Source organism: Vibrio wakamikoensis (genome assembly GCF_050337275.1).
GTDB classification, from domain to species: Bacteria; Pseudomonadota; Gammaproteobacteria; order Enterobacterales; family Vibrionaceae; genus Vibrio; species Vibrio chaetopteri.
In genome coordinates this window covers 1-115,343 of the sequence record NZ_JAKJST010000027.1, presented here as the reverse complement: position 1 = coordinate 115,343, position 115,343 = coordinate 1, and the positions used below count along the sequence as shown (strand labels likewise).

Here is a 115,343-nt window from a genome sequence, read left to right as displayed (position 1 = left end):
AACCGCTGAAAGCATCTAAGCGGGAAGCGAGCCCTGAGATGAGTCTTCCCTGGCACTTTAAGTGTCCTAAAGGGTTGTTCGAGACTAGAACGTTGATAGGCAGGGTGTGTAAGCGTTGTGAGGCGTTGAGCTAACCTGTACTAATTGCCCGTGAGGCTTAACCATACAACACCCAAAGGGTTTTGATGGACTCAAAGCAAGAACAAATTGAATGTGTAGAGAACGCATTAGCAGCTTTCCGAATTTATTGTTTTCAGATTTTCAGAAAATCTGAAGGCAAAACAGAATTTGCTTGGCGACCATAGCGTTGTGGACCCACCTGATTTCCATGCCGAACTCAGAAGTGAAACGCAATAGCGCCGATGGTAGTGTGGGGTTTCCCCATGTGAGAGTAGGACATCGCCAGGCTTTGAATTTTGGACACTTGCAATAGCAAGTATGCCACTGCGGAGTGGTAGTTCAGTTGGTTAGAATACCGGCCTGTCACGCCGGGGGTCGCGGGTTCGAGTCCCGTCCACTCCGCCACTTATTTAGACAAAGTTAAGTCTTAAAAATAACTACAGGGGTGTAGCTCCAATTGGCAGAGCAGCGGATTCCAAATCCGCGTGTTGGGAGTTCGAATCTCTCCACCCCTGCCATATTCAAAGGCTCTGACTTAGGTCGGAGCCTTTTTCGTTTTTGCTTTTTCAAAGCAATGTGTTGGGAGCTGGGTCGCCGGCCCGGTCGAACCTCCGGAATGCCGGCCCAGTCCACCCCTGCCATCTTTAAAGCCTCGTCTTTCGACGAGGCTTTTTTACATCTGTAGTATTCAAAGGCTCTGACTTAGGTCAGAGTTTTTTTGTTTCCGCACTCCTATATTCTCGAATCTTATAGTTCACTGATATACTCATAATCATCATTACATATATGGATATGATTATGCCCCATTTACGTTTTAGAGCTCTGGAGTCAGAGATAGTCAAAACCCTTTCTAGCCCATTAGTTGACGAGCTTCAACCGCTTATGGATTGCCCAAGAGAAGACTTCACTATTGAACACGTTAGCTCAACGTTTTACTTCGATGGTAAGTTAAGTCACGCTTATCCGTTTGTGGAAGTGCTGTGGTTTGATCGTGGGCAGGAGGTGAAGGATAAGGTTGCTGTTGTTATTACTGAACAGATCCGATCTGCTCTGGGCAAAGAGCTCGATGTTGCAGTCATATTCGTCGCACTTGAGCCTGCAAGCTATTACGATAATGGTAGCCATTACGGTTAACTAACTGATTGGTATCGCTCTCACAAATGCGACTGGTGAAGTGGCTAGTTGTTGACTATTGTTATCAGTACTTCAGTGGATTAGTCGTTGTTTTCTAGGTTTTATTGTTTTCTTACTTAGGGCTGTTCTGCTGCTTTATAGGGGGTGTTCCCCTATGATTTTGGGTAAGGACTACTGTTATGACAATGATATCATCAAGGCAGTTTGCCCGATGGCTAAGAGAGAGGTTCGCGACGGAAAAAGACGGAGTGATCCTAACCAGAGAGGACATTAATCAATTATCTGGTAGGCAAAGCTTTACGTTAGGGTTTGTAAACGACATTCACTACGAATTGATGCAACATGGCATTGCCTTTGTGACTGATACAAGCAGAGAGAAATTCTATTTGATTCCCATAAACTCTGCGGAAAACTGGCGCAAAAAGCTGGAGATACAGTACGAGAAAGAGTTGTACTGCAATGTGTTCCCAATCGAAAAGTCTGGGTAATAAAAAAGCCTCCATTTGGAGGCTTTTTAGTGTTTAGGCCATGCCTTGGATAATCACGAATTTCTCTAGCAGCTCTTCATCCGTTTCCACATGATTGGGATCGGTGATGATGCATTTCGTGATTGGGCATACCGATTGACAAGTTGGTTTCTCGTAGTGGCCTTTGCACTCAGTACACAGAGCAGGATCGATCTCAAAAATCTCACTGCCCATTGTAATAGCGCCATTTGGGCATTCCGGGTCACACATATCGCAGTTAATGCACTTGTCAGTAATGAGCAGCGCCATGATTACTTACCCGTTGGGTTACGTGTATCTTGTCCTGAGTTTAGGTTACGCATAAGTAGTGCGTAGTCCAGATCCAATTCCTCTGGTACTGGGATGAAGACAAAGTGGCCGTTACCTTTCGCGTCATCAATGCTTTCTGACTTGCGGTTTTCCATCGCTTCTAGGTTGAAGACAATGTTGCCTTTCGGTGTCATTAGTTCAAGGCTATCGCCAACGATAAACTTGTTCTTCACTTCTACTTCAGCCAAGTGACCACGACGCTTACCGGTAAACTCGCCAACAAACTGCTGAGAGTCAGAAACAGAATAGCCGTAGTCGTAGTTCTGGTAGCTGTCGTGTGTGTGGCGACGTAGGAAACCTTCAGTGTAACCACGGTGAGCAAGGCTTTCTAGCGTACCCATTAGTGACTCATCGAATGGCTTGCCAGCAACGGCGTCGTCAATCGCTTTACGATAAACTTGTGCAGTACGCGCACAGTAGTAAAAAGACTTAGTACGACCTTCAATCTTAAGCGAGTGAACGCCCATCTTCGTCAAACGCTCTACATGCTGAACCGCACGTAGGTCTTTTGAGTTCATGATGTACGTACCATGCTCGTCCTCAAACGCCGCCATTTTATCTTCAGGGCGGTGGCTTTCAGAGAGCAGTACAACGTCGTCAATTGGTTTACCGCGACCAATTGTGGTCTCTGGGCGCTCGTCAACGACTTCAACAGCTTGAGCTTCTGGTGTGAACTCTTCTACGATTTGACCTGCATCGTTTTCTGTTGCTTTCTCAACTTTGTACTCCCAACGACATGCGTTAGTACATGTGCCTTGGTTTGGATCGCGCTTGTTGATGTAGCCAGACAGTAGACAACGACCAGAGTACGCCATGCAAAGTGCACCGTGTACGAATACTTCTAGTTCAGTTTCAGGGCAATGTTCACGGATCTCTTGGATCTCTTCTAGTGATAGCTCACGAGAGACGATTACGCGCTCGACGCCATTCGCAGCCCAGAATTTAACCGTCGCCCAGTTTACTGCGTTCGCCTGTACCGATAGGTGAATAGGCATATCTGGGAAGGCTTCACGAACCATCATGATAAGGCCTGGGTCAGACATGATTAGGGCGTCTGGACCCATTTCTACTACTGGTTTAAGGTCACGGATGAACGTCTTTAGCTTTGAGTTATGTGGTTGAATATTGCATACCACATATAGCTTTTTACCTTGAGCGTGCGCTTCATCGATACCGATTTTTAGGTTTTCGTGGTTAAACTCGTTGTTACGAACACGAAGGCTGTAACGAGGTTGACCTGCGTAAACTGCATCTGCGCCGTATGCGAATGCGTAACGCATGTTTTTGAGGCTGCCAGCTGGTGACAGAAGTTCTGGAGTAAACATTGCTTTATATCTCTAATCTGATTACAAGTCAGTGTTGTGCCACCTAATGGCACTAAGGGGCGCAAATTTTACGCTAGTATGGGGAGATTTCCAAGTTTTGAATCAGGCTCGCTACTCAAGAGCAACAGTTAGGGCTGAGAAGCGAGCTTGATAGAGAAGGGGTTATTGCTTAGGTAGGCCGCCTAACGCGTCGTACAAGTTAGGTAAGAAGGCACCAAATTCACCACATAGAAGTGAGAAGTCAGCGTCAATACGCGCAGCAGCATCTTCACGTGGGATATCATCGTTTTGATCCTTCAGCTCGTCACTGAATTTCAAGCGTTTGATACTGCCGTCATCGGCTAATATAAACTCGATACGATCTTGCCAGTTGAGCGAAAGTTTAGTCACAAACTTGTTGGCTTCAATGTGACCAAGGATTTCGTCGCTAGACAGCTCTTGTTTCTTACAGCGTATAACGCCGCCGTCTTCTAGGACTGATTTCAACTCAGCTTCATCAAGAAGGTTAAAACCTGTTGGTGCTTCGTTGGTTTTTACCCATTCGGTTAGCGTGTTCTCAATTGGCTGCTCTGGGAATGCTGGAATAACAGGAAGGCTACCCATGGTCTTTCGCAGTAGCGCAATCACGTCTTCAGCTTTTTTGTAGCTACTGGCATCAACAATCACAAAGCCTTCTTTCGGCATGATAAGAAGGTGAGTAAGATTGCTGCGGCTAAATGCACGTGGCAGAAGGTCTATGATGATTTCGTCTTTGAGATCGTCTTTCTCTTTCTTCTTAAGAGGGCGACCTTCTTGAGTCTCAAGTGCGTCTACTTTGCTAGCTAGAGAGTCTTTGATAACCGATGCAGGTAGCATTTTCTCTTCTTTTTTGGCGCACAGTAGAATTCGGTTTTCAGAAACATGGGTCATCATATCGCCATGCTTACCCAGTGCCGTGACCCAGCCAAACTTCTGTTTGTCTTGGCTACCACAAGGAGTAAAGCGAAACTCTTCAAGCTGCTGCTCTAGCTTATCTGCATTAAACTCAAGTTCCTTGTTGAATCGATAGACCAAACAGTTTTTAAACCACATATTACTCTCACCTTTAGAATAGATAGCTGCACATAATAGGCAATTTTGCTTAAATTGTCCTAGCTTAAATCTCGATTATCGCAATAGATCTTGTGCGAAAGTTATATTAAAAATTGTTTTCAATGGTCACAAAAGTGTCATAATAATTCTTGATAATGCATGAAGTTGATTAGATTCCAAAAGGTTATTCAGATATGTCTAGAAGGATCCTGGTGGTCGAGGATGAAGCACCAATTCGCGAAATGCTGTGTTTCGTATTAGAGCAGAAAGGCTACCAAGCTGTAGAAGCTGAAGATTACGATACGGCAGTTAACAAACTGGCTGAACCTTTCCCAGATCTTGTTCTACTAGACTGGATGCTACCTGGCGGTTCTGGCATTAATTTTATCAAGCACATGAAACGCGAAGAGCTGACTCGCAATATCCCTGTTGTGATGCTTACTGCTCGTGGTGAAGAAGAAGATAAAGTGCGCGGCCTAGAAGTGGGTGCGGACGACTACATCACTAAACCATTTTCACCAAAAGAGCTGGTTGCTCGCCTTAAGGCGGTGATTCGTCGCGTGACACCAACAGCACTCGAAGATGTGATTGATGTACAAGGCCTTAAGCTAGACCCAGTCTCTCACCGCGTTACCGCGAATGACCAGCCTCTTGATATGGGGCCAACCGAGTTTAAGATGCTGCACTTCTTTATGACTCACCAAGAGCGCGTCTACAGCCGTGAGCAGCTACTAAACAATGTATGGGGCACCAACGTTTACGTTGAAGACCGTACCGTCGATGTACACATTCGTCGCCTACGTAAAGCTCTTGAATCAGCAGGTCATGATAAATTGATTCAAACCGTTCGAGGCGCTGGCTACCGTTTCTCAACCAAGGGCTAGCATCGAACTGGAGAGGTAAATGGTTGAAAGGTTAACCTGGAAAAAGCTGGCCTGGGAGCTGGCTTTTTTTTACACCCCATGGATTGTCGTTGGGTGGATATTTGGATACATGCCGTGGTTGCTTCTGGTTGCCACGGTTTTGCAGTTGATATGGCACCTACATAATCAGCTGCGTTTGTCTGCTTGGCTGTGGGATGAAAAGCGCCTTACCCCGCCATCCGGTACCGGAAATTGGGAGTCGTTATTTAACGGCATCTATCGCCTTCAGCAAAGGCAGCGCCGCAAGCGCAAAGAGTTAACAAACCTTATCCGCCGCTTTAAAAACGGTGCGGAATCGCTTCCCGATGCCGTCGTTGTATTTAGAAGTGAAGGCAATATCGTTTGGTGCAACAAGCTCGCTCAACATCTATTAGGATTCCGTTGGCCTGATGATTCGGGGCAGCCTATCTCCAATTTGATCCGCACGCCTGATTTTATCAAATACATTAGTAAGCAAGATTTCTCCGAACCGTTAGAGATGCGCTCACCTCTAAACGTTGAGCGGATGCTCGAACTGCGTATTGTGCCGTACACAGAAGGAGAACACTTGATGGTGGTGCGTGATGTCAGCCAGCTGAAACAGCTTGAAGGCATGCGTCGTAACTTCTTTGCTAACGTTTCTCATGAGCTTCGTACGCCAATGACGGTGTTGCAAGGTTACTTAGAGATGACCGAAGACCCAGATATGGTTGTCGGTCCTATGTGGACCAAAGCGCACGGTGTCATGACTGAGCAGCTCAACCGCATGAATAGTTTGGTTAACCAACTGTTGACGTTATCGAAAATTGAAGCTGCACCCATGCACGAGCTTGATGAGGTCGTTAATGTTCCCGCAATGCTTGAGGTGTTAGAAAAAGAAGCGGTGAGTTTAAGCGGTGACGATCAGCATAAGATCAGCTTCGATGTCGACAATAGCTTGCGCGTATTTGGTGATGATGATCAACTGCGCAGCGCGATTTCAAATCTGGTTTACAACGCAGTGAAATACACTCCACCAGGGGCGAATGTCAAAGTGCGTTGGTATCAGTCTTCTCAAGGTGCACATCTAGAGGTTGAAGATACCGGTGATGGTATTGAAGCGCAGCATTTGCACAGATTGACGGAGCGCTTTTATCGTGTCGATAAGGCGCGCTCTCGTGATACTGGCGGCAGTGGACTCGGCTTAGCGATTGTAAAACACGCTCTATCGCATCACGACTCACACTTGGAAATTCACTCTGAAGTAGGTGTGGGCAGTAAGTTCTCGTTCATTTTACCTGAACGATTGGTGGTTCAGTGATGACGACGTTAGTAGCGCGCGTCGCTAAGGGATTAATGTTGTGTGCACTGTTGTCGGGCACCGCTTTGGCACAGGAACTTCCCAAGTACAGTAAGCTCTCTGGCGTATCGGGTAACCTCTCTTCTGTAGGTTCAGATACGCTCTCCGGCATGACCACATTATGGCTCGAAGAATTCAAATATCTTTACCCAAATGTGAACCCGCAGATCCAAGCTTCTGGCTCGTCGACGGCGCCACCGGCATTGACCGAAGGGACTGCGCAGTTTGGCCCTATGAGCCGAGAAATGCGCTCGCGTGAAATCGAAGCCTTTGAGCGCCAATATGGTTATAAGCCAACAGCGCTTAAAGTCGCTATCGATGCAATTGGGTTGTTTGTTCACCTCGACAACCCGATTGAAGGACTTAACTTTAAGCAGCTTGATGCAATTTTCTCATCAACCCTTCGCTGTGGGGGGGCTGAGTATCTGCAAACTTGGAAGCAGCTTGGTATTGAAACACCTTGGGATGAACGTGCGATTCAAATCTTTGGGCGCAACTCTGTTTCCGGTACCTACGGCTACTTTAAGGATAAAGCACTATGTGGCGGAGACTTTAGACGTAATGTTAATGAGCAGCCGGGTTCTGCCTCTGTGGTGCAGTCGGTCGCTTCATCGATTAACACCATAGGTTACTCTGGGATTGGTTATCAGGTATCAGGTGCTAAGCTTGTGCCTATTGCCAACCATGGGGAGCAATACGTACTGCCGACTCAGGTGAATGTTCAGTCGGGGCATTATCCGTTATCGCGCTTTCTCTATGTGTACGTGAATAAAGACCCTAACCGCGCTCTCTCGCCGATTGAAGAAGCCTATATTCGTTATATCTATTCTCGAGAGGGGCAGCGGATCGTTCAGAAAGACGGCTATGTTCCGGTGAGTCTTGAGTTTGCAAAAGGTGAATTGGCCAAAGTGGGGCTGAGTATCGAATAATCTGGTGCTCTAACGGACAAAAAAAACGGCCTATTTGCCGCTTTTTTAGTTTTAGTTGTCAGTCACATCTAGGCGCTTAGAATACAAGATTCCAGCCTGCTGACTCCCAGTAGATTTGTTCGGTTTGTAAATCCGCTTGCAGCAGCTTGTTTTGCTCTAGCCAGTCGCTTTGGGTGCTGGTAAGTGTCCAAGTCTCATCGTCGATGGAAAGCTCAAGTGGCAACAGCTCCTCATTGCGCTGGCCATTAACGATGATCGCCAAACGCAAAATACCAATTAGGCCGACAATGTGCTTTTTCTTGAAGAGGGTAAACTCAGGCAGCTCTTGCAGTTTAAGCGCTTTGCGCTGAAAGCGGGTCAAGGTGGCGAGCACCAACTGCTGTTCGCTGTTAAAGCCAGGCATATTAGTATGGTTGAGAATATAACTCGAGTGCCGGTGGAAGGCTTGATAACTAATACTCAGTCCAACTTCGTGAAGCAGAGCGCTCCATTCCAATAAGCTGAACAATTCACTTTTCTTTTTAAGCCCCAGCGACTCGTGCACTTGATTCAAAAACTCGTGTGCTTGACCTCGCACTCGCGCGGCGTGCTCAAGATCGACAAAGTGTTTTTTGGCTAAGTTCTCAGCAGTGCGCATACGAATATCAGAGCGCTCAAAACGTTCTTCCATTTCATATAGTAAGCCTTCACGCAGCGCACCAGAAGAAAAGTGCATCTCTTTGATTTTAAGACTCTCGAAGATAGCGGTGAGAATGGCAACGCCTGCCGCAAACACAGGTTTGCGCTCAGGGGTTAGTCCTTGCAGTGCGATATCATCGATGCTGTCGAACTCACACAGTTTGTCGATGAGCTTATAAAGTCGCTTATTATTGATGATGCCATCTTCATAGCCAATCCCAACGAGCACCTCTTTGATGGCTTTGATGGTGCCAGAGGAGCCGAGCGACACTTCCCAGCCTTTCTTTTTGTAACGCGGCGTCAAAGCTTCAAGGCGTTGTCTGGCCGAGAGAATGGCTTTGGTGAAGTTCTTAGACGAAAGCTTACCGTTGGCGAAGTACTTACTGGTATAACTGACGCAGCCCATTTGAGTACTGTTAAGCAGCACAGGCTCAAACGCCTTTCCAATAATAAGTTCGGTACTACCACCACCAATATCAACGACTAACTTTGAGTTGGACTCGGTTTGCGTATGAGCAACACCGGCATAGATAAGACGTGCTTCTTCTTCACCAGGAATGACTTCGATGGGGAAAGGCAGAACATCACGAGCTTTTTGCAAAAAGACATGGGCATTGGCTGCGATACGAAGAGTATGGGTTGCGGCAATACGAACATTGTCGACCTCGAAGCCTTGTAGACGTTCGGCAAACATCGCGAGGCACTCCAGGCCTCGCTCCATTGCGGCGTCATCTAAGTTTCCATGCTCATCCAAACCGGAAGCCAGTCTGACGCGTTGCTTGTGCCTGCTGACTAGTTGCAAGTCTTGGTCGACGACTTTGGCGACCACCATGTGGAAGCTGTTTGACCCAAGGTCAATCGCTGCCACATCTTTGGTGATAACGTCATTCGTCGGTTGATCTTTAGTGTTCGTGTCCGTGGTTTGACTCATTATGTTCTAGTTTTTGTTTGCGTTTTCTAGTTTGCTTCTCTACCTGTTTAAGATAGTCGTAAATAGCAATTTGTGAACGAACTTTCTTGCGATTACCACGAGGAACATAGGTGTTGCTCATCTCTTTATCAATCCAACGAGCCTTTACCGTATCGGTAAAGTGGATGTTGACGATATCGATAATACGTTGCTTTAAGCGTTCATCTCGCACAGGTGCAGCCACTTCAATTCGGTGGTCGATGTTTCGCGTCATCCAATCTGCAGAGGAGATGTACACCTGTGGATCACCATCGTTATGAGCAATAATAACGCGAGGATGTTCTAAAAAGCGATCGACAATACTGATAATTTTGATGTTATCACTGACACCTTCAATTCCTGGTACCAGTGAGCACATACCACGGATGATCATATTGATTTTTACGCCTGCGCTGCTTGCTTCATACAGTTTACTCACCAGACCTTTGTCGACAAGGTTGTTTACTTTGAGCGTCAACGCCGCTCTTTTGCCGATTTGTGCGTTGGCGATCTCGGTATCAATTAAGCGATAGAGCTGCTTACGAGAGTTACGCGGTGAGACAATCAGTTGGTTAAACCTGACCGGACGATAAGGATTTTCGATATAACCGAACACATTGCGCACCTCATTGGTGATCTCTTGATCCGCAGTGAGCAGCGAAAAGTCGGTATAGATCCGTGCCGTTCTCTCGTGGAAGTTCCCTGTCCCTACGTGAGCGTAACGAACGATTTCTCCTTCCTCGCGTCGACTTATCAGCAGCAGCTTAGAGTGGATTTTCAAGCCCGGCGCACCGAAAATTACGTGGACGCCATTCTCGGTCAGTACTTTTGACCACTCAATGTTGGCCTCTTCATCGAAGCGAGCTTGCAGTTCTACCACCACAGTCACGCTCTTGCCATTGTGCATGGCATCAATCAGAGAGTTCATCAAACGTGAGTCTTTGGCAACACGATAGATGTTAATCTTAATGCTCAGCACTTTAGGGTCGAACGAGGCTTGGCGAACCAATTCCGTAATGTGCTCAAACGTGTGGTATGGATAGTAGAGCAGAATATCTTGAGCGCGGATGGCATCGAAGGTGTTGTCATAGCCGTCAAAATCAGCGCAGCGCATTGGCGGCAGGGGCTTATTTTCTAGATAATCACGACCGACATTAGGGAAGCCGATAAAGTCTTTGAAATTGTGATAGCGGCTGCCTGGGATCAAACTGTCGTAGTTCGAGATACCCAGCTTGTCACACAGCGTGGTTAACATTTCTTCTGGCATATCGCGCTCGTAAACAAAGCGTACCGGCATTGCCGTTAAACGCTGGCTTACCCCTTCTGACATTTGCTCTAACAGGCTGTGTTCAACCTCATGGCTTAAATCGTATTCTGCATCACGGGTCATTTTCATTGCATAACCGTTGAGCTCGTCGTAGTCGAAGAAACCACGAAAGAGTTCATCAAGGCAGTAGCGGATAATGTTATCAAGCAGAATGATGGTCTTACGGCGTTTGCCTTTTTGCTCCGGCACCATGACAAAGCGAGGTAGGTGATCGGTTGGGATCTCTAAGATCGCATATTGAGAACTGTCGTTGGTTTTAAGGTCGACGACGATATACGCGTACTCGTCTTTCAGAAACTGTAAAACATCAATGTCGTCTTTGAGCATAAGTGGGGTGATGTGCGGCAGCACTTCTTTTTTAAAGTACTTTTTAATCCACTTCTGCTGGGTGTCATCAAGCTGAGTTTCATTGACGAGGAAAATGCGTCGGCGAGCCATCTCCATGATCAGCTCGCTATACAGTTCATCAAAGCGCTGGTTAAGTTTGAGCGCCTTGCTTTGCATCTTCCCAAGCAGGTGTTTAGAGTTGTCATTAACGCCGCGGTCTTGGTTGATCAAAATACGACGTTTGACGTCTGAAAAACGAACTTTATAGAACTCATCCAAGTTGTTGGAAAAGATCCCCAAAAAACGGATCCTTTCGACCAGTGGAACTGTTTTATCCGCGGCTTCTTGCAACACGCGCTCATTAAACGATAACCAACTAAGTTCTTTTTCTATATAGAGTTTTTCTGCGCTCATGTACTCAACCACCGACGTTTGGGCTCACTACTGGGAAGCAGCAAAGCGGAATGTAAGATGAATCTTGTCGTGAACCTTAGAGATTGTATATGACATTTTTATTTCAAAAAGCGTGCAACGCGACACATTTCATTATTTTCAGCACCTTAGATGCTATGTAATATAACTGTCATCTAAACGAAATATTATGTTGAGGCAATTCGTGCATGCTGTTCACTTGCCTCTCGTCCTTGAAGGCAAACGCCTGATAACACTCAAACTGCATCATAAGAGAACATTAGTAGATTATGGCAACGGCCAATTTTTCACTTCATACCAAAGATAGAAAACGTCTGATCAAAGATCGTTTGGTGCGTTGGATCGTCTCATTTGGTGGCTTGAGTGTACTCGCTGGGCTTATCTTCATCTTCGTCTACTTAGCTTATGTCACACTGCCTCTATTTTCCGATAACGAGGTCACATGGCAGCCCGCGATCAGCTCTGATATTGCAGAAACGCCAGTTTTAACCTTAGTCAGCGATAGTGGTCATGACGGCTTATTCTTTTTTGCCGATGGTGGTTATATCCAACAGTCGCTTGTTACGGGTGAACAGACTTCACATCGTTTGCCAGATAACATTGTGCGCTTGCAGGCCGTCGATGAAAAAATACTGCTAGCGGTGGATAGTAAAGGTCGTTACGCCGCGCTAAAACCTAAATTACAACTGGATCAAAGTAGTGGTGATGCACAGTTGATTGTTCCTGATCTTGATGAGGAGCAATGGATCTCGCTGCCTAACGCGAAGCTGGTCAATGCAGTGGTCAATAAAGGTGAAACTGTCATTGCTAGTATCGATGAGCGCGGCATGCTGCAAGCTGGGTATTCACACCACGCCACGGAATCAAGCAGTGGTGAGTTCTCTTTTGCTACCTTACCAACCACGATTGAGGGCGCAAAAGAGCTGGTCGTTACGCCAGATGGTCGCACCTTATATGTTCGCTTCGGCAATCAGCTGGTGGTGATTAACCGCAATGGACATTCGCTATACGCACGTGAGGTGGTTGACTTATCGGCGCCGAATGGTGTCAACGTCAGTGGTGTACATTTGTTGTCTGGGGCATATTCGCTGCTGGTGCAATATGACAATCAGCAGGTTTGGCAATGGTTTGATGTATTGATTGAAGGCGAGCGTAAACTTACGCCGATTCGCTCATTTCAGTTTGATGCTGATATCGCGTTTTTGACGGCAGAGGCTACGAGTAAGGGCTTCAACGTACTGCTTGCGAGTCCACAGACTTCTGAATCAGCGTCAAACAGCTTTAAGTTGCAAAGTCTCTATACCACGAGCGAAAAGCTCGTTTCCGAGAGCCCAGTGCCTAGTTCAGACGTGCGTGATTTCGCCTTGTCCAACAATGGCCATTACGCGCTAGTGTTGTCTGAGGGTGCAATGTACCGCGCCTATCTACCTAATGAGCACCAAGAGATTTCGCTGAGTGCACTGTGGCAAAAGGTGTGGTACGAAAGCTACCCTGAGCCGGAGTTTATTTGGCAAACCACCGCCGCTTCCGATGATTTTGAAGCCAAATACAGTCTGGTTCCGATTGCGTTTGGTACCATAAAGGCAGCTCTATTTGCGATGCTGTTTTCTGTGCCGATCGCTGTGTTTGGCGCCATCTACACCGCGTACTTTATGTCGTCGAAAATGCGCCGTGTGGTTAAGCCGACGATCGAGCTAATGGAAGCGTTGCCAACCGTCATTATTGGCTTTTTGGCAGGACTTTGGTTCGCCCCTATCGTGGAAACGCATTTACCAGCGATTTTGCTGTTGCTGTTGGCATTGCCGTTGCTCTCTTTGTTGTCTGGTGCAGTGTGGTACACCATCCCTAAAGCGTACACATCAAAGCTGCCAAGCGGCTTACATCCTTTCACCCTAATACCTGTCATCTTGATTGCCATCTATTTGGCGATGACGTTCTCTAGTGATATGGAAGTGATGTTGTTCAATGGTGATGCAAGGGTATTTCTCGCGACACATGGGATTGATTTCGATCAGCGAAACGCTCTAGTGGTCGGTTTTGCTATGGGCTTTGCGGTTATTCCAACTATTTTCACCATTGCCGAAGATGCTATTTTCTCCGTACCAAAACACTTGTCTGATGGCTCACTAGCATTGGGAGCGACACAGTGGCAAACACTGATCTATGTAGTGCTGCTTACCGCCAGCCCAGGCATTTTCTCTGCGGTTATGATGGGATTAGGACGCGCTGTTGGCGAGACGATGATCGTGCTGATGGCAACGGGTAATACGCCGATCCTCGATTGGAATATTTTTGAAGGCATGAGGACGCTGTCGGCCACCATGGCCGTTGAGTTACCAGAATCAGAAGTTGGCAGCAGTCATTATCGTTTGCTGTTCTTGATCGCGCTCATCTTGTTTAGCTTTACCTTTGTGGTCAACTCGCTAGCAGAGTGGGTGAGACAACGACTCCGGGAGAAATACAGTGCGCTTTAATTGTGTAGGGGAGTCGGAACATGTTTAAGTGGTTCAAATCTGGATCACCTTGGGTTTGGCTCACAGGTGGCGCGGTCAGCATCAGCTTGATTTCCGTGCTTGGTTTATTGCTGCTTATCGGTTGGCGAGGGCTGACCTACTTTTGGCCAGCGCCGCTCTATCAGTGGCAAGATGACCAAGGCGGGGCATTAATTGGGCAAGTCTATTCAAAGACTTGGGTACCCACTTACAATATTCCTAACGCACAGTTGTTGCTACCAACTGACATCCTAGAGCAGGGTAAGGTAGAGCGCTATAGCATCAAAGTGGCCAACCGAGATTTGTATGGCATCGACTTTGTGTCTCTGCTTTCATCACAGCTTCATGATTCTCAGACTCCAGCGGATCTGGTGGTGATTGAACGTACTCGTGGCGGAAACTTCTTCGGTCGTATCCTTGATCTTAAAGGTGTAGAGGGGCTACAAGAAACGGCGATAGCCGAGACGTTAACGTTTGAGCTTCAACAGATCGCGCTGATCCGCGATCGCATAGACGGTATTACCGAGCGCCGATTAAAAGGATTGAATCACCAACTTGAAGCTCTGCGTTTGAAGCAGCGCCGTGATAGCTTGAATGGCGTGCTGACGGAAGAGTTAACGCTTCGCTATCAGCAGCAAAATGCGATCATCCGGGAGCAACTGAGCCAAACTGACATTGAGCTTGACGAGCTAAGGGCTGAGTTAGCGAGCAAAACTTTGGTTGTCGAAGATATGCGCGGCGAGCGATTAGAAATTGGCCTCAATCGCGTGTTGGATTTTTGGTATCCGAATCAAATGAGCTACGCCGATAAGCTTTCTCATTGGGGACATCAGGTTTGGAAGTTCTTATCGGATGATCCGCGTGAATCGAACTCTGAAGGTGGCGTGTTTCCTGCAATCTTTGGCACCGTACTGCTGGTGATTATCATGTCGGTCATGGTGATGCCGCTCGGTGTGCTGGTGGCGGTGTATTTGCACGAATACGCTGAGAACAATTTACTGACGCGCATGATACGGGTCGGGGTTATCAACTTGGCAGGTGTGCCGTCGATTGTTTATGGTGTATTTGGATTGGGTTTTTTTGTCTACACCATTGGCGGCTCTATCGATTCTTTGTTTTATGCCGAGCGGTTGCCGGCGCCAACGTTTGGAACGCCAGGCCTGCTATGGTCATCGCTGACCCTTGCAATTTTGACGCTGCCGGTGGTGATTGTGGCGACAGAAGAGGGTTTAAATCGTATTCCAACGTCTGCTCGTCATGGCTCACTTGCACTTGGTGCTACGCAGTCGGAGACCCTGTGGCGAATCGTACTACCCATGGCAAGCCCTGCCATCATTACCGGCTTAATCTTAGCGGTTGCTCGCGCGGCGGGTGAGGTGGCGCCATTAATGCTGGTAGGCGTGGTAAAATTGGCATCAAGTCTACCGGTGGACTCACAGTTTCCGTTTTTGCACCTTGAGCGTAAATTTATGCATCTCGGTTTTCATATTTACGATGTGGGTTTCCAGACATCCAACATTGAAGCAGCGAGACCATTGGTTTACGCAACCTCGTTCTTGCTGGTTACCGTCGTGGTTGGGCTAAACTTAACGGCAATAGCGATACGAAATAACCTGCGTGAAAAATACCGCACACTAGGACAAGATTAACCATGTTTTCTATCAACCAGACTCTGGGCTATCCAACGCCTTTAGATGTGAACAACCTAAGTGATGAGCAAACTGCCATTGCTATTGAAAACTTGAACTTGTACTACGGTAATAAGCAGGCATTGGATGATGTATCGATGCGTATTCCCAAAGGACAAGTTACGGCGTTTATCGGCCCGTCAGGCTGCGGTAAATCAACCTTGCTGCGCTGCATTAATCGAATGAATGATTTGATTGAAGGGTGCACGGTTGAAGGTAAAGTGAAGCTTCATGGTGGCAATGTCTATCATCCTAAAGTCGATGTAGCGACGCTGCGCCGCCGCGTAGGCATGGTGTTTCAGCGCCCGAATCCTTTTCCTAAATCCATTTATGAAAATGTCGTGTATGGACTCAGGCTGCAAGGCATCAAAAACAGTCGTAACCTCGATGATGCGGTTGAGCGCTCTTTGCGAGCAGCTGCGCTGTGGGATGAAGTAAAAGATCGCTTACATGAAAACGCATTTGGGTTATCTGGTGGTCAACAGCAGCGATTGGTCATTGCCCGTGCTATCGCCATTGAGCCTGAGGTATTGCTGCTGGATGAGCCGACATCGGCGCTCGATCCTATCTCTACTCTGACTATTGAAGAGCTGATTAACGACCTGAAAACCAAGTACACGGTTGTGATCGTGACCCATAATATGCAGCAAGCGGCTCGAGTGAGTGATCATACCGCGTTCATTCATCTTGGAAAACTGGTAGAGTACGCCGATACAGATACTATATTTACTTCACCGATAGAAAAACAAACCGAAGACTACATCACGGGTCGCTACGGCTGATTGACAGGCTTTAGGGTTACAACAGGAAATTTTCACACATGCATTTTGGTCGTCATATCTCAGGTCAATTCAACGCCGAGCTTGAGTCTATTCGTACCCACGTTTTGACCATGGGAGGCTTGGTTGAGCAACAGCTGTCGTTTGCAATGCAGGCTCTGCATAAAGACGATATTGAGCTTGCCCGAAAAGTGGTAAGAGACGATCACAAAGTCAATGCAATGGAAGTGTCTATCGATGAAGCGTGCACTCGTATCATTGCCAAGCGTCAGCCCACCGCCAAAGATCTTCGTTTGGTGATGGCCATTATCAAAACCATAACGGATTTAGAGCGCATTGGTGATGTGGCAACCCGTATCGCGCGTGTAGCCATAGAGCAGCCATCAACTAAGCACCAAAAGTTCCATGTTTCTTTGGAGCCGTTATGCCGACAAGCCATTGCTATGCTGCATCAAGTACTTGACGCGTTTGCTCGCATGGACGTTGATGCGGCGGCAGAAGTCTACAAGCTGGATGATAAGTTAGACGCGGAATACGAAGCGGTGATCCGTCAGTTGATGACCTATATGATGGAAGACCCAAAGAACATCCCTAACATTCTTCAGGTCATGTGGTCAGCACGTGCTATCGAGCGTGTTGGCGATCGCTGTCAAAATATCTGTGAGTACATTATCTACTTCGTGAAAGGGAAAGATGTACGCCACTTAGATGAGAAGGCCATCAAGGACATTTTGTAATCTGTCGCCTCCGTTTCGAGTTAGAAGCGACCAACCACGCCAAAGCTTAATGAGAAGTGCGAGCCCATAGAGATGAAGGTGTTGCTCGCACCGAACACGTCATAATCAAAGCCGGTTCTTAGACCAAAGCTTGGATTTAGCATGTACACGTAACCCGCACTGATGCTAAGTCCGTTAGCACTGCGATTAAGCAACTCACTGTTGATGCGCTTCTCGCCACGATAGTTGGCGAGGCCGATCTCTGCTTGCAGTCCATAGTTCTCACGATCGCCAAACATATGCTGTAGGCCTAGACGATAAGAGTCGATGGTCTCGTCATAGCGGTCGGTATCGTAATACTTGCGCGCATAGCTTACGTAAACCGCATCCATTCCTAGAGCATCAGCGACACCAAGCTGAACGCCAGCACCGTTAAAAGCACCAATTTTTACATCTGGAGACAGATGGATGCTTTGCGCTTGAGCTTCCGACGCTATGGCGGTGAGGGGCAAGGTAGCAAGGATGGGTAGTAGCAGCTTTTTCATGGTCATATCTAATCGCAAACAGGAGGAGCGCCGATGGTAGCGGCTCCTGTTTATGCTGACTAAGTAGCGCCACTAATAGCTTTAATTAGCTGTGCTTATTGGCTTGCTGCGGCAATCTTTCTTCGATGATGGATTCTATCCATTTTGCTTTTGCAGAGTGGCGGTTTTTGTTGTGCAAGTAGCCAAATAGGCGCTTGGTATAAATCTGCCCATCTATTTCCACTTTGAGTGAGCGTAATTGGGAGTAATTGTGGATCGGAAACAAATTAGAATGCGGAAGTAGCATATCAGTAGATTCAATCACATCGATAAGTGCTAACAGCATCTCTGAGCGAAATCCCACTTTAGGTGTGTAGCCTTGTCGCTCTAGGATTTGGCTGGCATAGGTGAAGTGATCATTCCATCCCGGGGAGATAAGTGAAGCCAGCTCGTAACCGACGGAGTCTTTAGGCGTGATGAGTGGTTTAGTAATGGGGTGGTCTTGACGTACGATAATGCGCGCTTCTAAATCAAACAGAGGATCACGAGCCAGCTCTTTAGACAGATGTTCAAGATCGTAATGCACGCCGTAAAACACCTCTCCATTGCGAATTTTCTCCGCCGTGGTTTGATTCCAGCTGAGTAGCTCCAAATTTAGCAGTGGCGCTTGCTGCCTAAAAGCAGTAAATAACGCACCCGCAAGGCTTGTCATGACGATCGGAGCTAACGCGATGCGTATCGTCCCTGTAAGTGTCGCTGGATCAAACTCCTCCAGCTGATTGAGCGCTGCTTCTAAACCATCAACAAATGGTGCGATTTTATCCTCAAGATCTAAAGCAAAGGGTGTTGGCTCAAGGCCGCCTTGGACTTTGACAAACAGTTCATCTTCAAACACGGTACGAAGTTTTTGTAGAGCTTGGCTAACTGCAGGCTGCGTGACGTAAAGCCGTTCCGCTGCCTTACGGGTATTGCGCTCTTGCAGCAAAATACGAAAGGTTTTTAACAGATTTAGGTCGAGTCGACTAAACAGTTGCGTTGATTCAGTCATAGTTATCCGGCACAAACGATTGTTCTTCAATAGGTGTTCGCATATAGCCTTCTTTGTTGATTTCTGGCAAGTCAATCTCTGGGTAGGCGACTTCTTGGTAATCTATTTGGCCGAGCAGGTGAGTAATGCAGTTTAATCGAGCGCGTTTTTTATCATCGGAGGGGACTACCCACCATGGGCATTGCTTAGTATCCGTGTAAGAAAACATGGTGTCTTTGGCCTGCGAGTACTCTGCCCAGCGGTTGCGAGACTCCAAATCCATGGGGCTGAACTTCCAACGCTTAATCGGAGTATTTACACGCTCTAAAAAGCGCTTTTCTTGTTCTTCATCGGATACAGAGAACCAATACTTAAGAAGAATAATACCCGAGCGAACCAGCATGCGTTCAAACTCAGGGCAAGAGCGTAAGAACTCTTGGTACTGCTCATCGCTGCAAAACCCCATGACTTTCTCAACGCCAGCGCGGTTGTACCAGCTGCGGTCAAACAGCACGATTTCACCCGCCGCAGGTAGGTGAGCGACATAGCGCTGAAAATACCATTGGGTTTTCTCTTTTTCTGTTGGAGCGGGTAGGGCAGCAATACGACAAACGCGAGGATTGAGCTTTTCAGTAATGCGCTTAATGACGCCACCTTTTCCCGCAGCATCACGACCTTCAAATACTACAACGACTTTAAGCCCTTCTTGTTTGACCCACTCTTGTAGCTTAACCAGCTCGATCTGCAATCGAGCGAGTTCACTTTCATAGTGCTTTTTGTCCATTTTGCTTTTCTTGCCCATAGAAGTCCTTCTCCGACTTTCTTTGTGTTTGTTTTATAGAGAGTTTAGCACCCTAGTTACTGCGCGGATCTTGTCGCTACTGGTAACTGGGATGGCAAAATCATCAATATCGCCTGCCCCCATTTTGGCCTCGTTGGCGATAAAGTGCATTTTGCTGTTGCGAGAAGATTTGCCTGACAGGTGTACTTCCTGCACTTGGCTGGTGGTTATGATGGTGGCGACGTTATCGGCGCAAACACCCGCTCCGGCCATGAGAGATATGCGGCCATCCGCTTGTTTAACCAGCTCAGCTAACTTTGATGCGCCATCTAGCGCATTGGATGCCAACCCAGAAGTGAGTATTCGCTCACATCCCAGTGTAATCACGTCTTCAAGCGCCTGTTCTGGTTTTTTGCATTGATCAAATGCACGGTGGAAAGTAACGCCAAGAGCCAGCTCATGTGCCAGTTTCACTAGGCGAATTGAACGCGGCATGTCGATGTGCCCGTCTTTGTCTAAAAGTCCAAGCACTACCCCTTGCGCGCCATATTTTGCAGCTGTACGAATGTCTTCTGCCATGATTTCGACATCATCACAGTCATACAGGAAGTCGCCTTGGCGAGGTCGAATCATGACGTAGATGGGAATGCTAGACGACTGAACGGCTTGTTTGATTAATCCTGCGTTTGGAGTAAGGCCGCCTAAAGCAAGTGATGAACACAGTTCAATGCGGGTAGCGCCGCCAGCGATGGCATAAGCGAGTGACTCGATATTGTCGATACAGACTTCAAGTTGGTAGCTCATTTTAATTCTCAATAGAAAGACTGCTATCAATATATCGCTGACCAAGAAATCTGAAAATAAAAAAAGCCCGAGTCGGTGACTCGGGCTTCGTTTTTTGGCTAACTCGTTTCTTCTTCAATGATTGGCGTGCGTTTTTCGCTTTATATTTGTCCAACCATCACCCCTGGTTTGAGCGCAGGGTGAAGGGTCGAATTACTTAGATAGGTCTTCTGCGTGCTCAGATAGGAACGCTGCAACACCTTTCGGAGATGCGTCCATACCTGCTTTGCCTTCTTCCCATTGTGCAGGGCAAACTTCGCCGTGCTTCTGGTGGAAGTTTAGAGCGTCAACCATGCGTAGCATTTCGTCGATGTTACGGCCTAGTGGTAGGTCGTTAACAACTTGGTGACGTACAAGACCGTCTTCGTCGATTAGGAAAGAACCACGGAAAGCAACACCTGCTTCTGGGTGCTCAACGTCGTACGCTTTGCAGATTTCGTGCTTAACATCAGCAACTAGTGGGTATTTCACTTGACCGATACCGCCATCTTCGATAGCAGTGTTACGCCATGCGTTGTGAGAGAACTGAGAATCGATAGAAATACCGATAACTTCACAACCTTTAGCTTGGAAATCAGCTAGACGGTTGTCGAATGCAATCAGCTCAGATGGGCAAACGAATGTGAAGTCTAGTGGGTAGAAGAAAACAACCGCTTTCTTACCTTTAGTGAACTCAGCGAAGTTGAAGTTCTCAACGATGTCACCGTTGCCTAGAACAGCTGCTGCAGTAAAGTCTGGGGCTTGACGACCAACTAGTACCATTTTTTTTGCTCCTAAATAGGGATAATTTCAAACCATTTCGGTTTGGTCCGTGTTTGTACGAGACAAACTATAGTACACATTGTAGTATTGAAAAAAGCGAAAATATTAGATTAATTCCATCGAAAAAAGCGATGAAGCCACACGGTCGATTCCTTTTTTGATATTGGTTCAAAAACAGGCAGTTGAAATGAATAAATGGCCAAGTTTAAAGCAGCTTCATTACCTGGTTACACTTCATGAAACCCGGCACTTTAGCGAGGCAGCTGAGCGCTGTTTTGTCAGTCAATCGACCTTGAGTAAGGGAATCCAAAATCTTGAAGAGCTTATCGGTTGTCCTCTTTACGAAAAGAAAGACAAGAAAAGCCCATTAGTCTTTACTCAAGCAGGCGAGATGGTAGTGTCTCAAGGCCGTGAGCTGCTGGCTAAAGGCCAGGATCTGATTGAGCTGGGTAACCTCTGCCAAGGTGACGTGATGCAAGGTCAGTTAAAACTCGGCTGTATTCCAACGATCGCCCCTTTCTTATTGTGTGATTTGGTACAAGAGATCAATGCCCGCTACCCGCAGCTCAACTTACTATTAAGAGAAGATACTACAGCTAATTTGCTGGCGGCGCTGCGCCACGGTGAGTTGGACGTGCTCATCCTTGCGCTGCCAATGGATATTGGCACGATGGAAAGCTGCATTGTCGGCCACGACCCATTTAAGATGGTCATTAGCCGTAACCAAGCCGACAGTATTCGGGTGCCAATCAAATATGATGATTTGCCTGATGAGTCGGTCTTTTTGTTAGAGAACGAGCACTGCCTGACTGAACATGCGGTTTCAGCGTGTAAGCTCACTGAAAAAGAGAAGATCAACCCATTTAGCGCTACGAGTTTACATACCCTAGTACAAATGGTGGCTAACGGTTTGGGAACCACGTTCATTCCACAAATGGCGATTGAGCACGGTTTGCTTGAGAACCAAAATCTCATCGTGATTGAGCCGCCAGGTCAACAGGCTCATCGCGATATTGGTTTGGTATGGCGACCAAGCTCCTCGCGAAGAGATTCGTTTTTGCAGCTTGCAGATGTGGTTTCTGAGTTGTTGTAGCCAGTTTTGTAGAAACCGATCGACATTGTACTAGTGAAAGGCACCAGTTTAGGTGCCTTTTTTAGTATTTATAACTGAAGATTAGAATTATTTTCGAACCGTGAATCATGGCGGCGTTGAATTAGTTTTCAATCATTTCAGTGAGTTGACCATGTGAATTTCACACTGTGACATTTTGAAAAAGTGTTGTTGGCTTTGTCGATGCTAGTCTAGCTAGGTGAAGAGGAGGGCTCTCGTCGTTGGCTGGTTTATACATACAACATTTCACAATGTTCTTTTTGAAATTAATTTACGTAACTCACAACGAAAATGACTTGAAATAGCGAGCTTGATACAGAAAGAGGAAACTATCGAATTCGCAAAAACACCCACTTTAGAGTTGCAACTCTAAAGTGGGTTGCGGTAATGTAAATAGACGGTTTTGAGGTTTTTAAGGCAATGAGAAATCAGCACTTTGTATACTGAGCCATCAAAGAGTTGGCTTGCTAATTCGCCAAGCTGGAAAAACGACAGTTCATCACCTGTTGTTTAAAAGCTACAAATGAAAACTGATACTAAACCTGTTTTGAGCACTGCCCCTTGTGGTCGAATAAGACCACAGAATGTCGGTAGATTTGAGCGGCGTCAGCCGCTTCTTTTTTCTACAATTCCCCAACCCTAAGTAATGCCTTACGGGCTGACGCTTTCGCTATTATTTTCCGGTTGAATCTCTTCTGGTTCACTATCTTCTTGAAGCTCTAAAAGGTTGATTGCAATCGCGACAAAGTCACTGTCCGTGATAATGCCGACCAACTGCTTGTTATGTACTACAGGTAAGCATCCGACCTTATGTTTTTGCATATATAGGGCGCTTTCTTTCAAACCCGCTCGTGGTTCTGCGGTCATAATGTTGGTGCGCATCACTTCACTAAGCGGTGTCGACAGTGTGTAAGATTGATCGCTAGGTATTTTCTGCAATATGGACTCTTGCGCCGCGAGAACGTCACGCTGTGAAACAATACCTAGTAAATGACGTTCTGCATCGACGATTGGAATGTGGCGGATATCGAGCGCTTCCATCGTGTGTTTGGCGTCGGCTAATGAGTGAGACCGCAATAGGGTGTGAGGGTTGCGAGTCATCATGTCTTGGACCTTAATCATATGGCCTCCAACTCGTTCTGTTTGTGTACTTTAACTATAGGTTTTTTCACCGATTAAATCTGAGATTAACATCGTTTTTTGCCGTTTAACTCACAAAATATCCCTTTTGATAAAATGGTTTAAATGGCGCGTGGTAATTCACTGGTTAACTGGTCGCAAACGTCGGTTCAGCTTGCTATTCCAACGGGTCACTTTATACTATGCGGCTGCGAATTTTTTCGCCGTTTTAGTCGCTTAATAAAGAAGATTGGTGTTATGCAAGTTTCAGATTTTCACTTCGAATTACCTGATGAGCTGATTGCTCGTTACCCAAAGGCAGAGCGTAGCTCAAGCCGACTGCTTCAATTGACCGGTAACACGGGTGAAGTTGTAGATGGAAACTTCACTGATATCGTCAGCCAAGTTCAGCCTGGCGACCTTCTAGTGTTCAATAACACGCGCGTGATCCCGGCACGTATGTTTGGTCGCAAAGCTTCTGGCGGTAAGCTAGAAGTATTGGTAGAGCGTATGCTTGATGACAAGCGCGTTCTTGCGCACGTACGTTGTTCAAAATCACCAAAACCAGGTACCGAGCTGTTTTTGGGTGAAAACGACGAATACCAAGCGATCATGACGGCGCGTCACGATGCCTTGTTTGAAATTGAAATGCAGTCAGATAAGACAGTGCTTGAGATCCTAAACGATGTTGGTCACATGCCATTGCCGCCATACATCGATCGTCCAGATGAAGATGCCGACAAAGAACGTTACCAAACGGTTTATAACGAAAAACCCGGTGCGGTTGCGGCGCCTACTGCTGGTCTTCACTTTGACGATAGTGTTCTCGAGCAAATTAAAGCGAAAGGCGCCAACTTTGCGTATGTGACGCTTCATGTTGGCGCAGGTACATTCCAGCCTGTTCGCGTTGAAAATATCCATGACCACCACATGCATGCTGAATATGTAGAAGTGCCTCAAGAGGTGGTGGATGTGATTGCAGAGACTAAAGCGAACGGCGGCCGCATTATTGCAGTGGGTACCACCTCGGTACGTTCACTCGAGAGTGCGGCGCAAGATGCACTGAAAAATGGTACTGAGCTGGTGCCTTTCTTTGGTGATACCGAGATTTTCATCTTCCCTGGCTATGAGTATCAGCTGGTGGATTGTCTCGTGACCAATTTCCACCTACCAGAATCAACGCTGATCATGCTGGTGAGTGCGTTTGCTGGCTACGACAATGTTATGAATGCCTACCACCATGCGGTAGAGCAAAAATATCGCTTCTTTAGCTACGGTGATGCGATGTTCATTACCAAGAAAACGGCGTAGTTGACGCCTGTAGCGAGCGACAGTTTTTATTTCACTCAAGGACTCAGTGGAATACGGTAGGGAACACCAAAACCTTTCGCCAAACGAACTATGTTAGGTGAGCGGATCTAAGTGCGGCAAGCTACGCTTGTTAGTGCGTTTTAAGATTGAGTCAGACTGTGTCTCTGGCAATTTGGAGGCTTCGTGAAATTACAATACGAACTTAAGAAAAAAGATGGCCATGCGCGTCGTGGTCAGTTGACGTTTGAACGCGGTACAGTACAAACTCCGGCATTTATGCCAGTAGGTACATACGGTACCGTTAAAGGTATGACACCTGAAGAAGTACGCGGCACAGGTGCCGAAATTCTTCTTGGTAATACTTTCCACCTATGGCTTCGCCCAGGTCAAGAGATCATGAAGATGCACGGTGACTTGCACGACTTTATGAACTGGCATGGTCCTATCCTAACTGACTCTGGTGGCTTCCAGGTATTCAGTCTTGGTGATATCCGTAAAATCACAGAAGAGGGTGTGCATTTCCGTAACCCTGTAAACGGTGACCGTATTTTCATGGATGCAGAAAAATCTATGGAAATCCAAAAAGATCTTGGCTCTGATGTGGTGATGATCTTTGACGAGTGTACGCCATACCCAGCGACTCACGCAGAAGCGAAGAAGTCGATGGAAATGTCACTACGTTGGGCGCAGCGCTCTCGTGATCACTTCGACAAGTTAGACAACGAAAACTCGCTGTTCGGTATCGTTCAGGGTAGCGTATACGAAGACTTGCGTGATGTGTCGGTGAAAGGTCTGACTGACATCGGTTTCGATGGTTACGCGGTTGGTGGTCTTGCTGTTGGTGAACCAAAAGAAGAGATGCACCGCGTTCTTGAATTCACAACCCCTAAGCTTCCTGAAGATAAGCCTCGTTACCTAATGGGGGTAGGTAAACCTGAAGACTTAGTTGAAGGTGTTCGTCGTGGTATCGACATGTTTGACTGTGTGATGCCAACGCGTAACGCACGTAACGGTCACTTGTTCGTGACTGGCGGTGTGATTAAGATTCGTAACGCGACAAACAAAACTGACACAGGTCCTCTAGACGAGAACTGTGATTGCTACACTTGTAAAAATTACTCAAAAGCGTATCTACATCACCTAGATCGCTGTAACGAAATCTTGGGTGCACGTCTAAACACCATTCACAATCTGCGTCACTATCAAATGCTGATGGAAAGCATCCGTAAGGCAATTGATGAAGACCGTTTTGAGCAGTTTGTGGAAGAGTTTTACGCACGTCGCAACCGCGAAGTGCCACCACTAGATATGAAGGTCGACGCTCAATAGTTGGCTAAATAGTCGGCTATCCCTGCAATAGGTAACAAATCCTAGCTCTAGGTCACACTTTTTGTGCCTCTAAGCGAATAAGAAGCATTGAGTTACCGTTTGCTTCTTGAAAAGATAGGGGGATAGCCCAATTTTGGATATGTATTTACATTAAAGAGGATGTTCTCCGATGAGTTTGATCTCTGCAGCTCACGCAGCTGAAGCAGCACCACAAGGTGGCGGTTTCGAAATGCTAATCATGCTAGGCATGTTCGCGGTAATTTTTTACTTCATGATTTACCGCCCACAAGCGAAGCGTGCAAAAGAGCACAAAAACCTAATGGCTTCTATGGGTAAGGGCGACGAAGTCCTAACTAACGGCGGTCTAATTGGTAAAATCACTAAAATCGCTGAAGACAACGACTACATTGCTATCGCATTAAACGACAACAATGAAGTAGTTATCAAGAAAGACTTCATTACTGCAGTGCTACCAAAAGGTACGCTGAAGTCTCTATAAAACAGCTATAGGATCTCGCTGTGCTAAATCGTTACCCTTTGTGGAAGTACCTGATGGTGATATTCGCCATTGCGGCAGCGGCGTTATACGCACTTCCCAATCTATACGGTGAAGATCCGGCTATTCAAATTACAGGGGCGCGTGGCGCCTCTGTTGATATGTCGACGCTGGATACTGTCACTAAAGCTCTTGAAGAAGAGCAACTATCTCGTAAGTCCATTGCTCTAGAAAATGGCTCCATTCTTGTTCGTTTCAATGATACTGATACTCAGATCAGTGCTCGCGACATTATCAGTGAAGCATTAGGCAAAGACTCTATTGTTGCACTTAACCTTGCTCCTGCTACTCCAAACTGGCTAGAGTCGATTGGCGCTGCGCCAATGAAACTCGGTCTTGACCTTCGTGGTGGTGTTCACTTCTTGATGGAAGTGGATATGGACGCTGCGATGGAAAAGTTGGTTGGTCAGCAAGAAGAGGGCTTCCGTAGTGATCTTCGTGAAGAGCGTATTCGTTATCGCTCTATCAGACCTGCAGGCAAAGATGGCGTAGAAGTATTACTTCGTGATGCTGAGCAACTTGCAGAGGCGAAGACAGTACTGGAAGCAAAATACCCAGATATGGACTTCTTCGATTCTGACTCAAACGGCCGCTTTGCTTTGGTCGCTCGATTCAAAGAAACTCGCCTTCAAGAAATCCGTAATTACGCTGTAGAGCAGAACATCACTATCCTACGCAATCGTGTAAACGAACTGGGTGTGGCAGAGCCATTGGTTCAGCGTCAGGGTGCGAGCCGCATCGTGGTTGAGCTACCAGGTGTTCAAGACACTGCGCGCGCGAAAGAAATTTTGGGTGCAACAGCAACACTAGAGTTCCGTGAAGTAGACAGTTCGGCTGACTTGGCTGCCGCAGCAAGTGGTCGTGCGCCAGCGGGTAGCGAGATTAAGCTTGATCGTGACGGTCGTCCGGTTGTGCTTAAGAAGCGCGTTATCCTAGGTGGTGCCAGCATTACTGATGCAAGCTCTAGCGCAGACGAATATGGTCGCCCACAAGTTAACATCTCGCTAGACAGCGAAGGTGGTAACAAGATGGCAGCGTTCTCACGTCAGAACATCGGTAAGCTAATGGCAACGGTTTTCGCTGAATATAAAGACAGCGGCAAGCGTACGCCAGAAGGCAAAGTTATCCTTGATAAGCATGAAGAAGTGATCAACCAAGCGACAATTCAGTCTGCACTTGGTCGTAACTTCCGTATCACAGGTATCGATTCTGCTGCTGAAGCCCACAACTTAGCGCTACTGCTTCGTGCAGGTGCTCTGATTGCGCCGATTTCTATTGTTGAAGAACGTACTATCGGTCCATCAATGGGTCAGCAAAACATCGATATGGGTATCAAAGCGTGTATCACAGGTATGATTGCCGTGATGCTATTTACGCTGGTTTACTATCGTCGATTTGGTCTGTTTGCCAACATGGCGTTGATGGCGAACATTGTTCTTATCGTTGGTGTTATGTCGATGATTCCAGGTGCGACGATGACGCTGCCAGGTATCGCTGGTATCGTACTGACGGTTGGTATGGCGGTGGATGCGAACGTTCTGATCTTTGAACGGATACGTGAAGAACTGAAAGATGGGCGTAACCCTCAGCAGGCGATTCACCAAGGCTATGCTAACGCTTTCAGCACCATCGCCGATGCGAACATCACCACCTTGATTACAGCGATTATTCTATTTGCTGTGGGTACAGGTGCGATCAAAGGCTTCGCGGTAACACTATCTATCGGTATTATTACTTCTATGTTTACAGCCATCATCGGTACACGTTGTCTCGTGAACCTGGTTTATGGCGGTAAGCGTATCAACAAATTGTCGATCTAAGGGTTAGTTATGTTTCAGATAATGAAAGCAGACAAAACGATCGACTTTATGCGTTGGTCAAAAGTTGCGTTCGTTCTATCCATTGTGATGATCGGTGCAGCTATTTTTACACTGTCGACGAAGTGGCTTAACTGGGGTCTAGACTTTACTGGCGGTACACTTATTGAGGTAGGCTTTGAACAGCCAGCAAACCTTGAGGAAGTCCGTTCAGCACTAGATGCGAAAGGCTTTGGCGATGCCACGGTACAGAATTTCGGTTCTGCTCGCGATGTTATGGTTCGTCTGCGTCCTCGTGATGACATGCAGGCAGAGGCGCTGGGCAACCAGATCCTAGATGCCATTCGCGTCGGCACGGGTGAAGACGTTGAAATGCGTCGTATCGAGTTCGTAGGTCCAAACGTCGGTGATGAGCTTACAGAAGCGGGTGGTCTTGCGATCCTTGTATCGCTTATCTGTATCTTGATATACGTCTCAGTGCGATTTGAATGGCGTTTGGCAGCGGGTGCGGTGCTCGCGCTTGCACACGACGTTATCATCACGCTGGGCATCTTCTCGCTTATGCAGATTGAAGTTGATTTGACGATTGTCGCAGCACTTCTAACGGTTGTCGGTTACTCACTCAACGATACCATCGTTGTATTTGACCGTATCCGTGAGAACTTCCGCAAGATGCGTAAGGGTGAGTCAGCTGACATCATGAACAGCTCCATCACGCAAACGCTAAGCCGTACCTTGATTACGTCTGGTACTACCTTGTTCGTAGTTATTGCACTGTTTACTCAAGGTGGTGCGATGATCCACGGCTTTGCGACTGCATTGCTACTGGGTATCACGGTCGGTACTTACTCTTCTATCTACGTAGCATCTGCGCTAGCTCTGAAACTGGGTATCCAGAGAGAGCACCTAATGCCGCCACAGATTGAAAAAGAAGGCGCTGAGTTTGATGAGATGCCATAAGGCAAATTGTCGGATTTGATGAAACGGCTCTGCATTTGCAGGGCCGTTTTTGTAACGAGGGTTTTTACTCAATTACAAAGCCATTCGATGTCTTTCCAATAACGAACGTTTAAAAGAGATTTTTCAACCTAACTTTATTACAAGAGTATTGTATTAGCTTCTCTATTTTGGACTGGAAGAAGGAGGTTATGTAATGCTACAACAGTACGAAAGACTCACAGAAGACGAGAAACTTTACCTGAAAAATCATCCTCATCATGTAGTTGCTATAGCTAGATCTAAAGATATTGCTTATGAGGAAACTAAAGTTCGATTTGGTTGTAACAGGTGCAATGACAAAAGCGATGCTTTTAGACATTGTTTTTGGTCAGCGATTTTGGCGAGAGATATTGGTTATAAGAATGCTTTAGAGTTTACATCAGCACATGAAAGCTCTGAGGACAACGACGCTTCAGAGAAGAATATGGATCTTCATAATAATCTTGTAGGGCTGAGGATTGGTTTATCAAGAGCAGGTGATGAAAAGTTGTCGCACTACTGTCGCACGGCTCTTTTGGTTGGGCGATTGAAGGTGCTTAGAGAATGAAAAAACTAACATTACTCATAGTCACGTTATTGATATCAGCCTGTAGTGAGGAAGTTACTTTTACTAACTCTGAACGCTCATTTGATAGCAATATTTGGAAAAGTTCTCCGAACCAACGCTACAGCATGCTAGAGGATTTTTACAAGCAATCTGCCATGACTCTAGATAGTAGTGAAATTATTGATAAATTGGGTCAGCCTGACGCGTACTATTTATATGATGAGTTTCCGGCATACCGCTTGAGCGAAAGCCAAGATTGTCTAGTTGCATTTGTGATTGATCGCTCGACAAAAAAGGTCTCAGAAGTGTTATTAGAGCCTGAAGGATGTATGGACTAAATTACTTTGGTTTCTGAGCTCTCCTATTTACTAAACATCTGCGCTAGCTCTGAAATAGGGCATCCAGAGAGAGCACCTAATGCCGCCACAGATTGAAAAAGAAGGCGCTGAGTTTGATGAGATGCCTTAGGGTATTTCTGTCCGAGTGCAGTGATCCCGTCATCCCACTAGCCGTGCGCCTGCGTACGCAGGGATCTACTCACAGCGATCACCAAGCCTCGAATAGATTCCTGCCTACGCAGGAATGACACACATGTAAGCGACAAGCACAAAAAAGCCACTCTTCGGAGTGGCTTTTCTTTTATCCAGGAAAAATGATTCTTAGTGAAAACACGTAACTTCCTTGGCACTAAACAAAAAAATCCCGACCATAGGTCGGGATTTCAAATTCAGCTGTGACGGGCTGTGCTTTCTTTTACGGAACTACTTAAGCTCTAAAGAATTACTTAAGGATAGCTTCGTTACCGTTTTCACGGATGTGTTTTAGCATCGCTTTCACGCCGCGAGCGCTTGAAGCAACAACGTTACCAGACTTCATGTACTCAGTACCGCCAGAGAAGTCAGTCACGATAGCGCCAGCTTCACGAGCAATCAGTTCGCCTGCCGCCATGTCCCATGGTTTTAGACCAAGCTCGAAGTAACCGTCTAGACGACCCGCTGCAACGTAACATAGGTCTAGAGCTGCAGAGCCAGCACGACGGAAGTCAGAGCACTCGTTGAACATAGAAGACATGATCTTGAAGTAGCTTTCAGAATGTTGCTTCTGCTTGAATGGGAAGCCAGTACCGATAACAGTACCTTTGATATCTTTAAGCTGAGTTACACGGATACGTGCATTGTTAAGCTGAGCGCCAGCACCACGTTGTGCAGTGAAAAGCTCGTTAACCATTGGGTCGTAAACACACGCTACTTCTGTTTTACCTTTGATGCGAACTGCAATAGATACAGCGAAAGTAGGAATGCCTCGAACGAAGTTATTAGTGCCATCCAGTGGGTCGATGATCCATTGTACGTCACTATCTTTACCTTCAATGAGTCCACCCTCTTCAGCAATGATGCTGTGGTCTGGGTATGAAGCTTGGATAGTGCTGATGATGATTGCTTCGGCGTCTTTGTCTACGTTAGTAACAAAGTCATTAGTGCCTTTCTGTACTGACTCAATCTTGTCAGTGTTTTCTAGTGATTTAGCAATATGGTTGCCCGCTTTACGCGCAGCGCGTATAGCGATGTTTAGCATTGGATGCATACGAATTTTCCCAACGGATGTTAAAGAACAAAAAGCGGCGCGAAGTATACCAAAGATTTGGCAAAAGGGAAGTGGTTATTTTTTGTGCTGTTAATTTTATGAATAGAAAGATCCTGACTACTTTAGTCAAGATTATGTTACCATTCTGCGATTGTGTAAAATGAGTGCAACGTGACAATGCTAGACAACGTAAAAATCGTCCTGGTGGGGACTTCTCATTCTGGAAATATCGGCTCGGCAGCTCGAGCGATGAAGGTAATGGGACTAAGCCAGATGGTGCTTGTGGACCCTCAATGTGAGGTAGACTCGCAGGCGGTTGCGTTGGCCGCGGGTGCGAGTGATATCGCGTTAGGTGCAAAAGTCGTTTCGACTTTAGAAGAAGCGGTGGAAGATTGCGGCCTAGTAGTTGGCTCAAGTGCACGCTCTCGTACTCTTGATTGGCCAATGATTGAACCACGTGAGTGCGGTAAAAAGTTTGCGGTCGAAGGCGAAAAGCATGCGGTGGCATTGGTATTTGGGCGCGAGCGCACCGGCTTAACCAATGACGAGCTGCAGCTGTGTCATTATCATACGTGTATTCCCGCAAACCCAGAATACAGTTCGCTCAATCTTGCTATGGCGGTGCAAACACTGAGCTATGAAGTAAGAGTTGCGCATTTAGAGCGAGAAGCTCAGCAGTACTCAGAGCCAAGTGAAGTCGATTATCCGCGTCACAAAGAACTGGAATTATTCTACCAACACCTTGAAAAAGTCATTATGGATACCCAGTTTATCTCGAAGGAGAAGCCGGGGCTTGTCATGAATAAGTTGCGAAGAATGTTTAGTCGAGCACGTCCTGAAACCACGGAAATCAATACGTTGCGCGGTATTTTAACCTCAGTTGAAAAAGCGATAGGGGTTAAAGAATAACCATTTCTTTTATTGGGTTAAATACCTGAGTATTTTAGTCAATTAAATACTTGACTAAAATACTCAGGTATGAAAATATTTATGCCACATAATCAATGTGGATAGTGTGATATGAGACTTACATCAAAAGGAAGATATGCAGTAACAGCGATGCTTGATGTCGCACTGCACTCACAGCAAAGCCCAGTACCTCTAGCTGACATCTCAGAACGTCAAGGTATCTCTTTGTCTTATCTAGAACAGCTGTTCTCCAAACTTCGCAAAGCGGGCTTGGTGGCGAGTGTTCGTGGTCCAGGTGGTGGTTACCGCTTAGGCGCAGAAGCCAACGAGATTTCAATCGGTACTGTCATCGCTGCAGTTGATGAGTCCGTTGATGCAACAAAATGCGCTGGCAAAGGAGATTGCCAGGGTGGTACACGTTGCCTCACACACACACTGTGGAGAGATTTAAGCTCTCGCATCAGTGACTTCCTAAACAACATCACTCTTGGTGAGCTGATGGTAGATAACGAAGTATTAGAAATTTCAGACCGACAAGACGTAGATCTCGCGGTAAATCATGGGTTCTCAAGAAAAAGTACAAGCACCGCACCCATCGGAATCAATGTTCGCTCGTAGTAGTGTCGCTTATACATTGGAGTAAAGAATGAAACTGCCTATTTATCTAGACTACTCTGCCACTTGCCCTGTCGATCCAAGGGTTGCAGAAAAAATGGTTCAATACATGACGATGGACGGTACCTTTGGTAACCCAGCGTCACGTTCTCACCGTTTTGGTTGGCAAGCAGAAGAAGCAGTAGATAACGCTCGTGAACAGATCGCTGATCTGTTGAACGCAGACCCTCGCGAAGTCGTATTTACGTCTGGCGCTACTGAATCTGACAACCTTGCTATCAAAGGTGCAGCGCACTTCTACAGCAAGAAAGGTAAGCACATCATCACGGTTAAGACTGAGCACAAAGCAGTTCTTGACCCATGCCGTCAGCTTGAGCGTGAAGGCTTCGAAGTGACCTACCTTGAACCTGAATCAAACGGTATTGTTGACCTAGCTAAACTAGAAGCGGCGATGCGTGAAGACACAGTGCTTGTGTCAATCATGCACGTAAACAACGAAATCGGTGTTGTACAAGACATTACAGCTATCGGCGAACTTTGCCGTAGCAAGAAAATCGTATTCCACGTAGACGCAGCGCAATCTGCAGGCAAACTGCCTATCGACGTTCAAGAAATGAAGGTTGATCTGATTTCAATGTCTGCTCATAAAGCATACGGCCCTAAAGGTATTGGTGCGCTTTACGTGCGTCGTAAGCCACGTATTCGTCTAGAAGCGCAAATGCACGGTGGCGGTCATGAGCGTGGTTTCCGCTCTGGCACATTACCTACGCACCAGATCGTGGGTATGGGAGAAGCCTTTGCTATCGCTAAGCAAGATATGCAGAAAGACTACGACCACGCAAAAGCATTGCGTGACCGTCTACTGAACGGCGTTAAAGATCTTGAAGCCGTGACAGTCAATGGTGACCTAGAGCAGCGTGTTCCACACAACCTAAACGTAAGCTTTGCGTTCGTTGAGGGTGAGTCGCTACTAATGTCGCTTAAAGACTTGGCAGTATCTTCTGGTTCTGCATGTACATCAGCAAGTCTAGAGCCTTCATATGTGCTGCGTGCACTTGGCCTTAACGATGAGCTAGCACACAGCTCGGTTCGCTTCTCATTTGGTCGTTTCACCACAGAAGAAGACATCGACTTTGCGATTGAGCAGATCAGAACAGCAGTAAACAAATTACGTGACATGTCTCCTCTATGGGATATGTATAAAGAAGGGATTGACCTAGACACGGTTGAGTGGGCACACCACTAATCTCACGGAAGTAGAGGATTCGAGGAAGTTATTATGGCGTATAGTGAAAAAGTAATTGACCACTATGAGAACCCACGCAACGTAGGTTCATTTGATAAGAATGATCCGGCTGTGGGAAGTGGTATGGTTGGCGCACCAGCTTGTGGTGACGTAATGAAACTGCAGATCAAGGTGACACCAGAAGGTATCATCGAAGATGCTAAGTTTAAGACCTACGGCTGTGGTTCAGCGATCGCGTCAAGCTCACTGGTTACTGAATGGGTTAAAGGCAAATCGATCGATGAAGCAGCAGCTATCAAAAATGCTGAAATTGCAGAAGAGCTAGAGTTGCCACCAGTGAAAGTACACTGCTCAATTCTTGCTGAAGATGCAATCAAAGCAGCGGTTGCAGACTACAAGAAAAAGCACGACTAAACTGCTTGGATAACCGAGCCCTTTAGCTTTATTAGATACAGTATCATCAAGAGAAACGAACAAAGGTTGTAGTATGGCCATCTCAATGACAGACGCAGCAGCGAGCCGAGTTAAGACATTTTTAGATAATCGCGGCAAAGGTATTGGACTACGCTTAGGTGTAAAGACCACGGGTTGCTCTGGTATGGCTTACGTTCTTGAGTTCGTTGATGATCTGGATGAAGGTGATTCAGTGTTTGAGCACTCAGGTGTGAAAGTGATCATCGATGCTAAGAGCTTGGTTTATCTAGATGGCACAGAGCTCGATTATGTAAAAGAAGGCTTGAACGAAGGTTTTGAGTTCAACAACCCAAATGCGAAAGGCGAGTGTGGTTGTGGTGAAAGCTTTAATGTTTAACCTTTGACGAGCTTGGCTGTTGTATCGGTCAAGCTCATTAGTTGCGAGTCAATGCTATGAACCATTTCGAATTATTTGGGCTACCTGTTCAGTTTCAGTTGGACGGTAGCCTTCTTTCTTCTCAGTTCCGAGAACTGCAAAAACGCTTTCACCCAGACAACTTCGCCACTGCCTCTGAGCGCGACCGCTTACTTGCAGTGCAGAAGGCTGCGCAGATTAATGATGCCTATGAAGTGCTGAAAAAGCCTATCTCTCGCGCCGAATATCTGTTGGCGGAGAACGGTGTCGATATTCGCGCTGAGCAGCAGACATTGCAAGATCCATTGTTCTTAATGGAGCAGATGGAACTTCGAGAAGAATTGGAAGATCTCGCGTCTTCAAGTGACCCTGAATCAGAACTTTTTGACTTTGAAGCTAAGGTCAGCAAAATGTTCAAGGTACAGTTATCAGAATTAGAAGGTCAGCTTTCGCAAGCTGAATGGCCTGTCGCTGCTGATAGCGTTAGAAAACTAAAATTTATCGCCAAGTTGCAAAGAGAAATAGAACAGCTAGAAGATAAGCTGCTTGGTTAATGGAAGCTCCCAAGGATATTTGAATGGCATTACTTCAAATCGCAGAGCCGGGTCAAAGCTCCGCGCCACACGAACATAAACTGGCAGCGGGCATCGACCTAGGTACGACCAACTCCCTTGTCGCGACAGTAAGAAGTGGTGAAGCCGCGACATTACCAGATGCCAACGGCAATAAGATCCTCCCATCAGCGGTTCGCTATGCGGATGACAGTATCACTGTCGGTATTGAAGCTCGTGATAACGCAGCACTTGATCCTGTTAACACCATCATTTCTGTGAAGCGTCTACTCGGCCGTTCACTTGCAGACGTGCAGGCTCGTTACCCGTCAATGCCATATTTACTGACAGAAAGTGATAATGGTTTGCCCGTTCTGCAAACCGCAGGCGGCGCAAAGAACCCGATTCAAGTCTCTTCTGACATTCTTAAAACACTTGGCAAGCGCGCAGAAGACTCTCTTGGTGGCGAGTTGGCTGGCGTGGTGATTACGGTTCCGGCGTATTTCGATGATGCTCAGCGTCAAGGCACCAAAGATGCTGCAAACCTAGCGGGTATGCATGTATTGCGTCTTCTTAATGAACCGACTGCTGCAGCTATTGCTTATGGGCTAGACAGTGGCCAAGAAGGCGTGATTGCAGTGTATGACCTAGGTGGTGGTACCTTCGATATCTCTATCCTGCGTTTATCGCGCGGTGTATTTGAAGTACTGGCGACTGGCGGTGATTCCGCACTGGGCGGCGATGACTTTGACCACCTCGTTGCCGACCACTTGCAGCAGCAAGCTGGCAAGTCTGAGCTTAATGCTCATGAGCAACGTGAACTACTGGACGCAGCTACACAGGCCAAAATCGATCTGAGCCAAAATGACGTTGCGACGGTAAACGTTCTCGGCTGGCAGGGTGAACTGACGAAGGCTCAGTTTGAAGACCTAATTCGTCCGCTTGTGAAAAAGACCCTGCTTTCATGTCGCCGTGCATTGAAAGATGCTGAAGTTGATGCAGAAGATGTTCTAGAAGTTGTCATGGTTGGCGGTTCAACTCGTACACCATTGGTTCGTGAAATGGTTGGTGACTTCTTTGGTAAAACGCCACTGACCAACATCAACCCAGATGAAGTTGTCGCAATTGGTGCGGCGATTCAAGCGGACATTCTTGCAGGTAACAAGCCCGACTCTGAGATGCTGCTGTTGGACGTTCTTCCACTGTCATTGGGTATTGAAACCATGGGTGGTTTGGTCGAGAAGATCGTTCCACGCAACACTACGATTCCCGTGGCACGTGCCCAAGAATTTACCACATTCAAAGACGGTCAAACGGCGATGTCTGTGCACATAGTGCAAGGTGAGCGTGAAATGGTGGACGATTGCCGTTCATTGGCTCGTTTCTCACTCAAAGGTATTCCTCCTATGGCAGCTGGTGCCGCACACATTCGAGTGACGTACCAAGTTGATGCGGACGGTCTACTGTCTGTAACAGCGATGGAGAAGAGCACGGGTGTTCAGTCGGAAATCCAGGTGAAACCATCTTACGGTCTCAGCGATGATGAAGTGACCAACATGCTCAAAGACTCGATGACTTATGCCAAAGATGACATGTTAGCGCGTGCATTGGCCGAGCAGCGTGTTGAAGCTGATCGAGTGATTGAAGGTCTTATCGCTGCGATGCAAGCGGACGGTGATACACTTCTAAACGAAGAAGAAAAACAGGCATTGGTTACAGCGATTGAAGCTCTGATTGAACTTCGCAATGGCGATGACGCCGATGCTATTGAACAAGGTATTAAAGACACTGATAAAGCGAGCCAAGAGTTTGCGTCACGTCGAATGGACAAATCCATCCGTGAAGCATTGGCGGGTCAATCAGTTGATAACATTTAGATCGAGGACTAAGTAGTCATGCCAAAAATTGTTGTTCTGCCCCATGAAGATCTCTGCCCAGAAGGCGCAGTGTTAGAGGCAAATGAAGGCGAAACTGTATTAGACGTAGCGCTAAAGAACGGTATTGGAATTGAGCACGCTTGTGAAAAGTCGTGTGCATGTACCACTTGTCACGTCATCATCCGTGAAGGGTTTGATTCACTAGAAGAGAGTGAAGAGCTTGAAGACGATATGCTTGATAAAGCATGGGGTTTAGAGCCTGAGTCGCGTCTAGGTTGCCAAGCGGTCGTTGCGGATGAAGATCTTGTGGTAGAGATTCCAAAGTACACCCTAAACCACGCATCTGAAGATCACTAATTAACTGGAGGATTCATGAGCTTAAAATGGACTGACTCTCGTGATATCGCTATCGAGCTGTGCGATCAATTCCCAGAAACCGACCCAAAAACGGTTCGTTTCACAGATTTGCATAAATGGATTACGGACTTGGAAGACTTTGATGACGATCCTAATCGCTCAAATGAAAAAATCCTCGAAGCTGTGATTTTATGCTGGATGGATGAGTACGATTAAACAGACTCACTAGTTAGTTTTACAAAAACGGGCCTTTGGCCCGTTTTTTTGTCGCACCATGTTACATTGTTATTAATTCCCATGGTGCAGTCATTGGTATTGTCTCTACATAGTGATAACATCATTTGATACACAGAATGCGACACAGCAGCTGAACTCAATCGGCAAGCTGCAATAATTAGATTTAAGACAAGGAGAGACCATGTCTAGCACAATGTCGGTATTTATTAGCCAAGAAGCGGCAGCGCCACAATGGGGCGAAAAGGCTATCATTTCATTCTCGGAGCAAGGTGCGACAATCCACATCGGTGAAGGTCACGATCTTGGCGCGATCCAACGCGCGGCTCGCAAGTTAGATTCACAAGGCATTTCAAACGCCACACTTGCAGGCGAAGGTTGGGATTTAGAGTCTTCTTGGGCGTTTTATCAAGGTTACCGTAATTCTAAGAAAAGCACTCAAGTTGAGCTTGCTGAACTAAACGAGCAAGATAAGAAAGAGCTAGACGCGCGCATCAAGGCGTCTGATTGGACGCGTGACATCATTAATAAAAGCGCAGAAGAAGTCGCACCGCGTCAACTGGCAACAATGGCGGCAGAATTCATTAAGTCAGCAGATCCAAAGCATGTGACTTACCGCATCGTTAAAGACAAAGATCTACTAACTGAGGGTTGGGAAGGCATTTTTGCTGTTGGTCGTGGCTCTGAGCGCACCTCTGCGATGCTACAACTGGATTACAACCCGACTGGTGATGAAAACGCGCCAGTATTTGCTTGTTTAGTGGGTAAGGGTATTACCTTTGATTCAGGTGGCTACAGTCTAAAACCGTCGAACTTTATGACGGCAATGAAAGCAGATATGGGCGGTGCGGGAACCATTACTGGTGGTCTAGGTCTTGCAATCATGCGTGGCCTAAACAAGCGTGCAAAACTGATCCTCTGCTGTGCTGAAAACATGGTATCGGGTCGCGCGCTCAAGTTAGGTGACGTAATTACCTATAAAAATGGTAAGACGGTAGAAATCATGAATACCGACGCAGAAGGCCGTTTGGTATTGGCTGATGGTCTTATCTACGCTAGCGAACAAAACCCAGAGCTTATTATCGACTGTGCGACACTTACAGGCGCAGCTAAAAACGCACTTGGCAATGATTATCACGCCATCATGTCATTTGATGACGAGCTAACGCATCAAGCGCTAACGAATGCGAACCAAGAGAAGGAAGGCTTATGGCCTCTACCATTGGCAGACTTCCATCGCGGCATGCTGCCATCGAACTTTGCTGATTTGTCGAACATCAGCAGTGGTGACTACTCTCCGGGCGCAAGCACGGCAGCGGCATTCCTGTCTTACTTTGTGGAAGACTATAAGAAAGGTTGGTTGCACTTCGATTGTGCTGGTACTTACCGTAAGTCGGGAACTGACAAATGGTCTGCTGGTGCAACCGGCATGGGTGTGCGCACACTCGCTCGTTTGCTAACCGAGCAGGCTAACAAGTAATTCAAGAAAATTATTACTAATAAAAGAACAACACGAAAGAAAAGGAACACCAATGGCCCTAGAAAGAACATTCTCTATCGTTAAACCGGATGCAGTTAAGCGTAATTTGATTGGTGAGATCTATCACCGTATTGAAAAAGCAGGTCTGTCTATCATCGCAGCTAAGATGGTTCATCTTACCGACGAGCAAGCAAAAGGCTTTTACGCTGAGCATGAAGGTAAACCGTTTTTCGATGATCTTCGTGCATTTATGACCTCTGGCCCAATCATGGTTCAAGTACTTGAAGGTGAAGATGCGATTTGTCGTTACCGTGAGCTGATGGGCAAAACTAACCCAGAAGAAGCTGCTTGTGGCACTATCCGTGCAGACTACGCGCTGAGCATGCGTCATAACTCAGTACATGGTTCAGATAGCCCAGAATCAGCAGCACGTGAGATTGAGTTTTTCTTTCCACAGTCAGAAATTTGTCCTCGTTAATTGAGTGCAGTTATGAGTAAAAAGGAGGCGTTGCCTCCTTTTTTATTACCTGATGCTTTTGTTGTGCAAAAAATGTTCACTTGGAAATGAACACCTTAATATTTTAGGGTTTTGTAACGCTTGTTGTAGGGGGCTAAAGCCTGTACAATTCGCGCCCTTAATACCATTTACCGTCATCGAAGAGGCACCATGACCACACAAAAAGTCAATCTACTCGATTTTGATCGCAAGGGCATGCGTCAGTTTTTCCAAGAGGAACTGGGCGAAAAAGCCTTCCGTGCTGATCAGATAATGAAGTGGATCTATCATTTTGGTGTCGACGACTTCGAGAAGATGACCAACATCAATAAGAAGCTGCGTGAGAAGCTGATTCGTTTGGCGGAAATCAAAGCGCCAACCGTATCTGAAGCTCAGCACTCTTCTGATGGCACCATTAAATGGGCAATGCGTGTTGGCGATCAAGACGTAGAAACCGTTTATATTCCTGATGATGATCGCGCGACGTTGTGTGTTTCTTCGCAGGTGGGTTGTGCGTTGGAATGTAAGTTCTGCTCAACGGCTCAGCAAGGCTTTAACCGCAACCTAAAAGTATCGGAAATCATTGGTCAGGTGTGGCGTGCTGCGCGCGAAGTCGGTCTTGAAAAAGAGACGGGTCGTCGCCCAATCACCAACGTGGTAATGATGGGTATGGGTGAGCCGCTGCTTAACATGAAAAACCTAATGCCAGCACTTGAACTGATGCTTGATGATCTGGGTTTTGGTCTGTCTAAGCGTCGTGTAACGGTATCAACCTCAGGTGTTGTCTCTGGTCTGGATCAGATGACGGGTCAAATTGACGTTGCGCTAGCGATCTCTCTGCACGCGCCAAACGACAAGCTTCGTAGCGAAATCATGCCAATTAACGATCGCTGGGATATCCAAGACTTTCTGGCATCTGTTCGTCGCTACATTGCGTCTTCCAACGCGAACCGTGGCAAGGTAACGGTTGAGTATGTGTTGCTTGACCATGTGAATGACGATATGGATCACGCACGCGAACTAGCGGAGCTTCTTAAAGATACGCCGGCGAAGATCAACCTGATCCCGTTCAACCCGTACCCGGGCTCGCCATATAAAAAGCCGAGCAACTCGCGTATCGACCGCTTTATGAAAACTCTAATGCAGTATGATTATACTGTGACGGTTCGTAAGACTCGTGGTGATGATATCGATGCCGCTTGTGGTCAGCTTGTCGGTGATGTGATTGACCGTACCAAACGTACGCAGCAAATTGCGGCTCAAAAAGGCCAGCAAGCAATACCGGTTAAAGCCGTATAATTCGCGTACTCAGATTGTGTTATTCAAAGCCAAGTTTCGACTTGGCTTTGTTGTATCCAGAGGTGAGTAAAAATAGCCGCTTCAATTCATCTCACAAACTCTGATCTTTGCCACATTTTCTAGATAAATAATTGAACAATAACGGAACAAATATAGTTTTCGTTAATCAAATACTACGAAATGTCGCCAGAAAAATATGAGTCGTGTTAATTTTTAATCAAAATTGTCACTATTTGCGCTGTTTTTACTCTGGACATTTTAACTCGCGTGGAGAATCGACTATGATGAGCAGTTCCAATCGAGATGATGCTGGCTAACTCAATCAGTCAGACAGAAATCATAATAAAATCGAGCGCTTTACAAACAGAGAAGTGCCGCAGTTGGCCATTTGGGACTATGCTGTATTGAACAGCTAGTGCGAGCGATTTACCAAACTAAGATCACGAACACCAATTAAAAATAACGAACGAAGCGTGTTGTGTCGAAGTGACAACCAATAAGAAGTACAACATCAATGAGTACTGAGCAAAATAACGCCACAGAACAGTCACCGCAAGCCGAGCAAGTGATACTTGCCGGTACCATTCTAAAGCAAAAGCGTGAGGCATTGGGTCTTACGCAGAAACAAATCGCCGATCGCTTGCGTTTGCGTGTCGCGATCATTCAGAAAATAGAATCGAACGAGTTCGATGGTGAACAAGTTGCAACGTTTACGCGTGGCTACTTACGATCTTACGCAAAAGCCGTAGGTATTGACGAACAAGAGGTGCTCGGCACCATCGAAAATCACAGTGCAGCCCAGCACTCCGAACAGCCCATGCAGAGTTTTTCGAAAAAAACCAATAAAGAAAGACACGATAGCCGCATCATGAAGCTCACTTGGGGTATTGGTGTGGTCATTATCGGTATTTCTTCGGTTTGGTGGCTGCAAAACCAACAAAAAGATACCTTGTCTGAAATCGCGGACACTACAAGCAATGATCCTGCATTTGAAGTGGAAGCCCCAGCAACTGAAAAAATCGCCACACTTGACGCAGAGCTTGTTGCCAATGAGCCAGAAGTGAAGACGCTCGATGTGTCAGCGATCGTTGCCACACCTGAAGAGCCACAAATTGAAGCACCTGAAGCTAGCCAAACTGAAGCGCCTGCTGAAGTAGAAGTTGCTGAGGTAGTGGAGCAAGCTGAACCTGCTGTAGCGGAGCCAAAGCCTGCTAATGGGCTGACAAATCTGACGATGTCGTTCTCTGGTGATTGCTGGATCCAAGTGAAAGACGCTGATGGCAAAACGGTATCGACCGGCATTAAAAAAGCGGGAGACAACCTAAGTCTGGAGGGCAAAGCGCCTTTCAAAGTTATTTTAGGTGCGCCTGAGAAGGTTTCTATGACATTAGCGAGTGAACCTGTCGACCTTTCTGGGTATACTTCAGGCAAAGTAGCTCGATTCACCTTACCTTAGAAAACACTATGCATCACGAATCACCAATTAAACGTCGTCCCTCTACGCGTATTTATGTGGGCGATGTACCTATCGGCGATGGCGCACCTATCGCCGTTCAGTCAATGACGAACACGCGCACGACCGATGTAGCCGCGACGGTTGCTCAAATCAAAGCTTTGGAAAACGTAGGCGCTGACATCGTTCGTGTCTCTGTTCCTACCATGGATGCGGCGGAAGCCTTCCGTGAGATCAAAAAGCAGGTTTCTATTCCGCTGGTCGCTGATATTCACTTCGACTACCGTATCGCGCTGAAAGTCGCTGAATACGGCGTTGACTGTTTGCGTATCAACCCAGGCAACATTGGTAATGAAGAGCGTATTCGTTCGGTTGTTGACTGTGCTCGCGATAAGAACATTCCAATTCGTATTGGTGTCAATGGTGGCTCTCTGGAAAAAGAGATCCAGATGAAATATGGCGAACCTACGCCAGAGGCTTTAGTTGAATCTGCAATGCGTCACGTCGACATTCTTGATCGTCTTAACTTTGACCAGTTCAAAGTGAGCGTGAAGGCGTCAGACGTATTCCTGGCGGTGGACTCTTACCGCCTACTGGCTAAGAAAATCGACCAACCGCTTCACCTAGGTATTACGGAAGCGGGTGGTGCTCGTGCGGGCTCGGTGAAATCATCGGTTGGCCTTGGCATGCTGTTAGCAGAAGGTATCGGTGACACGCTGCGTATTTCTCTGGCTGCGAACCCAGTAGAAGAAATTAAAGTGGGTTTCGATATTTTGAAATCACTGCGTATCCGTTCTCGCGGCATCAACTTTATTGCTTGCCCAAGCTGTTCACGCCAAGAGTTCGACGTGATTAGCACCGTCAACGCACTAGAAGAGCGATTGGAAGATGTGATCACACCAATGGACGTATCGATCATTGGCTGTGTGGTTAATGGTCCAGGTGAAGCCGAAGTGTCTCATCTTGGCCTAGCCGGCAGTAACAAAAAGAGTGCTTTTTATGAAGACGGTAAACGTCAGAAAGAGCGCTTTGATAACGATGACCTCGTTAATCAGCTCGAAGCAAGAATTCGAGCTAAAGCATCGATGCTAGATTCCGCAAATCGCATCGAAGTAAATGAAGTAGAAGACAAATAATCTCAACGAAATTACGGTATTAAACTGTGGCAAAAACTATTCAAGCAATCCGAGGCATGAACGACTGCCTCCCAACACAATCTCCACTTTGGCAAAAAGTTGAGAATACAGTGAAGCATGTGGTCAGCGCATATGGCTACAACGAAGTACGTATGCCAATCGTTGAGATGACCCATCTATTCAGCCGCGCTATCGGTGAAGTGACCGACGTGGTAGAGAAAGAGATGTACACCTTTGAAGACCGCAACGGCGATAGCCTAACACTGCGCCCAGAAGGTACAGCTGGCTGTGTTCGTGCAGGTATTGAAAACGGTCTGCTTTACAACCAAGAGCAGCGCTTGTGGTACATGGGCCCAATGTTTCGTCACGAGCGTCCGCAAAAAGGTCGCTACCGTCAGTTCCACCAATGTGGTGTGGAAGTATTTGGTCTAAACGGCCCTGACGTTGACGCTGAACTTATCATGATGACAGCACGTCTTTGGCGTGAGCTGGGTATCGACAAGCATGTTCGTCTAGAGCTGAACTCTATTGGTTCTCTAGAAGCGCGTGCTAACTACCGTACGGCACTGATTGCTCACCTAGAGCAGCACGTTGATGTGTTGGATGAAGACAGCAAACGTCGCATGCATACTAACCCGCTACGCGTATTGGATAGCAAGAACCCAGACGTTCAAGCGATCTTGGTGGACGCGCCTGAGCTTTCTGACTATCTAGATGAAGAGTCGAAAGCACATTTTGCAGGTCTGTGTGAACTTCTTGACGCGGCAGGTATCGAATATACGGTTAACCAACGTTTGGTTCGTGGCCTGGATTACTACAACCGTACTGTTTTTGAGTGGATCACTGAAAGCCTAGGAGCACAAGGTACAGTTTGTGGCGGTGGCCGCTACGACGGCCTTGTTGAACAGCTTGGCGGCAAAGCAACACCAGCAGTTGGTTTCGCTATGGGTCTTGAGCGTCTTGTACTGATGATGGAAACGCTTGAACTGACCGACGTTCGTCGTAGTGTTGATGCTTATGTCGTTACGGCCGGCGAAGGGACTATGATGGCAGGTATGAAGCTTGCCGAAAGTCTTCGTGAAGCAATCCCTGGTATTCGAGTGATGAACCACTTTGGTGGTGGTAACTTCAAGAAACAATTCAAACGCGCGGACAAAGTAGGCGCGGTTTATGCACTTGTGCTTGGTGAGACTGAAGTGGCTGAGAATACGGTCGTCGTCAAAGATTTGCAGGGTGGAGAGCAAGAAACTGTTGCTCAAACCGAGTTAGCCGCTAAATTAGCAGATATTATTTAAGTTTAAACCCAAGACAATAGGCAGCGAGGTTTCAGCTGCCTATTCGTTTAGGTAACGATTTCTTTTAAGAGGACAGGAAGTGGAACTCTACGATTCTGAAGAACAACAAGTTGAAGCGATCAAAGACTGGTGGAAAGAGAACGGCAAAGCCGTTGTGCTTGGCGTTGTTGTTGGTCTAGGTGGTTTATTTGGCTGGCGTTATTATCAAGATTCCGTTGTCCAAGCTCAGGAAGCAGCATCAGAACAGTACAGCAAAGCGGTTGAGTCAATTGTAGCGAAAGGCGCAGATTCAAGTGCAGATGTACAAGCGTTTATCGATACCAGCAAAGACAGCGAATACGCGGTTTTAGCGGCCATGCAATTGGCAAAAGCACAAGTAGAAGCGGGCAACTTTGAAGATGCTTTGACGCAGCTTCAGTGGGCTCAAAGCACTACGAAAGATGCGGCGATTACTCCTTTAGTGACTTACCGTATTGCACGTCTAATGATTGAGTCAGGCGACAATGCGGGTGCTCGCGCTGAACTTGATAAAATCACTGATGCAGCCTGGGCTGGTCGCGTGGCAGAACTTCGTGGTGACATTGCGATTCGCGAAGGCGACCGTGATGCGGCGTATACCGCTTACACCGAAGCGCAGCAAGCACAAGATGCTAGCCAAGCGCTACAGCTAAAATTGGATGATCTTGCCAAGTAAGGGCTATAGCCGATGAATAGACTCGTTAAAAAGGTATTACTTTCTATCTCGGTATTAGGTGTACTTGCAGGGTGTTCGAGTGAAGAAGACACCATCATTATGGCACCGCTACCGACAGTGCAAAGTGAGTTTACTCCTAGCTCGGAGTGGTCTTCGAGTATTGGCGATGGCGTTGGAAGTTTCTTCTCAAAACTGTCTCCTGTCTACGCGTATGACAAGTTGTTTGTTGCCAGCCGTGAAGGTGAAGTGAAAGCTATGGATCCGGAAACGGGCAAAACCCTTTGGCAGGTGGATATCACCGGCGAGGTGACGGCTCGACTTTCAGGTGGCATCGCTGCAGCCTATCAAAAGCTTTACATTGGCAGTGAAAATGGCGAAGTGATTGCCCTTGACGTCAACACGGGTGAAGAGCTTTGGCGAGCAGAAGTGAACGGTGAAGTTCTGGCGATGCCTGTAGCGGATTCCAGCCTTGTTATGGTACACACCAGTCAAGGCGTATTGACGGCACTAGAACAAACAAGTGGTGAAGAGCGCTGGGCAATCAGTACCGATGTGCCGAACTTAACACTGCGAGGTGATAGCGCACCAGTGACGGTTTCTGGTGGTGTGTTCTGGGGTACCGCGAATGGTCGATTGGCGGCAGCCATCATTGATCGTGGTCAGCTGATTTGGCAGCAGCCTGTGGGTACGCCAAAAGGTGCGACCGAGATTGACCGCTTGGTGGATGTTGATTCGTCACCAATTATCTTGGGTGGCACGCTGTACACTGTGGGCTTCAATGGTCAGTTAATTTCGATTGATTTGCGTTCGGGTAATCCAATTTGGAAGCGTAACTACTCTTCTGCCACAGACATGGCAACAGACAACCGCAGCCTGTTTTTGATCTCAGAAACGGATCACGTTATTGCCGTTGATGCGCGTAGTGGTACAGAGCTTTGGGAGAACAGCCAGCTTGAGAACCGTCAGTTGACAGCTCCTGTGATTGTCGATGGTTACATTGTGGTGGGTGACAGTCTTGGTTATCTGCATTGGCTAGATCGTCAAACTGGCGAGTTTGTAGCACAGCAAATGACGAATGACAGCGGCATGGCGGTGGGCCCAACATTGGTACCTGGCGGCTACGTGATCATCAATCGCGACGGTGAAATAAAGAAACTCACCATTAACTAGAAAGCGTGATATAATTCACAAACGGCTCCTGGCTGATTTTCAGTTAGGAGCCGTTTTATTGCTGCGAAGCAAAAGGATCTTTTCGAGCTCGGACAGATAGAATGCGTTGTGGTTATAGGAAAACGAAATCATTTTTACCTATAACTACAATAAGAAATTAAGTGTAGAGGTTAATATGTTACCTGTTGTTGCCCTAGTTGGACGCCCAAATGTGGGTAAGTCGACACTGTTTAATAGACTGACGCGTACGCGTGATGCTTTGGTAGCGGACTTTCCGGGACTAACGCGCGACCGTAAATATGGTCAAGCTCAACTGGGTGAGAATGAGTTCATTGTTATCGATACTGGTGGTATTGACGGCACTGAAGAAGGTGTAGAAACCAAAATGGCGGAACAATCGTTAGCTGCGATTGAAGAAGCTGACGTAGTACTATTCCTTGTGGATGGTCGTGCGGGTTTGACCGTTGCGGATGAAGCGATTGCTAACCACCTACGTAAAATTGAAAAGCCAGCTTTTCTTGTTGTTAACAAGGTAGATGGTATTGATGCTGATGCTGCAAGCGCTGAGTTTTGGCAGCTAGGTGTTGAAAACATGTATCACATTGCTGCGGCTCATGGCCGTGGTGTTACCGCTCTGCTTGACCGCGCCTTGGATCCTTTCTTTGAGCACCTATCAGAAGCTGAAGGTGAAATCGAAGATCTGACCATGTTCGAAGATGAAGAAGAGAAACTCGACTATACCGAAGAAGAAGCGGAAGCTGAGTATAAGCGTCTTCAAGATCAGCCAATCAAACTGGCTATCATTGGTCGTCCAAACGTCGGCAAATCAACTCTGACTAACCGTATTCTTGGTGAAGAGCGTGTCGTGGTTTATGACATGCCAGGTACGACGCGTGATTCCATCTATATCCCGATGGAGCGCGATGGTCGTGAATATGTTCTGATTGATACCGCAGGCGTACGTCGTCGTAAACGTATCAATGAAACGGTTGAGAAGTTCTCGGTGGTTCAAACGCTAAAAGCGATTGAAGATGCCAACGTGGTGTTGGTGGTTATCGATGCTCGCGAGAATATCTCAGATCAAGATCTTAGCTTGCTAGGTTTTGCCCTTAACGCAGGTCGCTCAATTGTTCTAGCAGTGAACAAGTGGGATGGTTTGGATACAGACGTGAAAGAGCAGGTGAAAAAAGAGCTAGACCGTCGTCTAGGCTTTGTGGACTTTGCACGTATTCACTTTATCTCTGCGCTTCATGGTACAGGTGTTGGTCACTTATTCGAGTCTGTTCAAGAAGCGTACAAGTCGGCTACGACACGAGTAGGTACATCAGTGCTGACTCGTATCATGAAGATGGCAACAGAAGATCACCAACCGCCTATGGTTCGTGGTCGCCGCGTGAAGCTCAAATATGCGCACGCTGGTGGTTATAACCCACCAATCGTTGTTGTTCACGGTAACCTAGTGAACGAGCTGCCAGATTCGTACAAGCGCTACCTAATGAACTACTACCGTCGTTCACTGGAAATCATGGGTACGCCAATTCGAATTAACTTCCAGAGCAGTGACAACCCGTTCGAAGGTAAAACGAGCAAGATGACACTTTCTCAGGAGCGCAAGCGTAAGCGCCTGATGACTATGATGAAAGGTCGTCCTAAAAAATAAAGCATTAGCGTAATAACGCCCTCTGAATTAAGAGGGCGTTTTTTTGTGTTCAATAAAAGTCATGTTGTAAGGAAAGGTTGATGATCACAGCCACTAAGGTGCACTTTTGCCATCAAGTTTGGACGCTGGAAAGTCAGATCCAATTTCTCTCTCAAACCGAACAATATTGTGACGTCGTCGTCGCAGAGACGCCTTTTCATCCTGTTAGCCATATCTGGCCGGATCATCCAGCAGATAAAGGCATATTGTCGGCAATTGGTGTTGATTATGAGGTTATCGATTGTCTAGTTGGTGCAGTTGAAGTGGCCACTGGCGTTCTTTACGTTGCAGAGTCGATTCCGGTTAAGCGTGATACTGAAGGTTGGGTATTTGTCGTCGTTCATCGTATTGCAAAGGATGCCAAGCTGACCGCGAAGCAAAGCGTGACTCTACAAGTAGACAAGCAATATCAACAAAGCCTGAGCCGAGGACACAGCGCCGGTCATATTGCCTCACTCGCCCTGAACAAAGTATTGGCGTTAGCCTATTGGCGAAAAGATGCCGATCGAAAGGACGGCTTAGGACACTATGATTTTAATAGTTATGCTCAAGAGCAGAGCTTTGTATCGCCAAATCGCTGTTTTGACAACTATCGACTGGGTAAAACGCTGCGAAAGCGTGGCTTGAATACCGCACAAGTGTTGGAAGAGATCGCGGATATTGAAACTAAGGTTAATCAGCAGCTGCAAGATTGGCTAAGCGTACCAAGTGATGTAAAGATGAGGCTTGAGGGGCCATATTTGACCAGTTCTCGTTACTGGCATTGTCATTTGGGCGGTGTAGACGTTGTCATGCCTTGCGGTGGAACCCACATTTCGTCGACAAAAGCGTTTTCAAGAGTCAACGTCGTGCTTCGTGCTATCGATGGGAGTTATATCGAAATGCACACCGATGTAATTCAATAATGGCAAATGCGATCTTTTTATGAAATTCTTGTTTGGTCGGTTTTTTGTTTTTATTGTGGAATTTTATGCCGCCCAAAATCGAAATGCAGGATATGTAACTTATGCTTTCGGTGTGTGGTTATATAAATGTTCTTTTTTAAGCAGATCGCTGATCAAGCTGGCTTTTGAAGATGATCATATAAAGATCGTTTTCACGGGATCACCTTGTTCGGTGTATGTAAGGCTTTAAAGGTTAAATTACGTTCAAATATTCTTTTGGTCAATAGTTCATCTATCTGTCCCCTGTGTTAGTATGTGCTCGAAGCGCATAATAAACAGTCTGCTACCCGCTTTGCGAGAGTGATAAAGCAGTAAACAAAAAGACGCGAACTATGAACAAAGACTTGCTGATCGATGCCCATAAGGGCATGAATAACTTATTAAAGGATCTCGCACTGGGACTTCCCCAATCCCAGTTAGTGTCAAGGATAGTCAAGCTGACAGAACGCTTATTTCCGGACAAACGAGTATCAATTTTATCAATGGATGAAGAAACACATTGTTTGCACACTGTGGCAGCGCCCAATCTGCCTATTGTGTACACTCAGGCGATCGATGGTCTCGCCATTGGTGAACAGGTTGGATCCTGTGGCGCCGCCGCTTTTCTGAAGCGCTCAGTGATCGTTGATGATGTGACGCAACATCGTAACTGGCAGCCGTATATAGAGTTGGCGGATTCTGCCGACATTCGAGCCTGTTGGTCGGTCCCCGTCATTTCCACGCAGCAACAATGCTTAGGGACTTTTGCTCTCTATAGTAATAGCGCAGCGACACCGGAAGCCATTGAGGTTGAAATGTTAGAATCACTGGCCGCAGTGTATTCGGTGGCACTTGAGAAGTATGCACTTGAAGATAAGCTTACTTTCCAAGCCCAAATGGATCCTCTCACACACTGTTTAAATCGACGTGAGCTCCTTGAGAGAGTCGAGAAGAGTCATTGCTTTGACGGTAATATACTTGGCTGCTTTTTTGTCGACATTGATAAGTTTAAACACGTGAACGACGAATATGGTCATTACTTTGGTGACAAAGTACTTAAAGCGGTGGCGAAAGAGCTCAAGGAGATACTACCAACTCAAGCGGTACTCGGCCGTTATGGTGGTGATGAGTTTTTGGCGTTTTGTTGTTTTCCAAGCGAAGAGGAGGCTCGAGAGTTCTATGAGACTCTGAGTAGCGAATTGAATAAGCCAGTGACATTAGAGGAGACTAATATCTCTGTTAGCGTTGGATTTGCTACCAAAGAGTGTTGCTCTGATTTGCCGATGGACAAGTTGATCCGTAAAGCGGACGCTGAGATGTACAAAGTTAAACGACGCAATCGACGCACCGTGCCAATGACAACGTATTCTCAGATGCTTGCTTCTTAGCACTAGGTTCGCCTGTCTGTAGTATCTGGACGGAGCAAAGACTGAAAGGTGACTTTGATTCGCATCAATGCGGATTCTGCAATGAAAATCGTATGATACTAATATTAAATATTGCTAATATAGGTTTGAGTCATGACAAATCCACAAAATAGCTGTCCGGCTTGTCATCAAGAATTAGATTGGGATGGTCAGTACCACTGTAGTGACTGTCAACGCCACTATAAGAAGATCGGCTTTTGTCCCGATTGCGACGCGGAGTTAGAGAAGTTACAGGCGTGCGGCTCTGCAAGCTACTTTTGTAATAGCTGCAATGAGCTCAAGTCAAAGTCCCGAGTGAAATTTGCCTTTGAGACTGTTGACTAGGCAAGTCTGGCCAGATTAGCCGTTATCCCGTGTACGAATAACCTGAGACTCGATAACACCGTTATCGAGTTTCGTCGTTATGGTACTACCGACTTCGACAGAGTGGGCATTGGTGATCACTTGGCCATTACCGTCCTGAGTAATCGAATAGCCGCGCTGTAGCGTCGCGAGTGGGCTGACGGTATCCAGTTTTCCTGCCGTTACAGCAAACTGATGCTTGGCGGTATCGAGCTGTTTTTGTATCGCTTGTTTAAGCCGCGTTTGTAACTGTGTTAATCGATTCGATTGTTTTTCTAATTGACGATCTGGAGAGAGTGCCATCAATCGATGCTGCTTGTTGTTAAGACGCAGAGCTTCTTGCGATAGGCGCTGTTTCATTGCTGCACTAAAACGGTATTCAAACTCATCAAGAAGTTGGCTCTGTCTTTGCAGCTGATGTTTTGGGTGATGACTGTTTAACGCTTGTGTCAGTTCAGAAAATTGCTGTTTTTGCTGAGCAAGGTAAATCTGCATAGTATTACGCAGCCTTTGCTCTCGACTCTTTAGTGACTCATGTTTGTGTGACGTGTCATTACTGACTAGCTCTGCTGCCGCGCTTGGGGTTGGTGCACGAACATCGGCAACATAATCGGCAATCGTGACATCAATTTCGTGCCCGACTGCACTAATAATGGGGATTTGACTTGCAGCGATGGTTCTCGCCACGATTTCGTGGTTGAAGCACCATAAATCTTCCAGTGAGCCACCACCTCGACCGACAATCAATACATCACACTCGTTACGACTGTTGGCGCGGCCAATAGCTTGAGCGATCTCAATCGCTGCCATATCACCTTGCACAGTTGTTGGGTAGATAACGACTGGGAGGGATGGATCGCGCCTTTTTAGTACATCAAGAATATCGAACAGTGCGGCACCAGTTTTAGAGGTGATGATACCTACGCGTTTAGGATGTGAAGGCAGAGGCTTTTTCAGTGACTGTGAGAATAATCCCTCAGCCGCCAGCGACATCTTCAGCTTCTCAAATTCTTGCTGCAGTCTGCCATCACCTTCCGGCTGCATCGACTCAATGATCAGTTGGTAGTCGCCACGTGGCTCATACAAAGAGAGACGTGCTTTCACCAAAACTTGATTGCCATTGGTAGGCTTAAAGGTGACACGACGATTGTTGCCACGGAACATAGCGCACTTAACTTGAGCGCGTGAGTCTTTTAGCGTGAGGTACCAGTGACCAGAGACAGGTGCAGAAAAGTTAGAGATTTCACCGACTAACCATACAATTCCCATTTCATTTTCTAGTAATAAACGTACTTCGGAATTCAGACGAGAAACCGTGTAAATGTTCTGATTAGGAGAAGTTGACTGAGAAGTAGATCGCGGGGATAGGGACACAGCTAATCTCAAAGGCGTGAGTATGGAAATTAGCGGCAATATAATACATATCAAGGGGGTAATTGCAAATAAAAAATAGAAAAATGTGTAGCCAAGCGATTTCGTCGGGCGTATAATCCCACCGCAATATCTAATCCAAATCACCTTATTATGCGAAACGATAAGGGCGGATTTTTTCTTTAAACTCCTCTATTGTGAGATATTGCAAATGCTAAGAATTGCCAAAGAAGCGCTGACGTTCGATGATGTACTACTCGTTCCAGCTCACTCCACCGTTCTCCCAAACACAGCTGATCTTCGCACTCGGCTGACCAAGAATATCACTCTGAATATTCCAATGATCTCTGCGTCTATGGACACAGTGACAGAAGCGCGTCTTGCGATCGCGCTAGCCCAAGAAGGTGGCATTGGCTTTATCCACAAGAACATGTCTATCGAGCAACAAGCTGAGCAGGTTCGTCTAGTTAAAATCTTTGAAGCAGGTGTGGTGACTAACCCAGTAACGGTTAGCCCAGACGCATCTATCGCTGATGTGGTTGCACTGACTGACAAGCATGGCTTTGCAGGTTTCCCTGTTGTTGCTGAAAACAACGAGCTTGTAGGCATCATCACCGGTCGTGATGTTCGCTTTGTTACTGACCTTTCTAAGAAAGTAGAAGCAGTAATGACGCCAAAAGAGCGCCTAGCCTCTGTTAAAGAAGGTGCTTCTCGTGAAGAAGTACAAGAAGAGATGCACCGTGCACGTGTTGAAAAAGTACTGGTTGTGAACGACGAGTTTCAACTAACCGGTATGATTACAGCAAAAGACTTCCACAAAGCAGAACGTAAGCCTAACGCATGTAAAGATGCGCAAGGTCGTCTCCGCGTTGGCGCTGCGGTTGGTGCTGGTGCTGGTAACGAAGAACGTGTTAAAGCGCTTGTTGAAGCAGGTGTTGACGTTCTACTTATCGACTCTTCACATGGTCACTCAGAAGGTGTTCTAAACCGTATCCGCGAAACTCGCGCAGCATACCCAGAGCTAGACATCATCGGCGGTAACGTTGCAACAGCTGCTGGTGCTAAAGCACTGATTGAAGCTGGCGTAAGCGCAGTTAAAGTGGGTATCGGCCCAGGCTCTATCTGTACAACTCGTATCGTAACCGGTGTTGGCGTTCCTCAAATCACGGCGATTTCAGACGCGGCAGCCGCTGCGGAAGAATATGGCATCCCAGTTATCGCTGATGGCGGTATCCGTTTCTCAGGTGATATCTGTAAAGCTATCGTAGCTGGCGCATCTTGTGTCATGGTTGGTTCAATGTTCGCTGGTACTGAAGAAGCACCAGGTGAAGTTATTCTTTACCAAGGCCGTTCATACAAAGCTTACCGCGGTATGGGTTCTCTTGGCGCAATGTCTCAAGGCTCTTCTGACCGTTACTTCCAATCTGACAATGCAGCAGACAAGCTAGTACCTGAAGGTATCGAAGGTCGTATCGCTTATAAAGGTCGCCTGAAAGAGATCGTTCACCAGCAAATGGGTGGTCTTCGTTCAAGCATGGGTCTAACTGGCTCTGCGACTATTGAAGACATGCGTACTAAAGCTGAATTCGTTCGCATCTCTGGTGCAGGTCTAAACGAATCTCACGTACACGATGTTCAAATCACCAAGGAAGCGCCTAACTACCGTTTGGGTTAATTAATCGTTTAGGTTAATTAACCACTTAGGTTAATAGCGATAACGTAGTGACATAAATCCTACGTAAACGTTTGCTTTTTTCCTTGAAGCAAAGATAAGAGGCGGGTAAACTCGCCTCCGTTTTCAACACTTAGCTGATAAGATTGCCCAAAATGACGAAAAATATTCATGACCAACGAATTCTGATCCTAGACTTCGGTTCTCAATATACACAACTAGTAGCACGTCGCGTTCGTGAGATCGGTGTTTACTGTGAACTATGGAGCTGGGACGTAGAAGAAGCGGATATTCGTGAATTCAACCCAGACGGTATCATCCTATCTGGTGGTCCAGAAAGCGTTACGGAAGACAACTCTCCACGCGCTCCTCAGTACGTATTTGATTCAGGTGTGCCAGTTCTTGGTGTGTGCTATGGCATGCAGACCATGGCAGAGCAGCTTGGCGGTAAAGTAGCGGGCTCTGATGAGCGTGAATTTGGCTACGCACAAGTTAAAGTATCTGGTGACTCTGCAATCTTTAAAGATCTTGAAGAAACTCAAGATGTTTGGATGAGCCACGGCGATAAAGTTGTTGAAATCCCAGCAGACTTCGTAAAAGTTGGTGAGACGGATACTTGTCCGTACGCAGCAATGGCAAACGAAGAGAAGAAATACTACGGTGTTCAGTTCCACCCAGAAGTGACACACACTAAGCAAGGCCTGCAAATGCTAGAGAACTTCGTTCTTGGCGCTTGTGGCTGTGAGCGTCTGTGGACGCCTGGCTCTATCATTGAAGACGCGGTTGCTCGCATTAAAGAACAAGTAGGCGACGATGAAGTGATTCTTGGTCTATCTGGCGGTGTTGACTCATCAGTAGTAGCGATGCTTGTTCACCGTGCTATCGGTGACAAATTGACCTGTGTATTCGTAGACAATGGTCTTCTGCGTCTAAATGAAGGCGAGCAAGTGATGGATATGTTCGGCGACAAGTTCGGTCTGAACATCATCAAAGTAGACGCAGAAGAGCGTTTCCTTACTGCACTTGAAGGCAAGTCTGATCCAGAAGAAAAGCGCAAGACAATCGGTCATGTATTCGTAGACGTATTTGACGAAGAGTCGAAGAAGCTAGAGAACGCGAAGTGGCTAGCGCAGGGTACGATCTACCCAGATGTTATTGAATCTGCAGCGTCGAAAACTGGTAAAGCACACGTCATCAAGTCTCACCACAACGTGGGCGGTCTTCCTGATGATATGGAAATGGGTCTTGTTGAGCCGCTACGCGAGCTTTTCAAAGACGAAGTGCGTAAGATCGGTCTAGAACTAGGTCTTCCATACAACATGCTTTATCGTCACCCGTTCCCAGGTCCTGGTCTAGGTGTTCGTGTTCTTGGCGAGATCAAGAAAGAGTACTGTGATCTACTGCGCCGTGCTGACGCTATCTTCATTGAAGAGCTACACAATGCAGACCTTTACCACAAGGTATCTCAAGCGTTCACTGTATTCCTACCAGTACGTTCTGTAGGTGTAATGGGCGATGGCCGTAAGTACGACTGGGTTGTTTCTCTGCGTGCTGTTGAGACTATCGACTTCATGACAGCTCACTGGGCTCACCTACCATACGACTTCCTAGGTAAGGTTTCTAACCGTATCATCAACGAAGTAGGCGGTATCTCGCGCGTGGTTTACGACATCTCTGGTAAGCCACCTGCAACTATCGAGTGGGAATAATCCTCACTTCATTAGTTAATAGCGAATAGTAAAAAACGTCACGGGTTGGAACTCGTGACGTTTTTTTGTTTCTGTACAATACCTAAAACCTGAACTAATCGACATACTTGATAGTCATTTTGATGTTTTGGATGAACAGTAATAAACACACAGCCAGCAACACGCTAGAATCTAACCCACCAGTTTCACTTCGATAGCTCGCTAAACTTAGACCCACAAGCAAAAATAAGCTATCAAGAATAATATGTCTCCATTTAACTTTACTCAGCGCCATAGTCTCTAACCTTAGTTCGCAACTTTATCTCGTTGTTCACATCTGACTCTATGTGGCGATTCGCAGAATAAATAATAGATAGAACGATTACTGATAACTTTGTACTTTTGACTGAATTAAAGTCTTTGAATAAATCGAGTACCGACTTAGCCCCTGCGACTTGCAAGAAGTTTGAGACATACTTGTGTTTTGCAAGCATTGCTTCTAACTCTTTGGAGTTTAGAGACCACAGCCCCCATTGCTTTTGCACCAAAGTTGTCGTTGCGATTTCCCCTCTCAAACAATCAGCTAATCTCTGATTTGATAGTCCGGAAATTAGTTTGAGAACGTCAGATTTTCCTGAGCGTTCCATTCTAGGGTAAAGAAGGGTGGCTAGCAGTGCTTTGACTTCATATTCGTTTCCGTGAATTGAGCACCAGCCAGGGAGATTTAGAACTTTAGCCAAAAATCGTGAACGTTCCACCGGAGATGAGGGTAGTCTATAAGGAACCCAGTGATAACTGTTGATGCTGCTGATACTTAGTTGATCCATATGCATACTTGCTTATTGATAGAGAGTTGTGACTTTACCTAAAAATAATTATGTTGAGCCTACTTTGTTTTTTCAATGCGAATGGTCTGGCGGAATCCTGTAACTAACACACAACAGAATTACAGTTAGTACCACAAGGAAATAGGTGCAAGTTGAACGTGTGATATATGCAATTAGTAAAACTTAGATTGCAAATAATGGATCTGCTCAACATTGGTATTTTGAATTAAAATTTTCCTACAAACTTTGTAACTAATTTTGAATTTAAGGCTCTTTGACAATGTCTAACAAACTCGCTAACCCAGCGCCGCTTGGCCTTATGGGTTTTGGTATGACGACCATTCTACTTAACATCCACAACGCAGGTTTCTTTCCTATTGATTCGATGATCCTGGCTATGGGTATTTTCTATGGCGGTCTAAGCCAAGTGTTTGTAGGCATGATGTGCTTTAAACGTGGTGACACATTCGGCACCACAGCTTTCACTTCGTACGGTCTATTCTGGTTAACGCTGGTGGGTATTATTGTTATGCCTTACATGGGCCTTCCAGCAAGCCCTGCGAAATTTATGGGCTGGTATCTACTGCTCTGGGGTGTGTTTACTGGTTTCATGTTCATCGGCTCACTTTGCTACCCAGTGGCTAAGCAAGTGGTATTTGGTTCATTGACCATTCTATTCTTCTTGCTTGCTGCACGTGATTTCTTCGGCAGTGAACTGATCGGTACCATCGCTGGCTTTGAAGGCATTTTCTGTGGTGCGAGCGCGATTTACTTCGCAATGGCTCAAGTACTTAACAACGAGTACGGCCGCACTATTTTGCCTATCGGTGAGAAAAAAGCGCCAGTAGCTTCAGCACACGAAGTGGCAGCATAATTTAAGTTTCATTCATTCGGGAACAGTGAATGATAAAAGGGGTAGCTAAGCTACCCCTTTTTCTTTTCTCATGATTTATTGGCTACTTCAGTCATCCCTGCGTAGGCAGGGATCTACCCAAAGCGATCGCCAAATCTAATTATGACGTCTGCGTCTGAGTCGACCCAGAATCCGCCGCCTGAGCCGCTTCAGGCTTTTTACCTGTCTTACGCTCGTATCGACCTTCCCAGTAATCTGCGTTCTTGATACCAAGAGCAACTGGGTTAAACGTATACTCTTCAACGCCTTCTTTTTGCTGCTTCTCGTAATCTTTAAGTGCAACGATAGCTGGTTTCGCGATGAAGAAGATAATCAAGATACCAACAATGTTTAGCCACGCCATGAGACCTACGCCCACATCACCCATTGCCCAAGCCATATTCGCTGTCTTTACGGTTCCATAGAATACAGAGGTAATCAGAACCAGCTTCAATAGGAACATCAGACCGCTTACCTTAAAGGTACGACGAATGTAAGCAATGTTGGTTTCTGCAATGTAGTAGTACGCCAAGATAGTGGTAAAGGCGAAGAAGAACAGTGCGAATGCAATGAACAGTTTACCCACACCTGGCATAGTGCTTTCAATTGCTAGCTGAGTGAACGCAGGGCCATTAGCGCCAACCGTTTCCGCTAGGTTTTGAACGAGGAATGTGCTCTCAGGACCGTGTACATTGTATGCGCCGGTGATAAGAATCATAAACGCCGTTGCAGAACAAACCAGCAACGTATCGATGTAGATAGAGAAAGACTGAACCAAACCTTGCTGAGCTGGGTGATCAACGTTTGCCGCTGCCGCAGCGTGAGGACCGGTACCTTGACCTGCTTCGTTAGAGTAAACGCCACGCTTAACACCCCAACCAATCGCAGCACCAAAGCCTGCCATTGGTGTGAAGGCATCACCAAGAATCATCCCCACGATACGTGGTACTTCACCGATGTTCAGAAGAATGATGACAAAGGCGATGATGATGTACGCAAGCGCCATAAATGGAACAACGATCTGCGTGAAATGTGCAATACGCTTAACACCACCAAAAATGATGAAGGCTAGAATGATAGAGATAACAGCACCAGTGAAAATTTTGGCAAAACTGATGGTACCGATCGCTGTTTCAATCATTGCGCCTGTGCCAAAGGCAGTTTCTACGGCATTACCAATACTGTTTGATTGAACGCCTGGAAGAAGCACGCCACACGCAAAGATAGTCGCAATCGCGAAGATCCACGCGTACCACTTCTGACCCATGGCTTTTTCAATATAGTAAGCAGGACCACCACGGAACTCGCCCTGGTCTTCCTCTTTATAGATTTGTGCCAGTGTAGATTCGATGTAGGCGGTCGCAGCACCGAAGAAGGCCACCATCCACATCCAGAAAACTGCACCAGGCCCACCAAAACCGATAGCCGCTGCAACGCCCGCGATGTTACCTGTACCGACACGCCCAGACAGCGAAACGGCCAGTGCTTGGAACGATGAAATCCCTTTCTCTGAGCTCTTACCTGATAGCAGTAGGCGCCACATTTCGAAGAAATGACGGACTTGTACAAATCGAGTAAGAATGGAGTAGAAAAGGCCAGCACCAAGACATAAATAAATAAGAGCGGGACTCCAGATAATCCCATTTAAAAAATCAACTAAAGACTGCATAGTTCTTCCCTGTAAAGCTTGGGATGAGGTCGAAACTCAGCGACTCATGGTCTGATTGTTCGACATCATTTGTTGATGCTCATCCTTTATCAATCGTCCTTGCTTGCACGAAAAGCATGACAAAGGTAAGCGCGAAGTGTTTGAACCTAGCAAACACGAACCGACATCCTAACTAACTTTGTTGCTAATGTTAAACGTGGTTGTAAATATTGTGTTAACGCGTGACTTTGGGCACAAAATCCGAAGTGGGGCTTGTGGATGTGATTTTTGTTTGTTAAGTGACCAGTAGAGAGATGAAAAAATGCCGACTCTAGGGTCGGCATTGAGGGTTTATTTTGTATCAAGACCTTGCTGCCAAAAGGCAATTTCCATTCTTGTTGCTGTTTTAAACACTTGTATGAGTTCGCGACCTCTTTGGCTATCTAGCTCAATCTCTTTGAGTAGTTTGTCTAAACGTTCAATACTCACCTGTACCCCTGATTGAAAATCTTCACCAGCATAAAGCTCAATCCAGCTGCGATAGGGGTTGCCTTCCAATACCGTGGTTGGTGACTCAATCAAGGCTTTACCGATGACGGCATAACCAATTGCGCAAGGGGCGAGCGCTGCATAAAGATCGACAAGCTCACCTGTCATACCCGCATCGAGTACATAACGGGTATAAGCTACGGTACCAAAGTCTTCGGTTTCAGCTTCCATGTCGGCTTCGGTGATGCCCCATTGACTGCAATAGGCGACGTGATGCCCAATCTCAGACTCAAGAAGCGCCGCAACGCTCGGCACAGCTTCCCGCATTTGCGTCAGAGTTTTCGCCTTATAGATAGCCAACGCGTAAGCACGGGCATATTGTTTTAGAAACAGAAAGTCTTGCTTGAGGTAATGCAAGTAGGCTTTCTGCTCAAGTTGACCAGTTGCTAGCTGCTGTACAAATTCATGCTCGGTATAGCCTTGCCATTCGACGCGGCAAGCATTGATAAGATCTTGGTGGTTCATAGTTGCTCCTAAAGCACCGGTACCATTGTTTGGGCAGTCGGCTTGTTAGAGATGATCTTGTGTTGGTACATAAACTCAGTGAACGCATCGTACTTGACGGCATCAATCGCTGATGGACGCAGTGCAAATCGAGTGAGTGTATCGCGCCATGCACGTTTATTAAGTTCGTTGTTGAGTGTGTCTGGCGCGTAAGCGACAAACTCGTTCCAAGAGTCCTGAGGGTGGTTAACGATGTAAGTGGTGGCTTTTTCAATCGCACGGTTAAACTTGGCAATCGCTTCTTTGTCATAGCTGTTTGCATTCGCGACAAATACCAACTCTTCATAGGTTGGAACGCCATGCTCTTCTGGGAAGAAGGCTTTTGGTTTGAAACCTTCCAGCTCTAGCTGATTAGTTTCGAAGTTTCGAAGACCGCCCCAAATCGCATCCACTTTGCCCGATGCCAATGATGACGACAGTGCCCAGCCCACATTGATGATCTGAACATCTTTATACTCGACCCCCTCAGTCTTTAGCATTGTGCCAATGGTTGCTTCCTCATTACCTGCGATAGCAATACCAATTTTTTTACCTTTGAGGTCAGCGAGAGAGTTAATCTTGCCGTTATCCAACACCATCATAGTGTTGAGCGGTGTGGCGATGAGTGTCGCGCTGCGAATAAGTGGCAGTCCGGCAGCAACGTCAATGGTTAGGCTGGTTTGGTAAGAGACCGCCATATCCACTTTGCCCGCAGCAACGAGTTTGGCTGGTGTGCTCGGATCCGCAGGCTCTTGGATGTTGACCTTAAGGCCTTGTTCCTCAAAGTAGCCGCGCTCTTTCGCAATCACAATTGGGCCATGGTTTGGGTTGACGAACCAGTCGAGCATCAGCGTGATAGACTTATCGGCTGCGTTGGCCGCGAATGTGGTCATGGCAGTGAGCAGTGCAGCCATAGCCTTCTTGGAGGTGAATGTCATGTGTTTTCCTTTTTGACTTTAGTTATTTTCCCACGGGATCAGACGCTTGAGCGCCCAGTCGGTAATAAAATAGAGAGAGACGGACACCGCCGCCAAAATGAACAGCGCAGCAAACATTTCATCAATGAGCATGCGAGCATTAGTTTGTAGCATGAGGTAGCCAAGCCCCTCGCTTGACCCCACCCACTCACCGGCAACCGCGCCAATAGGTGCAACCACAACGGCAACGCGAATGCCTGATGCAAGTACTGGCAAAGAAGCGGGGAGGCGAATATGCCAAAGCTGTCGCCAACGGTTTGCCCCCATCGTCTGCGAAAGATCTAGGTAACCAACGGGGGTATTTCTCAAGCCGTCATAACAGCAGGTGGTGACCGGAAAGAAAATGATCAGCGCCGCCATGACGACTTTAGAGGCAATTCCGTAACCCAACCAAAGCATCAAAATCGGTGCTAAGGCGAATACTGGGATGGCTTGGCTGGTGATAAGAATGGGGAGTAGCCAGCGCTTTACCGGCTGAAAAAGCAGCATTTGCAGGGCAAAGAATAGCCCCATTGAGAGACCAAGCAGAAGACCCAACAAGATTTCCTGGCTGGTCACCCAGGTATGCTTTAACAACACGTCATAGCGTTCTATGAGCTTAATAAACACAGCTTCTGGAGCGGGCAGGATGAAGCTTGGCATCTCAAAAACAACGACTATGCCCTTCCAGAGTGCCAAGATGATCACCAAGCTTATAAGTACCCGCATCATGGCACTTAAACCCTGCTTTGAGGCTTGTTTGTGGCTTCGATTAGCAATATCAGCGAGTGGCGTCATTTTAAGCCTCCCGATGTTGATTCTGTATGCGTTTTCGCTAGGTGTTCGAGTATGGACTGCTGAATCTTGGCAAACTCACCATCAATACATCGAGGGATGGCTTGTTTCGGAGGGATAATGCTATGCAGTCTGGCCGGTGCGCCGTTCATCACCAATATTTGCTCGCCTAACCGCAGCGCTTCTTGCGGATCGTGGGTGATAAGTAAAACGGTTTTGTCTTTGAGTAGAGTCGCGGCAAGCTGTTGCAACTTATGGCGTGTCACTGCATCAAGCGCGGAAAAAGGTTCATCCATCAATACCACGGGTTTGTCTTGCATTAGAGTACGAGCCAATGCAACACGCTGGCGCTGACCTCCGGATAACTCCGCAGGCCTTGCTGCTGCTTTCTTTGCAAGACCCACTTGCTCAAGCAGTAATAGCGCCTTTTGGCGTGTCACGTCATCGACTTTTTTGCCATTGAGCCTAGAGGCAAGGCACACATTATCGATCACGCTGAGCCAAGGCAACAGGAGATCTTGCTGCGCCATATAGGCGACTTGCCCAGAAAGTTCGGTCAAATTGGGTGTAAACACTGAGGCACGAAAATCGACTTTCTCGCTCAGTATTCCAGCTAAGTAGCGCAGTAGTGTCGATTTCCCGCAACCACTTGGACCGAGTATAGCGGTCCAAGTGGCGGCACTAAACTCAACGTTGAGTTCAGAGAATATCGGCGTTTCATCCCCTATATAGGTTAGGGTCGCGCCCAGTATGCGAATAGGCGTCATCGCATTAAGCGTCTTTATTCAGCGCGTAAAAGTGGTGAACGGGGCCGTGACCTTTACCAATGTCGAGTTCATCAGCGTGCGTTATCGCTTGAGTAATATAGGCCTTACCATGCTTAACGGCTTCGCTAAGCCCATGACCTTGAGCAAGAAAAGACGCGATAGCTGAGCTTAATGTGCAGCCAGTACCGTGGGTATTTTTAGTGGCAATTCGCTTGGTCTCGAAATGCTCAACATTCTCCGCAGTGATAAGTAGATCGTTGCTACTTTGCTCCGATTCTAAGTGTCCACCTTTAAGCAAGATGGCTGGTGTCTCTAAGTTACGCAAGGAATCTATCAATGCTTCCATTTGTTGCTGTGATTGAGGGACGTCAGTGCTCAGTAGAGCGGCGCCTTCCGGGAGGTTTGGCGTGATAACGGTCGCTAGCGGCAGTAGCTCCGACTTTAATGCATCAATGGCAGAACTCTCGAGTAGCAAATCGCCGCTGGTCGCGACCATAACTGGGTCTAGAACCACAAACTTAGGCTGGTACTCGCGAAGCTTTTCTGCCACGGCACCGATAATATTGGTGTCAGCAAGCATGCCGATTTTGACTGCGACAACATTGAGATCGGTGAACACGGCGTCAAGTTGCGCTTTTACAAATTCAGGGTCGATACCCAAAATACCAGTCACGCCTTGTGTATTTTGTGCCGTAAGCGCGGTAATAACAGAGCAAGCGTAAGCGCCCGTCGCTGAAATAGCTTTGATGTCTGCTTGAATGCCTGCGCCGCCGCCGGAATCGGAACCTGCGATGGTTAAGACAATTGGAGTGTTTTGAGATGTTGTCGCCATAAATGCTCCTTACTTGCGAAAGAGATCCATAGCGATTTGAAAGACACTGGTTGTAGCATCTTTGCTTTCTATAGTTCCCTACGCCAGTACTAACTGAATCAGGTTCAACGGGTCTCACCACATGGTGATCTCAGCAAAAATGCCCCCCGACTAATAAGGATGTCATTGTCATATAAGCGCAGCGATTTTTCCAGTCTTAACGAATAACAGCGCATTATTTGTGTCTCAGAACAACTTTCATTGCCCGGATGAATGCATGCGCCTGGTTGGATGTCTCTGTTGAATCTCTTTAGTGTTAATCACTTATGTGATGATCGAATTAAGAGAAAAATTCTGGGTACAGGATTAGATACTGAATGAAACTGCGTGAGACGAGTCAGTTAATTTTGAGTGGTGACTCGAAGTGAAATTTATTTTTGCGCAAAAAATAAACGCACCCGCCTATTAATAAATACCGATGTTCACACTTTGTTAACGTGTGTGAGCAGAGATACTTTTCGTCTTTCAAGGAAAGAGAATGACAATGAAAAAATTATTATTAGGCTTATCTGCTGTTGCGTTGGCAGTAAGTCAAGGCGCTGTTGCTGCTCCTGCAACACCGTCTATCGACGTCTATGGCTCAAACAATCTTCAGTTTTCTAAAATCCAGCTCGCGATGGAAACCACCTCTGGTTATAACCAGATGGTGCAGTACAAAGATGCCGCAGACATTAGCATCCAGTTCAACCAATGGAGTGGAACAACTGGCGATACATACAATATATATTTCGATGGTGTGCAAGTCGCGACCGGTTCTATCTCGGGCAGTCAAACACTGGCTAAGTTTAACTATGCACAAGGTGGTCGCTATCAAGTCGAGGTTGAAGCGTGTGATGCGACGGGTTGTTCACGCAGTGCACCTGCTGAACTTATTGTCGCGGATACAGATGGCGCACATCTACCACCGCTGACAATGAATGTGGATCCGAACAACAAAACGTTCAATACCGATCCAAATACCGTAGTCGGTACTTACTTTGTAGAGTGGGGCATCTATGGACGCAAGTTCACAGTCGACAATATCCCAGTCGATAACCTCACGCATATTATTTATGGCTTCATTCCAATTTGTGGGCCAAACGAATCGGTGAAATCCGTTGGTGGTAATAGCTTTAATGCACTAAAAACCGCTTGTCAGGGAATGCCTGATTACGAAGTCGTGATTCATGACCCTTGGGCTGCATACCAAAAAAGTTTCCCACAGGCAGGACATGAGTACAGCTCTCCAATTAAGGGGAACTATGCCATGATGATGGCGCTTAAACAGCGCAACCCGGATCTAAAAATCCTTCCTTCTATCGGTGGCTGGACCCTTTCTGACCCTTTCTACAGCTTTACTGATAAGGCCAATCGTGATGTCTTCGTTGCATCGGTGAAGCGCTTCCTACAAACGTGGAAGTTTTATGATGGTGTCGACATTGATTGGGAATACCCAGGTGGTCAAGGTGCCGCACCTGATCTTGGCGATCCATTGCGTGATGGCGATGCTTATGCAGCTTTGATGCAAGAGCTACGTATGATGCTTGACGAGTTGTCAGCGGAAACTGGGCGTACTTATGAACTGACATCGGCAGTGGGTGTGGGCTACGACAAAATTGAAGACGTGAACTACGCTGACGCGGTTCCACATATGGACTACATCTTCGCGATGACTTACGACTTCTACGGTGGTTGGAACAACGTACCTGGTCACCAAGCTGCGCTTTATTGCGGTAACTTTATGCGCCCTGGCCAGTGTGATGGCAATGGCGTAGATGCGGATGGCGTACCATACAAAGGCCCAGCTTACACAACCGACAACGGTATCCAATTGCTGCTTGCGAAAGGCGTACCAGCCAACAAACTGGTCGTCGGTGCTGCTATGTACGGTCGTGGCTGGGAGGGTGTCATGCCTGAGACTTTGACAGACCCAACCGATCCAATGACAGGTGTTGCAACAGGTAAGCTAAAAGGCTCGACGACACAAGGCGTGTGGGAAGATGGCGTAATTGACTATAAAGGTCTGAAAACGTACATGATTGGTTCAAACAATACTGGCGTTAATGGTTTTGAATATGGTTATGACGAGCTTGCTGAAGCGCCTTATGTTTGGAATCGCACGACAGGTGAGTTGGTAACCTTTGATGACCCTCGTTCAGTGATTGCCAAAGGTCAGTACGTTCGTGCACAAGGCTTTGCAGGTCTGTTCTCGTGGGAAATCGATGCTGACAATGGGGATATCCTCAATGCGATGCACGAAGGCCTAGCGGGCGGGACTCCGGTGAACCGTGCGCCAACAGCCAATGCTGGTGGCAATCAAACCGTAGTAGGACCTGCTACCGCAATCTTAGATGGTTCTGGTTCTCGTGATAGTGATGGTTCGATTGTCAGCTACGCTTGGTCGCAACCAGCGGGTCAGTCTCTCGCAGTGACTGGCGCGAATGCCGCTCAGTTAAGCGTGGATGTGGCAGAAGTGACGGTTAGCGAGCAATACAGCTTTACACTGACAGTGACCGATAACGAAGGTGCCACGGACAGTGCCACAGTTACGTTAACGGTTAATCCTACAAGCACTACACCAGTAAACACTGCGCCAGTGGCAGCTATTGCAGGCCCTACAATGGCAAATGCCAATGACGTTGTGACACTGGACGCATCAGGCTCGACTGATAAAGAAAATGATCCATTGACGTTTACTTGGGAGACGCCAGCTGGATTGGCTGTAGTCACCAATGGTGCACAAGTGAGCTTCACAGCTCCAAGTGTTAATGTCGATACCAACTATGTGCTAACGGTTGTTGTAAGTGACGGTTCTCTTACATCAAGTCAGTCACAGACTGTGACGGTTAAAGCCGATACTGTCGGGGCAACATGCGCAGCTCCTTGGGATGCAACAGCTGTTTACACTGGTGGACAAGAAGTGACGTACCAAGGTCATGTGTATTCTGCTAAGTGGTGGACGCAAGGTGATGAGCCAAGCAAATCAGGTGAATGGGGTGTGTGGAAAGATCTAGGTCCATGCTAGTAACTCGATGTTGTTAAGCCATCATAGCTCGCAAAAGGGTGTGCTGGGTTGTATGACACCTCTCCAATGCACCTAGCGAGTTGTGATGGCGCCATAGTAAAACAGCCGCTCAGTAATGAGCGGCTGTTTCTATTTTAAGTCTGCGTAGTTATGCTGACTTTTCACTCGCTGCCAGGCGATACTGAACCATGTCTTCTATCGTCAGTACGGGCATATTATGAAGCTTGCCGAAGGCAACGATTTCTGGTGCTTTCGCCATAGTGCCGTCTGGGTTGGTTACTTCACACAGGACGCCAAATGGAGATAGTCCCGCCATTTGCATAAGATCAATGGTGCCTTCAGTGTGGCCACGACGAGTCAGCACGCCACCTTGTTTCGCTCGAAGCGGGAAAACGTGACCTGGACGCGCTAGATCTTCCGGGCGAGCACCAGGCTGGCAAGCGGTTTTAATGGTTGTGACGCGATCAGCTGCAGACACGCCAGTTGTCACGCCGACTTTTGCTTCAATAGAGACAGTAAAAGCGGTTTGGTTAGCGCTGTTGTTGTTTTCGACCATAGGTGGCAAATCGAGCTGTTTGGCTTGCTCATTAGTCACGCATAGGCAAACAATGCCGCTACACTCACGGATCATCAGTGCCATCTGCTGGTTAGTGAGATGATCAACGGAATAGATGATATCGCCTTCGTTTTCACGATCTTCGTCATCGAGTAGCAATACGCCACGGCCTTCGCGAAGCGCTTGTAGCGCAAGTTCAACACGCTCTAAAGGTGTGCCAAAGTCGGCAAGAAGTGAAGTTTGGTTCTGATTCATGGTAATACTCCTAACTTTAAGTACCAGAATCAGGGCATAGATATGGGGACGCACCATCATCATTACTGACGTGGTTTATCCAAAGATAGAGCTAAAGCGATACGACAGTCATACCGCTAAAAATCGAGTTTAGACACATATAGTCTACCCACCCAATCAGCAACTGATAAGGTGACTCGATAGTCTTATCCTCTCCCATCCGGACTGTAACCGTCGGCTCTGGATTCACACCAGATCTGCTGACCCTGATACTCTGTATCAGGCGCTCGCGGGCTTATCATGATGATTTACCGCCGGTGGGGAATTTCGCCCCGCCCTGAGAATAGATGAATGTCATTTCGACCTCTAAATGGTAACGATAATTCAGTCAGTTGAAAACCATAATCTGGCTATGTGGTGTTTATGCCAGCAAAAAATCGATTGTGGCCGAATTCTTAGCTTTAATCTTCGCTAGCAAAAACTTTAGGTTTGCGTCACAGAGCAGAAGGATAAAACAGATTCGCATAACGGATTGTGAGCTACTATTCTCAAACACTCCTATAAAGACGCAGTTCGTCCAATCAAACAAGAGAATATAATGGCGCTCCATCTAGAAACTGAACGACTTATCTTAAGAGACTTCGAACTTGGTGATATTGAATCGTGGCTACAAATTACCTCGCACCCCAAGTATCAAACCTTCTATCCAAAAGAAGAATGCTCCCCAGAGTTCAATGCGCACTTATTGGAAATGTTTGTTGAGCAAGCGCATCAAGTCCCCCGCACTAAGTTTCAATTGGTGATTGAAGGCAAAGAGAGCCACCAAGTCATTGGTACTGTCGCGTTTCGTTTAGAGCCTAACGACCAAGCCTCGATTGGATTTGGTCTGGCGGTAGATAGACAAGGACGAGGGCTCGCAGTGGAAGCGATGTCGACGCTTATCGCTTATGGCCGTGAGCAGATGGGGGCACGCTGTATTTTTGCTGAGACTCGCGTCGGCAATAAAGCGGCGATTGCGGTCTGTCAGCGACTTGGTCTCCACAAAGTGAACAGTGAATCTAATGATCTCACGCAGATGAGTGTAATTCGTTTAGAGCGCTGTTATTGATCAGCTGTTAATGAATGATAGACCAGTGTTACCCTAATCGAACTCAATGCTAGATAGGGATAGACGATGCAACAACAATGTCAGATTTCGTTGCCAGGAAATAAAGAATACTCTCCAGCCAAGACGTTTGCTCAAATGTCTGCATGGTGTGAACAGCACCAAATCACGCATGACCGTTATGGGGAAGGGGAGTTAATACAAAGCTTCGAACAGAAGCTGGCAAAGCTACTTGGCTTTGACGCTGGGTTGTTTGTTATCACTGGTACCATGACCCAGCCGACGGCGTTGCAGATTGCTTGTGAAATGAAGCGCAACAATAAGGTTGCGATGCATCCTTCGAGTCATATCCAGCTGCACGAAAATCAAGGCTATCAGTTGCAGCAGCGTTTTAACCTACTTCCGGTTGGTAAGCCGTTTAAACCTTGGGTACTGGAGGATTTAGTTAAGATTCCAGACACGCTAGCAGCCGTACTTTACGAACTTCCTATGCGTGAAATCGGCGGACAGCTGCCAAGCTTTGAAGAGCTATCACGCATTAAAGCTCACTGCCGTCAAAACGATATCCACCTTCATATGGATGGTGCACGACTGTGGGAAACCGCTGCATACTATCAAAAGGATTACGCAGAGATATGCGAGGGCTTTGATTCGGCCTATGTTTCTATGTACAAAGGCATTGGCGGCTTAGGCGGTGCGATGTTACTCGGTGATCAAGCGTTTATCGACCAAGCGGCAGTATGGATGCACCGTCAGGGTGGCAGTGTCTATCACCGTACTCCTTATATCGTTGCAGCAGCTATGCAGTTCGAACAAAGGCTAGCCTTAATGCCCGCGTTATTCGAACGCACGGAGCAAGTCTACAAAATACTGTCAGAATTCCCATTGCTGAAGCTAAACCCAGTCAAGCCACAAGCGAACATGCTGCATATTCATCTACCTATTAGCCAAGACAAAGCAATAGCGCTTCGAGACAAGCTTGCCACAGAGCACAGCCTATGGATTGGCAACCCACAACAAGGCATGTTAGCAGAGCAAAGCTACATTGAGTGGTATGTGGGAGATAGACTACTAGACATGGCAGATGACGATCTAAGAGGTTATCTCCAGTTGATTGAGCAAGGGTGTGTTTAGCTTTTAGTCGGTGATAGACCTTTTGGCCTATCGGTGACCAAAAGGTCTTGATGCTTAAACGATTTGCTTGCTGCTAAGATACAAAAAGGGCGCTAACTGTTAAGTTAGCGCCCTTTTCAAACGCTGTCGTAAGTTGAATCTGTATTCTATATCATTGTTATTGTTGAATTAATGTTGATTTGATTTTTTATTGTGTACCTGATGGTGTACCCATTGGTTTTTGTTACCTCGATTTTTCTCATTTTTAAGCGTTTTTCTGAGCATTCCTCACTTTCACGGTAAGATTGCACAAACAACTTTTAGGTTGTTAAAAGATGCCGTGACAACTTAAAAGTTGTTATCGGACTTATATACAACTAATATGTTGTTAATGGCATTTGGTACAACTCTTTGGTTGTCTGGTGGGAAGAATGAAAAGCTTAGAAGAAATCTCAACCGTGCTCACTGAGCAGCGCAGAAAACTCGGTATTGAGCAAAAAGACATGTACATGCGAATCGGCATGAAGCAGCAACAGTATCAGCGCATAGAAGCGGGTAGTGACGTAAAGTTATCGACTTTACTTAGAGTGTTGGAAGGGCTTGATTTGGAACTTTCTATCTCGCCGAAGCAAAGCAAAGGGCATACCGCTCCAATAGAGGATGCTTTTAAAAGTCAGAGTCAAGAACCTAAAGGTGAGTCGTTGCACGACGATGAGGATGATCTAGGGTTTTGGTTTGGTTCTGAGGATAAATGATGAGTAAGCAGATAGAGAAGGTGGAAGGTCTAAAGATTCAGCTCCATGGTATCGATGTTGCTGTAATAGCCCATTATGCTGGTGGCAAAAATATACTGACTTTCAACCCAGACTTTGTCGCAATGCCTGATAATCTCCGACCAGTTTTTACTCTGAGGCAGATGCTTGACCCTACTTATTTGAACAAGCCGCAGATTAGAACCGATAAGATCCCTCCAGTCCTTTCCAATCTATTACCTGAGGGAGTATTAAGAGAACTGACGGCGAAAGCGCTTCGTTGCCACATCAACAATGAGTTTTCAATTCTTGCCTATCTTGGCTCCAACTTGCCGGGGGCAGTCATTGCCAAGCCGATTAAAGCGGGCGATGTGCCCGTTTGGGCATTGGAGCAGCGTTTGTCGACAGAGCCCCAGCAAATAGATGTGAAACATGCTAACACCAAGTTCTCTCTAGCTGGCGTACAGATGAAGTTCTCGTCATCTCATGTGGATGGTCGTTACCATATTGATCAGGAAATATCTGAAGACATGTGGATTATCAAAACGCCGTCAACCGTCCACAAAGGTGTACCTGTTAATGAGTATAGCTGCATGAAATTGGCGGCGGCGGCGGGGGCTGACATTCCTGAGGTGCGATTAATTGAGCTTAGTGAACTAGAGGGCTTGCCGAGTATTAGGTTGCCAGATGAGCAGTACGCCTACGGTATTAAACGGTTTGATCGCAGTAGTTCCGGTCGTATTCATACCGAAGACTTTGCTCAGGTTTTTGGCCTCTATCCGGCAGACAAGTACCAACGAGTCAATTATGAACAACTCGGCAACGTGCTGTATCGAACCAGTGCAGAGCGGCTGAAGGACATTCAGCAAATGGCAAGAAGGCTGCTTATCAATATCTTGCTCGGTAACGGTGATGCTCATTTGAAAAACTGGACGCTCATTTATAGCGATAGGCAATCTCCACGCTTGTCTCCGCTTTATGATGTGGTGTTTACCACACCCTATATCGAACACGATAACCTTGCTCTCAACATGGCGGGTACCAAGCAGTGGTTCGATATCACGATGGAGAGTTTTAAATTATGGTCAGAAAAAGTAGGTGCGCCTTGGGTTGCCATCAAACCGCACATTCTGGATGTCATGGAAGTGGCGAGGACTCAATGGTTGTATCTGTTACAAGGCTTACCAATGTTGGATGAACACAAGGTTGCTCTCATTCAGCATTGGAAGCAGTTGAGTGCGGATTTTCAGGTCCTATAAAGGGAAAAGAGCCAACTTTTCTTCTCAAATTTGGTTGGTGTCATCTGAGATGCATGATTGACAACTATTGTTACTGAGCCGCTGGATACAAAAAGGGCGCTAACTGTTGAGTTAGCGCCCTTTCCAAACGTTTGGTGGAGCTGGAAAAAATTGAATCCGGCGACACGGTAATGTTAGTAAAAGCCTTGCCCCACCTGCTCTGAGGGCGATTTATATTGAATGAGCAAGAATAGTCTAATCGTGACACTTGCTCGTACAGCGACTTGAAAAATCTAGGCTATGTTTTCTGCCGTGTCTAGATGCTTCGGGTTTAATAACAATCGTAGTTCCTGAAGAATATCAGACGCCGGTTCAACTCCCTCTTTGATCCGTCTTTGAAGCGCAGCCCTACTGTCCAACTTATCTCTCCCAGTGGTATGCGGGTTTGAGTTCAGAAGCTCTTTGGACAGTAGCAGTAGATCTGATTGTTGCTCGATCAATACTATTGCCCTTTCTACAACTTGAACTTTTTCACGTTGAGCAAAAGAAGCACTTACTTCAAAGCAGTCCGCTTTTTGGTACTCTCGGCACCAGCGCCTTACCGTGCTTGTAGCTACGCCAATATTCGAAGCCACCATCCCTCCCGTTAGTCGACCTGAAAGGACTTCACTTGCGATGCTGTGCTTGAATGTTTTATCAAATTGCGTGACTTTTTTGTTGCTCATGGTGCTTCAGTTTAGGTGTTACGATTTCGCAGACTTTAATGCATCTAATCTGGAAAGTAAAATTGAATTTTTGACTTAAACTGTTGAATTTTAGGGGTTTTTGTTGGTTTGGCAATAAGGGCTTACTGAATAATTTGGCTTTCTAAAGTGGAGCTTTTGACTGTAACTCATTGAAGGCTTGGCTTTTTGCTCAACCTTAAGTGTTCTTCGTCAACGCCCTAAAAATACAGAGAGATAGGTTTTGCTATTTGAGCAAAACTACATCCCCGCTTGGGTGGGAAAGGGTAATCGTCAGTTTTCCACCCAGCGCTCGTACATATTGATTGAGCTGAGAGACGGTCAAATCGGACGACGCATTTTCTAAACGTTCTAATGCTTCTGGCGTCACTACCGGTGATTCTAGCAATTGAGCTTTTGTTATACCCAGCTGCCGCATCAGTTCATTCAAACGAATATGTGTCAGCATGGCATTTGATTTGCACTCAACCAACGCTAGTTCGTCTTCAGTAAAGCAACGGTCTAATTCGCTTAACGGCTGGCTTTTTGACATGAGCAGATCCTTATCGTTGTTGTCCACTTTTATCTGTGCTTGTATCGGATACTAGCACTAAATGAATTTTGATGATCTTAAGAGCTTGCCGCAAAGTCGATGCATTGATTTTGTCTATGAAAAAGTGAACGTCTATCTTTATGGCTCGTTAGATGAATGCTCTTGTTTTATCGCGCGTTGCACCGTGGATGGGTTGCAATCCAATGCAAGCGCAATCTTGCGAATAGACTTACCTTCCGCTCTCATTTCGAGAATTCTTGAGGTGCGCTCACGGTTTGGTACACGGCCTTTGTACTTTCCAGCCGCGGTTGCTTTTGCGATCCCCTCTGCTTGTCGTTCTCGAATCATGGCTCGTTCGAACTGAGCGACGGCTCCCAACATGTTTAACATCAATTCGGCAATGGGGGTGCTGTCGTCCGCGGTGAAGAGCAACCCTTCTTTATGAAAACGCACGGTAATGCCGTCATTATTCCAGTCTGAGACTAGCTTACGAAGATCATCGAGAGAACGTGCTAATCGGTCGATTGAATGCACATGAATCGTATCGCCCTCTCGGGCATACTCGATGAGCTTAGTAAGCTCGGGACGATTGGTACTCCCGCCACTGGCTTTGTCCTCGTAGATTTTGTCAAACTTAACGCCACATCCGGCGAGCTGACGTTCGGTGTTTTGTTCAATGGTACTAACGCGGATATAGGCGAGTTCGGCCATAATGTGCTCCCTGTATGCAATAGACTCTAGACACTTGTCATACTAGCGTGTGCAAAAAGGGAAATCGGGTCTAATACATACGCTTTTTGGGGTTGGTCACACGTGTGCTTTTGGGTGTACTTAATTGCATTCACATCCTCCTCATATCTTAGAAAAAGCTCTCGAATACTTCCTAGTTGAGTTCTTACATATTAACAACAGGTTACGTCAATATGGGCGTTTTTTTGCTAACTCAATGCTAACGGTAAACCGCGTTTTTTTATTGAAAAGTTAACATTTTAGCCCCGACAAGATTAGAAATATCAATCCCTTTCTGTTTGCCTCATATGGGCAGTTTCAAAATATGTGATTCGTCGCAAATTCCATCAAACTGCCTACAAACTGCCCATTGAAACGCCGGATTTTCGCGCCCAAGATTTGTTCTTTATTTGGGCTCCTTTTGAGGGAGTCGATGGGTCATTCAAGCGCGAATCATGTTTGCGCATTTTGGCCAAAATGGGGTGAAGGTATGGAAAAGAAAATCAGCGAGAAACCACGGTTGGCAAAGGGTTTGAGGATGATGGAGCTGAATGGTTCCGAGTATAGGTCTATTACGTCAACTAGACCTAATATAAATACACCCATTACATGCCCTACGAGAAGCAGTGGTCAGCATGAAATTAAAGATACTTTTAGTACTAAATCATACCATCATAATGATGCGTTGACGGTGGCGTCTATTTTGTTGGCAGAGAAGGCCAAAAAAGAACGAAGAGAGGCTGTCTTTATTACAGTTCTATTGGATGATGAGACAAACTTGAAGCTACGAAGTCAGGATTCAGACAAAAGTAAGGAAACGATGATTCGCTGTGCTGCACGTTGGCTCCGAGCTTACGAGTATATTTCAGGTGCAATTGTAGTACTTGAAGAGTGCTCTGAATCGGTGTTGCCCGATATGCAGACTCGAAGGTTGCATCTTCATATTTTCACTGTTTTGAATAGTAATGAACAGGAACTCGCTCGGAGAGAGTTCCTGTTAGGTAAACGTACACGAATACAGCTTCAAACAACATGGACTGACAGAAGGCCTTATACGTCAGATGACGAGTGGGAAGAAGAGGAGTTTGGCACAATGCCCAAAGACAAAGTCGACGAGGGAGCGGAGCATTGGCTCAATACCTATACTCGGGAGGTTGTGAATAAGACGACGGGCAAGGTTAGCAAAGAAGTGTGCCGAGTACTTCCTGTCTGCTCACGAGCAGTCGACTATATGACTAAAAATCTGGAGCGTCCGATTGGGCGAGGAAAGAACTACACAATACTAGGCCTAGAAGGCCACAGAGAGCGTAGAAAGGAGCTTGCTCGCCTCGGACGTGAACTACTGGCTGAATAGATTAAAACTGCTTCTGTCACGATACAGGAGCTTTCTCCAAAGACAATGTCCTAGAAAAAAACACGTTTTGAAAAGGGGAGTGAGCCTAAGTTTGAGATGACGACGGCTCGCCCTTATAGCGCCGCAAACACAACAAGGATGGGAAAGAGTGCATCTAAGAATATGGAATGACTTCTGTGACAGAGAGAAGGTTGTGGCACAGGCGGTTCCGTTGTTTAAGACCGATTCGGGTGGCCATGTTGAAACCCGCACCATTGGTCGTCGGAACAAGCGAGAGATCTTAGCACGTAGTGAGCCTATGGAGCAGCTAGTCATCGACCAAGTGAACTTGTTAATAGCTGACGTAGACAACGGACAGGCAACCTATGACGGTTTGATTTACATGATGCTGTACATCGAAAGTGGCAGCGTTAAACCTCTCTACATTGGTAAGACGGAGTTACGAGGCAGAAAGAACGACCTATCCGTTAATATCACCAAGCTTCAAACAGACAAAAGCAAGTTTGCTCGTTGGGGTGACAATTACCAATATCATATTGGTGATTTAAGTGCGGTTGTCTTGAATGGCCATCATCCCAAACAACAAACCTTCAAATACACGGACTGGGCGAAAGCTATGTTCACGGACTTCCCAACAGACTCTCCCGAATTACAGCGTCCAGTATTCTTTTGGTGTAAAGCGTGGCGCAGTGATGAAGTAGGGATATGGGAAGAGTTTGGTGCGACTCGGCTGACTTTCCTAGAGTATCTGTTGATAGGTGTCGCCAGTGCCTCATTTCCTGAGTTGTTACTAAATCGAGAGGGGCAAAACCGGTAACTTGATGAACAGGATTTGTTGGGAATCATAGAGAGATTTGCTTCTAGGTATAAGAGTAAATGGTATGTTCTTTCATTGTGAGTCTGTATTTGAAAATTTCTTATAGGTAGAACTGGTTATCGCTTCGAGCGGCGGAATAGAAGGTTGAAGCTGTCTCATCGATAGCAAAGTTAGATTTGTTGCGGTGTGTTGATTGACGTCACAGTTAATAGATCACCTAGCTGTATAGCGTGAACCTAGTCACAGCGACATTGTTTGTAAGATGATGATGATTAGATGAACTCATGTTAACTTGGTGGCATATGTTATGGTGGTTATTGCAGAGTAGTTGGCACTTTTAGAAGCGTTAGTTGAAGACTAATAGATGTTATGTAGCTAGGAGAGATATGGAAGTTTCGGTACAAATAAGCAAGGAAATCCAAGACGGAGAAGTCATTGAACTATACCGTGCTAATGGTTGGTCGTCAGCAGAGGTACCTGAAAAGCTGATACCCGCTTTATTGAATTCAGATACGTTAGTGACCGCACGTATAGGTGGCAAGCTCATCGGAATAGGTAATGCAATTTCTGATGGCTGTTTAGTTGTCTACTATCCACACATGCTTGTTGACCCAAATTTCCACGGGTTGGGAGTTGGTCGAAAAATGATGGAGTTGATGCAAAGCAAGTATAAAGACTTCCATCAACAAATGCTGACTGCGGATGGTGAAGCCGTAGATTTTTACAGAGCACTAGGCTTTGAGAGGGCGGGTAAAACCGAACCTATGTGGGTTTACGCTGGTAATGATCACTAATTTAAGCACCGCTACATAACAAATTGTTCAAGCAGACAGCTAACAGCTGGCGGTTTTGGTTTGAATTGAGTTTAGTGATTACGGTGGCTTTGTTGGAGTTTAGTGGTGGTTAGCTGCTACTGAACAAGGCGTTATGCCTCGCGTGATTACAATCGCGACATAAAGGTTTATAATCAATACTTTGCGCAATTATTCGAGGGTTGAAATGGTACCACCTAAAGTTTTTATTTCGTATTCGCATGACTCAGTTGAACATAAAAAGTGGGTTTTGGACTTTGCTACGACTTTGCGTAATCGTGGTGTTGACGCCGTAATTGATCAATGGGATTTAAAGCCGGGTGATGACTTACCTCATTTTATGGAAACACAGTTGGCATCTGCAAAGTATGTTTTGATGGTGTGCTCAAATCGGTATGTTGAGAAAGCAAATGCGGGTGAGGGTGGTGTAGGCTATGAGAAAATGATCCTAACTTCAAACTATCTTTCGAGAATTGATGGGTCAAAAGTTATTCCTATCATTCGCCAGCCTTCAGGTACGTATCATGTACCGACTTTTCTTAGTACCAAGCTATTTGTTAATTTCTCCAACGACTCAGAGACTGAGTATCGCTTTGATGAACTTCTTCGGCATTTACTTGACGCTCCTTTATTTGAAAAACCAGAAATAGGTACAAATCCATTTAAACCAATGGCAGGTTCTGCTCCAGATAGACAGTCAGACGGAGTTAAAGAAATAATGAAAGGGGTGGCTTTATGCTACAACCGGACATCAGGAAGCTTTATTCGGTTTTCCAACTTACTGAATATCATGGAAATGCACCGTATTACTGCAGACAAATATCTAGCAGATGCTAAAGCCGCAGGTTTACTGTCTACTCCTCACGGTTATCCAGATCGCTTGGTCATTAGCAAAAAAGGTAGAGAGTACTTGTTTGAGCACCAGTTGGTGGAACTTTAGGCATAACAATCTGTTTAAGAGTGATTCGCAACGCTTGGCATTTTTGCTATGCGTAGCGTTTAGTGTTTAAGGTGGTATGCGGAAGTTAGGTAAGTAGTTGCTCACACCTTAACAGGGCGTTAGAGCTACTTGATTAACGAATATGAAGAGGTCAATTTGAGTAATAAAATAGAAAGTAATGAAAAGAGTTATTTAACTTTAAGAAATTTCCGAGATGTCAGCATCCTAGCTTTTTTTGGTGTTATGTCGGTTAAGTTGTTTAGTATGGAGCTTAAGGTTGATATCAAAGAATTTACGTTTACTGACCTACTATCAATGGTATTGGCATTTTTTGCTATAGCACTTTCAGTTGCTTTCTATTTTAAGGCAACAGATACAAGTAACAGGTTTTATGATAATTCATATGCTTTCACCAAAGAGGTGTCTGAAATATTGGGACGTATTGAGGCTGGCTTTGGTGAACGATTGCGACATCTTGATGAAGGTTACAGTGGTATTCGTGACAAGTTTGATAAGTTGCCATACGATTCAACTCAAGTTAAAGCTGAAATCGAAAAAGAGAAAGAGGAAGTCCGCAAAAAAGAGGCTGAACAACAAACTGTATTAGAAGATTTAGCCAAAAGAGCACATTTGGCTGAAGCCGAGAAAGATGAACTATTCTCACGTATGAAGCAAATTACGAAAGAACTCGATGATGCAAAGCGTGAAAGTCGCAGGTTAACAAGAAGCATGAGACTTCATGCTGTTGAAAGTGATTCACGGTATGAGGCTTTGGATTATCTGCAAAAACTAATGGACGATATCAGACCAGCAAATCTAGATCCTCTCTCTCGTAGGGGGAGTTATGGTTACTTATTTCAAGATATTGCAAATGATATACCACGAAGTATGTATCGAGATCTTGAGCGCTATGGCTATGTTGAGAATGGCTCTTTAAGTAGAGAAGCCATTCGTTTAATGAAGAGTAAGCAAAATCGGCAGGCGTCGTAGCTCTAACAAAGCATTTAAGAGTGATTCCCAAAGCATGGCATTTTTCATTCCATCGTTGGGTTTTGTGTTTACGGTGGTTTGGTTAAGTTTCATGGTAGCGTTGCTAACACTTTAATGCGGCGTTAGGATTCATCAGGGAGTATTTCGTTGAAAAATTTATTCATTGATACAAATGTGTATTTATCTTTCTATCACCTTAGCAATGATGATCTTGAAGAGATTCATAAGCTTGCTGTTCTAATCAAAAGTGAGAAGATAAAGTTATGGGTAACACAGCAGGTAAAAGACGAATTCTATCGTAATAGAGAAATAAAGATTCAAGACGCAATAAAGAAACTTAGCGATCATAAAATCAAAGGGGTTTTCCCACAATTTTGCAAAGATTACGATGAATACGCAGAGCTAAAAGAGCTGCAGAAAACCTATGGAACATTGCATTCGAAGTTGCTTAAGTCTATTACAGAGGATGCCATAGAACATAAATTCAACGCAGATGACAGAATAAAGGAACTATTTAAACTGGCTGAGTATGTTGAAACAACCGATGAAATATTATCCGAAGCAAAATTTAGGCTCGCGGTGGGAAACCCTCCAGGCAAAAATGGCTCATTGGGGGATGCTATAAATTGGGAGGCCATTCTCTCAGAAACCCCAATAGACGAAGATCTGTACTTCGTTGCAGACGACAAGGATTACTATTCAGTACTGGACGAGAATCGCCCTAAAGATTTCCTACTAGCTGACTGGAAGGAGTTTAGTAAATCTGATCTTTTCTTTTACCGTCGCTTGTCTCAGTTTTTTAAGGAGCACTATCCTGAAATAAAATTAGCCAGTGAGTTAGAAAAAGAAATTGAGATTAATAACTTGGCTCAAAGTGGAAGCTTTGCTCGAACTCACACTGTAATCAATAAGTTAAGTAAGTTTGAAGGATTCTCTCAAACTCAAGTAAATCAGTTAGTTGAAATAGCACTTTCAAACGATCAAGTCACATGGATCTTTGGTGACGAAGATGTTTACGAATTTTATACTGCGTTGCTTGATCGACATGCTGATGCTATTGAGGATGACATTTTCGAAAAAATACAGGAGCTTGTAGCTCAATACGCAGATTAATCCTAACTATCTGTTTTAGAGTGATTCGCAACGCATGGAATTTTTACTGTGCGTTGGTTTGAGTGATTAAGATAGCATGAGGCGGCTGCGGCATTGATTTGCTTGTACCTTATCAGTAGTTCAGGTGTATTTTGGTTCATCTGTGTTTACTACTTGGAGACGAGATGGATAAATTAGAAACGATTATCGCTAGTATAGGCTTTTTAGCGATAGGAATACCTGCAGGGTATTTTGCATTTTTGATTTTTAGAATATCTATTCGACAGGAAAAGTTCTCGTGGACGGGATCTCTAGCTGTTGTCACTACGCTATGCGGCGGTAGTTATTTGGCTTATCTAGATAGGCCTCTACATTTTGGCTTGTATGCTATCGGTTTCCTTTTGGGATTTTTATGGTACTTACGCAAGCTAACAAAGAACAATAGTGTTTCGTCACGTTACTAGAACGACGAGCGCCATATAGTTATGCGTTCAAGTGACAGCCGTCACACGATGCTAAGGGGCGTTTAAGTTGTTTTTAAGTCCGCCTTGTATGGGGGCAGTGGATGTTTTTCTTGTAGGCATGTGATACACCCGAGGCAGCGAGATACAGTAGCATCAATAGAGAAGGGTGTTTTGGTAACACCCCCGCAAGCTTATTTTCTTGAAACAAATCGTTCGTATGACAGGCCAGACAGGTCTACCCCAAAGTCCATACTGTCCATGCCTTCCTTCATCTTACGTAGCCTTTGAATCCGTACATCGTGTGAAACTCGGTTGACGTGGATATAGGCTTCGGTCGCACCTTCGCGCTCTTCATACACCACTCCATACGTTTTAAAGTCGCCTTTGTGGCCGACAATGTTTTTGAGCAAATGAAGCGGTAGTCCCGATTCAAGCCACTTAGTAATGAACCCATGACGGAAGCTATGAAACTTCAATGTTTGGCTTTCGGACGGGTGCTCCACGCCGCATTTGTACAGATAGCCTTCCATTCTTGGCGTGCCATCCTTTTGTCGGCTGTGGACGTTGCGGTTAAAGAACTGACCAATACGATTGCTGTAATCGCCGCCTTTCTTCTTCAATGTCGGAAATAGGCTGGATGTGGTATCGCCTTCGCCGTCACTTAAGCATTGTGCTCGATACTCTAAGAAGCCCGCGTCCAATAGGCGCTGCGGGATAGGGAACGTGCGTATTCCGGCTTCTGTCTTACTCTTGGTGACTTGAAGGCACCAAAGACCGTCCAGCTCGACGACGTCCTGCAACGTCAGTGAACCAATCTCTTCCGAGCGCATACCGGTGTAGAGCGCAATCAACGGTATCCAAAAGTGCCATGGCACGCCATTGTCACGGAGTGGTTTGGTATCACCATACAGGTAACCGTCCAGGAACAGCTTGGCCAGATCGCTAGGCAGAAAGTTGACCACTTCCTTTTTGGTTTCTTTGGTGCGCTTTTTCGATACCTTGAGCATGGACACGAAATCGTCCTTCAAATAATGCTCATGCTGTGCCCACGTGAGGAACACGCGAACATGCTTGAAGTGGGTATCAATGCCTGAGCCTGACAGTGTGGCACCATTCCACGCCTTGATGGTGTCTTTGAACCATTTAGGGCGAGCAGAGCGTGCCCGCGGAATGGCAAAACCGCGCTTATCGAAGTTCGAGGGGATGGCGTGCATCATGTCTCTGTAGTGGCGGATGTCTTTAGCGGTTAACGCCGTGAGCGCCACCGAATAACCGACAATATCCAGAAAGCGGCTTAGACACGCGCGACGGGCTTCCTTGGTGTAGCGGCCGTAGGTGCTGGTCTGCTCTTCGTAACTCAGAAACTTCTCGACGTACGCGTGGAGCGTCTGAGACGCGCTGACACGCTTTTTGGGGCGCGATGCTGCTGTCGATGTCGCATTTGTAAGGTTTGTCTTATCTGTCGCTGTCGAGCGTTTGAGCGCGTCTGGTGACGCTTGTGCCTCATTGTTGATGGCGCTGGGTGTTGGATTGGAAACGGCGGCGGACACAGTGGGCGCTTCTGTTATGAGGCGCATGGACTTTAATGCCCCTTTGAGGCGTTGGTTGCTGTCACGCAAACGGGCGGCGTGCTCTGCTTGTTCTTGTAAGTCATGGTTCGCGCGCAGCAAATCACGGCGCACTTCAAACAGCTGGGTGTCCGTGGTGGCGAGCAGGGCACGCAATTGATTGTTGGCTTTCCAGTGCTTCACCTTGTCTTGCAGTGTGATCACGTCAATGTCTCCTTTCATCACAGATTCATGCAATGACCAACGAAATGTCCGCGCACAAGGGTAGAGCAGCATATAGCGCTCTTGTGCGATGACCGGATCTTTGGTCTCTATAGAAAGGGAGATTTCCTGCGGGGCGTTGGGAAGCGCACGGACGGATTGAGTGAAGATGAGGCGAAAGCAATAGACGCCGTATCGGTTCTTCGTTAAGTGGGGCAGTTTGCGCATGATCGTGACACTCGTTCGTGACACCCGCGATTCAAACGACCAAATATGAAAAAGGCCTGAAATCCTAAGAAAATCAGGCCTTTACCAAACGTTTGGTGGAGCTGGCGGGAGTTGAACCCGCGTCCAAAAACCATTCATCATTGGTACTACATGCTTAGTCGATCTTTAAATTCACCACCAACCTGCGAACCGACACGCTAGTTAATGGCTATCCTGAATTGAATTTCGAACTTCATCTCTCAGGCGGGAGAATCCGATCTAGCTAGTTTGGGTTTGACTCTTTGTTGTTCCCCGTCTTACAAGCGGAAGCTAGGGCAAAGAGGCTCTGAGCAGGTTATTAAGCTGCTAGTGCGTAGTTTTCGTCGTTTGCGACTATTTTTTTGCGGCTTTTTACGTGGCCAACCGCCCCACGGCATGCACCTCAGACTGCAAAATTCCTGTCGAATCCTAAATCAGCCCCAAAGTGTTCTTCGCATGTTACCAGAAAAGCATGGCCTGTCTAGCACTGCGGAGTTTAACTGGTCAGTTTTAGCGCAAATTACTCTTCATGATTCGCGCTTTATCACGTGCCCAATCTTTTTCTTTCAAATCAGCACGTTTGTCGTGAAGCTTTTTACCTTTCGCGACGCCCACTTTGATCTTAGCCCAAGAACGCGACCAGTACATAGTCGTAGCAACAAGCGTCATGCCGTCACGGTTAACTAGACCAATAAGTTTGTCCAGTTCGCGGCGATGCAAGAGCAGTTTGCGTACGCGTGTTGGTTCGGCAACAATGTGAGTTGATGCTTGGTTAAGCGGAATGATTGACATGCCACTGATGTAAGCTTGGCCATCACGTAGGAAAACGTAGCTCTCAGCGATATTCGCTTTGCCTGAGCGTAGGGATTTTACTTCCCAGCCTTGCAGTTCGATACCAGCTTCGATCTCGTCTTGAATGTGAAATTCGTGGCGAGCTTTCTTGTTCTGAGCGATGGTATTGCTACCCGCTTTATTCTTTGAATTCTTCTTTACCATAATGGCGTCATTATACGGCGAGTTTTTGCGTTTAGGGAAGGGTTTTATTTGCCAAGCTTTTGTTTTGTGTGAGCGCGCGTTACCTCCCGATTATTAAAGGGTATGAGCGTGTGACTTGAGCTAACTGCTGCTTAACAGTAGAATCGGAGGCAACCTTTTAGTTTGGGGAGTTTTTATGCAACAAGTGACTCGCTCGGCGCTCGTGATGTTTAGCGCTGATCAAATGTTTAACTTGGTTAATGATGTCGCCAGTTATCCTGATTTTTTGCCGGGCTGTTCAGGCTCGCGTGTACTAGAGACAACAAACTCAGCGATGGTTGCGTCGGTAGACGTTTCAAAGGCAGGGATCAGTAAAACATTTACCACTGCGAATACTTTGGTGCATGGAAGCGAGATTCTGATGGAGCTGGTGGACGGCCCATTTAAAATGCTTAAAGGCGTTTGGTCTTTTATTCCACTCGATGATCAGGCGTGCAAAGTTGAGCTAAAACTTGAGTTTGAATTCTCAAGTAAAATGATTGAACTGGCGTTTGGAAAGATCTTCCACGATGTCACGAGTAATATGGTGAACGCATTTACTAAGCGTGCCAAAGAGGTGTACACCTATGAGTGCTGACGCTCAGCTTATTCACGTAGAGGTGGTTTACGCCTTGCCTAATGAACAGCGTGTTTTTCAGTTGGTGGTTAATCATGAATCGACGGTGGAAGAGATTATCCAAAAGTCGGGCGTGCTGTCGGTGTATCCAGAGATAGATTTGTCGACCAATAAGGTTGGCGTGTTTAGTCGCAACGTGAAGTTGGACGCAACGGTAAGAGATAAAGACCGTATTGAGATTTATCGCCCGCTACTTGCCGATCCAAAAGAAATTAGACGTAAACGTGCAGAGCAAGCCAAAAACGCGGGCAAAGCCGATCCGGTGACGGGCGGTAAGCCATCGCCAGTTCGAAAGAGTGCAGAGGCAAGCTAACGCTACAGCTTCAATAGAAATGAAAAAAGCTCGCCTAGGCGAGCTTTTTTGTATTTTAACCATCTAGTTCAGTGCGTCGAAGAAGTTATCGCTTGCTTCGTAGTCGCCAGCGATAGACGCCAACACGCCGTTACCGTCAAAGTTGACGACTAGGTTCTGCTGAACAGAATCGTCGTGTCCCTTGGTTGCGTGGTAGATGTAGTACCAAGTATTCGGGTAGCCGTTTTCAATGAGCATTGGTGAGCCAAGAACGAAGCGAACTTGTTCTTTGGTCATGCCATAACGTAACTGGTCTACCGCACTCTGCTCAACGAAGTTGCCTTGGTTGATATCAATGCGATATACGATTTTTTCTATTACTGAACATCCTGTCAGCACACTAAGTGCTAGTGGTAATGCAAGTAACCACTTCTTAAATTGCATAGCTTTAATTTACAACGTCGATTTGTGAAACTGCAAAGATAATAAACAAGGATGAGCCAGAAGTAAAAACTTGTCTGCGTAAGATTGTCGCTCAAGCTCGGTTTTATGAGTTAAGCAACAATCCTCGGTTAATCTTGGCTTGCTAGGGAACTATCTCATCACAGTGCAATCACGCGGCGATCAGTAGTTCTTTAGCGTTGGCGAGTGTTGAGTCGGTGATTTGGCTGCCACCAAGTAGTCGAGCAAGTTCGGTGATACGCTCTTGCTCGTTTAGAGTCAACATACTGGTCTCGGTTTTATTGGCTTTGGTCGTTTTGGTAACAAACAATTGCTGATGGCCATGACCGGCCACTTGCGGCAAGTGGGTCACACACAGCACTTGCGTTGACTCACCAAGCTTACGAAGCATTTTACCCACCACTGCAGCAGTAGGTCCGCTGATACCGACATCCACTTCATCGAAGATTAGGCTTGGTGTATCGACTTTTTGTGCGGTGATCACTTGGATAGCTAAGGAGATCCGAGATAACTCACCACCAGAGGCCACTTTGGCGATCGGCTGCATAGGCTGGCCTGGGTTGGTGGAGACCAAGAACACCACGCTATCCATGCCTGTTGGGGAAGGATGGTCAGATTGGAATGCGACATCAATGGCGAATTTGGCTTTTTCCATACTGAGTTCATGCATGCTTTGAGAAATCAGCTTGTTGAGCTCTTTTGCGTAGCGTCCACGAGATTTATTCAGTTTTTCACTGACTCTGACATAAGCATCAAAGTGGTTGGCCACTTCTTGCTCCATTTCTGCCATTTTTTCATCCGAGCAATCTAGAGCTTCGATTTGTGCGAGCAAGTCCTGATGGTGCTGGTATAGCTCCTCAGGCATCACATGGTGTTTACGAGCCAGCGACATGATTTTAGAAAAACGCTCTTCAACATAAGCCATACGCTCAGAATCAACATCAATTTTGTCGAGATAATTGCGAAGCTCAGTATTGGCTTCCTCAATTTGGATGATGGCTTCTTCAATCATGTTAGGAAGTGGCGTTAGGCTAGTGTCGAGCTCGGCAAGCTGCAGCAATTTGCTGCTGGCGGTTTGTAGCATAGCAAGTGCGTTTACTTCATCACCCTCGTAGATGATGTCGATGGCTTGTTGGCACGTCACTGCCAATTCACCACTGTTGGATAAACGCTTGTGTTCTTGTTCAAGACCGGGGAATTCGTCTTCTCCAATCGCTAGCTCATTGAGTTCTTTGATTTGATATTCAAGCAACTGTAGCTGCGCCAGGTTGTTAGCACTGTTTTCTTTCAGTTTGGTGAGTGCAATATCGGCACTGCGCCAGGTTTGGTACTTTGAACGAACCTGTTTAAGCAGCGCAGTGTGGCCTGCGTATTGGTCAAGCAAGCTGAGCTGATAATCGCTCTTCATCAATTGGTGATGCGCATGCTGACCGTGGATGTTTATCAACAGTTGGCCAAGCGATTTTAGCTGTGACAAGGGAACCGGACTGCCGTTAATGAAAGCGCGCGAGCGCCCTTCTTTGGTAATGGTGCGGCGCAAAATACATTCAGTGCCATCAAACAGGTCATTGTCTTCGAGCCAGCGTGTCGCTTGTTGATTGTTCTCAATCGCAAAAGCGGCAGTGACTTCGGTTTTGTCTTCACCAGCACGCACGGCGCCAGCGTCGGCACGGCCACCTAAACACAGCCCAAGCGCGTCGATAGCAATGGATTTACCTGCGCCAGTTTCGCCAGTGATGGTTGTCATACCTGTACATAGTTCTAACTGCAGCGATTTTACGATAGCAAAATTATTAACACTTAGATGAGACAGCATTTTATTTACCTGTTTAAATGAACATTACTGTATGTAAGCTCAGTATATACTGTTTCTTTATACAGTAAAGTTGCACAGGTAAATTTTTATGTGACAGGACGCACTGTTGCCGATTATTTGATCGAAAAGAAAGGGATTTAACCGGCAGATACAAAAAAGCCTCAATGGCAATATTGAGGCTATCGATAGGAATGGAGGCTATCTATCTGATTTATTTAAAACAGTTTACTCGACCATCCGAGTTTATTTCGCAGTACGTGATAGTAGCTATAGTCTTTTGGATGGATAAGTTTTAGCGCGTTCGGACTTTGATAGATGTGGATTTCGTCACCAGGCGAGACAGGTAGCGAGATTTGTCCATCGCAGCTGACTTCTTGTGTGCCACGGTTATCAGGGGATACCACCAGCTTAATACGGCAGTTGCCATCAACCACCAATGGGCGACTCGACAAGGTATGTGGGAACATCGGTACCAATGAGATTGCATTGAGTTGTGATGATAATATAGGGCCACCGCCGGAGAGCGAGTAGGCAGTGGAGCCTGTTGGCGTAGACACAATAAGCCCGTCAGATCGCAAACTGAACGCGAATGAGTCATCAATATAGACTTCAAACTCGATCATGTGTGCGACTTGTCCCGGGTGAAGAACCGCTTCATTGAGTGCTGCGTTATGACTTTTTATTTGGCCGTGTCGATGAATTTCCGCTTCTAGGAGAAAACGTTTCTCCTCAAGGTATTCACCATTTAGCACGGATTCGAGTGCAGTTTCAAAGCCTTCAGGATTTAGATCTGTAAGAAAGCCAAGGTTGCCACGATTGACGCCAATTACAGCCACATCGAATCGAGACAGTACTCGAGCTGCGCCAAGCATATTTCCGTCGCCGCCAACCACAATAGCTAAGTCGGCTTCTCGGCCTATACGAACTAAGCTGAAGAAGTGCTGCCTTGGGATGTCGACAAGAATATCGATCAGACGATCATCGACAAGAACCTTGTAGCCTTTCGAGGTGAGCCACAAAAACAGCTCTTTATGGGTTTGAATGGCTTGCTGAGCTCGAGGTTTGCCTATGATGGCGATCACCTCAAAGGGTTTTTTCATATCACTTCCAAACTAATAGTGCTTGAATCACAAATCTTCATCCCCATAATATACCCAAAGTATGTATATATGCAGTGTTTGGTGCGATTTAGTTCCTAAGAAATGTGAGTGAGTCGTATTATGCATTGCCTTGAAGCGAGTATTCCGGAGAGACCATGAGCAACGAAGAAAACAAGGTAAATCAAGAAGAGCTAAACACCCAAGAAGCGGAAGCAAAACAGGAAGATGCAGAGGTGGTAGGTTCTGACGCTGACGTGGAATGGAACGAAGAATCCGAGCAAGACATCCAAGAAGCTAAGATTGCTCAACTAGAAGCGGCTTTGCTGTCTAGCGAAGCGAAAGTGAAAGAGCAGCAAGATTCTGTTCTACGCGCGAAAGCAGATGTTGAAAACATGCGTCGTCGCACAGAGCAAGAAATTGACAAAGCTCGTAAGTACGCACTGAACAAGTTCGCTGAAGAACTTTTACCAGTGATTGATAACCTAGAGCGTGCTATCGCAGCCGCAGATGCTGAAAACGAAGCAGTAAAACCGATCGTTGAAGGTGTTGAAATGACGCATAAGACGTTTGTTGATGTGGTTGCTAAGTTTGGTTTAAAAGAGATCAACCCAGAAGGTGAAGCATTCAACCCTGAGCAGCACCAAGCAATGTCTATTCAGGAAAGTGCAGATCACGAGCCAAATACCGTCATGTTTGTTATGCAAAAGGGTTACGAGCTCAATGGCCGTGTTATCCGTCCTGCCATGGTAATGGTGTCAAAGTAGCAGATTATTTCTAGGGGTTGACACTAGAGGTTTATCCCAACGAATTTGCCTATTCTATAAAATGAAGCCTTATTGGCTTCATTTTTTTTGGTTTATTATTCTGGTATTTTCTATAAATTCGGAGTTATAAACTTTAAGAAATGGATAAGAAAATGTAAAATTTATGCTTTCATTTTGACTTCACATCTGTAATATCCCCTGAGCTTTCTATAAATAAGAAAGTAAATAACTATAAAAGTGCAGGGAATAAACACAACATTCTGGAGTTTTTGAATGAATAAATCACTATCCCAAAAGATCTTTGTAGGTCTATTTGCTGGCCTTTTGATTGGTACAGCGATTCAATACCTTTTCGCAGGTGTTAGCCTTTTTGACCAATATCTACTTGGTTTTGCAGAAGGCGTAGGCGGCATGTTCGTCTCATTAATCAAACTACTCGTTGTACCATTGGTATACGTTTCTATCGTTTGCGGTATCGTAGAACTTAAAGACATCAACTCTTTCGGTCGCCTTGGCGGCAAAACCTTTGCGCTTTATATTCTTAATACAGTGATCGCGATTACTTTTGCACTTGCTATCGGTATGATCGTTCAGCCGGGTGCAGGCGCTAACCTAGGTGGCACAGTGGCTGAAGCTGTTGAGCTCACGTCAACCACGACACCTGATATCTTCTCAATGATCACCAACATTGTACCAAGCAACCCTATTCAGGCGTTTGCTAACGGTGACATGTTACAAATCATCTTTATGGCGATTCTGACTGGTCTGGCTATCCAGGCTCTGGATAAAAAAGGCGGTCCTGCTATCAACGCATTCAAAGTAGCGAATGACGTGATGATGAAGCTGATTGGTCTTGTAATGAGCCTAGCGCCTTACGGTGTATTCGCACTGATGATTCAACTTGGCGCAACGCTTGATGCCAACACATTAGCGTCGGTAGCGGGTTATGTGGCACTGGTGGTGGGTATTCTTGTTCTGTGGATCTTTGTGGTTTACCCACTTATGGTTGGCGCAACGACGAAAATGACGCCAGCACAGTTTATTCGTGCGACACGTGAGCAGGTTCTGTTCTCGCTATCAACGGCAAGCTCTAACGCGACGATTCCAGTGACTATGCGTACTTTGACAGACAAGATTGGTGTGTCTAAATCTGTAGCTGGATTTGGTGTACCTCTGGGTGCGACTATGAACATGGCAGGCGCGTCTATCTACATCGCGATTGCGGCTATCTTCATCGCTAATGCCTTCGGTCAGCCTATCCAAATGGGCGATCTGTTTACTCTAGGCTTTACGGTACTACTACTTTCAATTGGTGCTGGTGGTGTTCCAGGCGGCGGTGTAGTGATGATTGGTGTTATCCTTCACCAATTAGGCTTGCCACCAGAAGGTCTAGCAATTGTTGCTGCTGTTGACCGTATCAACGATATGTTCTGTACTAGCTCAAATGTTGTCGGTGATACTGCAGTGAACACGATTGTTGCTGGTAGCGAAGGTGAAATTGGTGAGCCAGCAGAGCAAGAAGCTGACGCAGTGCTTGCTCAGAGCCGTGCGTAATAAAAAATAGTTTCGCTAGATAAAAAACGGAGCCCATTATGGCTCCGTTTTTATTTTTCAAACAATTACAACGTTAGTCATTGGGTGTAAATGATGTTCAGATGCACAATGACAACAGAAAAAACTTAAACTTTTTTCACTTCTTCCCTTGAAAAGCATTTTGACGCCCTTATCTATGGGTCATACAGAAAACAAACCTATTGCGAGCGGACAGTTTTGTCGGCTCTCAGCCTCACACTGAGGCAGCAAACGAAACAATAGAATTATTCGGAGATAGCCTGATGGGTAAAATCATTGGTATTGACTTAGGTACTACTAACTCTTGTGTTGCGGTTTTAGACGGCGACAAACCACGCGTAATCGAAAATGCTGAAGGTGAGCGCACAACCGCATCGGTTATCGCTTACACAGACGGCGAAACGCTAGTAGGTCAACCTGCAAAACGTCAAGCAGTTACAAACCCAGAGAACACGCTATTTGCTATTAAGCGTCTTATCGGTCGTCGTTTTGAAGACGAAGAAGTTCAGCGTGACATCGAAATCATGCCTTACAAAATCGTTAAGGCTGACAACGGTGATGCATGGGTAGAAGCAAAAGGCCAGCAAATGGCTGCTCCTCAAGTATCTGCTGAAGTACTTAAGAAAATGAAGAAAACTGCAGAAGACTTCCTTGGTGAGGAAGTAACTGGCGCAGTTATCACAGTTCCTGCCTACTTTAATGATGCACAGCGTCAAGCAACGAAAGATGCTGGTCGTATCGCAGGTCTAGAAGTTAAACGTATCATCAACGAACCAACAGCAGCAGCTCTTGCTTACGGTCTAGATAAGAAAGGCGGCGACCGCACTATCGCAGTTTACGACCTTGGTGGTGGTACATTCGATATCTCTATCATCGAGATTGATGAAGTTGAAGGCGAGAAAACATTTGAAGTTCTAGCAACTAACGGTGACACACACCTTGGTGGTGAAGACTTCGATAACCGCATGATCAACTACCTAGTTGAAGAGTTCCAGAAAGAGCAAGGTATCAACCTTAAGAACGACCCACTTGCAATGCAGCGTGTTAAAGAAGCAGCAGAAAAAGCGAAGATCGAGCTTTCTTCTACTTCTCAAACTGACGTAAACCTACCTTACGTAACTGCAGATGCAACTGGTCCTAAGCACATGAACGTAAAAGTGACTCGTGCGAAACTAGAATCTCTAGTTGAAGACCTAGTACAACGTTCTCTTGAGCCACTAAAAGTTGCTCTAGCTGATGCAGACCTATCAGTAAGCGACATCAACGACGTAATCCTAGTTGGTGGTCAAACTCGTATGCCTATGGTTCAAGCGAAAGTGGCTGAGTTCTTCGGTAAAGAAGCTCGCCGTGACGTGAACCCAGACGAAGCAGTAGCAATGGGTGCTGCGGTTCAAGGTGGTGTACTAGCGGGTGAAGTTAAAGACGTGCTTCTACTAGACGTTACTCCTCTGTCTCTAGGTATTGAGACTATGGGCGGCGTAATGACTAAGCTAGTTGAGAAGAACACAACTATCCCTACAAAAGCGAACCAAGTTTTCTCTACAGCAGAAGACAACCAGAACGCGGTAACTATCCATGTTCTTCAAGGTGAGCGTAAGCAAGCGATGTACAACAAGTCTCTAGGTCAATTCAACCTAGAAGGCATTCAAGCTGCACCTCGTGGTATGCCTCAAATCGAAGTGACTTTCGACCTAGATGCGGACGGTATCCTACACGTATCTGCGAAAGACAAGTCGACAGGTAAAGAGCAGAAGATCACTATCCAAGCGTCTGGCGGTCTGAGCGATGAAGACATCGAGAAAATGGTACAAGAAGCAGAAGCTAACAAAGAAGCGGACAAGAAGTTCGAAGAGCTAGCAGCTGCACGTAACCAAGCAGACCAAATGGTTCATGGTACTCGTAAGCAAGTAGAAGAAGCTGGTGAAGCGCTACCTGCAGAAGAGAAAGAGAAGATCGAAGCGGCAATCACTGAGCTAGAAGAAGCTCGTAAAGGTGAAGACAAAGAAGCGATCGACGCGAAAGTTCAAGCGCTAATGGCAGCGGCTCAGAAGCTAATGGAAATCGCACAGCAACAAGCTCAAGCACAAGGTGCGGGCGCTGAAGCTGGCGAACAGCCTAAGCAAGACGACGATGTTGTTGATGCTGAGTTCGAAGAAGTAAAAGACGAGAAAAAATAATTTCTCGTCGCTATAAAGCCCAATCTCGGCGTCGGAAATGCTCATTTGCACTTTCTCTATGAAAACTAAGCAAACTGCGCGTTTCCTCCTTGAGCTTGGACTTTATAGCTTAGAGAATTCAGTGAGCTGGGTTCTCGAAAAGTGATTGTTGCGGGCGTTTGGGGTAACCTTTACGCCCGCAAATTTGTAAACAGTGAGTTTACGAGAGTCATGTCGCTCTAGATAAGGACACCAATCTTTATCTAGAACGATACAATCCCCAAACAGCGTCGGGCTGTTTGTCGAAGTAATTGGTAACAAGCAATATGTCAAAACGTGATTTTTACGAAGTATTAGGCGTTGATCGTGACGCATCAGAGCGCGACATCAAGAAGGCGTATAAGCGTCTTGCGATGAAGTATCACCCAGATAGAAACCAAGGTGATGAAGCGGCTGCTGAGAAGTTTAAAGAAGTAAAAGAAGCGTACGAGATCCTAACCGAGCCTCAGAAAAAAGCAGCGTACGACCAATACGGTCACGCAGCCTTTGAACAAGGCGGCATGGGTGGTGGCGGCTTCGGCGGCGCTGGTGCTGACTTCGGTGATATTTTCGGTGACGTATTCGGTGATATCTTTGGTGGCGGTCGTCGTGGCGGCGGTGGTCATCGTGCTCAGCGCGGTGCAGACTTGCGCTACAACATGGAGCTAACGCTAGAAGAAGCGGTTCGTGGTATTTCAAAAGAGATTGAAGTACCTACATTAGTAGAGTGTGATACTTGTGACGGCTCAGGCTCGAAGAAAGGTTCTTCACCACAAACCTGTGGCACCTGTCATGGTCATGGCCAAGTTCAAATGCGCCAAGGCTTCTTTGCAGTTCAGCAAACCTGTCCGACTTGTAGCGGTACCGGTAAAATCATTAAAGACCCATGTAACAGCTGTCATGGTCAAGGTCGCTTACAGAAGACTAAAACACTTAACGTTAAGATCCCAGCCGGTGTGGATACAGGCGATCGCATTCGTCTATCTGGCGAAGGTGAAGCGGGAGAGCATGGCGCACCAGCCGGTGACTTGTATGTTCAAGTCCATGTGAAAGAGCACCACATCTTTGAGCGTGAAGGCAACAACCTTTACTGTGAAGTGCCAGTAAGCTTTGCTCAAGCTGCATTGGGCGGTGAAGTTGAAGTTCCGACACTTGATGGTCGTGTAAGCCTTAAAGTGCCAGAAGAGACTCAAACTGGCCGTATGTTCCGCATGCGTGGCAAAGGTGTGAAAGGCGTTCGTGGCGGTGGCGTTGGTGACCTAATCGTGAAGCTTGTGGTTGAAACGCCAGTGAAACTGAGCGCTCGCCAGAAAGAACTTCTGCATGAATTTGAAGAGTCATGCGGTGGTGAAGCAGCGAACACGCATAAGCCAAAATCAGAAGGTTTCTTCAATGGTGTGAAGAAGTTCTTCGATGATTTAACCAGCTAAACGCTCGAAAATCTCAATTAAATCGGCCCGCGATAATGACAGTTATCGCGGGCCGATTGCTTTTCTAAAGGCTGATTTTGCACGCTCAGCTTTACCAGCATTCCAGTGGAGTCACATCACCATTGGACGTCAAAGTCATGGTTTTATCCGCCCCAAGGCAGGTATCGTCAGACTGGCTGGTCATCGTTTGTGCGATGGCTTTAATGGTATAGGCGGCGCCAGCGCTGCTCACTACTTCAAATTGATAGCGGTTGACCTGAGATTCACACACAGTGCAACTTCCACCGGAAATAACAGATGCAAAGTTGTAGCCGCTACTATAAGTGCGTTCGAGCTCCAACTGCATTTCCAGTAAATCACCCAGCGCGATCATTCGGTGACTTTCTCGCACCTGCTGCGTGTAGTTTGGGTAGGCAACGGAAGTCAGAATGCCGAGTATGGCTAACGTGATCAATAATTCGATCAACGTCAAACCTCTTTGTCTACTCCCGCCTTGTTTGCATTTCATTATTTTAAGTCAATCCAAGCGACTATTTTAAAAGACTTTTCTAGTGTTCTCTGCTGCTAGGATTAACGCAAGTAGATAGGTTTGTTTGTTACCAGTTTCATAGGATTTTGGGAAATGGTTCGCGGCTTTACGTTTTTGGAATTGATCATCACAGTAGTGATCTCGGGTATTGTCCTTATGGCGATGGCACCGACGTTTACTGATGTCTCTAAATCAAACAAAGTCGAACGCGCAGCTCTTGAACTCTACGGGGTGATTGTGCAAACCCAAGCGGAAGCGATTCTGCGCAACGAACCGTTGTGGATCCATTTTGAGGGCTTGCCTGAAGGCGCATCGGATGGCAGTTGGACAGCAGTAGTGGCGAATAAGGGCAGTCTTACGGATAGTGACGTAAAGCGGTTGTTTACCGTGTCTGGTGCGCCTTTTGATGGCGCGACCATTGAGTTGGATTTTAGTAGTGAACAACTCAAGATTGATCATATCACTGGCGCGGCTCGCGTGGGTGGTAATATCACTATAAAACCTTACCCGCGCAGTGAAAAGTTTGCCAAGATCGTCAGTCACGCCGCATCAGGGCGAGTGAAAGTATGCCAAAGTGGTGGCGAGTATGGGTTGGGGGACTGCTAAGATGAAGCGGCAAACAGGAGTCTCTATCATTGAAATGCTGGTGGCATCAGCGGCCGGTATTATGGCAATTTCTCTAGTGGGTTCTTTGTACATATCGGTACAAAACCACGCCTCAGAGCGCTCTCAACTGTTACTGCTCAATCAAGCTCTTTCGACAACGGCGCGCCGTATCCAAAACGACATGATCCGCGCCGGTTATAATGGCGAGGAAAGTGAAAGCTGGGTACCTTCTGGAGCCAGCAGTACGATTTATGTGTCGCAGAGTGGTGCGGTGGCGCAGTATGCGTACTACGACAGAAGAGAAATAGGTAACCCTAAGGAAAAGAAAAAACTAGAGAATGTCGTTTGGGCGTTTGATAAAGACACTGGGAAACTGTCGATTTGTCGCTCTAGAACATTGGTTGAGAGTGGCGCTAGGTCAACGCTTTATTCTGCCCAGACTGGCTGCACCTCAAACTTTGAACCAAATCTTATTAAAGTCACCAAATTCTCTGTCGGAGCGATTACGGTAGGGACTAATAGTGCCACCCATCAATATATCAATCTCACCATCGATGCGGAGTTAAGAGGTAATTCCAGTGTATTTAGCTCATTGACACGAGCTTTTATGGTAAGGAACGGCCAATGAGAAAGCAAAACGGTGTGATTACGCTAATGACCACAAGCTTGCTTCTCGTCGTTGCGCTAGCGTTAACTATGGGGGCGTACAAGACCTCGCTTTATGAGATAAAGCGAGCGCAGAATGAGGTGGAGTCGCGCAAAAACTACTGGAAAGCGGATGGGTTACTGGAGTGTACGCTTGGCTATCTTCGATTCTCAGGAGAGGGAATAGATGTTCTTGAAGATGTGGCAAGTCGACCTGAAGAGTTCACTGCCGGTTGTATAGCGAATCGAGGGAGCGTCTCACTTACAGTGAAAAAAGAGACAGACTATGTTCTTACCGCGAAGTCAAATACAAGTAGTTTATCTCGAGCAATGTTTAAAGGTGTGAATCAGCCTAAAGGTGCTATTCAAGTGAGTGGCGATTTGGAGATGATAGGGACTGTCACAATTACCCCAAGTGCGGGTCCTAATAAAGTTGTAGGAGAGTCTGAAGATAAGTTCGAGTGCACTAGCATACGCTTTTCCAATTCGATCAAGATTAAAACCGACTCCGGACTAGGAAATAGTACCTTGGACTATGGCTACACGACATCCCCTTCGAGCAATGAAAAAAAATGTCATCAAGACTATCTTACCACGTTGGGCGATAAAGCTGTGGCATCGATTGATGCATCGAACCCAGCGGGCTCTCCCGAATTTGCAAAAGATTTCTTACCCGATCCCAAAATGGACTTGTTCAAAGAACTCTTTGGTATTGCTGGAAACAAAAAAAATATTGAGACGATTTCTGGCAACTCAGAAATGTTTGTTAGGAGGGAGGTCTCAGGTAGTGATTGCGGCACATTGATTAGTGATCACTTTAACAATACTGAGAAGCGTGGCCTTTGGTTAGTTGGAAATTGTGAAGTTTCTGGCGCAGTGAACGAGCCCGATACGCGAGGACAGATGTTGGTTATAGAAAATGGAGCGTTTGCTTTCAATGGCGCTCTTGTATTCAATGGTCTTGTATATCATCGAGTTGACTCCAAAGATTCAGCGGTGAACGATCGAATTAAAGCTTTTTGGGATGAAAAAGCGAAGTCAGTCCTTCCAAATGTCTACAAAGACTACATCACAGAAGATACGGTTGGTATTCAGTATTACTCAAGCACTCCAAACGGGGGGTTAATATTTGATGCAAAAGGCAAAAAGTCAACTTTAGTCGGTGATATGGTTCTTAACTTCGATGACAGTAACCGCCCAGCTTTCCACAAAGGTAGTTTCACCTGGAAAAAAGGATCTTGGCGTGATTTCTAAACAGCGTGGTTTTAGTCTTGTCGAAGTCCTGATTGCCATGTGCCTAGTTGGGGTTGGGGCGCTGGGTTTGGTTAAGATGCAGGCGTACATAGAGCAGCGTTCTGATTATGCGTATCACAGCATTCAAGCGCTGGGACTTGCAGAGGCGAAGCTTGAGTGGTTTCGCACCCGTGGCGCAGATAGTACAACTTCAGATATGCCAGTCGCTGATTTTGATACTGACATCGTTGCAGGCTCTGACAATCACCCCCCTTACGTTGTTAATTGGCAAGTTCCTACCACTTCCATGGATGGCAATGTCAAAACGGTTCAAGTGGATGTCGATTGGACCGACCGACTTGGCGAGTCTCGTCGTCTGACTTTGACAACCCAGATTTCCCGTTACAGTGAGTTTGACTAGCGGTCCTAGCGTCACTAACTCAAGCAAGACATGTTAATTTTTTTACTGCGTCGCATGCGCTGTTAATCTCCTGATTTTTAAAATGATGCAGAAACAGGCTTACCTGACTCTCTCCGCTGCATCTCTTTCCCCCTTTAGATTGCGTTCAATTTATAAGCTATCTTTATATCATCGGGCATTTTGCGTGCTAGTTAGATAATTGTTTTGCAATTGTGCGCTTTAGTGTTGGTTAAATGTTATGTTAATCGACGTATTTTGCAAAATAAGTCTACAAATATGGAAAAAGTTCCGAATTATCTACTCTTTTCATCTTTTTTAAATAGAATGGTGTCGCAGATTTTATGTCACAGTGAAACTTGCCTTGAGATTCACAAATAACAACATCACACACACGGAGTTACCATGAGTAACCAATCGATTAATCAAGCGCCTGCTCCAAAGCCGACTGGAATGGATCGCTTTTTAAACTTTATTGAGAAAGCGGGTAACAAGATCCCAGATCCTGCTATCCTGTTTTTCTGGGCACTCGTTATTGTTTGGGTTGCATCAGCACTTTTGTCTAATGTCAGTTTCGATCTGATTAACCCACGTACCGGCACACCTCTAGAAGTGACTAACCTTCTAACGGGTGAAGCACTAGCAAGCTTCCTTGCTAACATGGTAACGACGTTCACAGGCTTTGCGCCACTGGGTATCGTACTGGTTGCGATGCTAGGTGTAGGTGTCGCTGACTCTTCAGGCTTCATCACAACTGGCCTTAAGAAAATGCTGAACTTCACGCCTGCGAAACTGCTAACGCCAATGCTGATTCTTGTAGCGATCGTATCGCACACAGCAGCGGATGCAGGTTACGTATTGGTTATTCCTCTAGGTGGTATCATCTTCCACGCGGCGGGTCGTCACCCACTAGCGGGTATCGCAGCAGCGTTTGCTGGTGTATCAGGTGGTTTCTCTGCAAACTTTATCCCTTCAGGTATCGACCCGCTACTAGCAGGTTTCACGCAAACATCTGCACAGGTTCTAGACCCAGAATACATTGTTAACCCACTAGCAAACATCTTCTTCACAGGTCTTTCTTCTGTGATCATCGTTGCTATCGGTTGGTATGTGACTGAGAAAATCATTGAGCCACGTCTAGTAAACACGCCGGTTGATGAAGATGCTGAAGAAGCACCTGATCTAGGTACGTTCACTGAGACAGAATCTAAAGCGTTCCGCGCGGCAGGTTGGTCAATGATGGCGGGTATTGCACTGCTTGTTGCTGCGATCATTCCAGAGACATCAGCGCTTCGTTCTCCAGAAGGTGAAATTACAGCGTTCTCTGCACCACTAATGAAGTCTATCGTTCCATTGATCTTCATCCTGTTCATCATTCCAGGCTACGTATACGGCCGTGTAGCGGGTACGTTCAAGACTAGCAACGATGTAATCAAAGCGATGTCAGACACAATGGCAACAATGGGCGCGTACATCGTAATGTCGTTCTTCTGTGCACAGTTCCTATCTGCATTTGGTCAGTCAAACATCGGTACTATGCTGGCACTTTACGGTGCTGAAGGTCTGAAAGCGATGAACCTACCAGGTCAGGCGACGATCGTAGGTATGATTCTACTGACTGCATTTGTGAACCTACTGGTTGGCTCTGCATCAGCAAAATGGGCACTGATTGGTCCAATCCTAGTTCCAATGCTAATGGCGGTTGGTATCTCTCCTGAGCTATCTCAAGCAGCTTACCGTGTTGGTGACTCTGTATCGAACATCATCTCACCTCTAATGGTATTCTTCCCATTGGTTGTGGTTTACTGCCAACGCTACGTGAAGTCTACGGGTATCGGTACGCTTGCTTCTCTAATGATGCCATTCTCAATCGCAATGCTGATTGGTTGGACTATCTTCTTGCTAGCTTACTGGGCTCTAGGTATCCCACTAGGTATCCAAGCACCTTACACTTACACTATGTAAGTTGAAGTAAGAGATTAAAAAAGCCCGCCAGGCAGATTGCCTAGGCGGGCTTTTTGTTTTCAGGTTCTGAGTTAGATTTCCGCTGTTTTTACTCGCTATCCTTTTAAGAATCCAGCGTGAAAGCGCAAATGGTCATCGATAAAGCTTTGGATAAAGAAGTAACTATGATCGTAACCAGGCTGCGTACGAAGTTTCACATCACTGCCTGAGCTCTCGGCTGCGGCAAGCAATAACTCTGGTTTGAGCTGCTCTTGCAAGAAGCCGTCATCTTCACCTTGATCGACCAGGATAGGCAGTGTGGCTTGTGCCGCTTGCAGTAGCTCAACACTGTCGTATTGTTTCCAATCCTCGGTGTTGTTACCTAGATAATGGCTAAGCGCTTTTTGTCCCCAAGGGCAGTTCATCGGATTGCTGATTGGGCTAAACGCAGAGATAGAGCGGTAGCGTTCACTGTTCTTCAAACCAATGGTCAGTGCGCCGTGCCCACCCATGCTATGTCCAGAGATAGAACGAACGCTGGTGACTGGAAAATGCTCTTCAATTAGCATTGGTAGTTCATCAACGATGTAGCTGTACATCTGGTAATGCTGATTCCATGGTGTTTGAGTGGCATTGACATAAAAGCCCGCACCGAGTCCAAAATCGTAGGCACCTTCTGGATCGTCAGGTACTTCCTCTCCGCGAGGGCTGGTATCCGGTGCGACGATAGCAATACCAAGTTTGGCAGCTGCGCGAAACGCGCCCGCTTTCTGCATGAAGTTCTCATCGGTGCAGGTTAAACCAGATAGCCAATAAAGGACTGGAACTGGATTGTCGGCACTTGCCTCTGGTGGCAAGTAAATAGCAAAGCGCATTGAGCAGTTGAGTACATTAGAACTGTGTTGGTATTGCTTGTGCCAACCACCAAACACTTTTGCTTGGCTAAGGTTTTCTATTGTCATTCTATTAACCTAAATGAAAATAGGGCTCTGTATGCCAGAGCCCTAAGTCAGAGTTTAGTAGTGGATTACGGTACGAATGCTCTCGCCTTTATGCATAAGGTCGAAGGCTTCGTTGATGTTCTCTAGAGGCATAGTGTGAGTGATGAACTCTTGTAGCCCAAACTCGCCTGCCATGTAGCGATTTACGATCTCTGGAAGTTCACTGCGGCCTTTAACGCCACCAAATGCACTACCACGCCATACGCGGCCAGTTACAAGTTGGAATGGACGAGTGGAGATCTCTTGGCCTGCACCTGCAACACCAATGATGACAGACTCACCCCAACCTTTATGGCAGCACTCAAGTGCTTGACGCATCACGTTGACGTTACCAATACACTCGAAAGAGTAATCAACACCACCGTCAGTCATCTCGATGATAACTTCTTGAATTGGCTTATCAAACTTCTGTGGGTTAATCACGTCAGTTGCACCAAGTTGCTGAGCAAGCTCGAATTTGCTTTCGTTGATGTCTACACCAATGATTTTGCTTGCGCCAGCCATGCGAGCACCGATAATTGCAGACAAGCCGATGCCACCAAGACCGAAGATAGCGACGGTATCGCCTTTCTCAACTTTCGCCGTGTTTAGTACCGCACCCATACCGGTGGTTACGCCACAGCCAAGTAGACACACTTCTTCAAGTGGCGCTTCTTTGTTTACTTTAGCCAGTGAAATCTCAGGGAGTACGGTGTACTCAGAGAACGTAGAACAGCCCATGTAGTGGTAAATTGGCTGACCATCTTTGTAGAAACGAGTCGTACCATCTGGCATCAAACCTTTACCTTGGGTTTCACGAACCGCTTGGCACAGGTTAGTTTTACCCGACTTACAGAACTTACATTCGCCACATTCAGCTGTGTATAGCGGGATAACGTGGTCGCCGACTTCAACGCTTGTGACGCCTTCACCAACCATTTCAACGATACCGCCACCTTCGTGACCAAGAATGCTTGGGAAGATGCCCTCTGGATCGTCGCCAGATAGAGTGAATGCATCAGTATGGCACACGCCAGTTGCAACGATCTTCACGAGTACTTCGCCAGCTTTTGGCAGCATGACATCGACTTCTTCCATTTTTAGTGGTTGGTTTGGACCCCAAGCGACAGCAGCACGTGATTTAATAAATTGTTCAGTCATGGTTTTTCCTTTTTCTTTTAAGGTCATGGTTTCAAGGTCACGAATCTATACATAAGAACACAAACGGCTAACTTACTAAGGTTAGTTCACTTCATCCCGTTTACATCGGATGACAAGCAGTATATTTATTTCTTAAAAAATGATAATTACGTAATTTTGAAATACACTATTACTATTTTGTAATAGTTGGATTTGTTCATGGCAAACTGGGAAGGCATCAACGAGTTTGTTGCGGTTGTGGAGACGCAGAGCTTTACTGCCGCAGCGGAGCGGCTATCGACCTCGGTCGCAAACATCAGCCGAAGAGTTAATGCATTAGAAGATAAACTCGCAGTAAAGCTATTTGTGCGCACCACCAGAAAAGTCTCGGTCACAGAAGTGGGGGCGACGTACTATCAGCACTGTAAACCCTTAGTTGAGGGCTTGATGTTGGCTGAGCTAGCCATTACGCAACTGCAAGCGAGTCCCACTGGAAGAATTAAGATGACTGCGCCTGTGACCTTTGGTGAGCAGGTGCTTGCTCCGCTGATGCATCAGTTTTTACTGCAATATCCGCAAATCGAGCTGGATTTGGTGCTGTCGAATCAAAAGATGGATCTGGTCCAAGAGGGTTACGATCTCGCGGTGCGTCTGGGTAAGCTTGATGATTCGAGCATGATGGCACGTAAGCTGCTCGACCGGCACATGTTTGTTTGCGCAAGTCCAAGTTACCTGGCGAAACATGGTGAGCCGCATACTTTATCTGAGCTTAAACGACACCAGTGTCTTCGCGGTTCAACCAAATACTGGCGCTTTGAAGATAAAGGCACAGAACGACTGATCCATGTTGATGGCAGAGTGCAATGCAATAGTGGCTATGCGCTCGTCGATGCCGCGTTAAAAGGGTTGGGAATTGTCCAGCTTCCCGACTATTATGTGCAACCTTATTTAGAAACGGGTGAGCTGGTGGAAGTGTTGACCCCATATAGAGGTGACCAAGAGGGCATCTGGGCGCTCTATCCGCAAAATCGGATGCTAACCTCTAAAATAAGAACCTTGATTGACTATTTATCTGAAGCATTAAACTGAGAGCCTCATGACTGACAAGCCAACACCGCCCGCGATTTCGACATCTACCGAGTTTAGTGAACAAGACCATGCCTTTATGCGCCGTGCGATGGAGTTGGCCTCTCAAGCGGAAACTGAGGGAGAAGTCCCGGTTGGTGCATTGCTGGTTAAAGACGGTGAGGTGGTAGCGGAAGGTTGGAACCAGTCGATAGGTGCGCACGATGCCAGTGCTCACGCAGAAATGCAGGTAATACGTAAAGCAGGTAAGGTGTTGGAAAACTATCGACTGCTTGATACTACGCTGTATGTCACTCTAGAGCCCTGCCCAATGTGTGCTGGCGCGCTTTTACATAGTCGCGTAAAACGAGTGGTGTTCGGTGCTCCCGATTTGAAAGCGGGCGCTGCAGGCACAGTATTAAACTTGTTTGAAAGCCAAGCGTCCTATCACTATGCAGATGTTGAATCTGGGTTACTTGAGCAAGAGTGTCGTCATCAGTTGCAAGCCTTTTTTAAACGACGCCGAAAAGAGATCAAAACGGCTAAGCAAGAGAAACAGAGGCAAGAAAAACGACAGCAGGAGCAGATGGGGAAGAAAACCGATTGATAACTGAAAGGGCAGTGAGGGGATATTTAGCAAACATCTGCGTGGCAGATGCTTGCTGTCTTTGCTTTGCAGCGTCTCTTCTACGAAGACAGTAGCTGCATAAACGAACGATGACGCCAAATAACTTTCTTCTTATTGTTTGCCATCATACGTCTGCGGCGGTTTGCGGCCACCGTCTTATTAAGGTGTTTAGCCTGGTTTCGTTTCTTCGCCAGCATAAAACAACCTCCTTTTACTACGGGTAAACCTCTCCGATCTGAATCCCTACGCACTGGGCGTATTCGATGTCCTTATTTGTGGAGCGTTGTCGGAGTCCCAAACACACGATTACCACTCAATAGGATAAGTAGTCAAAGCGTATGCAAGTGTTGGTTGGTACGGATGTACCTGCCAGGTGAGAGCGAATAATGCATCAGAACAATGGATTAAAACGAGGTATCAGTACGATGTTCTCGCTGCTCTCAAACAGTAATGTACGGCCTTGCTGGTCGGATTTCAAGTGTGCGAAAGCAGTTTGTTTCGCACACATTGACACGGGTATAGAAACTCTCAATAGTTAGCGACCCGTATTACCACCTACATTGGGTTTTACTAAGGTCTCGGCACCACTTAACGTGGAGTCCGAAGCAGAGACTGCACCTGATACAGGAGGCAGTGGCGGTATCACAATCAGTCCGTCGGTCGTCAATTCTTGCTCTGCTTGTTCGGCAAGCTGTTTGTCCACATGGCCAATGATACTTTGATAGTAGCGACGGATGTTTTCAACGTAGTTACGCGCTTCATCGCCACGCGCATAGCCATAGCGTGTTTGACTGTAGAATTTCTTCTGACGCAGCAGTGGCAGGCGATCTTTCACATCCGCCCAAGCATCCGGGTCGCCACCTTGACGTTTGGTCAGGCGTCTTGCATCCATCATATGACCAAAGCCAACATTGTAAGACGCCAGTGCAAACCAGATCTTTTCGTGTTCAGTGATGGAGTCCGGCACGCGGTCAACGATACGTCTTAAGTACTCAACACCGCCACGGACAGACTGCTCTGGATCCAGACGATTGGTGACATTGACGCTTTTTGCGGTTGGCAGCGTCAGCATCATCATACCGCGTACTCCAGTAGGCGACTTGGCAATTGGATTCCAGTGCGACTCTTGGTAGGCCAATGCCGCAATCAAACGCCAGTCAAATTCTTTAGAGTACTTCTTAAACAGCGGTGACCATTTAGGTAGTTTGTTGTCGAGAGCGCGAATGAAAGCGCGTGTATCGACGTAATCAAATACACCAATGTGACCGATATACTTCTCTTCTAAATTAGCCAGCTCGCCAGTTTGTTTAAGCTGGCCGAAGAACTCAATGAGCAGGGCATATAAGCTCTCATCTTCTGATTGGCGCATATACCAAGAAATCGGTTGGTCTTCGGTCATCTCGAAAGCGAGCGCCAAATCAGGATAGATACGTTGTGATAGCGATAGCTCAACCGAATCCGCCATAGTAAAGCGCAGTTTACCTTCTGACACTTGCTTAAGCAGATCATTGACGTCTGCATTGGCATCGACGTAGTAGCGAATATCTGGATGCTGGCTGGCTACCGTGGCTAAGGTTTTTTCGAAATGTGAGTCTTTGACAATGGCAAACACCTCTTCGCCATCGGCTTTATCAATCAGCTCTTGTTGAGTATTCAGCAACTGCTCTAGGTTGCGTGGACGCCACTGACCTTTTTTATACACCACTTGTTGGCTGACATAGTAGTAAGCAGGGCCTGCTCGAAAACTCTGAATACGCTCTGGCGACTGACTTAGGCCGGCAGCGATGATATCAATCTCGCCCTTTTGCAAAGCAGGAAATAGGCTCGCTTGGCGAAAGGCGGGTTTCATTTCTAGCTTCACGCCCAACGCATCGGCAAATTGTCTTGCAAGCTCGTAATCCAGTCCGGTTGGACCGTCGGGGCCGATGTAGTAGGAGAGCTGGTTATTGAGAGTACCGACACGAAGTACACCGCGCTCTTTGATGTTTTCCAATTCACTCTTTGGATCAGAATCGATTTGACAGCCGGCCAAGCCAATAGTGAGCAGACAGGCAGACAGCAATTTTAACCAGCGGCGGTTAGGCCAACGAACAACAGATGGACTTTGCATTAATTCATAGATCTCACAACGTTAGTGCTGCCTTTATACCAAAGCTGTGCGTGTTGGCAAAGCGAGATAGCAGAAACACCCGAGAGTGGTCACTTTATCATCAATCTCTATGGTATTTCGGCAAAAGCAAAAAAAATGACGAAAACGTTTGCGCCAACGCTTACGTCACAAAAAAAAATCCTCTATAATACCGCCGCATCAAGGTAGGAGAAATCGTTATAAGTTCAGTTTTTACTATTAACTGATTGAATTTATAAGAATTTCACCTAAATCAACTGCATAAGAGACCTAAGCACATGAGAATTTTGCGTGGTTCCCCAGCTCTTTCTGAGTTTCGTGTTAACAAGCTACTAGAGCTTTGTCGTGAACTAAACCTACCAGTAACAGGTATTTACGCTGAGTTTGCCCACTTTGCCGACCTAACGGCAGACCTGGATGCGTCTGAAGTTGAAAAATTAGAGAAGTTGCTGACTTATGGTCCAACTATCGAAGAGCACGAGCCAACGGGCACACTGCTACTAGTGACACCTCGCCCAGGTACTATCTCGCCATGGTCTTCTAAATCTACGGATATCGCGAATAACTGTGGTCTAGACAAAGTGACTCGTCTAGAACGTGGTACGGCATACTATGTAGAGACATCAAGCGAACTGACTGAGCTTCAACTTGTTGAGCTTAAAGCGGTTATCCACGACCGTATGATGGAAGTGGTTTTCTCTGATTTCGAATCAGCAGCAGCGCTGTTTCAAGTAGCAGAGCCAGCACCAGTTGCAGATGTTGATCTACTAACAGGTGGTCGCAAAGCACTAGAAGACGCGAACGTGACGCTAGGTCTTGCACTTGCAGAAGATGAAATTGATTACCTACTTGAAAGCTTTGTTACTAAGCTAGAGCGCAACCCAACAGACATCGAATTGATGATGTTTGCACAGGCGAACTCTGAGCACTGTCGTCACAAGATTTTCAACGCAGATTGGACTATCGACGGCGTGAAGCAAGACAAGTCGCTGTTCAAGATGATCAAAAACACATTCGAAACGACACCAGAGCACGTTCTGTCTGCATACAAAGATAATGCAGCGGTTATGGAAGGTTCTGAAGTGGGTCGTTTCTTCCCAGATCCAAAGACTCGTCAATACGGCTACAACCACGAGAAAGCGCACATCCTAATGAAGGTGGAAACACACAACCACCCAACAGCGATTTCTCCATGGCCAGGTGCATCGACAGGTAGCGGTGGTGAAATCCGTGACGAAGGCGCAACAGGTATTGGCGGTAAGCCAAAAGCAGGTCTTGTAGGCTTTACGACTTCTAACCTTCGTATTCCTGGCTTCGAGCAGCCTTGGGAAACTGACTTTGGTAAGCCAGGTCGTATTGTTAACGCACTGGATATCATGCTAGAAGGTCCACTAGGTGGCGCGGCGTTTAACAACGAATTTGGTCGTCCAAACCTACTTGGTTACTTCCGTACCTATGAAGAGAAGGTAACGTCTCACGCAGGTGAAGAAGTACGTGGTTACCACAAGCCAATCATGATTGCTGGTGGTATGGGTAACATCCGTGACGAGCACGTTCAGAAGAAAGAGATCCCAGTAGGTGCAAGCCTAATCGTACTTGGCGGTCCTGCGATGAACATCGGTCTTGGCGGCGGTGCAGCCTCTTCTATGGCGTCTGGTCAGTCTGCTGAAGACCTAGACTTTGCCTCAGTACAGCGTGAAAACCCAGAGATGGAACGTCGCTGTCAAGAAGTGATCGACCGCTGCTGGCAGCTAGGTGAAGATAACCCAATCGCATTTATTCACGATGTGGGCGCGGGCGGTATCTCAAACGCACTTCCTGAGCTTGTTGATGATGGTGAGCGCGGCGGTATCTTCCAACTGCGTGACGTACCAAATGATGAGCCTGGCATGAGCCCACTTGAGATTTGGTGTAACGAATCTCAAGAACGTTATGTCATGGCAGTAGCGCCAGAGAACATGGCAGCATTTGATGCTATCTGTAAGCGTGAGCGCGCACCCTACGCTGTAGTGGGTGTTGCAACAGAAGAGCGTGAACTTAAGCTTGAAGATTCACACTTCGACAACACGCCAATCGACATGCCGATGGACATCCTTCTAGGCAAAACGCCGAAGATGCATCGTGATGCGAAAACACTGAAAGTAGACAGCCCTGCGATCTCTCGCGAAGGCATTGAAATGAACGATGCGGTTGACCGCGTTCTTCGTCTACCAACCGTTGCAGAAAAAACATTCCTTATCACCATTGGTGATCGCACGGTAACGGGTCTGGTTGCTCGTGACCAGATGGTTGGTCCTTGGCAGGTACCGGTAGCAAACTGCGCAGTAACCGCAGCGAGCTACGATACTTACCACGGTGAAGCCATGTCTATGGGTGAGCGCACACCTGTCGCTCTACTAGACTTCGGCGCTTCTGCTCGTCTAGCGGTAGGTGAGTCTCTGACTAACATCGCAGCGACAGACATCGGCGATATTAAGCGTATCAAGCTATCAGCCAACTGGATGTCTCCAGCAGGCCACCCTGGTGAAGACGCAGGTCTTTACGAAGCGGTGAAAGCGGTAGGTGAAGAGCTATGTCCTGCACTGGGTCTAACGATTCCAGTAGGTAAAGACTCAATGTCGATGAAGACCAAGTGGAACGAGAACGGTGAAGACAAAGAAGTGACGTCTCCACTTTCACTGGTTATCACTGCATTTGGTCGTGTGAACGATGTTCGTAAGACGGTAACGCCGCAGCTTCGCACTGACAAAGGTGACTCATCACTTGTTCTTGTTGATCTTGGTAACGGTAAAAACCGTCTAGGCGCAACGGCATTGGCACAGGTTTACAAGCAGCTTGGTGATAAGCCAGCAGACGTAGACAACGCAGAGCAGCTAAAAGGCTTCTTCGATGCGATGCAAACGCTTGTTCGTGATGATAAGCTAGTGGCTTACCACGATAAAGGCGATGGCGGTCTATTCGTAACCCTTGCTGAGATGGCATTTGCTGGTCACTGTGGCGTGAAAGCTGATATCGCGGATCTAGGTGAGGACGTACTAGCAGCACTATTTAACGAAGAGCTAGGTGCGGTTGTTCAGGTTAAGAATGATGACCTAGAAGCAGTGACAGCGGTTCTAGCGGCTAACGGCCTAGAAGCGTGTTCGCACGTAATCGGCAGCGTAGAAGCGTCTGACGACTTCGTTATCACCTCTGGTGACGCTGTTGTTATCGAGCGTTCTCGTATTGAGCTACGTACTATCTGGGCTGAAACCACGCACAAGATGCAGTCACTGCGTGACAACTCAGCGTGTGCAGACCAAGAGCACGAAGCGAAGAAAGACAACTCTGACCCAGGCCTAAACGTTAAACTCAGCTTCGATGTTAAAGAAGACGTTGCAGCACCATACATTGCGACGGGCGCTAAACCTAAGATGGCTATTCTTCGTGAGCAAGGTGTTAACTCTCACGTTGAAATGGCCGCAGCGTTTGACCGTGCTGGCTTTGAAGCGACGGACATTCACATGAGCGACATCCTGACAGGACAAGCAGTACTTGAAGAATACCAAGGTCTTGTGGCTTGTGGTGGCTTCTCTTACGGTGACGTTCTAGGTGCGGGTGAAGGTTGGGCTAAGTCTATCCTGTTCAACGACCAAGCGCGTGACCAGTTCCAAAGCTTCTTCCACCGCGAAGATACCTTCTCACTAGGTGTATGTAACGGCTGTCAGATGCTATCGAACCTAAAAGAGCTGATCCCAGGTGCAGACCTATGGCCACGCTTCGTTCGTAACGAATCTGAGCGCTTTGAAGCTCGCTTTAGCCTAGTAGAAGTTCAGAAGTCTGACTCTATCTTCTTCGATGGTATGGAAGGTTCACGCATGCCAATCGCAGTTTCTCACGGCGAAGGCCGCGTAGAGGTTCGTGATAATGACCACCTAAATGCGATTGAAGCATCAGGTACAGTAGCGGTACGTTACATTGATAACAACGGTAACCCAACGCAGCAGTATCCAAACAACCCGAACGGTTCACCAAACGCAATCACAGGTCTAACGACTCGTGACGGTCGTGTGACTATCATGATGCCACACCCAGAGCGTGTATTCCGTACGGTTGCGAACTCTTGGGCTCCTGAATCTTGGGGTGAAGATAGTGCTTGGATGCGTATGTTCCGCAACGCTCGCGTGAACGTAGGTAAGTAATCGATCTGAGGTGATTGCCTCAAATGTTACAGCCAAATAGTTAATGAAGTCCTCAGTGGAAACACTGGGGACTTTTTCTATAAAAACTCTGAGCGTCAGCGCTGGATTTGTGTTCTAATACCGCGCTGGCTTAGGGATGGTCAGTATTACATTGCTGGAATATCCCTTAACAAAGTCTTTAGGAAATACATAAATGTCTGAAAATAAAAAATTTACTATCCGTCTAACGGAAAAGCGTAACGGCTGGTCTGCAGAGATCATGCGTCAAGTAACTTCTCGTCGCACGGTTGTGTCTAAGCGCGAGATGGGCTTTGAGAGCCAAGAGTTGGCTCAAGCGTGGGCGGATAAAGAGCTCGCTGGTTTTATTGAAAACCAAGCAAAGCGCAATGAGCGTAAAGCAGAAACTCGCGCAGCGAAAGCAGAAGCAGCTGCGAAAGCCGAAGCTGCAGCAGATAGCGAAGAGTAATCCTTTTTGCTCTGATGGTGGTTCCTAGGGATGCCCCTAGGAACGCATTGTCATTCTCAATTCAATCTACTGACTTACCTGAGCGTTCAGTTGCTCAACCAAACCACCCTCTAACCCAAGCTGGGTTGCCAACTCTTTCAAATAGGCCTTTTCCATAAAGTTTTGCTCATCGGCTACTAATAGGCTGGCTAGGTATATTTCGGTTGCGTGTTCTGGTGATACGGCCAATCGCGCGATTTCTGAAGGATCGAGAGGTTTCGCTATCTCCGCTTGAATCAACTGTTGCACTGATGCGTCAGCATCGATTTGGGTGAGTGCTTGTTCGATCTTAGCCATCTCTTGCTCGTCAATATGTCCATCTGCCTTGGCCGCTGCGATCATCGCTTTGAGCACCGATTCATCGTGTTGCGAGGTTTGGGTAAAGTTAGCTGGAGTTTGCGGTGAACTAGAAGGGTTGGACTCCCCTTTGTTGTAGTCGTTGTATAGCTTGTAAGCGAGTGCACCTAATGCTGCAGCGCCACCAACACCTAGTGCGGTTTTGCCCATTTTTTTGGTTTTCTTAGAGCCCACAAGCATACCGAGTAAACCTCCGCCTACCGCTCCAGCACCAAGAGCGCCAAGGGTTTTCTTATCACCGAGAGCTTGGCCGATGCTTGACGAGGACTGGCTCGCTTTCTGGGTGGTTTGATTGACGATATCTGAATTAAGGGCTTGGTTAAGCAGTGATTTTAGGTTCATCTATTACTCCTAGTCAGGTGGTATTCCACCATCATAAGAAAGCGAACATGAACAGAGTATGAAGGCAATAAAAAAGGCCGCATAGCGGCCTTTAGGATAATCTGGGTAACGATTAAGCTAGCTGAGCTTTCACGTGAGCCACGATATCGTCGATAGCAATTGGCGTTTTGTCACCAGTGCGGCGGTTCTTGTATTCGAAGTTACCTTCGTCCATGCTGCGGTCACCAATAACCACAGTATGAGGAACACCAACAAGCTCCATGTCAGAGAACATGACACCTGGGCGCTCTTTACGATCGTCAAATAGCACTTCGATACCAGCTGCAGTCAGTTCTGCGTATAGCTTCTCTGCTGCTTCTTTAACGCGCTCAGACTTATGCATGTTCATCGGTACGATCGCTACCTGGAATGGGGCGATAGCGTCAGGCCAGATGATGCCGTACTTATCATTGTTCTGTTCGATAGCAGCAGCTACCACACGAGAAACACCGATACCGTAACAACCCATCTCTAGGATAACGTTCTTACCGTCAGGACCAAGCACGCCACAGTTCATCTTCTCAGAGTAGTTTTTACCAAGCTGGAAGATATGGCCGACTTCGATACCACGCTTAAGCAGGATAGTGCCTTGACCACATGGGCTTGGATCGCCTTCTACGACGTTACGCAGATCTTCTACTTTACCAAGCTCAACGTCACGACCCCAGTTGATGCCAAAGTAGTGCTTGTCATCAATGTTAGCGCCAGCGCCGAAATCGTTCATTACCGCGACAGAACAGTCTACGATGAATGGCAGTTCAAGACCAACTGGGCCTAGTGAGCCTGGGCCTGCGCCAATTGCTGCGCGAATTTCTTCTTCTGTTGCCATTTCTAGAGGAGAGGCAACTTCCGCAATTTTCTCAGCTTTGATTTCGTTAAGCTCGTGGTCACCACGGATGATAAGGCCGATAAGCGGCGCTTCGATTTCATCAGAGGCTTTAACAAACAGCGTTTTCACTGTTTTCTCGATTGGCAGGTCGAACTGCTCTACAAGCTCAGCAATGGTTTTCGCATTCGGCGTATCTACCATTGTCATATCGATAGTTGGAGCGGCTAGCTCTTCTGCAGGTGCTAATGCTTCTGCTTTTTCGATATTTGCCGCGTAGTCAGACTCAGAAGAGAAGGCGATAAGGTCTTCACCACTTTCAGCCAGTACGTGGAATTCGTGTGAGCCGTTACCACCGATAGCACCGGTATCAGCGAGCACTGGACGGTAATTTAGACCCATGCGGTCAAACGCTTTGCAGTAGGCGTCGTGCATCGCTTCGTAAGACTTCTCTAAGCCTTCTTTGTCGATGTCGAAGCTGTACGCATCCATCATAGAGAATTCACGTGCGCGCATCACGCCAAAACGTGGGCGGCGCTCATCTCGGAATTTAGTTTGGATTTGGTACAGGTTCAGTGGTAGCTGCTTGTACGAGTTGACTTCGTTACGCACAAGGCTAGTGATCACTTCTTCTGCTGTTGGGCTAAGTACAAACGGACGCTCATGACGGTCAGTGAAGCGAAGTAGTTCATCACCCATCTTTTCAGATCGGCCTGTCTCTTCCCATAGTTCAAACGGCTGCACTACGGGCATCAAAGTCTCAACTGCACCTGCATTATCGATCTCTTGGCGAACGATGTTTTCGACTTTACGCAGAACACGTAGACCCGTTGGTAGCCAAGTGTATAGACCTGAAGCTAGTTTACGAATCATACCTGCACGCAGCATTAGCTGGTGACTTACAACTTCTGCGTCGTTTGGTGTCTCCTTCAGAGTAGAAAGAAGATAGTTACTGGTACGCATTTATGGGTATCCGTTCATCATGTTGATAGTAAATCTGGGCAGAGGTGCCCAAATTGAGTTAAGCCGTCTATGATATCAGCCAAATGCCTTTCTACCAAATGACTTTGCTAGCAAAAAGGTCTCATCAATAAACACCTAGAATCAGGCGTTTAGAGAGTCTCAATGGTGGTGACGTCAATGTGATCGCTATTGGCTTTAAACTTTACGTTCCAATCGAACAGTCTTACGCCATATTCTTTGTCATCGATCTTACCTTTTTTATAGGCAGGCCTTGGGTCTTGCGCCAATACTTCGCGGATGATTTGTTGCTTATGCTGGCCCTCTGGTGCCTTCGATAGAACCTCAACTGCAGAGGGTGAGAATGTCACCTCGGTTGCTTCCGGCTCGGATTCTGCGTACCCCCCTTTAGCATAAGTGATGGAATCGGAGTAGGGGATATAGGGTTTGATATCAATAATAGGGGTACCATCGACCAAATCGACGCTACCGACATCGATAAACACTTGTTGACCTTTCTGCCTTACCCCTCGAAATTCAACCGCAGACATCCCAATACCATTTGGTCTAAATGTGGCGCGGCTAGCAAGCACGCCAATGCGTTCATTGCCACCTAAGCGTGGAGGTCTTACCGTTGGTTTCCAGCCCGCTTCTAGGTTTTGGTCAAACAGAAATAACAGCCATAGATGTGAGAATTGATCGAGACCGCGAACGGCTTCTAGACAATTAATGTCTCCCTGTAAGGCAATTGAGGCCGTGGCACTTGGCACTAATCTGGGTTGCCTAGGGACGGCAAACTTCTCTTTATAGGGGGAATGAATGGTACCAATAGGGTGCAGAGAGTAGCTCATCGACTGAGTCCTGGTTCACATAATTCAATATCCATCATTTCAGACGCACGGTTTTTTTTCAATCTCGATATGTTGAGGTTTTTTTAGAGCTAATTCCCTGTCATAAGAGTGAAAAGATGAATATGTCACAGGAATGTTATAGTTTATTTTATATTTAGATCAATATAAGTCATTGTATAGTTGCTAACATAATGGTTGAAAATTGCACTGAATTTACAATTGGCAACATTTTAGGCTTTTATTATTGAGCTCGCTCACGTACCCTGCGCCTGCTTTTTACAAAGTTGTCAGAAATAAGACCGATGAGTGTCATCTGAACTAAAGAACTTTGTTAACAGCTAGGACAATATAAAAAAGGAGGGGACAGATGAGTTCATCTGCCACAATGAAACACAACAAGCCAAAAAAGCCTCTATTTACCCGTTTTCTAGACGGCGTTGAGTACTTGGGGAACCTATTGCCCCACCCAATCACACTATTTGCAATTTTCTGTCTAGCTATTCTTGTCATGTCTGGCATCGCTGGCTACTTCGATGTTGCCGTTGCTGATCCTCGCCCTGAAGGCGCTGCTGGTCGTGCTGCTAACGGTATGATTGAGGTTGTGAGCCTTGTTAATGCTGAAGGCCTACAGTTAATTGTGACTAACCTAGTGAAAAACTTCACAGGCTTCGCACCACTTGGTACCGTACTCGTTGCGATGCTTGGTGTAGCGATCGCTGAGCACTCAGGCATGCTTTCAGCTGCAATGCGTGGTCTAGTTATGGGTGCATCTAAGCGCATGGTAACGGTGACAGTCGTATTTGCTGGTATCATTTCTAACACAGCTTCAGAGCTTGGTTACGTCGTACTTATTCCGTTGGCAGCGATGCTGTTCCACTCTTTAGGACGTCACCCTCTCGCCGGTCTTGCTGCTGCGTTTGCTGGTGTATCGGGTGGTTATTCTGCGAACCTACTTATCGGTACGGTAGACCCACTGCTTTCAGGTATCACTGAAACAGCTGCGCAAATGATCGATCCAACCTATACAGTTGGTCCAGAGTCGAACTGGTACTTCATGTTCATCTCTACGTTCTTCATTGCGATTACAGGTGCATTCGTTACTGAGAAAATCGTTGAGCCAAAACTTGGTAAATACAACGATGAAGAAGCCTCAGAAGATTTGTCTAACGACAGCATGGGCTCTTTGACTGCGGTTGAGAAGAAAGGCCTAAAAATGGCGGGTATTGCGGTTCTAGTAGTGAGCGCAATTATCGCATCGACAGTTGTTCCAGAAAACGGCGTACTTCGTACGGCTGACGGTCAAGTTGCAGGCTCTCCATTCCTTAAGAGTATCGTAGCCTTCATCTTTGTATTCTTCGCAATCCCTGGCTTTATTTACGGTAAAGTAACGGGCTCTATGAAGAATGACCGTGATGTCATTGATGCTATGTCTAAGTCTATGTCTTCGATGGGCATGTACATTGTGTTGGTGTTCTTCGCTGCGCAATTTGTTGCCTTCTTTAAGTGGACGAACTTTGGTCAAGTATTCGCAGTAGCGGGCGCAGACTTCCTACAGACTATTGGTCTAACAGGTCCTGCACTGTTCTTCGCATTTATCCTAATGTGTGGCTTCATCAACCTGATGATTGGCTCTGCATCGGCGCAGTGGGCAGTAACGGCTCCTATCTTCGTGCCTATGCTAATGTTAGTCGGTTACGCTCCTGAGACCATTCAGGCGGCTTACCGTATCGGTGACTCGACGACTAATATCATTACGCCAATGATGAGCTACTTTGGTCTTATCCTTGCGGTAGCGACTCGCTATATGAAAAACCTAGGCATTGGTACGCTGATCGCGACCATGCTGCCTTACTCAATCTGCTTTATCGTAGGCTGGAGTATCTTGTTCTACGTATGGGTATTCCTTCTAGGTCTACCAGTAGGCCCTGGTGCGGCAACGTACTACACGCCTTAAGCGAAAGCTCAATTATCGATATGAAAAATGCTCCCAATAGGGTAATGCTTGTAAGTTAAGAAGCTAACACCTTTTAGAAGGCCTAGTCGCATAGCGACTGGGCCTTCTTTTTACCGCTCTTGGATAGCTCCTATCTCGCCTTTCTGGCAACGTAAAACTCTCAGCCATATCTAGGATATAGTTCATCACCTCCGGGATTCTTCCAGGTGCGACGGCAGGAAGGAGTTGTAACTGTCCTATTAAGAACAACGAAGCTTGTTTAAAGCCTATCTGGTAAGGCATTACCTTGTTTTGGTCGTAGGCCATTTGGCACATTAAGAACCGAAGTAAGTTATAGG

At 46.5% G+C, this 115,343-nt stretch carries 104 protein-coding genes, 2 tRNA genes, 2 rRNA genes, 1 other RNA gene, 5 pseudogenes and 2 riboswitches (1 of these 116 running past the window's edge); of the genes and pseudogenes, 75 read left to right on the top strand and 39 right to left on the bottom strand.

What is annotated here, in order from left to right:
* The 6 genes from L4C42_RS16680 to L4C42_RS16655 form a co-directional block, all read left to right on the top strand.
* Positions 1-165, top strand: a 23S ribosomal RNA gene (locus L4C42_RS16680); its annotated part reaches 44 nt to the left of the window's first position; the annotation flags it as partial.
* Positions 166-291: 126 nt separating this feature from the next.
* Positions 292-408: ribosomal RNA gene (rrf, locus tag L4C42_RS16675) — 5S ribosomal RNA — on the top strand.
* Positions 409-448: 40 nt separating this feature from the next.
* Positions 449-525: transfer RNA gene (locus L4C42_RS16670), tRNA-Asp, on the top strand.
* 36 nt (positions 526-561) lie between these two features.
* Positions 562-638 (top strand) — tRNA-Trp (locus L4C42_RS16665).
* 280 nt (positions 639-918) lie between these two features.
* Positions 919-1,254, top strand: a complete 336-nt coding sequence (locus L4C42_RS16660; protein WP_353497907.1) for a DUF1904 domain-containing protein — start codon at positions 919-921, stop codon at positions 1,252-1,254.
* A 179-nt stretch (positions 1,255-1,433) separates the two neighbouring features.
* Positions 1,434-1,742 (top strand): hypothetical protein, encoded by a 309-nt coding sequence (locus L4C42_RS16655; RefSeq protein ID WP_112460995.1) that lies wholly within the window; start codon positions 1,434-1,436, stop codon positions 1,740-1,742.
* A gap of 33 nt (positions 1,743-1,775) precedes the next feature.
* On the opposite strand, the gene L4C42_RS16650 is transcribed toward L4C42_RS16655, so the two are convergent.
* The 3 genes from L4C42_RS16650 to rdgC all read right to left on the bottom strand — a co-directional run bounded on the left by L4C42_RS16650 (position 1,776) and on the right by rdgC (position 4,486).
* On the bottom strand, positions 1,776-2,030 hold the full coding sequence (locus tag L4C42_RS16650) for a YfhL family 4Fe-4S dicluster ferredoxin (RefSeq protein ID WP_042500690.1): 255 nt from the start codon (positions 2,028-2,030) through the stop codon (positions 1,776-1,778).
* Positions 2,031-2,032: 2 nt separating this feature from the next.
* On the bottom strand, positions 2,033-3,415 hold the full coding sequence (trhP, locus tag L4C42_RS16645; protein WP_429761312.1) for a prephenate-dependent tRNA uridine(34) hydroxylase TrhP: 1,383 nt from the start codon (positions 3,413-3,415) through the stop codon (positions 2,033-2,035).
* 162 nt (positions 3,416-3,577) lie between these two features.
* Positions 3,578-4,486 (bottom strand): recombination-associated protein RdgC, encoded by a 909-nt coding sequence (gene rdgC, locus L4C42_RS16640; protein ID WP_353497910.1) that lies wholly within the window; start codon positions 4,484-4,486, stop codon positions 3,578-3,580.
* 194 nt (positions 4,487-4,680) lie between these two features.
* On the opposite strand from rdgC, the gene phoB reads away from it, so the two are divergent.
* The 3 genes from phoB to L4C42_RS16625 are packed head-to-tail and all read left to right on the top strand — an operon-like array spanning position 4,681 to position 7,656.
* Positions 4,681-5,370 (top strand): phosphate regulon transcriptional regulator PhoB, encoded by a 690-nt coding sequence (phoB, locus tag L4C42_RS16635; protein WP_042500693.1) that lies wholly within the window; start codon positions 4,681-4,683, stop codon positions 5,368-5,370.
* Positions 5,371-5,389: 19 nt separating this feature from the next.
* A complete protein-coding gene (gene phoR, locus L4C42_RS16630; protein ID WP_418641736.1) occupies positions 5,390-6,688 on the top strand; it encodes a phosphate regulon sensor histidine kinase PhoR in 1,299 nt (432 codons plus the stop codon).
* On the top strand, positions 6,688-7,656 hold the full coding sequence (locus tag L4C42_RS16625; RefSeq protein ID WP_418641735.1) for a PstS family phosphate ABC transporter substrate-binding protein: 969 nt from the start codon (positions 6,688-6,690) through the stop codon (positions 7,654-7,656). The genes phoR and L4C42_RS16625 overlap by 1 nt, the downstream gene beginning before the upstream one ends.
* A gap of 76 nt (positions 7,657-7,732) precedes the next feature.
* Here the strand turns inward: L4C42_RS16625 and ppx are convergent, their stop codons facing one another.
* Together ppx and ppk1 are read right to left on the bottom strand one after the other, a co-directional pair.
* On the bottom strand, positions 7,733-9,265 hold the full coding sequence (gene ppx / locus L4C42_RS16620; RefSeq protein WP_353497913.1) for an exopolyphosphatase: 1,533 nt from the start codon (positions 9,263-9,265) through the stop codon (positions 7,733-7,735).
* Positions 9,237-11,351, bottom strand: coding sequence for a polyphosphate kinase 1 (gene ppk1 / locus L4C42_RS16615; protein WP_353497914.1), 2,115 nt, complete (start codon positions 11,349-11,351; stop codon positions 9,237-9,239). The genes ppx and ppk1 overlap by 29 nt, the downstream gene beginning before the upstream one ends.
* A 287-nt stretch (positions 11,352-11,638) precedes the next feature.
* Between ppk1 and L4C42_RS16610 the strand changes: the two genes are divergently transcribed.
* From L4C42_RS16610 to phoU, 5 genes and pseudogenes are all read left to right on the top strand, one after another.
* Positions 11,639-13,843 (top strand): ABC transporter permease subunit, encoded by a 2,205-nt coding sequence (locus L4C42_RS16610; RefSeq protein WP_429761308.1) that lies wholly within the window; start codon positions 11,639-11,641, stop codon positions 13,841-13,843.
* A gap of 20 nt (positions 13,844-13,863) precedes the next feature.
* A pseudogene (locus tag L4C42_RS23500) lies at positions 13,864-14,050 on the top strand (phosphate ABC transporter permease PstA); the annotation flags it as partial.
* An 83-nt stretch (positions 14,051-14,133) separates the two neighbouring features.
* A pseudogene (gene pstA / locus L4C42_RS16605) lies at positions 14,134-15,510 on the top strand (phosphate ABC transporter permease PstA); the annotation flags it as partial.
* 2 nt (positions 15,511-15,512) lie between these two features.
* The gene (gene pstB, locus L4C42_RS16600) at positions 15,513-16,331 is read left to right on the top strand and encodes a phosphate ABC transporter ATP-binding protein PstB (protein ID WP_353497917.1); all 819 of its coding nucleotides are present in this window, start codon (positions 15,513-15,515) and stop codon (positions 16,329-16,331) included.
* A 38-nt stretch (positions 16,332-16,369) separates the two neighbouring features.
* Complete coding sequence (gene phoU, locus L4C42_RS16595; protein ID WP_338163601.1) at positions 16,370-17,065, top strand: phosphate signaling complex protein PhoU; 696 nt, start codon at positions 16,370-16,372, stop codon at positions 17,063-17,065.
* Between the two features lie 20 nt (positions 17,066-17,085).
* On the opposite strand, the gene L4C42_RS16590 is transcribed toward phoU, so the two are convergent.
* From L4C42_RS16590 to L4C42_RS16570, 5 genes are all read right to left on the bottom strand, one after another.
* A complete protein-coding gene (locus L4C42_RS16590; protein WP_353497918.1) occupies positions 17,086-17,589 on the bottom strand; it encodes a hypothetical protein in 504 nt (167 codons plus the stop codon).
* 85 nt (positions 17,590-17,674) lie between these two features.
* Positions 17,675-18,616, bottom strand: a complete 942-nt coding sequence (locus L4C42_RS16585; protein WP_353497919.1) for a LysR family transcriptional regulator — start codon at positions 18,614-18,616, stop codon at positions 17,675-17,677.
* Positions 18,609-19,397, bottom strand: a complete 789-nt coding sequence (gene ppk2 / locus L4C42_RS16580; protein ID WP_353497920.1) for a polyphosphate kinase 2 — start codon at positions 19,395-19,397, stop codon at positions 18,609-18,611. Before ppk2 ends, L4C42_RS16585 begins: the two co-directional genes overlap by 8 nt.
* 33 nt (positions 19,398-19,430) lie before the next feature.
* On the bottom strand, positions 19,431-20,180 hold the full coding sequence (locus tag L4C42_RS16575; protein ID WP_418641733.1) for a copper homeostasis protein CutC: 750 nt from the start codon (positions 20,178-20,180) through the stop codon (positions 19,431-19,433).
* A gap of 192 nt (positions 20,181-20,372) precedes the next feature.
* On the bottom strand, positions 20,373-20,981 hold the full coding sequence (locus tag L4C42_RS16570) for a peroxiredoxin (RefSeq protein WP_042476179.1): 609 nt from the start codon (positions 20,979-20,981) through the stop codon (positions 20,373-20,375).
* 187 nt (positions 20,982-21,168) lie between these two features.
* Between L4C42_RS16570 and L4C42_RS16565 the strand changes: the two genes are divergently transcribed.
* The gene (locus L4C42_RS16565; RefSeq protein ID WP_418641732.1) at positions 21,169-22,074 is read left to right on the top strand and encodes a hydrogen peroxide-inducible genes activator; all 906 of its coding nucleotides are present in this window, start codon (positions 21,169-21,171) and stop codon (positions 22,072-22,074) included.
* Between the two features lie 669 nt (positions 22,075-22,743).
* Here the strand turns inward: L4C42_RS16565 and L4C42_RS16560 are convergent.
* Positions 22,744-23,214, bottom strand: a complete 471-nt coding sequence (locus L4C42_RS16560; protein ID WP_353497923.1) for a CBS domain-containing protein — start codon at positions 23,212-23,214, stop codon at positions 22,744-22,746.
* A 255-nt stretch (positions 23,215-23,469) separates the two neighbouring features.
* On the opposite strand from L4C42_RS16560, the gene queA reads away from it, so the two are divergent.
* The 8 genes and pseudogenes from queA to L4C42_RS16520 form a co-directional block, all read left to right on the top strand.
* Positions 23,470-24,522: a tRNA preQ1(34) S-adenosylmethionine ribosyltransferase-isomerase QueA gene (queA, locus tag L4C42_RS16555; RefSeq protein ID WP_418642296.1), complete on the top strand. Its 1,053-nt coding sequence runs from the start codon at positions 23,470-23,472 to the stop codon at positions 24,520-24,522.
* A 183-nt stretch (positions 24,523-24,705) separates the two neighbouring features.
* Positions 24,706-25,851, top strand: a complete 1,146-nt coding sequence (tgt, locus tag L4C42_RS16550) for a tRNA guanosine(34) transglycosylase Tgt (RefSeq protein ID WP_353497924.1) — start codon at positions 24,706-24,708, stop codon at positions 25,849-25,851.
* Positions 25,852-26,020: 169 nt separating this feature from the next.
* Complete coding sequence (gene yajC, locus L4C42_RS16545) at positions 26,021-26,350, top strand: preprotein translocase subunit YajC (RefSeq protein WP_353497925.1); 330 nt, start codon at positions 26,021-26,023, stop codon at positions 26,348-26,350.
* 20 nt (positions 26,351-26,370) lie between these two features.
* Positions 26,371-28,227: a protein translocase subunit SecD gene (gene secD, locus L4C42_RS16540; RefSeq protein ID WP_353497926.1), complete on the top strand. Its 1,857-nt coding sequence runs from the start codon at positions 26,371-26,373 to the stop codon at positions 28,225-28,227.
* A 9-nt stretch (positions 28,228-28,236) separates the two neighbouring features.
* A complete protein-coding gene (gene secF, locus L4C42_RS16535; protein ID WP_353497927.1) occupies positions 28,237-29,184 on the top strand; it encodes a protein translocase subunit SecF in 948 nt (315 codons plus the stop codon).
* A gap of 193 nt (positions 29,185-29,377) precedes the next feature.
* Positions 29,378-29,770: a DUF6973 domain-containing protein gene (locus tag L4C42_RS16530; protein ID WP_353497928.1), complete on the top strand. Its 393-nt coding sequence runs from the start codon at positions 29,378-29,380 to the stop codon at positions 29,768-29,770.
* On the top strand, positions 29,767-30,108 hold the full coding sequence (locus L4C42_RS16525; RefSeq protein WP_353497929.1) for a hypothetical protein: 342 nt from the start codon (positions 29,767-29,769) through the stop codon (positions 30,106-30,108). The genes L4C42_RS16530 and L4C42_RS16525 overlap by 4 nt, the downstream gene beginning before the upstream one ends.
* A 37-nt stretch (positions 30,109-30,145) precedes the next feature.
* Positions 30,146-30,238 (top strand): annotated as a pseudogene (locus tag L4C42_RS16520) (protein translocase subunit SecF); the annotation flags it as partial.
* Positions 30,239-30,550: 312 nt separating this feature from the next.
* On the opposite strand, the gene suhB reads toward L4C42_RS16520, so the two are convergent.
* Positions 30,551-31,354 (bottom strand): inositol-1-monophosphatase, encoded by an 804-nt coding sequence (gene suhB, locus L4C42_RS16515; protein ID WP_353497930.1) that lies wholly within the window; start codon positions 31,352-31,354, stop codon positions 30,551-30,553.
* A 177-nt stretch (positions 31,355-31,531) separates the two neighbouring features.
* On the opposite strand from suhB, the gene trmJ reads away from it, so the two are divergent.
* From trmJ to L4C42_RS16410, 21 genes are all read left to right on the top strand, one after another.
* Entirely contained in the window at positions 31,532-32,263 is a 732-nt protein-coding gene (gene trmJ, locus L4C42_RS16510) for a tRNA (cytosine(32)/uridine(32)-2'-O)-methyltransferase TrmJ (RefSeq protein ID WP_353498660.1), read from the top strand.
* Between the two features lie 111 nt (positions 32,264-32,374).
* Positions 32,375-32,881, top strand: coding sequence for a Fe-S cluster assembly transcriptional regulator IscR (gene iscR, locus L4C42_RS16505; protein ID WP_042476234.1), 507 nt, complete (start codon positions 32,375-32,377; stop codon positions 32,879-32,881).
* Positions 32,882-32,909: 28 nt separating this feature from the next.
* A complete protein-coding gene (locus tag L4C42_RS16500) occupies positions 32,910-34,124 on the top strand; it encodes an IscS subfamily cysteine desulfurase (protein WP_353497931.1) in 1,215 nt (404 codons plus the stop codon).
* Between the two features lie 33 nt (positions 34,125-34,157).
* A complete protein-coding gene (gene iscU / locus L4C42_RS16495; protein ID WP_042476238.1) occupies positions 34,158-34,538 on the top strand; it encodes a Fe-S cluster assembly scaffold IscU in 381 nt (126 codons plus the stop codon).
* Positions 34,539-34,611: 73 nt separating this feature from the next.
* Positions 34,612-34,935 carry an iron-sulfur cluster assembly protein IscA gene (gene iscA / locus L4C42_RS16490; protein ID WP_042476242.1) on the top strand — a complete coding sequence of 108 codons (324 nt, stop codon included), beginning with the start codon at positions 34,612-34,614 and terminating at the stop codon, positions 34,933-34,935.
* A gap of 56 nt (positions 34,936-34,991) precedes the next feature.
* On the top strand, positions 34,992-35,507 hold the full coding sequence (gene hscB / locus L4C42_RS16485; RefSeq protein WP_353497932.1) for a co-chaperone HscB: 516 nt from the start codon (positions 34,992-34,994) through the stop codon (positions 35,505-35,507).
* Between the two features lie 23 nt (positions 35,508-35,530).
* A complete protein-coding gene (gene hscA, locus L4C42_RS16480; protein ID WP_353497933.1) occupies positions 35,531-37,381 on the top strand; it encodes a Fe-S protein assembly chaperone HscA in 1,851 nt (616 codons plus the stop codon).
* Positions 37,382-37,399: 18 nt separating this feature from the next.
* Positions 37,400-37,738: an ISC system 2Fe-2S type ferredoxin gene (gene fdx, locus L4C42_RS16475; protein WP_006072576.1), complete on the top strand. Its 339-nt coding sequence runs from the start codon at positions 37,400-37,402 to the stop codon at positions 37,736-37,738.
* A gap of 15 nt (positions 37,739-37,753) precedes the next feature.
* On the top strand, positions 37,754-37,954 hold the full coding sequence (iscX, locus tag L4C42_RS16470) for a Fe-S cluster assembly protein IscX (RefSeq protein ID WP_042476251.1): 201 nt from the start codon (positions 37,754-37,756) through the stop codon (positions 37,952-37,954).
* 202 nt (positions 37,955-38,156) lie between these two features.
* Positions 38,157-39,452, top strand: a complete 1,296-nt coding sequence (gene pepB, locus L4C42_RS16465) for an aminopeptidase PepB (protein ID WP_429761298.1) — start codon at positions 38,157-38,159, stop codon at positions 39,450-39,452.
* Between the two features lie 52 nt (positions 39,453-39,504).
* Positions 39,505-39,930, top strand: coding sequence for a nucleoside-diphosphate kinase (gene ndk, locus L4C42_RS16460; protein WP_042476257.1), 426 nt, complete (start codon positions 39,505-39,507; stop codon positions 39,928-39,930).
* A 189-nt stretch (positions 39,931-40,119) separates the two neighbouring features.
* Positions 40,120-41,247 (top strand): dual-specificity RNA methyltransferase RlmN, encoded by a 1,128-nt coding sequence (rlmN, locus tag L4C42_RS16455; protein WP_353497935.1) that lies wholly within the window; start codon positions 40,120-40,122, stop codon positions 41,245-41,247.
* Positions 41,248-41,761: 514 nt separating this feature from the next.
* The gene (gene rodZ / locus L4C42_RS16450) at positions 41,762-42,703 is read left to right on the top strand and encodes a cytoskeleton protein RodZ (protein ID WP_429761295.1); all 942 of its coding nucleotides are present in this window, start codon (positions 41,762-41,764) and stop codon (positions 42,701-42,703) included.
* 8 nt (positions 42,704-42,711) lie between these two features.
* Positions 42,712-43,836 (top strand): flavodoxin-dependent (E)-4-hydroxy-3-methylbut-2-enyl-diphosphate synthase, encoded by a 1,125-nt coding sequence (gene ispG / locus L4C42_RS16445; RefSeq protein WP_353497936.1) that lies wholly within the window; start codon positions 42,712-42,714, stop codon positions 43,834-43,836.
* A 26-nt stretch (positions 43,837-43,862) separates the two neighbouring features.
* A complete protein-coding gene (hisS, locus tag L4C42_RS16440) occupies positions 43,863-45,131 on the top strand; it encodes a histidine--tRNA ligase (protein ID WP_353497937.1) in 1,269 nt (422 codons plus the stop codon).
* A gap of 79 nt (positions 45,132-45,210) precedes the next feature.
* Positions 45,211-45,825 carry a YfgM family protein gene (locus L4C42_RS16435; RefSeq protein ID WP_353497938.1) on the top strand — a complete coding sequence of 205 codons (615 nt, stop codon included), beginning with the start codon at positions 45,211-45,213 and terminating at the stop codon, positions 45,823-45,825.
* A 12-nt stretch (positions 45,826-45,837) separates the two neighbouring features.
* Positions 45,838-46,995, top strand: coding sequence for an outer membrane protein assembly factor BamB (bamB, locus tag L4C42_RS16430; RefSeq protein ID WP_353497939.1), 1,158 nt, complete (start codon positions 45,838-45,840; stop codon positions 46,993-46,995).
* A 175-nt stretch (positions 46,996-47,170) separates the two neighbouring features.
* On the top strand, positions 47,171-48,655 hold the full coding sequence (gene der, locus L4C42_RS16425; RefSeq protein WP_353497940.1) for a ribosome biogenesis GTPase Der: 1,485 nt from the start codon (positions 47,171-47,173) through the stop codon (positions 48,653-48,655).
* A 77-nt stretch (positions 48,656-48,732) separates the two neighbouring features.
* Positions 48,733-49,599, top strand: a complete 867-nt coding sequence (locus L4C42_RS16420; protein WP_353497941.1) for an alanyl-tRNA editing protein — start codon at positions 48,733-48,735, stop codon at positions 49,597-49,599.
* A gap of 371 nt (positions 49,600-49,970) precedes the next feature.
* On the top strand, positions 49,971-51,005 hold the full coding sequence (locus tag L4C42_RS16415) for a sensor domain-containing diguanylate cyclase (protein WP_418641730.1): 1,035 nt from the start codon (positions 49,971-49,973) through the stop codon (positions 51,003-51,005).
* 132 nt (positions 51,006-51,137) lie between these two features.
* Positions 51,138-51,368, top strand: coding sequence for a zinc ribbon domain-containing protein (locus tag L4C42_RS16410; protein WP_353497942.1), 231 nt, complete (start codon positions 51,138-51,140; stop codon positions 51,366-51,368).
* Positions 51,369-51,383: 15 nt separating this feature from the next.
* Here the strand turns inward: L4C42_RS16410 and xseA are convergent, their stop codons facing one another.
* Positions 51,384-52,760, bottom strand: coding sequence for an exodeoxyribonuclease VII large subunit (gene xseA, locus L4C42_RS16405; RefSeq protein ID WP_353497943.1), 1,377 nt, complete (start codon positions 52,758-52,760; stop codon positions 51,384-51,386).
* 208 nt (positions 52,761-52,968) lie between these two features.
* Here xseA and guaB point away from each other — a divergent pair, with 208 nt between their 5' ends.
* Both guaB and guaA read left to right on the top strand, forming a co-directional pair.
* On the top strand, positions 52,969-54,432 hold the full coding sequence (gene guaB / locus L4C42_RS16400) for an IMP dehydrogenase (RefSeq protein WP_353497944.1): 1,464 nt from the start codon (positions 52,969-52,971) through the stop codon (positions 54,430-54,432).
* A gap of 152 nt (positions 54,433-54,584) precedes the next feature.
* Complete coding sequence (gene guaA, locus L4C42_RS16395; protein WP_418641729.1) at positions 54,585-56,138, top strand: glutamine-hydrolyzing GMP synthase; 1,554 nt, start codon at positions 54,585-54,587, stop codon at positions 56,136-56,138.
* Between the two features lie 260 nt (positions 56,139-56,398).
* Here the strand turns inward: guaA and L4C42_RS16390 are convergent, their stop codons facing one another.
* Complete coding sequence (locus L4C42_RS16390) at positions 56,399-56,944, bottom strand: hypothetical protein (protein ID WP_353497946.1); 546 nt, start codon at positions 56,942-56,944, stop codon at positions 56,399-56,401.
* Positions 56,945-57,224: 280 nt separating this feature from the next.
* Between L4C42_RS16390 and L4C42_RS16385 the strand changes: the two genes are divergently transcribed.
* The gene (locus tag L4C42_RS16385) at positions 57,225-57,818 is read left to right on the top strand and encodes an acetate uptake transporter (RefSeq protein ID WP_112460970.1); all 594 of its coding nucleotides are present in this window, start codon (positions 57,225-57,227) and stop codon (positions 57,816-57,818) included.
* A gap of 139 nt (positions 57,819-57,957) precedes the next feature.
* On the opposite strand, the gene L4C42_RS16380 is transcribed toward L4C42_RS16385, so the two are convergent.
* From L4C42_RS16380 to thiD, 6 genes and pseudogenes are all read right to left on the bottom strand, one after another.
* On the bottom strand, positions 57,958-59,505 hold the full coding sequence (locus L4C42_RS16380) for an alanine/glycine:cation symporter family protein (RefSeq protein WP_353497947.1): 1,548 nt from the start codon (positions 59,503-59,505) through the stop codon (positions 57,958-57,960).
* A 330-nt stretch (positions 59,506-59,835) separates the two neighbouring features.
* On the bottom strand, positions 59,836-60,498 hold the full coding sequence (gene tenA, locus L4C42_RS16375; protein WP_353497948.1) for a thiaminase II: 663 nt from the start codon (positions 60,496-60,498) through the stop codon (positions 59,836-59,838).
* An 8-nt stretch (positions 60,499-60,506) separates the two neighbouring features.
* On the bottom strand, positions 60,507-61,454 hold the full coding sequence (locus tag L4C42_RS16370) for an ABC transporter substrate-binding protein (protein WP_418641727.1): 948 nt from the start codon (positions 61,452-61,454) through the stop codon (positions 60,507-60,509).
* Between the two features lie 18 nt (positions 61,455-61,472).
* Positions 61,473-62,201: pseudogene (locus L4C42_RS16365) on the bottom strand (ABC transporter permease); the annotation flags it as partial.
* 65 nt (positions 62,202-62,266) lie between these two features.
* Positions 62,267-63,034: an ABC transporter ATP-binding protein gene (locus tag L4C42_RS16360; RefSeq protein WP_353497950.1), complete on the bottom strand. Its 768-nt coding sequence runs from the start codon at positions 63,032-63,034 to the stop codon at positions 62,267-62,269.
* A gap of 4 nt (positions 63,035-63,038) precedes the next feature.
* Positions 63,039-63,866, bottom strand: a complete 828-nt coding sequence (gene thiD, locus L4C42_RS16355; RefSeq protein WP_418641726.1) for a bifunctional hydroxymethylpyrimidine kinase/phosphomethylpyrimidine kinase — start codon at positions 63,864-63,866, stop codon at positions 63,039-63,041.
* Positions 63,867-63,924: 58 nt separating this feature from the next.
* Positions 63,925-64,025, bottom strand: a riboswitch (TPP riboswitch).
* Between the two features lie 364 nt (positions 64,026-64,389).
* Here thiD and L4C42_RS16350 point away from each other — a divergent pair.
* Complete coding sequence (locus L4C42_RS16350; RefSeq protein WP_418641725.1) at positions 64,390-66,909, top strand: glycosyl hydrolase family 18 protein; 2,520 nt, start codon at positions 64,390-64,392, stop codon at positions 66,907-66,909.
* A 148-nt stretch (positions 66,910-67,057) separates the two neighbouring features.
* Here the strand turns inward: L4C42_RS16350 and ribB are convergent, their stop codons facing one another.
* A complete protein-coding gene (ribB, locus tag L4C42_RS16345) occupies positions 67,058-67,720 on the bottom strand; it encodes a 3,4-dihydroxy-2-butanone-4-phosphate synthase (protein ID WP_353497953.1) in 663 nt (220 codons plus the stop codon).
* A gap of 183 nt (positions 67,721-67,903) precedes the next feature.
* Positions 67,904-68,048: riboswitch (FMN riboswitch) on the bottom strand.
* A 249-nt stretch (positions 68,049-68,297) separates the two neighbouring features.
* Here ribB and L4C42_RS16340 point away from each other — a divergent pair.
* The 4 genes from L4C42_RS16340 (at position 68,298) to L4C42_RS16325 (ending at position 71,928) form a co-directional block, all read left to right on the top strand.
* Positions 68,298-68,807 (top strand): GNAT family N-acetyltransferase, encoded by a 510-nt coding sequence (locus L4C42_RS16340; RefSeq protein WP_418641724.1) that lies wholly within the window; start codon positions 68,298-68,300, stop codon positions 68,805-68,807.
* Positions 68,808-68,873: 66 nt separating this feature from the next.
* A complete protein-coding gene (locus L4C42_RS16335) occupies positions 68,874-69,938 on the top strand; it encodes a threonine aldolase family protein (RefSeq protein WP_353497955.1) in 1,065 nt (354 codons plus the stop codon).
* 410 nt (positions 69,939-70,348) lie between these two features.
* On the top strand, positions 70,349-70,672 hold the full coding sequence (locus L4C42_RS16330; protein ID WP_353497956.1) for a helix-turn-helix domain-containing protein: 324 nt from the start codon (positions 70,349-70,351) through the stop codon (positions 70,670-70,672).
* Positions 70,672-71,928: a type II toxin-antitoxin system HipA family toxin gene (locus L4C42_RS16325; protein WP_418641723.1), complete on the top strand. Its 1,257-nt coding sequence runs from the start codon at positions 70,672-70,674 to the stop codon at positions 71,926-71,928. Before L4C42_RS16330 ends, L4C42_RS16325 begins: the two co-directional genes overlap by 1 nt.
* Positions 71,929-72,200: 272 nt before the next feature.
* Here the strand turns inward: L4C42_RS16325 and L4C42_RS16320 are convergent, their stop codons facing one another.
* The 3 genes from L4C42_RS16320 to L4C42_RS16310 form a co-directional block, all read right to left on the bottom strand.
* The gene (locus L4C42_RS16320) at positions 72,201-72,632 is read right to left on the bottom strand and encodes a transposase (RefSeq protein ID WP_429761285.1); all 432 of its coding nucleotides are present in this window, start codon (positions 72,630-72,632) and stop codon (positions 72,201-72,203) included.
* Between the two features lie 244 nt (positions 72,633-72,876).
* Positions 72,877-73,182: a helix-turn-helix domain-containing protein gene (locus L4C42_RS16315; RefSeq protein ID WP_429761283.1), complete on the bottom strand. Its 306-nt coding sequence runs from the start codon at positions 73,180-73,182 to the stop codon at positions 72,877-72,879.
* A 138-nt stretch (positions 73,183-73,320) separates the two neighbouring features.
* Positions 73,321-73,893: a recombinase family protein gene (locus L4C42_RS16310; protein WP_429761281.1), complete on the bottom strand. Its 573-nt coding sequence runs from the start codon at positions 73,891-73,893 to the stop codon at positions 73,321-73,323.
* A gap of 796 nt (positions 73,894-74,689) precedes the next feature.
* Between L4C42_RS16310 and L4C42_RS16305 the strand changes: the two genes are divergently transcribed.
* From L4C42_RS16305 to L4C42_RS16275, 7 genes are all read left to right on the top strand, one after another.
* A complete protein-coding gene (locus L4C42_RS16305; RefSeq protein WP_429761279.1) occupies positions 74,690-75,265 on the top strand; it encodes a hypothetical protein in 576 nt (191 codons plus the stop codon).
* Between the two features lie 148 nt (positions 75,266-75,413).
* A complete protein-coding gene (locus L4C42_RS16300; protein WP_429761277.1) occupies positions 75,414-76,082 on the top strand; it encodes a hypothetical protein in 669 nt (222 codons plus the stop codon).
* Positions 76,083-76,468: 386 nt separating this feature from the next.
* Positions 76,469-76,876: a GNAT family N-acetyltransferase gene (locus L4C42_RS16295; protein WP_429761275.1), complete on the top strand. Its 408-nt coding sequence runs from the start codon at positions 76,469-76,471 to the stop codon at positions 76,874-76,876.
* A 205-nt stretch (positions 76,877-77,081) separates the two neighbouring features.
* The gene (locus L4C42_RS16290; protein WP_429761273.1) at positions 77,082-77,834 is read left to right on the top strand and encodes a toll/interleukin-1 receptor domain-containing protein; all 753 of its coding nucleotides are present in this window, start codon (positions 77,082-77,084) and stop codon (positions 77,832-77,834) included.
* A 156-nt stretch (positions 77,835-77,990) separates the two neighbouring features.
* A complete protein-coding gene (locus L4C42_RS16285) occupies positions 77,991-78,824 on the top strand; it encodes a hypothetical protein (protein WP_429761271.1) in 834 nt (277 codons plus the stop codon).
* A 147-nt stretch (positions 78,825-78,971) separates the two neighbouring features.
* Positions 78,972-79,937, top strand: a complete 966-nt coding sequence (locus L4C42_RS16280) for a PIN domain-containing protein (RefSeq protein WP_429761267.1) — start codon at positions 78,972-78,974, stop codon at positions 79,935-79,937.
* Positions 79,938-80,101: 164 nt separating this feature from the next.
* Positions 80,102-80,380: a hypothetical protein gene (locus tag L4C42_RS16275; RefSeq protein ID WP_429761265.1), complete on the top strand. Its 279-nt coding sequence runs from the start codon at positions 80,102-80,104 to the stop codon at positions 80,378-80,380.
* 191 nt (positions 80,381-80,571) lie between these two features.
* Here L4C42_RS16275 and L4C42_RS16270 read toward each other — a convergent pair whose 3' ends face one another.
* The 3 genes from L4C42_RS16270 to smpB all read right to left on the bottom strand — a co-directional run bounded on the left by L4C42_RS16270 (position 80,572) and on the right by smpB (position 83,391).
* On the bottom strand, positions 80,572-82,377 hold the full coding sequence (locus tag L4C42_RS16270; RefSeq protein ID WP_429761263.1) for a site-specific integrase: 1,806 nt from the start codon (positions 82,375-82,377) through the stop codon (positions 80,572-80,574).
* A gap of 93 nt (positions 82,378-82,470) precedes the next feature.
* Positions 82,471-82,837: a transfer-messenger RNA gene (gene ssrA, locus L4C42_RS16265) on the bottom strand.
* Between the two features lie 68 nt (positions 82,838-82,905).
* Complete coding sequence (gene smpB, locus L4C42_RS16260) at positions 82,906-83,391, bottom strand: SsrA-binding protein SmpB (protein WP_112460957.1); 486 nt, start codon at positions 83,389-83,391, stop codon at positions 82,906-82,908.
* Positions 83,392-83,566: 175 nt separating this feature from the next.
* On the opposite strand from smpB, the gene L4C42_RS16255 reads away from it, so the two are divergent.
* Entirely contained in the window at positions 83,567-84,007 is a 441-nt protein-coding gene (locus L4C42_RS16255; RefSeq protein WP_338163649.1) for an SRPBCC family protein, read from the top strand.
* Positions 83,997-84,359 (top strand): RnfH family protein, encoded by a 363-nt coding sequence (locus L4C42_RS16250; RefSeq protein ID WP_353497975.1) that lies wholly within the window; start codon positions 83,997-83,999, stop codon positions 84,357-84,359. Before L4C42_RS16255 ends, L4C42_RS16250 begins: the two co-directional genes overlap by 11 nt.
* Positions 84,360-84,422: 63 nt before the next feature.
* Here L4C42_RS16250 and bamE read toward each other — a convergent pair whose 3' ends face one another.
* The 3 genes from bamE to nadK all read right to left on the bottom strand — a co-directional run bounded on the left by bamE (position 84,423) and on the right by nadK (position 87,716).
* On the bottom strand, positions 84,423-84,782 hold the full coding sequence (gene bamE, locus L4C42_RS16245; RefSeq protein ID WP_042500816.1) for an outer membrane protein assembly factor BamE: 360 nt from the start codon (positions 84,780-84,782) through the stop codon (positions 84,423-84,425).
* Positions 84,783-84,951: 169 nt separating this feature from the next.
* Positions 84,952-86,616 (bottom strand): DNA repair protein RecN, encoded by a 1,665-nt coding sequence (gene recN / locus L4C42_RS16240; RefSeq protein ID WP_429761260.1) that lies wholly within the window; start codon positions 86,614-86,616, stop codon positions 84,952-84,954.
* Between the two features lie 215 nt (positions 86,617-86,831).
* Entirely contained in the window at positions 86,832-87,716 is an 885-nt protein-coding gene (gene nadK, locus L4C42_RS16235) for an NAD(+) kinase (RefSeq protein ID WP_353497977.1), read from the bottom strand.
* A gap of 155 nt (positions 87,717-87,871) precedes the next feature.
* On the opposite strand from nadK, the gene grpE reads away from it, so the two are divergent.
* The 4 genes from grpE (at position 87,872) to dnaJ (ending at position 93,677) form a co-directional block, all read left to right on the top strand.
* Positions 87,872-88,480, top strand: coding sequence for a nucleotide exchange factor GrpE (gene grpE, locus L4C42_RS16230; protein WP_042500822.1), 609 nt, complete (start codon positions 87,872-87,874; stop codon positions 88,478-88,480).
* A 273-nt stretch (positions 88,481-88,753) separates the two neighbouring features.
* The gene (locus tag L4C42_RS16225; protein WP_353497979.1) at positions 88,754-90,034 is read left to right on the top strand and encodes a dicarboxylate/amino acid:cation symporter; all 1,281 of its coding nucleotides are present in this window, start codon (positions 88,754-88,756) and stop codon (positions 90,032-90,034) included.
* Between the two features lie 281 nt (positions 90,035-90,315).
* A complete protein-coding gene (dnaK, locus tag L4C42_RS16220) occupies positions 90,316-92,229 on the top strand; it encodes a molecular chaperone DnaK (RefSeq protein WP_353497980.1) in 1,914 nt (637 codons plus the stop codon).
* 305 nt (positions 92,230-92,534) lie between these two features.
* Positions 92,535-93,677, top strand: coding sequence for a molecular chaperone DnaJ (gene dnaJ, locus L4C42_RS16215; RefSeq protein WP_429761257.1), 1,143 nt, complete (start codon positions 92,535-92,537; stop codon positions 93,675-93,677).
* Positions 93,678-93,768: 91 nt separating this feature from the next.
* On the opposite strand, the gene L4C42_RS16210 is transcribed toward dnaJ, so the two are convergent.
* Positions 93,769-94,185, bottom strand: coding sequence for a type IV pilin protein (locus tag L4C42_RS16210; protein WP_429761255.1), 417 nt, complete (start codon positions 94,183-94,185; stop codon positions 93,769-93,771).
* A 114-nt stretch (positions 94,186-94,299) separates the two neighbouring features.
* On the opposite strand from L4C42_RS16210, the gene L4C42_RS16205 reads away from it, so the two are divergent.
* The 5 genes from L4C42_RS16205 (at position 94,300) to L4C42_RS16185 (ending at position 99,073) form a co-directional block, all read left to right on the top strand.
* The gene (locus L4C42_RS16205; protein WP_429761253.1) at positions 94,300-94,812 is read left to right on the top strand and encodes a GspH/FimT family pseudopilin; all 513 of its coding nucleotides are present in this window, start codon (positions 94,300-94,302) and stop codon (positions 94,810-94,812) included.
* 1 nt (position 94,813) lies between these two features.
* On the top strand, positions 94,814-95,440 hold the full coding sequence (locus L4C42_RS16200) for a PilW family protein (RefSeq protein WP_429761251.1): 627 nt from the start codon (positions 94,814-94,816) through the stop codon (positions 95,438-95,440).
* Entirely contained in the window at positions 95,437-96,711 is a 1,275-nt protein-coding gene (locus L4C42_RS16195) for a hypothetical protein (RefSeq protein WP_429761249.1), read from the top strand. The genes L4C42_RS16200 and L4C42_RS16195 overlap by 4 nt, the downstream gene beginning before the upstream one ends.
* Positions 96,701-97,111: a type IV pilus modification PilV family protein gene (locus L4C42_RS16190; RefSeq protein ID WP_429761247.1), complete on the top strand. Its 411-nt coding sequence runs from the start codon at positions 96,701-96,703 to the stop codon at positions 97,109-97,111. Before L4C42_RS16195 ends, L4C42_RS16190 begins: the two co-directional genes overlap by 11 nt.
* Positions 97,112-97,513: 402 nt before the next feature.
* Positions 97,514-99,073, top strand: a complete 1,560-nt coding sequence (locus L4C42_RS16185) for an AbgT family transporter (RefSeq protein ID WP_338163660.1) — start codon at positions 97,514-97,516, stop codon at positions 99,071-99,073.
* 95 nt (positions 99,074-99,168) lie between these two features.
* Here the strand turns inward: L4C42_RS16185 and fghA are convergent, their stop codons facing one another.
* Positions 99,169-100,014 (bottom strand): S-formylglutathione hydrolase, encoded by an 846-nt coding sequence (gene fghA, locus L4C42_RS16180; protein WP_429761245.1) that lies wholly within the window; start codon positions 100,012-100,014, stop codon positions 99,169-99,171.
* Positions 100,015-100,068: 54 nt separating this feature from the next.
* Positions 100,069-101,193: an S-(hydroxymethyl)glutathione dehydrogenase/class III alcohol dehydrogenase gene (locus L4C42_RS16175; RefSeq protein ID WP_112461206.1), complete on the bottom strand. Its 1,125-nt coding sequence runs from the start codon at positions 101,191-101,193 to the stop codon at positions 100,069-100,071.
* Positions 101,194-101,391: 198 nt separating this feature from the next.
* On the opposite strand from L4C42_RS16175, the gene L4C42_RS16170 reads away from it, so the two are divergent.
* Both L4C42_RS16170 and tadA read left to right on the top strand, forming a co-directional pair.
* On the top strand, positions 101,392-102,261 hold the full coding sequence (locus L4C42_RS16170; RefSeq protein WP_418641703.1) for a LysR family transcriptional regulator: 870 nt from the start codon (positions 101,392-101,394) through the stop codon (positions 102,259-102,261).
* Between the two features lie 7 nt (positions 102,262-102,268).
* Positions 102,269-102,844 (top strand): tRNA adenosine(34) deaminase TadA, encoded by a 576-nt coding sequence (gene tadA, locus L4C42_RS16165; RefSeq protein WP_429761242.1) that lies wholly within the window; start codon positions 102,269-102,271, stop codon positions 102,842-102,844.
* An 80-nt stretch (positions 102,845-102,924) separates the two neighbouring features.
* Here tadA and L4C42_RS16160 read toward each other — a convergent pair whose 3' ends face one another.
* Positions 102,925-103,062, bottom strand: a complete 138-nt coding sequence (locus L4C42_RS16160; RefSeq protein WP_156110205.1) for a hypothetical protein — start codon at positions 103,060-103,062, stop codon at positions 102,925-102,927.
* A 338-nt stretch (positions 103,063-103,400) separates the two neighbouring features.
* Entirely contained in the window at positions 103,401-104,975 is a 1,575-nt protein-coding gene (gene mltF / locus L4C42_RS16155) for a membrane-bound lytic murein transglycosylase MltF (RefSeq protein WP_429761240.1), read from the bottom strand.
* A gap of 296 nt (positions 104,976-105,271) precedes the next feature.
* Here mltF and purL point away from each other — a divergent pair, with 296 nt between their 5' ends.
* Both purL and L4C42_RS16145 read left to right on the top strand, forming a co-directional pair.
* Positions 105,272-109,171, top strand: coding sequence for a phosphoribosylformylglycinamidine synthase (gene purL, locus L4C42_RS16150; protein ID WP_429761238.1), 3,900 nt, complete (start codon positions 105,272-105,274; stop codon positions 109,169-109,171).
* A gap of 193 nt (positions 109,172-109,364) precedes the next feature.
* Positions 109,365-109,637, top strand: a complete 273-nt coding sequence (locus L4C42_RS16145) for a DUF3622 domain-containing protein (RefSeq protein ID WP_353497994.1) — start codon at positions 109,365-109,367, stop codon at positions 109,635-109,637.
* Positions 109,638-109,703: 66 nt separating this feature from the next.
* On the opposite strand, the gene L4C42_RS16140 is transcribed toward L4C42_RS16145, so the two are convergent.
* The 3 genes from L4C42_RS16140 to tsaA form a co-directional block, all read right to left on the bottom strand.
* Entirely contained in the window at positions 109,704-110,375 is a 672-nt protein-coding gene (locus L4C42_RS16140; protein ID WP_353497995.1) for a tellurite resistance TerB family protein, read from the bottom strand.
* Between the two features lie 112 nt (positions 110,376-110,487).
* Positions 110,488-112,203, bottom strand: coding sequence for a proline--tRNA ligase (locus tag L4C42_RS16135; RefSeq protein ID WP_418641701.1), 1,716 nt, complete (start codon positions 112,201-112,203; stop codon positions 110,488-110,490).
* A gap of 149 nt (positions 112,204-112,352) precedes the next feature.
* A complete protein-coding gene (tsaA, locus tag L4C42_RS16130) occupies positions 112,353-113,051 on the bottom strand; it encodes a tRNA (N6-threonylcarbamoyladenosine(37)-N6)-methyltransferase TrmO (RefSeq protein ID WP_353497997.1) in 699 nt (232 codons plus the stop codon).
* 367 nt (positions 113,052-113,418) lie between these two features.
* On the opposite strand from tsaA, the gene L4C42_RS16125 reads away from it, so the two are divergent.
* Positions 113,419-115,005 (top strand): AbgT family transporter, encoded by a 1,587-nt coding sequence (locus tag L4C42_RS16125; protein WP_353497998.1) that lies wholly within the window; start codon positions 113,419-113,421, stop codon positions 115,003-115,005.
* 63 nt (positions 115,006-115,068) lie between these two features.
* On the opposite strand, the pseudogene L4C42_RS16120 reads toward L4C42_RS16125, so the two are convergent.
* Positions 115,069-115,343 (bottom strand): annotated as a pseudogene (locus tag L4C42_RS16120) (IS4 family transposase); the annotation flags it as partial.

Coding starts and splice junctions, on each gene's coding strand:
- L4C42_RS16570 (WP_042476179.1), bottom strand. CDS start 20,981: ATGGTACTAGTTGGTCGTCAAGCCCCAGACTTTACTGCAGCAGCTGTT.
- secF (WP_353497927.1), top strand. CDS start 28,237: ATGTTTCAGATAATGAAAGCAGACAAAACGATCGACTTTATGCGTTGG.
- L4C42_RS16385 (WP_112460970.1), top strand. CDS start 57,225: ATGTCTAACAAACTCGCTAACCCAGCGCCGCTTGGCCTTATGGGTTTT.
- L4C42_RS16225 (WP_353497979.1), top strand. CDS start 88,754: ATGAATAAATCACTATCCCAAAAGATCTTTGTAGGTCTATTTGCTGGC.
- phoU (WP_338163601.1), top strand. CDS start 16,370: ATGCATTTTGGTCGTCATATCTCAGGTCAATTCAACGCCGAGCTTGAG.
- L4C42_RS16325 (WP_418641723.1), top strand. CDS start 70,672: ATGAGTAAGCAGATAGAGAAGGTGGAAGGTCTAAAGATTCAGCTCCAT.
- L4C42_RS16195 (WP_429761249.1), top strand. CDS start 95,437: ATGAGAAAGCAAAACGGTGTGATTACGCTAATGACCACAAGCTTGCTT.
- L4C42_RS16310 (WP_429761281.1), bottom strand. CDS start 73,893: ATGGCCGAACTCGCCTATATCCGCGTTAGTACCATTGAACAAAACACC.
- L4C42_RS16655 (WP_112460995.1), top strand. CDS start 1,434: ATGACAATGATATCATCAAGGCAGTTTGCCCGATGGCTAAGAGAGAGG.
- L4C42_RS16560 (WP_353497923.1), bottom strand. CDS start 23,214: ATGATTAAGGTCCAAGACATGATGACTCGCAACCCTCACACCCTATTG.
- rodZ (WP_429761295.1), top strand. CDS start 41,762: ATGAGTACTGAGCAAAATAACGCCACAGAACAGTCACCGCAAGCCGAG.
- thiD (WP_418641726.1), bottom strand. CDS start 63,866: ATGGCGACAACATCTCAAAACACTCCAATTGTCTTAACCATCGCAGGT.
- L4C42_RS16500 (WP_353497931.1), top strand. CDS start 32,910: ATGAAACTGCCTATTTATCTAGACTACTCTGCCACTTGCCCTGTCGAT.
- L4C42_RS16205 (WP_429761253.1), top strand. CDS start 94,300: ATGGTTCGCGGCTTTACGTTTTTGGAATTGATCATCACAGTAGTGATC.
- L4C42_RS16380 (WP_353497947.1), bottom strand. CDS start 59,505: ATGCAGTCTTTAGTTGATTTTTTAAATGGGATTATCTGGAGTCCCGCT.
- trhP (WP_429761312.1), bottom strand. CDS start 3,415: ATGTTTACTCCAGAACTTCTGTCACCAGCTGGCAGCCTCAAAAACATG.
- iscX (WP_042476251.1), top strand. CDS start 37,754: ATGAGCTTAAAATGGACTGACTCTCGTGATATCGCTATCGAGCTGTGC.
- L4C42_RS16320 (WP_429761285.1), bottom strand. CDS start 72,632: ATGAGCAACAAAAAAGTCACGCAATTTGATAAAACATTCAAGCACAGC.
- L4C42_RS16335 (WP_353497955.1), top strand. CDS start 68,874: ATGCAACAACAATGTCAGATTTCGTTGCCAGGAAATAAAGAATACTCT.
- L4C42_RS16660 (WP_353497907.1), top strand. CDS start 919: ATGCCCCATTTACGTTTTAGAGCTCTGGAGTCAGAGATAGTCAAAACC.
- pstB (WP_353497917.1), top strand. CDS start 15,513: ATGTTTTCTATCAACCAGACTCTGGGCTATCCAACGCCTTTAGATGTG.
- L4C42_RS16360 (WP_353497950.1), bottom strand. CDS start 63,034: ATGACGCCTATTCGCATACTGGGCGCGACCCTAACCTATATAGGGGAT.
- L4C42_RS16210 (WP_429761255.1), bottom strand. CDS start 94,185: ATGAAATGCAAACAAGGCGGGAGTAGACAAAGAGGTTTGACGTTGATC.
- recN (WP_429761260.1), bottom strand. CDS start 86,616: ATGCTGTCTCATCTAAGTGTTAATAATTTTGCTATCGTAAAATCGCTG.
- L4C42_RS16530 (WP_353497928.1), top strand. CDS start 29,378: ATGCTACAACAGTACGAAAGACTCACAGAAGACGAGAAACTTTACCTG.
- L4C42_RS16370 (WP_418641727.1), bottom strand. CDS start 61,454: ATGACATTCACCTCCAAGAAGGCTATGGCTGCACTGCTCACTGCCATG.
- bamE (WP_042500816.1), bottom strand. CDS start 84,782: ATGCAATTTAAGAAGTGGTTACTTGCATTACCACTAGCACTTAGTGTG.
- L4C42_RS16175 (WP_112461206.1), bottom strand. CDS start 101,193: ATGACTGAACAATTTATTAAATCACGTGCTGCTGTCGCTTGGGGTCCA.
- L4C42_RS16125 (WP_353497998.1), top strand. CDS start 113,419: ATGAGTTCATCTGCCACAATGAAACACAACAAGCCAAAAAAGCCTCTA.
- L4C42_RS16390 (WP_353497946.1), bottom strand. CDS start 56,944: ATGGATCAACTAAGTATCAGCAGCATCAACAGTTATCACTGGGTTCCT.
- fghA (WP_429761245.1), bottom strand. CDS start 100,014: ATGACAATAGAAAACCTTAGCCAAGCAAAAGTGTTTGGTGGTTGGCAC.
- phoR (WP_418641736.1), top strand. CDS start 5,390: ATGGTTGAAAGGTTAACCTGGAAAAAGCTGGCCTGGGAGCTGGCTTTT.
- smpB (WP_112460957.1), bottom strand. CDS start 83,391: ATGGTAAAGAAGAATTCAAAGAATAAAGCGGGTAGCAATACCATCGCT.
- L4C42_RS16170 (WP_418641703.1), top strand. CDS start 101,392: ATGGCAAACTGGGAAGGCATCAACGAGTTTGTTGCGGTTGTGGAGACG.
- ndk (WP_042476257.1), top strand. CDS start 39,505: ATGGCCCTAGAAAGAACATTCTCTATCGTTAAACCGGATGCAGTTAAG.
- L4C42_RS16200 (WP_429761251.1), top strand. CDS start 94,814: ATGAAGCGGCAAACAGGAGTCTCTATCATTGAAATGCTGGTGGCATCA.
- L4C42_RS16160 (WP_156110205.1), bottom strand. CDS start 103,062: ATGCTGGCGAAGAAACGAAACCAGGCTAAACACCTTAATAAGACGGTG.
- hscB (WP_353497932.1), top strand. CDS start 34,992: ATGAACCATTTCGAATTATTTGGGCTACCTGTTCAGTTTCAGTTGGAC.
- L4C42_RS16650 (WP_042500690.1), bottom strand. CDS start 2,030: ATGGCGCTGCTCATTACTGACAAGTGCATTAACTGCGATATGTGTGAC.
- L4C42_RS16585 (WP_353497919.1), bottom strand. CDS start 18,616: ATGACTGAATCAACGCAACTGTTTAGTCGACTCGACCTAAATCTGTTA.
- L4C42_RS16275 (WP_429761265.1), top strand. CDS start 80,102: ATGGATAAATTAGAAACGATTATCGCTAGTATAGGCTTTTTAGCGATA.
- L4C42_RS16290 (WP_429761273.1), top strand. CDS start 77,082: ATGGTACCACCTAAAGTTTTTATTTCGTATTCGCATGACTCAGTTGAA.
- fdx (WP_006072576.1), top strand. CDS start 37,400: ATGCCAAAAATTGTTGTTCTGCCCCATGAAGATCTCTGCCCAGAAGGC.
- guaA (WP_418641729.1), top strand. CDS start 54,585: ATGACGAAAAATATTCATGACCAACGAATTCTGATCCTAGACTTCGGT.
- iscU (WP_042476238.1), top strand. CDS start 34,158: ATGGCGTATAGTGAAAAAGTAATTGACCACTATGAGAACCCACGCAAC.
- nadK (WP_353497977.1), bottom strand. CDS start 87,716: ATGAAAAAACCCTTTGAGGTGATCGCCATCATAGGCAAACCTCGAGCT.
- der (WP_353497940.1), top strand. CDS start 47,171: ATGTTACCTGTTGTTGCCCTAGTTGGACGCCCAAATGTGGGTAAGTCG.
- tsaA (WP_353497997.1), bottom strand. CDS start 113,051: ATGAGCTACTCTCTGCACCCTATTGGTACCATTCATTCCCCCTATAAA.
- rdgC (WP_353497910.1), bottom strand. CDS start 4,486: ATGTGGTTTAAAAACTGTTTGGTCTATCGATTCAACAAGGAACTTGAG.
- dnaK (WP_353497980.1), top strand. CDS start 90,316: ATGGGTAAAATCATTGGTATTGACTTAGGTACTACTAACTCTTGTGTT.
- ribB (WP_353497953.1), bottom strand. CDS start 67,720: ATGAATCAGAACCAAACTTCACTTCTTGCCGACTTTGGCACACCTTTA.
- L4C42_RS16410 (WP_353497942.1), top strand. CDS start 51,138: ATGACAAATCCACAAAATAGCTGTCCGGCTTGTCATCAAGAATTAGAT.
- L4C42_RS16625 (WP_418641735.1), top strand. CDS start 6,688: ATGACGACGTTAGTAGCGCGCGTCGCTAAGGGATTAATGTTGTGTGCA.
- mltF (WP_429761240.1), bottom strand. CDS start 104,975: ATGCAAAGTCCATCTGTTGTTCGTTGGCCTAACCGCCGCTGGTTAAAA.
- hscA (WP_353497933.1), top strand. CDS start 35,531: ATGGCATTACTTCAAATCGCAGAGCCGGGTCAAAGCTCCGCGCCACAC.
- L4C42_RS16145 (WP_353497994.1), top strand. CDS start 109,365: ATGTCTGAAAATAAAAAATTTACTATCCGTCTAACGGAAAAGCGTAAC.
- ppx (WP_353497913.1), bottom strand. CDS start 9,265: ATGAGTCAAACCACGGACACGAACACTAAAGATCAACCGACGAATGAC.
- L4C42_RS16315 (WP_429761283.1), bottom strand. CDS start 73,182: ATGTCAAAAAGCCAGCCGTTAAGCGAATTAGACCGTTGCTTTACTGAA.
- L4C42_RS16270 (WP_429761263.1), bottom strand. CDS start 82,377: ATGCGCAAACTGCCCCACTTAACGAAGAACCGATACGGCGTCTATTGC.
- bamB (WP_353497939.1), top strand. CDS start 45,838: ATGAATAGACTCGTTAAAAAGGTATTACTTTCTATCTCGGTATTAGGT.
- tenA (WP_353497948.1), bottom strand. CDS start 60,498: ATGAACCACCAAGATCTTATCAATGCTTGCCGCGTCGAATGGCAAGGC.
- L4C42_RS16140 (WP_353497995.1), bottom strand. CDS start 110,375: ATGAACCTAAAATCACTGCTTAACCAAGCCCTTAATTCAGATATCGTC.
- L4C42_RS16185 (WP_338163660.1), top strand. CDS start 97,514: ATGAGTAACCAATCGATTAATCAAGCGCCTGCTCCAAAGCCGACTGGA.
- iscR (WP_042476234.1), top strand. CDS start 32,375: ATGAGACTTACATCAAAAGGAAGATATGCAGTAACAGCGATGCTTGAT.
- guaB (WP_353497944.1), top strand. CDS start 52,969: ATGCTAAGAATTGCCAAAGAAGCGCTGACGTTCGATGATGTACTACTC.
- purL (WP_429761238.1), top strand. CDS start 105,272: ATGAGAATTTTGCGTGGTTCCCCAGCTCTTTCTGAGTTTCGTGTTAAC.
- iscA (WP_042476242.1), top strand. CDS start 34,612: ATGGCCATCTCAATGACAGACGCAGCAGCGAGCCGAGTTAAGACATTT.
- L4C42_RS16295 (WP_429761275.1), top strand. CDS start 76,469: ATGGAAGTTTCGGTACAAATAAGCAAGGAAATCCAAGACGGAGAAGTC.
- pepB (WP_429761298.1), top strand. CDS start 38,157: ATGTCTAGCACAATGTCGGTATTTATTAGCCAAGAAGCGGCAGCGCCA.
- L4C42_RS16415 (WP_418641730.1), top strand. CDS start 49,971: ATGAACAAAGACTTGCTGATCGATGCCCATAAGGGCATGAATAACTTA.
- dnaJ (WP_429761257.1), top strand. CDS start 92,535: ATGTCAAAACGTGATTTTTACGAAGTATTAGGCGTTGATCGTGACGCA.
- L4C42_RS16255 (WP_338163649.1), top strand. CDS start 83,567: ATGCAACAAGTGACTCGCTCGGCGCTCGTGATGTTTAGCGCTGATCAA.
- rlmN (WP_353497935.1), top strand. CDS start 40,120: ATGACCACACAAAAAGTCAATCTACTCGATTTTGATCGCAAGGGCATG.
- ispG (WP_353497936.1), top strand. CDS start 42,712: ATGCATCACGAATCACCAATTAAACGTCGTCCCTCTACGCGTATTTAT.
- L4C42_RS16525 (WP_353497929.1), top strand. CDS start 29,767: ATGAAAAAACTAACATTACTCATAGTCACGTTATTGATATCAGCCTGT.
- ppk1 (WP_353497914.1), bottom strand. CDS start 11,351: ATGAGCGCAGAAAAACTCTATATAGAAAAAGAACTTAGTTGGTTATCG.
- grpE (WP_042500822.1), top strand. CDS start 87,872: ATGAGCAACGAAGAAAACAAGGTAAATCAAGAAGAGCTAAACACCCAA.
- L4C42_RS16565 (WP_418641732.1), top strand. CDS start 21,169: ATGAATAAATGGCCAAGTTTAAAGCAGCTTCATTACCTGGTTACACTT.
- L4C42_RS16340 (WP_418641724.1), top strand. CDS start 68,298: ATGGCGCTCCATCTAGAAACTGAACGACTTATCTTAAGAGACTTCGAA.
- suhB (WP_353497930.1), bottom strand. CDS start 31,354: ATGCATCCAATGCTAAACATCGCTATACGCGCTGCGCGTAAAGCGGGC.
- L4C42_RS16610 (WP_429761308.1), top strand. CDS start 11,639: ATGGCAACGGCCAATTTTTCACTTCATACCAAAGATAGAAAACGTCTG.
- L4C42_RS16330 (WP_353497956.1), top strand. CDS start 70,349: ATGAAAAGCTTAGAAGAAATCTCAACCGTGCTCACTGAGCAGCGCAGA.
- L4C42_RS16350 (WP_418641725.1), top strand. CDS start 64,390: ATGAAAAAATTATTATTAGGCTTATCTGCTGTTGCGTTGGCAGTAAGT.
- ppk2 (WP_353497920.1), bottom strand. CDS start 19,397: ATGGGCAAGAAAAGCAAAATGGACAAAAAGCACTATGAAAGTGAACTC.
- yajC (WP_353497925.1), top strand. CDS start 26,021: ATGAGTTTGATCTCTGCAGCTCACGCAGCTGAAGCAGCACCACAAGGT.
- L4C42_RS16590 (WP_353497918.1), bottom strand. CDS start 17,589: ATGAAAAAGCTGCTACTACCCATCCTTGCTACCTTGCCCCTCACCGCC.
- L4C42_RS16250 (WP_353497975.1), top strand. CDS start 83,997: ATGAGTGCTGACGCTCAGCTTATTCACGTAGAGGTGGTTTACGCCTTG.
- trmJ (WP_353498660.1), top strand. CDS start 31,532: ATGCTAGACAACGTAAAAATCGTCCTGGTGGGGACTTCTCATTCTGGA.
- phoB (WP_042500693.1), top strand. CDS start 4,681: ATGTCTAGAAGGATCCTGGTGGTCGAGGATGAAGCACCAATTCGCGAA.
- queA (WP_418642296.1), top strand. CDS start 23,470: ATGCAAGTTTCAGATTTTCACTTCGAATTACCTGATGAGCTGATTGCT.
- tadA (WP_429761242.1), top strand. CDS start 102,269: ATGACTGACAAGCCAACACCGCCCGCGATTTCGACATCTACCGAGTTT.
- L4C42_RS16575 (WP_418641733.1), bottom strand. CDS start 20,180: ATGAGCTACCAACTTGAAGTCTGTATCGACAATATCGAGTCACTCGCT.
- L4C42_RS16135 (WP_418641701.1), bottom strand. CDS start 112,203: ATGCGTACCAGTAACTATCTTCTTTCTACTCTGAAGGAGACACCAAAC.